Source organism: Streptomyces sp. NPDC085931 (assembly GCF_044540565.1).
Classification (GTDB): domain Bacteria; phylum Actinomycetota; class Actinomycetes; order Streptomycetales; family Streptomycetaceae; genus Streptomyces.
In genome coordinates this window covers 665,649-780,991 of record NZ_JBITSK010000001.1, presented here as the reverse complement: position 1 = coordinate 780,991, position 115,343 = coordinate 665,649, and the positions used below count along the sequence as shown (strand labels likewise).

The 115,343-nt window shown below is 72.3% G+C and carries 94 protein-coding genes and 1 riboswitch (1 of these 95 only partly in view); of the genes, 66 read left to right on the top strand and 28 right to left on the bottom strand.

Annotated elements, in window-relative coordinates; all coding sequences use genetic code 11:
• The 5 genes from ACIGAN_RS03245 to hflX all read left to right on the top strand — a co-directional run.
• Nucleotides 1-91 carry the end of a hypothetical protein gene (locus ACIGAN_RS03245; protein ID WP_399854632.1) on the top strand. Its footprint begins 422 nt before the window's first position, so only the last 91 of its 513 coding nucleotides appear in the window; its start codon lies beyond the left edge, outside the window; the stop codon is at nt 89-91.
• Between the two features lie 180 nt (nt 92-271).
• A complete protein-coding gene (gene dapF, locus ACIGAN_RS03240) occupies nt 272-1,144 on the top strand; it encodes a diaminopimelate epimerase (RefSeq protein WP_399854588.1) in 873 nt (290 codons plus the stop codon).
• Nucleotides 1,145-1,423: 279 nt separating this feature from the next.
• Nucleotides 1,424-3,631, top strand: coding sequence for a RelA/SpoT family protein (locus ACIGAN_RS03235; RefSeq protein WP_399854587.1), 2,208 nt, complete (start codon nt 1,424-1,426; stop codon nt 3,629-3,631).
• A gap of 90 nt (nt 3,632-3,721) precedes the next feature.
• Nucleotides 3,722-5,254, top strand: a complete 1,533-nt coding sequence (locus ACIGAN_RS03230) for a M1 family metallopeptidase (RefSeq protein ID WP_399854586.1) — start codon at nt 3,722-3,724, stop codon at nt 5,252-5,254.
• Between the two features lie 162 nt (nt 5,255-5,416).
• Entirely contained in the window at nt 5,417-6,910 is a 1,494-nt protein-coding gene (gene hflX / locus ACIGAN_RS03225; protein WP_365741095.1) for a GTPase HflX, read from the top strand.
• A gap of 172 nt (nt 6,911-7,082) precedes the next feature.
• On the opposite strand, the gene ACIGAN_RS03220 is transcribed toward hflX, so the two are convergent.
• Nucleotides 7,083-8,291: a trypsin-like serine peptidase gene (locus ACIGAN_RS03220; RefSeq protein WP_399854585.1), complete on the bottom strand. Its 1,209-nt coding sequence runs from the start codon at nt 8,289-8,291 to the stop codon at nt 7,083-7,085.
• A gap of 182 nt (nt 8,292-8,473) precedes the next feature.
• Nucleotides 8,474-9,697, bottom strand: coding sequence for a trypsin-like serine peptidase (locus ACIGAN_RS03215; RefSeq protein ID WP_399854584.1), 1,224 nt, complete (start codon nt 9,695-9,697; stop codon nt 8,474-8,476).
• A gap of 471 nt (nt 9,698-10,168) precedes the next feature.
• Between ACIGAN_RS03215 and ACIGAN_RS03210 the strand changes: the two genes are divergently transcribed.
• The 4 genes from ACIGAN_RS03210 (at nt 10,169) to ACIGAN_RS03195 (ending at nt 17,019) form a co-directional block, all read left to right on the top strand.
• Nucleotides 10,169-11,584: an aminotransferase class III-fold pyridoxal phosphate-dependent enzyme gene (locus tag ACIGAN_RS03210; protein ID WP_399854631.1), complete on the top strand. Its 1,416-nt coding sequence runs from the start codon at nt 10,169-10,171 to the stop codon at nt 11,582-11,584.
• A gap of 116 nt (nt 11,585-11,700) precedes the next feature.
• Nucleotides 11,701-13,683 carry an IucA/IucC family protein gene (locus ACIGAN_RS03205; protein WP_399854583.1) on the top strand — a complete coding sequence of 661 codons (1,983 nt, stop codon included), beginning with the start codon at nt 11,701-11,703 and terminating at the stop codon, nt 13,681-13,683.
• An 82-nt stretch (nt 13,684-13,765) separates the two neighbouring features.
• Nucleotides 13,766-14,695 (top strand): GNAT family N-acetyltransferase, encoded by a 930-nt coding sequence (locus ACIGAN_RS03200; protein WP_399854582.1) that lies wholly within the window; start codon nt 13,766-13,768, stop codon nt 14,693-14,695.
• A gap of 326 nt (nt 14,696-15,021) precedes the next feature.
• Nucleotides 15,022-17,019, top strand: a complete 1,998-nt coding sequence (locus ACIGAN_RS03195; protein WP_365741102.1) for an ATP-dependent DNA helicase — start codon at nt 15,022-15,024, stop codon at nt 17,017-17,019.
• 299 nt (nt 17,020-17,318) lie between these two features.
• Here the strand turns inward: ACIGAN_RS03195 and lexA are convergent, their stop codons facing one another.
• Complete coding sequence (gene lexA / locus ACIGAN_RS03190) at nt 17,319-18,098, bottom strand: transcriptional repressor LexA (protein WP_171145262.1); 780 nt, start codon at nt 18,096-18,098, stop codon at nt 17,319-17,321.
• A gap of 631 nt (nt 18,099-18,729) precedes the next feature.
• On the opposite strand from lexA, the gene nrdR reads away from it, so the two are divergent.
• The gene (nrdR, locus tag ACIGAN_RS03185) at nt 18,730-19,290 is read left to right on the top strand and encodes a transcriptional regulator NrdR (protein WP_365093690.1); all 561 of its coding nucleotides are present in this window, start codon (nt 18,730-18,732) and stop codon (nt 19,288-19,290) included.
• Between the two features lie 164 nt (nt 19,291-19,454).
• The gene (locus ACIGAN_RS03180; RefSeq protein ID WP_365741106.1) at nt 19,455-22,346 is read left to right on the top strand and encodes a vitamin B12-dependent ribonucleotide reductase; all 2,892 of its coding nucleotides are present in this window, start codon (nt 19,455-19,457) and stop codon (nt 22,344-22,346) included.
• A gap of 143 nt (nt 22,347-22,489) precedes the next feature.
• On the opposite strand, the gene ACIGAN_RS03175 is transcribed toward ACIGAN_RS03180, so the two are convergent.
• Nucleotides 22,490-23,023: a TerD family protein gene (locus ACIGAN_RS03175; RefSeq protein ID WP_399854581.1), complete on the bottom strand. Its 534-nt coding sequence runs from the start codon at nt 23,021-23,023 to the stop codon at nt 22,490-22,492.
• Between the two features lie 155 nt (nt 23,024-23,178).
• On the opposite strand from ACIGAN_RS03175, the gene ACIGAN_RS03170 reads away from it, so the two are divergent.
• From ACIGAN_RS03170 to ACIGAN_RS03160, 3 genes are all read left to right on the top strand, one after another.
• A complete protein-coding gene (locus ACIGAN_RS03170; protein WP_365741110.1) occupies nt 23,179-23,784 on the top strand; it encodes a YdbC family protein in 606 nt (201 codons plus the stop codon).
• Between the two features lie 276 nt (nt 23,785-24,060).
• Nucleotides 24,061-24,720: a histidine phosphatase family protein gene (locus ACIGAN_RS03165; protein WP_351360411.1), complete on the top strand. Its 660-nt coding sequence runs from the start codon at nt 24,061-24,063 to the stop codon at nt 24,718-24,720.
• 12 nt (nt 24,721-24,732) lie between these two features.
• Nucleotides 24,733-25,638, top strand: coding sequence for an ADP-ribosylglycohydrolase family protein (locus tag ACIGAN_RS03160; protein ID WP_399854580.1), 906 nt, complete (start codon nt 24,733-24,735; stop codon nt 25,636-25,638).
• Between the two features lie 542 nt (nt 25,639-26,180).
• Here the strand turns inward: ACIGAN_RS03160 and ACIGAN_RS03155 are convergent.
• Entirely contained in the window at nt 26,181-27,731 is a 1,551-nt protein-coding gene (locus ACIGAN_RS03155) for an MFS transporter (protein ID WP_399854579.1), read from the bottom strand.
• Between the two features lie 188 nt (nt 27,732-27,919).
• On the opposite strand from ACIGAN_RS03155, the gene ACIGAN_RS03150 reads away from it, so the two are divergent.
• From ACIGAN_RS03150 to ACIGAN_RS03140, 3 genes are all read left to right on the top strand, one after another.
• On the top strand, nt 27,920-28,537 hold the full coding sequence (locus tag ACIGAN_RS03150; RefSeq protein WP_365741116.1) for a TetR/AcrR family transcriptional regulator: 618 nt from the start codon (nt 27,920-27,922) through the stop codon (nt 28,535-28,537).
• Nucleotides 28,538-28,618: 81 nt separating this feature from the next.
• Complete coding sequence (locus ACIGAN_RS03145) at nt 28,619-29,320, top strand: ribonuclease HII (RefSeq protein WP_365741118.1); 702 nt, start codon at nt 28,619-28,621, stop codon at nt 29,318-29,320.
• Between the two features lie 68 nt (nt 29,321-29,388).
• Nucleotides 29,389-30,018, top strand: coding sequence for a hypothetical protein (locus ACIGAN_RS03140; RefSeq protein ID WP_399854578.1), 630 nt, complete (start codon nt 29,389-29,391; stop codon nt 30,016-30,018).
• Between the two features lie 332 nt (nt 30,019-30,350).
• On the opposite strand, the gene ACIGAN_RS03135 is transcribed toward ACIGAN_RS03140, so the two are convergent.
• Together ACIGAN_RS03135 and ACIGAN_RS03130 are read right to left on the bottom strand one after the other, a co-directional pair.
• Complete coding sequence (locus ACIGAN_RS03135) at nt 30,351-30,965, bottom strand: hypothetical protein (RefSeq protein WP_311688392.1); 615 nt, start codon at nt 30,963-30,965, stop codon at nt 30,351-30,353.
• A gap of 334 nt (nt 30,966-31,299) precedes the next feature.
• Entirely contained in the window at nt 31,300-33,465 is a 2,166-nt protein-coding gene (locus ACIGAN_RS03130) for a RecQ family ATP-dependent DNA helicase (RefSeq protein WP_399854577.1), read from the bottom strand.
• A 142-nt stretch (nt 33,466-33,607) separates the two neighbouring features.
• On the opposite strand from ACIGAN_RS03130, the gene ACIGAN_RS03125 reads away from it, so the two are divergent.
• The 7 genes from ACIGAN_RS03125 (at nt 33,608) to ACIGAN_RS03095 (ending at nt 45,554) form a co-directional block, all read left to right on the top strand.
• Nucleotides 33,608-35,494 (top strand): DUF4192 domain-containing protein, encoded by a 1,887-nt coding sequence (locus ACIGAN_RS03125; RefSeq protein ID WP_399854576.1) that lies wholly within the window; start codon nt 33,608-33,610, stop codon nt 35,492-35,494.
• Between the two features lie 845 nt (nt 35,495-36,339).
• On the top strand, nt 36,340-38,259 hold the full coding sequence (locus tag ACIGAN_RS03120) for a glycogen debranching N-terminal domain-containing protein (RefSeq protein WP_399854575.1): 1,920 nt from the start codon (nt 36,340-36,342) through the stop codon (nt 38,257-38,259).
• 130 nt (nt 38,260-38,389) lie between these two features.
• On the top strand, nt 38,390-39,148 hold the full coding sequence (locus ACIGAN_RS03115; RefSeq protein ID WP_184589838.1) for an NUDIX hydrolase: 759 nt from the start codon (nt 38,390-38,392) through the stop codon (nt 39,146-39,148).
• Nucleotides 39,149-39,306: 158 nt separating this feature from the next.
• Entirely contained in the window at nt 39,307-41,523 is a 2,217-nt protein-coding gene (locus ACIGAN_RS03110; protein WP_399854574.1) for an ATP-binding cassette domain-containing protein, read from the top strand.
• A 161-nt stretch (nt 41,524-41,684) separates the two neighbouring features.
• Nucleotides 41,685-42,572 carry a FadR/GntR family transcriptional regulator gene (locus tag ACIGAN_RS03105; RefSeq protein WP_365093724.1) on the top strand — a complete coding sequence of 296 codons (888 nt, stop codon included), beginning with the start codon at nt 41,685-41,687 and terminating at the stop codon, nt 42,570-42,572.
• A gap of 427 nt (nt 42,573-42,999) precedes the next feature.
• Nucleotides 43,000-44,544 (top strand): RNA polymerase sigma factor, encoded by a 1,545-nt coding sequence (locus tag ACIGAN_RS03100; RefSeq protein ID WP_399854573.1) that lies wholly within the window; start codon nt 43,000-43,002, stop codon nt 44,542-44,544.
• 182 nt (nt 44,545-44,726) lie between these two features.
• Entirely contained in the window at nt 44,727-45,554 is an 828-nt protein-coding gene (locus tag ACIGAN_RS03095) for a S1 family serine peptidase (RefSeq protein ID WP_399854572.1), read from the top strand.
• A gap of 344 nt (nt 45,555-45,898) precedes the next feature.
• Here ACIGAN_RS03095 and ACIGAN_RS03090 read toward each other — a convergent pair whose 3' ends face one another.
• Entirely contained in the window at nt 45,899-46,129 is a 231-nt protein-coding gene (locus tag ACIGAN_RS03090; protein WP_094053871.1) for a DUF7455 domain-containing protein, read from the bottom strand.
• Between the two features lie 442 nt (nt 46,130-46,571).
• Here ACIGAN_RS03090 and ACIGAN_RS03085 point away from each other — a divergent pair, with 442 nt between their 5' ends.
• From ACIGAN_RS03085 to ACIGAN_RS03075, 3 genes are all read left to right on the top strand, one after another.
• Complete coding sequence (locus ACIGAN_RS03085; RefSeq protein ID WP_365741135.1) at nt 46,572-48,695, top strand: DNA gyrase/topoisomerase IV subunit B; 2,124 nt, start codon at nt 46,572-46,574, stop codon at nt 48,693-48,695.
• A gap of 169 nt (nt 48,696-48,864) precedes the next feature.
• Entirely contained in the window at nt 48,865-49,419 is a 555-nt protein-coding gene (locus ACIGAN_RS03080) for a DUF485 domain-containing protein (protein WP_399854571.1), read from the top strand.
• The gene (locus tag ACIGAN_RS03075; protein WP_399854570.1) at nt 49,416-51,008 is read left to right on the top strand and encodes a cation acetate symporter; all 1,593 of its coding nucleotides are present in this window, start codon (nt 49,416-49,418) and stop codon (nt 51,006-51,008) included. The genes ACIGAN_RS03080 and ACIGAN_RS03075 overlap by 4 nt, the downstream gene beginning before the upstream one ends.
• A gap of 137 nt (nt 51,009-51,145) precedes the next feature.
• Here the strand turns inward: ACIGAN_RS03075 and ACIGAN_RS03070 are convergent, their stop codons facing one another.
• From ACIGAN_RS03070 to ACIGAN_RS03055, 4 genes are all read right to left on the bottom strand, one after another.
• Nucleotides 51,146-51,826 carry a response regulator gene (locus ACIGAN_RS03070; RefSeq protein ID WP_399854569.1) on the bottom strand — a complete coding sequence of 227 codons (681 nt, stop codon included), beginning with the start codon at nt 51,824-51,826 and terminating at the stop codon, nt 51,146-51,148.
• Nucleotides 51,826-53,496, bottom strand: coding sequence for a sensor histidine kinase (locus ACIGAN_RS03065; RefSeq protein WP_399854568.1), 1,671 nt, complete (start codon nt 53,494-53,496; stop codon nt 51,826-51,828). Before ACIGAN_RS03065 ends, ACIGAN_RS03070 begins: the two co-directional genes overlap by 1 nt.
• Nucleotides 53,497-53,673: 177 nt before the next feature.
• The gene (locus ACIGAN_RS03060; protein WP_399854567.1) at nt 53,674-54,618 is read right to left on the bottom strand and encodes a sucrase ferredoxin; all 945 of its coding nucleotides are present in this window, start codon (nt 54,616-54,618) and stop codon (nt 53,674-53,676) included.
• Nucleotides 54,619-54,670: 52 nt separating this feature from the next.
• A complete protein-coding gene (locus tag ACIGAN_RS03055; RefSeq protein ID WP_399854566.1) occupies nt 54,671-55,984 on the bottom strand; it encodes a citrate synthase in 1,314 nt (437 codons plus the stop codon).
• Between the two features lie 117 nt (nt 55,985-56,101).
• On the opposite strand from ACIGAN_RS03055, the gene ACIGAN_RS03050 reads away from it, so the two are divergent.
• Both ACIGAN_RS03050 and ACIGAN_RS03045 read left to right on the top strand, forming a co-directional pair.
• Nucleotides 56,102-57,262, top strand: a complete 1,161-nt coding sequence (locus tag ACIGAN_RS03050) for a citrate synthase/methylcitrate synthase (RefSeq protein WP_399854565.1) — start codon at nt 56,102-56,104, stop codon at nt 57,260-57,262.
• 428 nt (nt 57,263-57,690) lie between these two features.
• The gene (locus ACIGAN_RS03045) at nt 57,691-58,824 is read left to right on the top strand and encodes a CobW family GTP-binding protein (protein ID WP_399854564.1); all 1,134 of its coding nucleotides are present in this window, start codon (nt 57,691-57,693) and stop codon (nt 58,822-58,824) included.
• A 56-nt stretch (nt 58,825-58,880) separates the two neighbouring features.
• On the opposite strand, the gene ACIGAN_RS03040 is transcribed toward ACIGAN_RS03045, so the two are convergent.
• Complete coding sequence (locus tag ACIGAN_RS03040; RefSeq protein ID WP_399854563.1) at nt 58,881-61,337, bottom strand: DNA topoisomerase (ATP-hydrolyzing) subunit A; 2,457 nt, start codon at nt 61,335-61,337, stop codon at nt 58,881-58,883.
• Nucleotides 61,338-61,676: 339 nt separating this feature from the next.
• On the opposite strand from ACIGAN_RS03040, the gene ACIGAN_RS03035 reads away from it, so the two are divergent.
• The 4 genes from ACIGAN_RS03035 to ACIGAN_RS03020 all read left to right on the top strand — a co-directional run bounded on the left by ACIGAN_RS03035 (nt 61,677) and on the right by ACIGAN_RS03020 (nt 66,501).
• Entirely contained in the window at nt 61,677-63,068 is a 1,392-nt protein-coding gene (locus ACIGAN_RS03035) for a M16 family metallopeptidase (RefSeq protein WP_365093757.1), read from the top strand.
• Nucleotides 63,065-64,453, top strand: a complete 1,389-nt coding sequence (locus ACIGAN_RS03030; protein ID WP_399854562.1) for a M16 family metallopeptidase — start codon at nt 63,065-63,067, stop codon at nt 64,451-64,453. The genes ACIGAN_RS03035 and ACIGAN_RS03030 overlap by 4 nt, the downstream gene beginning before the upstream one ends.
• Nucleotides 64,454-64,645: 192 nt before the next feature.
• Nucleotides 64,646-64,809: riboswitch (cyclic di-AMP (ydaO/yuaA leader) on the top strand.
• Nucleotides 64,810-64,821: 12 nt separating this feature from the next.
• A complete protein-coding gene (locus ACIGAN_RS03025; RefSeq protein ID WP_365093763.1) occupies nt 64,822-65,610 on the top strand; it encodes a M23 family metallopeptidase in 789 nt (262 codons plus the stop codon).
• A 195-nt stretch (nt 65,611-65,805) separates the two neighbouring features.
• A complete protein-coding gene (locus tag ACIGAN_RS03020) occupies nt 65,806-66,501 on the top strand; it encodes a GntR family transcriptional regulator (protein WP_365093766.1) in 696 nt (231 codons plus the stop codon).
• Between the two features lie 173 nt (nt 66,502-66,674).
• Here the strand turns inward: ACIGAN_RS03020 and ACIGAN_RS03015 are convergent, their stop codons facing one another.
• The gene (locus tag ACIGAN_RS03015) at nt 66,675-66,956 is read right to left on the bottom strand and encodes an HPr family phosphocarrier protein (protein WP_003993478.1); all 282 of its coding nucleotides are present in this window, start codon (nt 66,954-66,956) and stop codon (nt 66,675-66,677) included.
• 173 nt (nt 66,957-67,129) lie between these two features.
• Between ACIGAN_RS03015 and ACIGAN_RS03010 the strand changes: the two genes are divergently transcribed.
• From ACIGAN_RS03010 to ACIGAN_RS02995, 4 genes are all read left to right on the top strand, one after another.
• Nucleotides 67,130-69,949 carry a bifunctional acetate--CoA ligase family protein/GNAT family N-acetyltransferase gene (locus ACIGAN_RS03010; protein WP_399854561.1) on the top strand — a complete coding sequence of 940 codons (2,820 nt, stop codon included), beginning with the start codon at nt 67,130-67,132 and terminating at the stop codon, nt 69,947-69,949.
• Between the two features lie 130 nt (nt 69,950-70,079).
• Nucleotides 70,080-70,667 carry a DUF5998 family protein gene (locus tag ACIGAN_RS03005; RefSeq protein WP_365093773.1) on the top strand — a complete coding sequence of 196 codons (588 nt, stop codon included), beginning with the start codon at nt 70,080-70,082 and terminating at the stop codon, nt 70,665-70,667.
• Entirely contained in the window at nt 70,667-71,863 is a 1,197-nt protein-coding gene (locus tag ACIGAN_RS03000) for an alkaline phosphatase family protein (protein ID WP_365093776.1), read from the top strand. Before ACIGAN_RS03005 ends, ACIGAN_RS03000 begins: the two co-directional genes overlap by 1 nt.
• A gap of 42 nt (nt 71,864-71,905) precedes the next feature.
• On the top strand, nt 71,906-72,556 hold the full coding sequence (locus ACIGAN_RS02995) for a thymidine kinase (RefSeq protein WP_365093778.1): 651 nt from the start codon (nt 71,906-71,908) through the stop codon (nt 72,554-72,556).
• Nucleotides 72,557-72,587: 31 nt separating this feature from the next.
• On the opposite strand, the gene ACIGAN_RS02990 is transcribed toward ACIGAN_RS02995, so the two are convergent.
• Nucleotides 72,588-73,391: a VOC family protein gene (locus ACIGAN_RS02990; RefSeq protein WP_399854560.1), complete on the bottom strand. Its 804-nt coding sequence runs from the start codon at nt 73,389-73,391 to the stop codon at nt 72,588-72,590.
• 252 nt (nt 73,392-73,643) lie between these two features.
• Here ACIGAN_RS02990 and ACIGAN_RS02985 point away from each other — a divergent pair, with 252 nt between their 5' ends.
• Complete coding sequence (locus ACIGAN_RS02985; RefSeq protein ID WP_399854559.1) at nt 73,644-74,492, top strand: sulfurtransferase; 849 nt, start codon at nt 73,644-73,646, stop codon at nt 74,490-74,492.
• A 66-nt stretch (nt 74,493-74,558) separates the two neighbouring features.
• Here the strand turns inward: ACIGAN_RS02985 and sepH are convergent, their stop codons facing one another.
• The 3 genes from sepH to ACIGAN_RS02970 form a co-directional block, all read right to left on the bottom strand.
• Nucleotides 74,559-75,608 carry a septation protein SepH gene (sepH, locus tag ACIGAN_RS02980; protein ID WP_365092125.1) on the bottom strand — a complete coding sequence of 350 codons (1,050 nt, stop codon included), beginning with the start codon at nt 75,606-75,608 and terminating at the stop codon, nt 74,559-74,561.
• 749 nt (nt 75,609-76,357) lie between these two features.
• Complete coding sequence (locus ACIGAN_RS02975; RefSeq protein WP_399854558.1) at nt 76,358-77,677, bottom strand: D-arabinono-1,4-lactone oxidase; 1,320 nt, start codon at nt 77,675-77,677, stop codon at nt 76,358-76,360.
• Nucleotides 77,637-78,875: an MFS transporter gene (locus ACIGAN_RS02970; RefSeq protein WP_365092120.1), complete on the bottom strand. Its 1,239-nt coding sequence runs from the start codon at nt 78,873-78,875 to the stop codon at nt 77,637-77,639. Before ACIGAN_RS02970 ends, ACIGAN_RS02975 begins: the two co-directional genes overlap by 41 nt.
• Nucleotides 78,876-79,053: 178 nt before the next feature.
• Here ACIGAN_RS02970 and ACIGAN_RS02965 point away from each other — a divergent pair, with 178 nt between their 5' ends.
• A complete protein-coding gene (locus ACIGAN_RS02965; RefSeq protein WP_365092117.1) occupies nt 79,054-80,181 on the top strand; it encodes a ferrochelatase in 1,128 nt (375 codons plus the stop codon).
• Nucleotides 80,182-80,189: 8 nt separating this feature from the next.
• Nucleotides 80,190-81,005, top strand: a complete 816-nt coding sequence (locus tag ACIGAN_RS02960; RefSeq protein ID WP_399854557.1) for an inositol monophosphatase family protein — start codon at nt 80,190-80,192, stop codon at nt 81,003-81,005.
• A 153-nt stretch (nt 81,006-81,158) separates the two neighbouring features.
• Here the strand turns inward: ACIGAN_RS02960 and ACIGAN_RS02955 are convergent, their stop codons facing one another.
• Complete coding sequence (locus tag ACIGAN_RS02955; protein ID WP_167407432.1) at nt 81,159-81,332, bottom strand: hypothetical protein; 174 nt, start codon at nt 81,330-81,332, stop codon at nt 81,159-81,161.
• A 411-nt stretch (nt 81,333-81,743) separates the two neighbouring features.
• Here ACIGAN_RS02955 and ACIGAN_RS02950 point away from each other — a divergent pair, with 411 nt between their 5' ends.
• From ACIGAN_RS02950 to ACIGAN_RS02935, 4 genes are all read left to right on the top strand, one after another.
• Nucleotides 81,744-82,397 (top strand): response regulator transcription factor, encoded by a 654-nt coding sequence (locus ACIGAN_RS02950; RefSeq protein WP_003993508.1) that lies wholly within the window; start codon nt 81,744-81,746, stop codon nt 82,395-82,397.
• Nucleotides 82,398-82,403: 6 nt separating this feature from the next.
• A complete protein-coding gene (locus ACIGAN_RS02945) occupies nt 82,404-83,636 on the top strand; it encodes a sensor histidine kinase (protein ID WP_365092111.1) in 1,233 nt (410 codons plus the stop codon).
• Nucleotides 83,637-84,041: 405 nt separating this feature from the next.
• The gene (locus tag ACIGAN_RS02940; protein ID WP_003993510.1) at nt 84,042-84,338 is read left to right on the top strand and encodes a DUF4193 domain-containing protein; all 297 of its coding nucleotides are present in this window, start codon (nt 84,042-84,044) and stop codon (nt 84,336-84,338) included.
• A 13-nt stretch (nt 84,339-84,351) separates the two neighbouring features.
• Nucleotides 84,352-85,326 carry a hypothetical protein gene (locus ACIGAN_RS02935; protein ID WP_399854556.1) on the top strand — a complete coding sequence of 325 codons (975 nt, stop codon included), beginning with the start codon at nt 84,352-84,354 and terminating at the stop codon, nt 85,324-85,326.
• Nucleotides 85,327-85,413: 87 nt separating this feature from the next.
• Here ACIGAN_RS02935 and ACIGAN_RS02930 read toward each other — a convergent pair whose 3' ends face one another.
• A complete protein-coding gene (locus ACIGAN_RS02930) occupies nt 85,414-85,872 on the bottom strand; it encodes a DUF3093 domain-containing protein (RefSeq protein ID WP_365743423.1) in 459 nt (152 codons plus the stop codon).
• Nucleotides 85,873-85,930: 58 nt separating this feature from the next.
• On the opposite strand from ACIGAN_RS02930, the gene ACIGAN_RS02925 reads away from it, so the two are divergent.
• The 8 genes from ACIGAN_RS02925 (at nt 85,931) to ACIGAN_RS02890 (ending at nt 93,793) form a co-directional block, all read left to right on the top strand.
• The gene (locus tag ACIGAN_RS02925) at nt 85,931-86,515 is read left to right on the top strand and encodes a PaaI family thioesterase (protein WP_365743421.1); all 585 of its coding nucleotides are present in this window, start codon (nt 85,931-85,933) and stop codon (nt 86,513-86,515) included.
• Nucleotides 86,512-87,060, top strand: a complete 549-nt coding sequence (dut, locus tag ACIGAN_RS02920; protein ID WP_365743419.1) for a dUTP diphosphatase — start codon at nt 86,512-86,514, stop codon at nt 87,058-87,060. The genes ACIGAN_RS02925 and dut overlap by 4 nt, the downstream gene beginning before the upstream one ends.
• A 1-nt stretch (nt 87,061) precedes the next feature.
• Complete coding sequence (locus tag ACIGAN_RS02915; protein ID WP_309094472.1) at nt 87,062-87,814, top strand: DUF3710 domain-containing protein; 753 nt, start codon at nt 87,062-87,064, stop codon at nt 87,812-87,814.
• Nucleotides 87,815-87,973: 159 nt separating this feature from the next.
• A complete protein-coding gene (locus ACIGAN_RS02910; RefSeq protein WP_399854555.1) occupies nt 87,974-89,158 on the top strand; it encodes an alginate lyase family protein in 1,185 nt (394 codons plus the stop codon).
• A 155-nt stretch (nt 89,159-89,313) separates the two neighbouring features.
• Entirely contained in the window at nt 89,314-91,926 is a 2,613-nt protein-coding gene (locus tag ACIGAN_RS02905) for a sensor histidine kinase (RefSeq protein ID WP_399854554.1), read from the top strand.
• The gene (locus tag ACIGAN_RS02900) at nt 91,923-92,606 is read left to right on the top strand and encodes a response regulator (RefSeq protein WP_365092092.1); all 684 of its coding nucleotides are present in this window, start codon (nt 91,923-91,925) and stop codon (nt 92,604-92,606) included. The genes ACIGAN_RS02905 and ACIGAN_RS02900 overlap by 4 nt, the downstream gene beginning before the upstream one ends.
• A gap of 53 nt (nt 92,607-92,659) precedes the next feature.
• Nucleotides 92,660-93,058 (top strand): OB-fold nucleic acid binding domain-containing protein, encoded by a 399-nt coding sequence (locus tag ACIGAN_RS02895; RefSeq protein ID WP_351360546.1) that lies wholly within the window; start codon nt 92,660-92,662, stop codon nt 93,056-93,058.
• Between the two features lie 3 nt (nt 93,059-93,061).
• Nucleotides 93,062-93,793, top strand: coding sequence for a DUF3159 domain-containing protein (locus ACIGAN_RS02890; RefSeq protein ID WP_365092089.1), 732 nt, complete (start codon nt 93,062-93,064; stop codon nt 93,791-93,793).
• A gap of 98 nt (nt 93,794-93,891) precedes the next feature.
• Here the strand turns inward: ACIGAN_RS02890 and ACIGAN_RS02885 are convergent, their stop codons facing one another.
• Together ACIGAN_RS02885 and ACIGAN_RS02880 are read right to left on the bottom strand one after the other, a co-directional pair.
• Nucleotides 93,892-94,569: a potassium channel family protein gene (locus ACIGAN_RS02885; RefSeq protein ID WP_365743412.1), complete on the bottom strand. Its 678-nt coding sequence runs from the start codon at nt 94,567-94,569 to the stop codon at nt 93,892-93,894.
• Nucleotides 94,569-95,240 carry a potassium channel family protein gene (locus ACIGAN_RS02880; protein ID WP_365092084.1) on the bottom strand — a complete coding sequence of 224 codons (672 nt, stop codon included), beginning with the start codon at nt 95,238-95,240 and terminating at the stop codon, nt 94,569-94,571. Before ACIGAN_RS02880 ends, ACIGAN_RS02885 begins: the two co-directional genes overlap by 1 nt.
• 260 nt (nt 95,241-95,500) lie before the next feature.
• Between ACIGAN_RS02880 and ACIGAN_RS02875 the strand changes: the two genes are divergently transcribed.
• The 4 genes from ACIGAN_RS02875 (at nt 95,501) to ACIGAN_RS02860 (ending at nt 101,060) form a co-directional block, all read left to right on the top strand.
• Nucleotides 95,501-96,415, top strand: a complete 915-nt coding sequence (locus tag ACIGAN_RS02875) for an adenosine kinase (RefSeq protein ID WP_399854553.1) — start codon at nt 95,501-95,503, stop codon at nt 96,413-96,415.
• A gap of 265 nt (nt 96,416-96,680) precedes the next feature.
• Nucleotides 96,681-98,732: an APC family permease gene (locus tag ACIGAN_RS02870; protein WP_399854552.1), complete on the top strand. Its 2,052-nt coding sequence runs from the start codon at nt 96,681-96,683 to the stop codon at nt 98,730-98,732.
• A gap of 110 nt (nt 98,733-98,842) precedes the next feature.
• Entirely contained in the window at nt 98,843-100,171 is a 1,329-nt protein-coding gene (locus tag ACIGAN_RS02865) for a class I SAM-dependent RNA methyltransferase (protein WP_365743406.1), read from the top strand.
• A 190-nt stretch (nt 100,172-100,361) separates the two neighbouring features.
• On the top strand, nt 100,362-101,060 hold the full coding sequence (locus ACIGAN_RS02860; protein ID WP_399854551.1) for a GNAT family N-acetyltransferase: 699 nt from the start codon (nt 100,362-100,364) through the stop codon (nt 101,058-101,060).
• Between the two features lie 21 nt (nt 101,061-101,081).
• Here ACIGAN_RS02860 and ACIGAN_RS02855 read toward each other — a convergent pair whose 3' ends face one another.
• Together ACIGAN_RS02855 and ACIGAN_RS02850 are read right to left on the bottom strand one after the other, a co-directional pair.
• Nucleotides 101,082-101,273: a DsbA family protein gene (locus tag ACIGAN_RS02855; protein ID WP_399854630.1), complete on the bottom strand. Its 192-nt coding sequence runs from the start codon at nt 101,271-101,273 to the stop codon at nt 101,082-101,084.
• Between the two features lie 112 nt (nt 101,274-101,385).
• Nucleotides 101,386-101,691, bottom strand: a complete 306-nt coding sequence (locus ACIGAN_RS02850; RefSeq protein ID WP_399854550.1) for a hypothetical protein — start codon at nt 101,689-101,691, stop codon at nt 101,386-101,388.
• Nucleotides 101,692-102,265: 574 nt separating this feature from the next.
• Here ACIGAN_RS02850 and ACIGAN_RS02845 point away from each other — a divergent pair.
• From ACIGAN_RS02845 to ACIGAN_RS02835, 3 genes are all read left to right on the top strand, one after another.
• The gene (locus tag ACIGAN_RS02845; RefSeq protein WP_399854549.1) at nt 102,266-103,324 is read left to right on the top strand and encodes an N-acetylmuramoyl-L-alanine amidase; all 1,059 of its coding nucleotides are present in this window, start codon (nt 102,266-102,268) and stop codon (nt 103,322-103,324) included.
• An 87-nt stretch (nt 103,325-103,411) separates the two neighbouring features.
• Nucleotides 103,412-103,642 (top strand): DUF2945 domain-containing protein, encoded by a 231-nt coding sequence (locus tag ACIGAN_RS02840; protein WP_399854548.1) that lies wholly within the window; start codon nt 103,412-103,414, stop codon nt 103,640-103,642.
• 6 nt (nt 103,643-103,648) lie between these two features.
• Nucleotides 103,649-103,984 carry a DUF3140 domain-containing protein gene (locus ACIGAN_RS02835; RefSeq protein WP_399854547.1) on the top strand — a complete coding sequence of 112 codons (336 nt, stop codon included), beginning with the start codon at nt 103,649-103,651 and terminating at the stop codon, nt 103,982-103,984.
• On the opposite strand, the gene ACIGAN_RS02830 is transcribed toward ACIGAN_RS02835, so the two are convergent.
• The 3 genes from ACIGAN_RS02830 to ACIGAN_RS02820 are packed head-to-tail and all read right to left on the bottom strand — an operon-like array spanning nt 103,974 to nt 106,565.
• Nucleotides 103,974-104,153 carry a hypothetical protein gene (locus tag ACIGAN_RS02830; RefSeq protein WP_399854546.1) on the bottom strand — a complete coding sequence of 60 codons (180 nt, stop codon included), beginning with the start codon at nt 104,151-104,153 and terminating at the stop codon, nt 103,974-103,976. The genes ACIGAN_RS02835 and ACIGAN_RS02830 overlap by 11 nt on opposite strands.
• A 31-nt stretch (nt 104,154-104,184) precedes the next feature.
• On the bottom strand, nt 104,185-105,207 hold the full coding sequence (locus tag ACIGAN_RS02825) for a hemolysin family protein (protein WP_399854545.1): 1,023 nt from the start codon (nt 105,205-105,207) through the stop codon (nt 104,185-104,187).
• Entirely contained in the window at nt 105,204-106,565 is a 1,362-nt protein-coding gene (locus tag ACIGAN_RS02820; RefSeq protein ID WP_399854544.1) for a hemolysin family protein, read from the bottom strand. Before ACIGAN_RS02820 ends, ACIGAN_RS02825 begins: the two co-directional genes overlap by 4 nt.
• Nucleotides 106,566-106,939: 374 nt before the next feature.
• On the opposite strand from ACIGAN_RS02820, the gene ACIGAN_RS02815 reads away from it, so the two are divergent.
• From ACIGAN_RS02815 to ACIGAN_RS02800, 4 genes are all read left to right on the top strand, one after another.
• The gene (locus ACIGAN_RS02815; protein ID WP_399854543.1) at nt 106,940-107,335 is read left to right on the top strand and encodes a cell division protein SepF; all 396 of its coding nucleotides are present in this window, start codon (nt 106,940-106,942) and stop codon (nt 107,333-107,335) included.
• Nucleotides 107,336-107,445: 110 nt separating this feature from the next.
• Nucleotides 107,446-108,630 (top strand): AAA family ATPase, encoded by a 1,185-nt coding sequence (locus ACIGAN_RS02810; RefSeq protein WP_399854542.1) that lies wholly within the window; start codon nt 107,446-107,448, stop codon nt 108,628-108,630.
• Nucleotides 108,623-108,949 (top strand): nucleotide pyrophosphohydrolase, encoded by a 327-nt coding sequence (locus ACIGAN_RS02805; protein WP_399854541.1) that lies wholly within the window; start codon nt 108,623-108,625, stop codon nt 108,947-108,949. The genes ACIGAN_RS02810 and ACIGAN_RS02805 overlap by 8 nt, the downstream gene beginning before the upstream one ends.
• A 200-nt stretch (nt 108,950-109,149) precedes the next feature.
• Entirely contained in the window at nt 109,150-109,620 is a 471-nt protein-coding gene (locus ACIGAN_RS02800; protein WP_365092024.1) for a DUF6099 family protein, read from the top strand.
• Nucleotides 109,621-109,716: 96 nt separating this feature from the next.
• Here ACIGAN_RS02800 and ACIGAN_RS02795 read toward each other — a convergent pair whose 3' ends face one another.
• Nucleotides 109,717-109,893 (bottom strand): hypothetical protein, encoded by a 177-nt coding sequence (locus ACIGAN_RS02795; RefSeq protein WP_365092021.1) that lies wholly within the window; start codon nt 109,891-109,893, stop codon nt 109,717-109,719.
• Between the two features lie 239 nt (nt 109,894-110,132).
• Here ACIGAN_RS02795 and ACIGAN_RS02790 point away from each other — a divergent pair, with 239 nt between their 5' ends.
• The 3 genes from ACIGAN_RS02790 (at nt 110,133) to ACIGAN_RS02780 (ending at nt 115,218) form a co-directional block, all read left to right on the top strand.
• Entirely contained in the window at nt 110,133-111,056 is a 924-nt protein-coding gene (locus tag ACIGAN_RS02790; RefSeq protein WP_365092018.1) for an LLM class F420-dependent oxidoreductase, read from the top strand.
• A gap of 158 nt (nt 111,057-111,214) precedes the next feature.
• Complete coding sequence (locus ACIGAN_RS02785) at nt 111,215-112,678, top strand: 3' terminal RNA ribose 2'-O-methyltransferase Hen1 (protein WP_399854540.1); 1,464 nt, start codon at nt 111,215-111,217, stop codon at nt 112,676-112,678.
• Nucleotides 112,675-115,218 (top strand): polynucleotide kinase-phosphatase, encoded by a 2,544-nt coding sequence (locus ACIGAN_RS02780; protein ID WP_399854539.1) that lies wholly within the window; start codon nt 112,675-112,677, stop codon nt 115,216-115,218. The genes ACIGAN_RS02785 and ACIGAN_RS02780 overlap by 4 nt, the downstream gene beginning before the upstream one ends.
• The last annotated feature ends 125 nt before the right edge of the window (nt 115,219-115,343 follow it).

The following is a 115,343-nucleotide window of genomic DNA, read 5'->3' as shown; positions in this document are numbered from 1 at the left end:
CAGAGCGGACTGGCGGGTCGTCCTCGCGTACGCGGTGATGGTGGCCGCGGTGGTCGTCCTGGCCGTGTGGCGGGTGGCCCGGCTCCGCTGACGCCGCGCGCGGGGGAGCCCCGGAGAGGCCCGGGGAACGGCGCCACGCGCCCGACGAACCGGCGCCCGCGCGGCACCCGCAGCAGGCTGGTGCGTCAGCCGTCCCCTCGCCCCCTCGGTCCGCCGGCCCACGATGCCATCCGCCCCGCCCTCCCCGGGAAGCGCGCCGTACGATCGGGGCATGAGCACGCGGATCGCCTTCCTCAAGGGTCACGGCACCGAGAACGACTTCGTGATCGTCCCGGACCCGGAGAACGCCATCGACCTGCCCCCGGCCGCCGTCGCCGCCCTGTGCGACCGCCGCGCGGGCATCGGCGGTGACGGCCTGCTGCACGTGGTGCGGTCCGCCGCGCACCCCGAGGCCAGGAGCATGGCGGCCGAGGCGGAGTGGTTCATGGACTACCGCAACGGCGACGGCTCGGTCGCGGAGATGTGCGGCAACGGCGTGCGGGTCTTCGCGCGCTACCTCCAGCGCGCCGGGCATGTGACCGAGGGGGACCTCGCGGTCGCCACCCGCGGAGGTGTGAAGACCGTGCACCTCGCCAAGGACGGCGACATCACCGTCGGCATGGGCAAGGCGCTGCTCCCCGGTGACGGGGTCACCGTGAGCGTCGGCGAGCGCAGCTGGCCCGCGCGCAACGTGAACATGGGCAATCCGCACGCCGTGGCCTTCGTCGACGACCTGGCGCACGCCGGCGACCTGTACAACCCGCCGCCCGTCAGCCCGGCCTCCGTCTACCCGGACGGGGTGAACGTCGAGTTCGTCGTCGACCGCGGCCCCCGGCACGTCGCGCTGCGCGTGCACGAGCGCGGCTCCGGCGAGACCCGCTCCTGCGGCACGGGCGCGTGCGCGGTCGCCGTGGCCACCGCCCGCCGCGACGGCGCCGACCCGGCGGTCACCGGCACGCCGGTGACGTACACCGTGGACGTCCCCGGCGGCACCCTCGTGATCACCGAGCGGCCCGACGGCGAGATCGAGATGACCGGCCCGGCGGTGATCGTGGCCGAGGGCGAGATCGACGCGGACTGGCTGGAGGCCGTCCCGCGGGGGTGAGACGGCGCCACCGTCCCGGAGGCGGCCCGACCGAAAACACCGTACGGAACCGGCCACTTGGCGGGAACACGACCACTGGGGTCACCCCGCACGAGGGTACAAACCTCACATTCGTCCCTCGAATGGGTGATCAGTTTCACGCTCGGCGAGAGGCGGTCAGCCACGCGTGGTGGGCTCGATAGCATCAAGCACCGGCCCGGACGGGGGACCGAAGCCGCCCCCTGAGCCGTGTCCGCCCTGGGGCACCCCGTCCGCCGGTTGACGCAGCCGGAGGTGCCCATGAGTGCGGAGGCCACGAATCCCGTGACCCCAGGCCCGATGCCGGGCGCGGTGTCGGGGCCGGTGACGCCGACAGCGCCGCGCAGAAAGGCCCGCCCCCGGATCGATCTGCGCCGCCTGGGCAGAGCCGCGCTGCTCGGCCCCGCCGCCCGGGACCGGCTGCCCGACGCCATCAGCCACGTCGTCGAGGCCCACCGCGCCCATCACCCCGACGCGGACCTCGAACCGCTGCGCCGCGCGTACATCCTGGCCGAGTCCTCGCACCGCGGGCAGATGCGCAAGAGCGGCGAGCCGTACATCACGCACCCGCTCGCCGTGACCCTGATCCTCGCCGAACTCGGTGCGGAGACCACGACGTTGACCGCGTCCCTGCTGCACGACACCGTCGAGGACACGGACGTGACGCTCGACCAGGTGGGCGAGCAGTTCGGCGAGGAGGTCCGCTACCTCGTCGACGGCGTCACCAAGCTGGAGAAGGTCGACTACGGCGCCGCCGCCGAACCCGAGACGTTCCGCAAGATGCTCGTCGCCACCGGCAACGACGTCCGCGTGATGTCCATCAAACTCGCCGACCGGCTGCACAACATGCGCACCCTCGGCGTCATGCGCCCCGAGAAACAGGAGCGCATCGCGAAGGTGACACGTGACGTGCTCATCCCGCTCGCCGAACGGCTCGGCGTCCAGGCCCTCAAGACCGAACTCGAAGACCTGGTGTTCGCCATCCTGCACCCCGAGGAGTACGCGCACACCAGGGAGCTGATCGTCCGCAACGCCGACCGCGCCGACGACCCGCTCGCCGAGGTCGCCGACGAGGTGCGCGCCGTACTGCGCGAGGCGGGCATCACGGCCGAAGTCCTCATCCGCCCGCGCCACTTCGTCTCCGTGCACCGCGTCTCCCGCAAACGCGGCCGGCTCCGCGGCTCCGACTTCGGCCGCCTGCTGGTCCTGGTCGGCGAGGACGCCGACTGCTACGGCGTCCTGGGCGAGCTGCACACCTGTATGACGCCGGTGGTCTCGGAGTTCAAGGACTTCATCGCCGTACCGAAGTTCAACCTGTACCAGTCGCTGCACACGGCCGTCGCCCGGGCGGACGGCCAGGTCGTCGAAGTCCTCATCCGCACCCACCAGATGCACAAGGTCGCCGAGGCCGGAGTCGTCGCCCTCGGCAACCCCTACGCCCCCGCCCCCGACGACCCGGCCGACGGCGAGCGCGTCGACCCCACCCGCCCCGGCTGGCTCTCCCGGCTCCTCGACTGGCAGGAGGCCGCGCCCGACCCCGACCACTTCTGGTCGACCCTGCGCGAGGACCTGGCCCAGGACCGCGAGATCACCGTCTTCCGGCCCGACGGCGGCACACTCGGCCTGCCCGAGGGCGCGACCTGCGTGGACGCCGCCTACGCGCAGTACGGGGACGACGCGCACGCCTGCATCGGGGCCCGCGTCAACGGCCGGCTGGCGACGCTGTCCACCGTGCTGCGGGACGGCGACACCGTCCAGCTCCTCATGGGCCAGGACCCGGCCTCCGAGCCCTCCCGGGAGTGGTTGGAGCACGCCCACACGCCCGCGGCCCGGATCGCCATCCAGCGCTGGCTGGCCGCCCACCCGGCCCAGGCAGCCGCCCAGGAGCACGCGGCACGGGATGCCGACACCGACCGGCCCTCCGCCGACCGTACGGCCACGCCCCGTCCCGTCGGCCGGCCCGGCCCGGAGACAGCGGCGGCCCCCGCCCCCGAGCAGCCCGGCGCCCGCCCCGCCGGCGGCGACGTCCTCGCGGACGTGCCGGGCGCGACCGTACGGCTCGCCCGGTGCTGTACGCCCGTCCCGCCCGACGGGATCACCGGCTTCGCCGTCCGCGGCGGAGTGGTCACGGTGCACCGCGTGGAGTGCCCGGTGGTGGCGCGCATGAAGGACGGAGGCCGTGCGGAGATCGGCGTGCGCTGGGGCGATGCCACCGAGTGCCGGGTCACCCTGGTCGCCGAATCGTTCGTCCGTCCCCATCTGCTCGCCGACCTCACCGAGGCCATGGCCGTCGAAGGCGCCGAGATCGTCTCCGCGACCGTCGAACCCCCGACCCAGCAGCAGGTCCGGCACACCTACACCGTGCAGCTCCCGGACGCGGCCCACCTGCCCGCCCTGATGCGCGCGATGCGGAACGTGGCCGGGGTGTACGACGTCAGCCGGGCGCAGCCGCAGACGCAGGGCGCCTGAGACGGCAGGCGGCGCAGGCCCCTCCCCGGTTCGGGTGGGCCGGACGCGCGTCGCCCGCGCCGCGCTCAGGGGCGCTGATAGCCGTGAGGCATGCCCCTCACGCCCTCCTCCCCCGCACGCAGGCGGACGTCCGCCGCCCTGCTCGCCTCGGCCGTCTCCGTCTGCCTCGTCGCCGCGAGCGCCCCCGCCGTCCCGCTCGGCGTCGGCGACCGCCTCTTCCCGCACCTGGGCAACCCCGGCTACGACGTCGCCGCCTACGACCTGTCCTTCACCTACCCCGGCACCAACAGCGAGCCGCTGCGGGCCGTCACCACCATCGACGCGTGGACCACCGCCGACCTGGACCGGATCAACCTGGACTTCGCGCACGGCACGGTCGAATCGGTCGAGGTCGACGGGGACCCCGCCCGGTTCCGCACGGCCGGCGAGGACCTGGTGATCACGCCCGAGGACTCCGTGTCGGACGACAACTGGATGCGCATCACCGTGCGCCACACCAGCGACCCCGTGCCCGCCGAGGGCCGTGAGGGCGGCTGGGTGCGCACCGGGGACGGCCTCGCCATGGCCAACCAGGCCGACGCCGCACACCTGGTCTTCCCCTGCAACGACCACCCGTCCGACAAGGCCATGTTCACCATCCGGGTCACCGCGCCCGACGGCCACACCGCCGTGGCCAACGGTCTGCCGGACGGTGTGGACCGGTCCGGCGGGCAGACCACCTGGACGTACCGCACCCGGCACCCCATGGCCACCGAGCTCACCCAGGTCTCCATCGGCCGCTCCACGGTGCTGCACCGCACCGGCCCGCACGGCCTGCCCGTGCGGGACGTCGTCCCCACCCGGTACCGCGAGGCACTGGAACCCTGGCTGGAGAAGACCCCCGCGCAGATCACCTGGATGGAGAACAAGGTCGGCCGCTACCCCTTCGAGACCTACGGCGTCCTCGCGGCCGACGCCTCCACCGGCTTCGAACTGGAGACCCAGACGCTCTCCCTCTTCGAACGGGAGCTGTTCACCGAGCCCGTCTACCCCGCCTGGTACGTCGAGTCGATCATGGTGCACGAGCTGGCCCACCAGTGGTTCGGCGACAGCGTCACCCCGCGCACCTGGTCCGACCTGTGGCTCAACGAGGGACACGCCACCTGGTACGAGGCGCTCTACGCCGAGGAACAGGCCGGAAAGCCGATGCGGGACCGGATGAGACTCGCCTACGGCGCCTCCGACCGCTGGCGCGAGTCCGGCGGACCGCCCGCCGCCCCCAAGGCACCCGAGCCCGGCCAGAAGACCGACATCTTCCGGCCCAACGTCTACGACGGCGCCGCGCTCGTCCTGTACGCCCTGCGCCAGGAGATCGGCCGCCCGGCGTTCGAACGACTCCAGCGCGCGTGGGTGAGCCGCCACCAGGACGGCACGGCCGGCACGCGGGACTTCGTCCGGCTCGCCGCCGAGATCTCCGGACGCGACCTGGACGCCTTCTTCCAGGGCTGGCTGTACGCCGAGAAGACCCCGCCGATGCCGGGGCACCCGGACTGGAAGCCGGAGGAGCCCGGGAAGCCCGGGAAGCCTGGGGAGCCCGCGAAGCCCGCGGCATCCACCGTCTCCGCCGGGGGAGGCGCGCGATAACACGGTGACGAGACGCCCCGTGCCGTGCGAACATCTTGAGGTCGGCGCGGCGCGGGGCGGGACGCCGGGAATCTCCCGGAGTGCCCATGCGTTGTGCACAGTGACGGACCGGCCCTCGGCTCTCCGTCGCCGACATCGGTTTCCCAGCTACGTAAGGATCCAATGACCTCCTCTTCTTCCCCTTCCCAGGACACCAAGCGCTTCGCGCACAGCCACCCCGAAGGTCTTCGGGCCGATGCCCTGATGGAAGAGGACGTCGCCTGGAGCCACGAGATCGACGGAGAGCGGGACGGCGACCAGTTCGACCGCTCCGAGCGCGCGGCCCTGCGCCGTGTGGCGGGCCTCTCCACCGAGCTCGAGGACGTCACCGAGGTCGAGTACCGCCAGCTCCGCCTGGAGCGGGTCGTGCTCGTCGGGGTGTGGACCTCGGGAACCGCGCAGGACGCGGAGAACTCCCTCGCGGAACTCGCCGCCCTCGCCGAGACAGCGGGCGCGCTGGTGCTCGACGGCGTGATCCAGCGCCGCGACAAGCCCGACGCGGCCACATACATCGGCTCCGGCAAGGCCGAGGAGCTGCGGGACATCGTCCTCGAGTCCGGCGCGGACACCGTCATCTGCGACGGTGAGCTCAGCCCGGGCCAGCTCATCCACCTCGAAGACGTCGTCAAGGTCAAGGTCATCGACCGTACGGCCCTGATCCTGGACATCTTCGCCCAGCACGCCAAGTCCCGAGAGGGCAAGGCCCAGGTCGCGCTCGCGCAGATGCAGTACATGCTGCCGAGGCTCCGCGGCTGGGGTCAGTCGCTGTCCCGGCAGATGGGCGGCGGCAAGGGCGGCGGCCTCGCCACCCGCGGGCCCGGTGAGACCAAGATCGAGACGGACCGGCGGCGGATCCGCGAGAAGATGGCGAAGATGCGCCGGGAGATCGCGGAGATGAAGACCGGCCGCGAGATCAAGCGCCAGGAGCGCAAGCGCCACAAGGTGCCGTCCGTGGCCATCGCGGGCTACACCAACGCCGGAAAGTCCTCGCTGCTCAACCGCCTCACGGGCGCGGGCGTGCTGGTCGAGAACGCCCTGTTCGCGACCCTCGACCCGACCGTGCGCCGGGCCGAGACCCCGAGCGGCCGGCTGTACACGCTGGCCGACACCGTCGGCTTCGTGCGCCATCTGCCGCACCACCTGGTCGAGGCGTTCCGCTCCACGATGGAGGAGGTCGGCGAGTCCGACCTGATCCTGCACGTGGTGGACGGTTCGCACCCGAACCCGGAGGAGCAGCTGGCCGCCGTGCGCGAGGTGATCAGGGACGTCGGCGCCACCGGCGTGCCCGAGATCGTCGTGATCAACAAGGCGGACGCGGCCGACCCGCTGACGCTGCAGCGGCTGCTGCGGGTCGAGAAGCGGTCCATGGCCGTCTCGGCCCGCACCGGCCAGGGCATCGAGGAACTCCTCGCGCTCATCGACAACGAGCTGCCGCGCCCCTCGGTCGAGATCGAGGCGCTCGTGCCGTACACGCACGGCAAGCTCGTCGCCCGCGCCCACGACGAGGGCGACGTGATCTCCGAGGAGCACACGCCGGAGGGCACGCTGCTCAAGGTGCGGGTGCACGAGGAACTCGCGGCGGAACTCACGCCGTACGTCCCGGCGCCGCTCGCCTGACCGGCCTGACGCCGCCGGCCCGACCGGCCTGGCGCGGTGGTCTGACCGGCCTGGCGCGGTTGGCCTTACTGGCCGGGCGGTTGGCCATACCGGCCGAGCGGTTGGTTTGACCGGCCGAACGACGAGGCCCGCCCACGATTCGATCGGGGGCGGGCCTCGTCGTGTGCGCGGGTCAGCGGCCGCCGTAGGTCTTGCTCATGTTCTGGTAGAGCGCCTCGGCGTCGCGGCCCAGCTGCGGGCCCGCCAGCCAGGTGTTGTCGGCCGGACCGATCGAGGTGTTGGACACCAGCACGGACTTGCCGTTCAGCACCCGGAACCAGCCGCCGCCGGACGAACCGCCGGTCATGGTGCAGCCGATGCGGTACATCGTCGGCAGGCTCGGGCTGAGCGAGAACCGGCCCGGGGCGTCGACGCACTTGAACATCTTCAGGCCGTTGTAGGGCGGCGCGGCCGGGTAGCCCCAGGCGCCCATCTTGGCGGCCTCCGCCGCGGACGGGGCGGAGAAGTCCACGTCCAGCGCGGCACCGACCGTCTCCTCCAGCGACTTCGCCCCCTGCTCGGGCTTCACGTGCAGCACGGCGTAGTCGTACGCGGCACCGTCACCGCCCGTCTCCGAACCGCCCTGGATCCACTGGTTCGACGTCGAGGCCCAGTCCGCCCACCAGTTGCCGTACGGGGCGATCTCCGTCGGGTCGGCGTTGCTCAGTTCCGCGTCGGACTCGCCGAGGTCGTTGTAGGCCGGGACGAACACGATGTTCCGGTACCAGCCGCCGTTGCCACCCGCGTGCACGCAGTGGCCCGCCGTCCACACCAGGTTGGACTTGCCCGGGTGATTGACGTCCTTGATCACGGTGCCGGAGCAGACCGCCGGGCCGTCGGGGGAGTCGAAGAAGACCTTGCCGACCGGCGCCGCGTTGCGGTGGTACGGCGTCTTCTCGGCCTGCGCGGCCACGGGCGACGGTTCCGGATCGCTGATGCCCTGCCCGGCCGACGCGTCCTTCGTCGTGACCGTCTTGTCGGCCTCCTCGGCGGACTGCATCCGCTCCGGCTTCCACAGGCCCTCGATCACCGGGTTGACGAAGTCCCTGGCCTCACTGAGCCACTGGTCCCGGTGCCAGTTCTTCCAGCCGCCGTCCTTCCACTTGTCGACGTCGATGCCGTGTTCCTTGAGCTTGCCGGCGAGATCGGCCGGGATCTCGACCTTGCCGCCGGCGTCCGGCGCCTGCGAGGCGGTGGCTTCGGGCTTGTCACTCGCCGAGTCCGCCGAGTCCGCCGAGCCGCCACAGGCGGTGGCGGTGAGCGCCAGGGCGGCGACGAGCCCGCCGGCGGCGAGAACGGTGCGCCGCCCACGCCTCGGTGCGGGCGTACGTGTGGAACGCATGGTGCGATGACCCCCGTTGGTGCGTAAGTGTTTGGTGCTGGTGCTGGTGCTGGTGCTGGTGCTGAGTGATTGGTGCTTGGCGATCGGTGCTTGGTGATGGGTGGGTGTCGGCTGTGTGTCCGCTGTTCTGCGGCGGGTTTCGGCGGGCGCCAAGCCCGTGACGTGGTGAGCCGGCCCCGGACCTACCGGCCCGCGAACTTCTCGCTGACCGAGCCGAACACGCCCTTCGCCGCCTCGCCCAGGCGCGGCCCCGCCAGCCAGCCCGACGTCACCGGGCCGATCGAGGTGTTGGACACCAGCGCGGGCTTGCCGTCCGAGCCGGTGGCGACCCAGCCGCCTCCCGACGAACCACCGGTCATGGTGCAGCCGATCCGGTACATCGTCGGGTCCGACGCCGCGAGCGACAGCCGTCCCGGCCGGTCCTGGCACCGGTACAGCTTCTGCCCGTCGTACGGAGGCGCCGCCGGGTAGCCGATCGCCGTGACGCTCTCGACCTGCGGTACGGCGGGAGCGTTGAAGTCGACCGGCAGCGCCGAACCGACCGTCTCCTCCAGCGACTTGCCGCCGCTGCCCTTCTCCGGCGTCACATGGATGACGGCGAAGTCGTACGGCGCGCCGTCACCGCCCGTCGAACCGCCCTGCTCGATCCACTGGTCCGAGGTCTGCGCCCAGTCGCCCCACCAGACACCGTAGGGAGCGACGTCCTCGCGAGTGGCGTTCTCCAGCTCCTGGACCGACTGGCCGTCGTCGTTGTACGACGGCACGAACGCGATGTTGCGGTACCAGCCGCCCTTCTTGCCCGCGTGCACGCAGTGGCCCGCCGTCCACACCAGGTTGGACTTGCCCGGGTGCGCCGGGTCCTTCACCACCGTCGCCGAGCAGACGGCCGAGCCCTTGGGGGAGTCGAAGAACACCTTCCCGGCCGTGGGCAGCGCGGCGTGGTACGACGGCGGCACGGCCTGCGCCCGGACCGGCTTCGGCGTGGGATCGGTCACGCCCTGGTCACCGGAGAGATCGCTCTCGGCGACGCCCTGGTCGGGCTCCTCCGCCTCCCGCATCCGGTCCGGGTTCCACAGCCCCTCGATGATCGGGTTGACGTACTCGTGGGCCTCGCGCAGCCAGTCGTCCCGGTCCCAGTTCTTCCAGGCGCCGTTCTTCCACTTGTCGATGTCGATCCCGTGCTCGCGGAGCCGGTCCCTGATGTCGTCCGGGATCCGGAGCTTGCCGTCGTCCGAGGCGGTGGCGGACGCGGAGGCCTCCCCGCCCGCCGCGGTGTCACCCGAGTCGCAGGCGGTGGCGGTGAGCGCGAGCGCCGAGGAGAGGGCTATGACGGCCAGCACGGGGGAGTTCCTGCGGCGCGCCCTCCCCCCTCCGCGTGTGGTGGACGACGGCCGGATGGATCGCATGATGTGACTCCCCCTGATGGTGACGAACATGGACGAAACCGGTGGATCTGCCGTGGTTCTCCGCTGATGCGCGGGGACTTCGGGCCGACACACCGTGTCCGGGAACGGCACCACACACTATGCGGTGGCTGTGGGGGAGGCCCGACGGAACAGCAACAGTTCCGTCACGGAAAGGATCTTGAGGCAACCCGTAACCGGGTGAGCGGTCCGGGGTTGGTAGCGGTGGGGTCTGCTGTCTGTGCGCGGTCCCTGGTGGCCCGTGCCCAGTGGGAGGTCAGGGAAGTCGTGGCGGAATCCGCCCTTGGGGGTTGTGCGTCAGAGGAGGCCGCTGTGGGGCAAGCGCCGGTGAGGACCGTCTCCGGCGGTGTCGTCGACGACACGGCTGCCGGAGGGGGACCCAGCCCGGAGGTGGGTGGCGCCAGCCGGGCGATGTCCGGCAGTGGCGGGGCGGTGGCTGGCTCCGGCCGGGCGATGGACGGCGCCCGCTCGGAGGTGGGTGGCCCTGGCCCGGAGGTGCGTGGCCCTGGCTCGGAGGTGGGTGGTTCCTCCCCGAGAGGCGGGATCCCGGCCTTGGACGGCGGCGTTCCGGGAGGGCGCACCGCGAGGGAAGGATTCCCGCGCCGCCAGTCCGTCCGCGAAGCCGCCGCCCGGACGTACGCCCGGGCGCTGCCCATCGTGCCGGTTCGCGCGCGAGGCATGACCATCGAGGGCGCGGACGGTCGCCGCTACCTCGACTGCCTCTCCGGTGCGGGCGCCCTCGCCCTCGGGCACAACCACCCGGTCGTCCTCGAAGCCATCCGCAAGGTCCTCGACTCCGGCGCACCCCTCAACTCCCTCGATCTCGCGACACCCGTCAAGGACGCCTTCGTCACCGAGCTCTTCCATACCCTGCCTCCACGACTCGCCGACCGGGCCCGCGTACGCTTCTGCGGCCCCACCGGCAGCGACGCGCTGAGGACGGCCGTCGAACTGGTCCGCGCGGCGACCGGGCGTCACGACCTCGACGGTCGTGACACCGGCGTTGTCCATCTGGCCTACCCACAGGACCGCCCCGACCTCTTCCGCGCTGACGCTGCCGCACTGCCGGCCGGTGTGATCGTCGAACCCGTCCAGGGGGAGGGGGGTGTGTTCCCCACGCCGGACGGCTGGTTGCGACGAGTACGGCAGGCCACGTCCGACCGGTCCGTGCCGCTGATCGCCGATGAGATCCAGACGGGCGTCGGGCGCACCGGCACCTTCTGGGCGGTGGAGCACAGTGGCGTGACCCCGGATGTGATGGTCCTCTCCGAAGCCATCGGCGGCAGCCTTCCCCTGGCCGTTGTGGTCTACCGTGACGACCTCGGCTCCGGGGAACCCGCTCCGCACACCGGCACCTTCCGAGGCAACCAACTCGCCATGGCCGCGGGCACGGCGACCCTCGCCCACGTCCGGGAGAACCTCCTAGCCGAGCGCGCGTCCGTCCTCGGCGCGCGGATGCTGGACCAACTGCGCTCACTCTCAGATGAGTTCGCGTGCGTGGGTGACGTGCGGGGGAGAGGGCTGATGATCGGGGTGGAACTGGTGGACCCGGCGGGAGAGTCGGAGCCGGGACCGCCGGGGACAGAGGAACATCCCATGGCCGAGGAACCGCCTCCTGCCGAACAGCCGGCTGCCAGGGAGCTGTCGGCCATGGTTCAACAGGAGTGCCTGCGGCGAGGCCTCATCGTCGGACTCGGCGGCCGGCACGCGAACGTCGTGCGGCTGCTGCCGCCCCTGACGATCACCGACGAACAGGCGGCGGCCGTACTGGACCGTCTGACAGACGCGATCCGGGCGGCCGCGCGCTGCCACCAGGGCATGAAGACACCACAGCGGGGCCGTACTTCGGCTTCGCGTCACATGCCCTGACCGCTGCAGGCCGCCCTGGCGCCCGCTCGTTCGTCCGTACTCCGTTCGCCCGAGGGAACGCCCTCGCCACCCCCACCCCGGTCCACACGGCCCGCACCCCTCTGAGGTACCTCCCTTTGAACGCCACCCCCGCTCCCGATGACCACACCGCGACGCGAACAGGAGCCTCCGCCGACCCCCCGCTCCCCGGGACGTCGGTGGCTTCTGCCCTGCCTCGTCAGCGACTCGGGGCAGCAGGGACCGCTCCGGAGGGTCGCGGTGACGGGGCTGCCACCGACCTTCTGTGTCATCCCGACCCCCGCCTCGTCGCCCACTTGGCATCCGTGGAGACCCTGCTGCGCTGCTGGGTTCGCGAGACCGACCAACCTTCTCCCTCCGACGGTGTCCTTCGCATCGCCCTTCCCGCCAGCGGCACGGCCCTCCTCGTCCCGGTTCGCTACTGGTCCCCGACGGGCTGGCACCGCTTCGGCCTTCCTCGCCTGGCCGACGCGCCCGCCGATGCCCCAGTGGTCGACGCCGTGACGGTCGCCGCCCTGCTCGCCCGGGAGAGCCCCACCGGCTGCATGGCGCCAAGTTCCGCCCCGGCCGCCGAACTTGATGCTGTCGCTTCGGCCGGTGACGACAGCATCGGTCTCGTCGCCGGTGTCGCCGATTCCCTCCGCAGGGTCACCACCTTCGTCAGCGACCGCCGGGAACAGCCGGCCGACACCCCCGATCTCTTCCTGGCAGGGGAGCAGGCACTCGTCCTCGGACATCCCCTGCACCCGACACCCAAGAGCCGCGAAGGTCTCTCCGAGGCCGAGGCTCGCCGATACTCACCTGAACTGCGCGGTTCCTTCTGTCTGCACTGGATGGCAGTCGCCCCCTCCGTTCTCGCCACCGACTCCTGCTGGACCGAACGCGGCCGTCCCGTCCCGGCCTTCTCCCTCACCGCCCGCCTGGCCGGGTCCGGACTGCCGCTGCCGGACGGCCACGCCCTGCTGCCCCTGCACCCCTGGCAGGCACGCGACGTCCGACACCGCCCGGAGATTGCCGCCCTGTTGGACAACGGACAGCTCCGTGACCTCGGTCCGCACGGCTCGCCCTGGCACCCCACCTCCTCCGTGCGCACCGTCTACCGGTCCGGTGCTCCCGCGATGTTGAAACTGTCTCTGGGCCTACGCATCACCAACTCCCGTCGAGAGAACCTTCGTAAAGAACTGCACCGCGGTGTCGAGGTCCATCGCCTGCTCCGCAGCGGCCTCGGGCAGCAATGGCGGGCCGAGCATCCAGGCTTCGACATCGTGCGCGACCCCGCCTGGCTCGCCGTGGACGGGCCGAATGGCACTCCGCTGCCCGGACTGGACGTGGTCATCCGCCACAACCCGTTCAGTCCCTCGGACGATGTCTCCTGCGTCGCCGGACTCGTCTCACCGCGCCCGTGCCCACCGACCCGACCGGGCAGCCTCGCAACCCGCTCCGAGGCCCGACGCCCGGTCATGGACTCCCGACTGTCCGAACTCGTCACCGGCATCGCCCGCCGCACCGGCCGGCCCCGCGGAGCCGTCGCCGCCGAGTGGTTTCTGCGGTACCTGGAGCACGTGGTGCGTCCCGTCCTGTGGCTGGACGGCGAGGCCGGCATCGCCCTGGAGGCGCACCAGCAGAACACCCTGCTCCTGGTGGACGCCGACGGCTGGCCCACGGGCGGTCGGTACCGTGACAACCAGGGCTACTACTTCCGCGAGTCCCGGCGCGCGGAACTCGACGCCCGGCTGCCCGGCATCGGCGAGCGGAGCGACACCTTCGTCCGGGACGAGGTGGCCGACGAACGCCTCGCCTACTACCTGGGCGTCAACAACGTGCTGGGTCTCGTCGGCGCGTTCGGCTCCCAGGGACTGGCCGACGAGCGACTGCTCCTCGCCGCCTTCCGTCGCTTCCTCGGGACCGTCGCCTCCGGCCCGGCTCGACTCCGCACTTCGCTGCCGGCCCGGTTGCTCGACTCACCTGTGTTGCGCTGCAAGGCGAACCTGCTCACGCGGCTGCACGGCCTCGACGAACTCGTAGGGCCGGTGGACACCCAGTCCGTCTACGTCACCATCGCCAACCCCCTGCACTGCTGATCACCCGATCCCCTCTGATCCATGACCGACCTCCTTCATCGCTGAGGACATGCCCCATCCGCCTTTCTGAGAGGAGCGTTTGGTGCCTTCCGCCGACCCGTCCGCCCCGATGACGAGTCCTGTTTCCGCCGGAACGGCCTGCCCCGTCGAAGCCGAAGCCGAAGCCGATGCCGCCACCGTCCGTGGGCCCGGATGCACGGACCCGGGTGCGGGCACTGCCGGCGGCGGGCCCGGCGAGGACACCGACGGCGGCGACAGTCCTGAGGACCGCGAGGACCGCGAGGACCGCGAGGACCCCGAAGACCTCGACGACACCATGGATCTCCGGCTTCCGGACGAACTCCTTGCCCTGATCGCCGAGGAGGAGACGCCCGCGCCGCCCAGTCCGGCAGGGCGGAGTGACTACACGACCTCCCTTCTTGACTCCCGCATGCCGTACGACGACCTGCTCGACGGCGTGGCCGACTGGGCCCCGGTCGGCACACCCGTGGGCCTGTTCCACCTCGTCCCTGTCCGCGTCGAACGCGATCTGCCGCTCATCAGCCGGTGGATGAACGACCCCGCCGCCGCGGAGTTCTGGGAGCTGTCAGGACCGCCGAGCGTGACCGAGGACCACGTGCGGGCACAGCTCGCCGGTGACGGACGCAGCGTGCCGTGCATCGGAGTGCTGGACGGCAAGCCGATGAGCTACTGGGAGATCTACCGGGCGGACCTGGACCCCCTGGCGCGCCACTACGCTGCCCGGCCCCACGACACGGGACTCCATCTTCTGGTCGGTGCCGTCGCCGACCGCGGGCGCGGTCTGGGGGGCATGCTGCTCAGGGCCGTGGCCGATCTCGTTCTCGCGCGGCGACCCTTCTGCGCACGCGTCATCGCGGAACCCGACATTCGCAACACCCCCTCCGTCGCCGCTTTTCTCACCGCCGGCTTCCGGTTCTCCGCCGAGATCGACCTGCCCAGCAAGCGGGCCGCCCTCATGGTCCGAGACCGCTCTGTCCGACATCTGCTGTAGCACTGTGTCACCGTGCCATCACTCATTGAACGTGGCGCGCCTCGCCGCGGTTCCCACCGATCGCAACCAATCTCCGAGTCGCCCGCCGAGCCGTATTGCTCGCGCCTGCCGCCTCGCCGCTGCCCGCCGCACCACTGCGGCCCGCGGGACTGTTCAGATCCCCCCCACGCTGACGTCACCCATCGCCGACCGTGCAACCCCCGCTCCCATATCCAGCCCACCGCCCCCCGCATATCCCGCCCCGAGGAGTCCACGGTCTTGATCCCGCCCCCCGCCCTCGCCTTGATCACCCGTTTGTCAGTGCTGGGTCGTAGGGTGGTCGCGCTATGACGAAGCCCTCACTCCCCGAACTCCTGCATGCTGCCGTCACTGCCGTCGGCGGTACGGAGCGTCCCGGCCAGGTGGCCATGGCCGAAGCCGTCGCGGAAGCGATCGATGACGGTTCCCACCTGCTGGTCCAGGCCGGCACCGGCACCGGCAAGTCGCTGGGCTACCTGGTGCCCGCGCTCGCGCACGGGGAGCGAGTGGTCGTCGCGACCGCCACCCTGGCTCTGCAGCGCCAACTCGTGGAGCGCGACCTGCCGAGAACGGTCGAGTCGCTGCACCCGCTGCTGCGTCGCCGCCCGGAGTTCGCCATGCTCAAGGGCCGGTCGAACTACCTCTGTCTGCACCGCTTGCACGAGGGTGTCCCGCAGGACGAGGAGGACGGCCTCTTCGACCAGTTCGAGGCGGCCGCGCCCACCAGCAAGCTGGGGCAGGACCTGCTGCGGGTCCGCGACTGGGCCGACGAGACCGAGACCGGCGACCGGGACAACCTCACCCCCGGCATCTCCGACCGCGCGTGGGCGCAGGTGTCGGTGTCGTCGAGGGAATGCCTGGGCGCCTCGAAGTGCGCCTACGGCGCGGAGTGCTTCGCGGAGATGGCCCGGGAGCGGGCCAAACTCTCCGATGTCGTCGTCACCAACCACGCCCTGCTCGCCATCGACGCCATCGAGGGCGCCCCGGTCCTCCCGCAGCACGAGGTACTGATCGTCGACGAGGCGCACGAACTGGTGTCGAGGGTCACCGGCGTCGCCACCGGCGAACTCACCCCCGGCCAGGTCAACCGCGCGGTGCGCCGCGCCGCGAAGCTCGCCAACGAGAAGGCCGCGGACCAGCTCCAGACCGCCGCCGAGGGTTTCGAGCGGCTCATGGAGCTGGCGCTGCCGGGCCGCCTGGAGGAAATCCCCGAGGACCTCGGGTACGCGCTGATGGCGCTGCGCGACGCGTGCCGCACGGTCATCTCCGCGATCGGGACGACCCGGGACAAGTCGGTCCAGGACGAGGACGCGGTGCGCAAGCAGGCCCTGGCCGCCGTGGAGAACGTGCACGACGTGGCGGAGCGGATCACCAACGGTTCCGAATGGGACGTGGTCTGGTACGAGCGCCACGACCGGTTCGGTGCCTCCCTGCGCGTCGCGCCCATGTCCGTCTCGGGGCTGCTGCGGGAGAAGCTCTTCACGGACCGCTCGGTGGTCCTGACGTCGGCGACGCTGAAGCTCGGTGGCGACTTCAACGGCGTGGGGGCCTCCCTGGGCCTCGCCCCGGAGGGCACCGAGGGCGACGATCTGCCGAAGTGGAAGGGCATCGACGTGGGCTCGCCCTTCGACTACCGCAAGCAGGGCATCCTGTACGTCGCCAAGCATCTGGCGCGTCCCGCGCGGGACGGCGACCGCGCGGACATGCTCGACGAACTCACGGAGCTGATCCAGGCGGCCGGTGGCCGCACCCTGGGCCTCTTCTCCTCCATGAGGGGCGCCCAGCTTGCCGCCGAGGAACTGCGTTCGCGGATCCCCGAGTACCCGATCCTGCTCCAGGGCGAGGAGACGCTCGGCGAGCTCATCAAGAACTTCGCGGCCGACCCCAGGACCTGTCTCTTCGGCACGCTGTCCCTGTGGCAGGGCGTGGACGTGCCCGGGCCCAGCTGCCAGTTGGTCGTCATGGACAAGATCCCCTTCCCGCGCCCGGACGACCCCCTGATGAGCGCCCGCCAGAAGGCCGTGGAGGAAGCCGGCGGCAACGGCTTCATGGCGGTCGCCGCCACGCACGCCGCCCTTCTCATGGCGCAGGGCGCCGGCCGTCTCGTGCGGGCGTCGGGGGATCGCGGTGTGGTCGCGGTGCTCGACCAGCGACTGGCCACGGCTCGCTACGGCGGGTACCTGAAGGCGTCGATGCCCGACTTCTGGTACACCACCGACCGCAACCAGGTGCGGAAGTCGCTGGCGGCGATCGACGCGGCGGCGAAGCAGACGGAAGAGGCCGGGCAGACGGAAGCGGCGGGATGACGCCGGGCCGGCCCGCGACCCGGATGGCGCCGGGCCGGCCCGCGACCCGGATGGCGCCGGACCGGCCCACGATCCGGACGGCGCCTGGCCGGTTCACGGCCCGGATGCCGTGGGCCGGACCTCCGGTCGCGTCGAGCTGATCCCGATCGTCGTGCGGCAACGCCGACCGGTCCCGGGCAGTACTGCCGTGCGGCAACGCCGACCGGTCCCGGACAGCGCAGGACCCCGGAACCGGCGCAGGGGTCCCGGGGCCCGGTCTGAGGGGGGCCTGCTCGGCCCGCCCGACGCGGTGCGCGCGGTCAGACGCGGCGCAGTACGGCCACCACCTTGCCGAGGATGGTCGCGTCGTCGCCGGGGATCGGCTCGTAGGCCGCGTTGTGCGGCAGGAGCCAGACGTGGCCGTCCTCGCGCTTGAAGCGCTTGACCGTGGCCTCCCCGTCCAGCATGGCGGCCACGATGTCGCCGTTCTCGGCGACCGGCTGGCGGCGGACCGTGACCCAGTCGCCGTCGCAGATCGCGGCCTCGATCATCGAGTCTCCGACGACCTTCAGGACGAACAGCTCACCGTCGCCGACGAGCTGGCGGGGCAGGGGGAAGACGTCCTCGACCGACTCCTCGGCGAGGATCGGGCCACCGGCGGCGATACGGCCGACCAGCGGAACGTAGGACGCGGCCGGCTTGCCCGCCGTGTCCGTGGGCTGCACCGAGGCGGCCTGGTCCGAACCGCGCACCTCGTAGGCGCGCGGGCGGTGCGGGTCGCGGCGCAGGAAGCCCTTGCGCTCCAGCGCCATCAGCTGGTGCGCGACGGAGGAGGTGCTGGAGAGGCCGACGGCCTGACCGATCTCCCGCATCGACGGCGGATAGCCGCGACGCTGCACCGAGTCCCTGATGACCTCGATCACGCGGCGTTGCCGGTCGGTCAGGCCCGAGCTGTCCGCCCGGATGCCGGGAGGTCGGCCCGGCAGGGAGCGCTTGTGCCCCTCAGGGTTCGTGGCTTCGTTCATCGCATGCACCGGCTCCAGTCGGCCCTGGGAGCGGTCCTGGGCAGTGATGGTGGCACTGTCTGCGGTGGTGGTCACGTCGGCCCCTCTCGATGGTCTCCCTGCTAGCCAACGGTAGTTGCTTTCGAAAGGTTGCGCCAAACACACGTTCGAGTGAAAAAACGCGAATTACCGGACGCGATCATGTGTCCGGGTGTATTGGCGGCCGGGCCACCTGGCGGACAAAAGGGCCCATTGCTGTACTCTTCACCGCCGGGGTGATCGTCTCGTGGACTGGTGCCCCAGTCTGCCATCCGGCATTCCCCCGCTTCGGGGTCGGCCCTCATCTGTGCGGGAGTCCCACGTCCCCTCCTCGCGGCGCCCACCGTATCTCCGCATGCGCCGGGGCGATACGGCCGTGCGTGAACGGATGCCGCGGTGTCGCGGCGGGCGGGCATGCCGGGGGGTCGGCGAGGTGCCGCGGCGGCACGCGGGGCCGGTGTGCAGCCGCCCGTCGGGCGCCACCTGCGGCTACGCGCGCGACACGCGCACACGGCCTGCATGTATGAGCCAATCCCCACATCTAGTGGTTGGATTGCAACAGCAGCCCACAAGTTGTGGTCCCCCCGGTCTTCACGCCCATGGTCATCGCCTATGCTTGGGGCTGCTTCGTGGGGCGCGTGACGTCTGGCGAGGCTAATGAGTCTGCTGTGAGGAGGGTTCGGAGATCATGCACTGTCCCTTCTGCAGGCACCCCGACAGCCGGGTCGTCGACAGTCGTACGACCGACGACGGCACGTCGATCCGCAGGCGCCGCCAGTGTCCTGACTGCTCCCGTCGTTTCACGACCGTGGAGACGTGCTCGCTCATGGTGGTCAAGCGGTCCGGCGTCACCGAACCCTTCAGTCGCACGAAGATCATCAATGGTGTGCGCAAGGCGTGCCAGGGACGGCCCGTCACCGAGGACGCGCTCGCCCAGCTCGGGCAGCGGGTCGAGGAGGCGGTGCGGGCCACCGGAAGCGCCGAGCTGACCACCCACGACGTGGGGCTGGCCATACTCGGCCCGTTGCAGGAACTCGATCTCGTGGCCTACCTGCGCTTCGCCTCCGTCTACCGGGCCTTCGACTCGCTCGAGGACTTCGAGGCGGCCATCGCGGAGCTCAGGGAAGGCGCGGGACGCCCCGACGCGGACGACGGCGACCGCGAGGACACGGGTGCGGGGAGCCAGGAAGACGACCGCGGGCCCGGAGGGACGGCACACGTCCCCGAGCCCGCAGGCGCCGCCGACTGACCGGCGGGCCGGACCCGGAAGGCAGCTCCGGGACCGGCCGGACGGCGGCGATGTGAAGACCTGTTGCGGGCGACGTGAGTGGGTGCCCGCAGCACCAGACAGAACACCGTGCACCGGGAACAACGGGGCACTTCAGGGCGTTTTCGCCCGTAGAGGGAGGCGGCATGACAGAGACGGCGAGCGGTCCGGCACGGAGTTCCCGCGCCAAGAGCCCCAAGGCGACCAAGGGCCTGCGTATCGAACGCATCCACACCACCCCTGGGGTTCACCCCTACGACGAGGTGGCCTGGGAGAGCCGTGACGTCGTCATGACCAACTGGCGCGACGGCTCGGTCAACTTCGAGCAGCGCGGCGTCGAATTCCCCGACTTCTGGTCGGTGAACGCGGTCAACATCGTCACCAGCAAGTACTTCCGCGGTGCCGTCGGCACCCCGCAGCGCGAGACCAGCCTCAAGCAGCTGATCGACCGCATCGTGAAGACGTACCGGAAGGCCGGAGAGGACCACAAGTACTTCTCCTCGCCCGCCGACGCCGAGATCTTCGAGCACGAGCTGGCGTACGCCCTCCTGCACCAGATCTTCAGCTTCAACAGCCCCGTGTGGTTCAACGTCGGCACGAAGCAGCCCCAGCAGGTCTCCGCCTGCTTCATCCTGTCCGTCGACGACTCCATGGAGTCGATCCTCGACTGGTACAAGGAAGAGGGCATGATCTTCAAGGGCGGCTCCGGCGCCGGCCTGAACCTCTCCCGCATCCGCTCCTCCAAGGAACTGCTGTCCTCCGGCGGCAACGCCTCCGGCCCGGTCTCCTTCATGCGCGGCGCCGACGCCTCCGCAGGAACGATCAAGTCCGGTGGCGCCACCCGTCGCGCCGCCAAGATGGTCGTCCTCGACGTCGACCACCCGGACATCGAGGACTTCATCGAGACCAAGGTCAAGGAAGAGGAGAAGATCCGCGTCCTGCGCGACGCCGGCTTCGACATGGACCTGGGCGGCGACGACATCACGTCCGTCCAGTACCAGAACGCCAACAACTCGGTCCGAGTGAACGACGAGTTCATGAAGGCGGTCGAGGAGGGCGGCCGGTTCGGCCTGCGTGCCCGCATGACCGGCGAGGTCATCGAGGAGGTCGACGCCAAGCAGCTGTTCCGCAAGATCGCGGAGGCCGCCTGGGCGTGCGCCGACCCCGGCATCCAGTACGACGACACCATCAACAACTGGCACACCTGCCCCGAGTCCGGCCGGATCACCGCGTCGAACCCGTGCAGCGAGTACATGCACCTGGACAACACGTCCTGCAACCTGGCCTCGCTGAACCTGATGAAGTTCCTCAAGGACGACGGCAAGGGCAACCAGTCCTTCGAGGCCGAGCGCTTCCAGAAGGTCGTCGAGCTCGTCATCACCGCGATGGACATCTCCATCTGCTTCGCGGACTTCCCGACGCAGAAGATCGGCGAGAACACGCGCGCGTTCCGCCAGCTCGGCATCGGCTACGCCAACCTCGGCGCCCTGCTGATGGCCACCGGCCACGCCTACGACTCCGACGGCGGCCGCGCCCTCGCCGGTGCCATCACCTCCCTGATGACCGGCACGGCCTACCGCCGCTCCGCCGAGCTCGCCTCGGTGGTCGGCCCGTACGACGGCTACGCCCGCAACGCCGACGCCCACAAGCGCGTCATGAAGCAGCACTCCGACGCCAACGACAAGGCCGTCCGTATGGACGACCTGGACACCCCGGTGTGGGCCGCGGCCAGCGAGGCCTGGGGCGACGTCCTGCGCCTCGGGGAGAAGAACGGCTTCCGCAACTCCCAGGCGTCCGTGCTGGCCCCGACCGGCACCATCGGCCTGGCGATGTCCTGCGACACCACCGGTGTCGAGCCCGACCTCGCCCTGGTCAAGTTCAAGAAGCTCGTCGGCGGCGGCTCGATGCAGATCGTCAACGGCACCGTGCCGCAGGCCCTGCGCCGCCTCGGCTACCTCGAGGAGCAGATCGAGGCGATCGTCGCCCACATCGCCGAGAACGGCAACGTGATCGACGCCCCCGGCCTCAAGCAGGAGCACTACGAGGTCTTCGACTGCGCCATGGGCGAGCGGGCCATCTCCCCGATGGGCCACGTCCGCATGATGGCCGCGATCCAGCCGTGGATCTCCGGTGCCATCTCCAAGACGGTCAACATGCCGGAGACGGCGACCGTCGAGGAGGTCGAGGAGATCTACTTCGAGGCCTGGAAGCTCGGCGTCAAGGCCCTCGCGATCTACCGCGACAACTGCAAGGTCGGCCAGCCCCTCTCCGCCAAGACCAAGGAGAAGGAGAAGGTCGAGATCACCGAGAAGGCCGAGGAGACGATCCGCACCGCGGTCGAGAAGGTCGTCGAGTACCGCCCGGTCCGCAAGCGCCTCCCGAAGGGACGTCCCGGCATCACCACGTCCTTCACCGTCGGCGGCGCCGAGGGCTACATGACCGCCAACTCCTACCCGGACGACGGTCTCGGCGAGGTCTTCCTGAAGATGTCCAAGCAGGGCTCGACCCTCGCGGGCATGATGGACGCCTTCTCCATCGCCGTCTCGGTGGGCCTCCAGTACGGCGTGCCGCTGGAGACGTACGTCTCGAAGTTCACCAACATGCGCTTCGAGCCGGCCGGCATGACGGACGACCCGGACGTGCGGATGGCGCAGTCGATCGTCGACTACATCTTCCGCCGTCTGGCGCTGGACTTCCTGCCCTTCGAGACGCGCTCCGCGCTCGGCATCCACTCCGCCGAGGAGCGTCAGCGTCACCTGGAGACCGGCTCCTACGAGCCGACCGAGGACGAGGTCGACGTCGAGGGCCTGGCTCAGTCGGCGCCGCGGGCCCAGGAGCTGAAGGCCGTTTCCGCTCCGAAGGTGGAAGAGGCGGCCAAGCCCGCCCCGCAGCAGGCCCACACCAGCGCCGAACTGGTCGAGATGCAGCTGGGCATCCAGGCCGACGCCCCGCTGTGCTTCTCCTGCGGGACGAAGATGCAGCGCGCCGGCTCCTGCTACATCTGCGAGGGCTGCGGCTCGACCAGCGGCTGCAGCTGACGCCGCGCGCCTGGGCCGATGACGCCGGGCGCCTGAGCCGATGACAGAGGGGCACCGCCTTCGGGCGGTGCCCCTCTCGTCGTTCCTCGTCTCGCCGGGCCCCGGGGAGCGTCCGATGATGACGCACCCTCGGGCCGTCCGGCTCAGGCCCGTCCGGCCGCGCCCATCGTCCTGGTGAACGTCACAGGGTCGCCCTCGAAACCGCGCAGCCCGGGACGGAAGCGCCAAGGTCCGGTGCCTTCCCGGACGAACTCCGCGACCGTGGCGGCCGTGGCGCCCAGGACCCCGCCGAAGTCGTCCTCGGCCAGGACGTCGTACCCCTCGCGGATGCGCAGGCCGGGGTTGACGACGCTGACGAAGGTCCGCTCCGCGGGGCGCTGCTGGATGACGACACCCACCAGCACGCGCGCGTACCGCGGGTCGAGCCGCTCCAGCTCCAGCGTCATGACCTCGTCGAAGCCGAAGCCCTGACCGTCCTTGCTGTCCCGGTTGAGGTAGATGGTGCCGTCGGGGGAGCGGCTGTCGAAGTGCACCACGTAGGCGGGGTCGCCGTGCGGGTCGTCCGCCGCGTACGTCGCCGCGACGAGGTCCAGGTCGGTGGAGGGCTGCCCCGCCGGACTCGGGTCCCACCGCACCGCGATCTCGACCTTGCGCAGCCCCTTGTTGAGCCCGTCCACCGGCGTCCCCTTCCCCGTACCGACCCGCCCGTCCACCTCAACTGACAGGCATCCACGACTGTTTGTCCATCCTGCCACGCGCGCGGGTGCGCGCGTGGCGGAGCTGTCCAGCCGAGAGTGACCGGCGCCACGCTCCCTGGCCTTACCATGGCGCGGTGCTGGTCAAGTGGATTCGCTGCACCGTGGTGGACCGCCGCGGGTTCGAGCGGGGGCAGCGGAAGTGGGCGGGGCTTCTGGGGGAGCCGGGGTTTCGCGGGCAGGGGGGTGGCTGGAGCCGAGGGCGGCCGGACGTGGCGCACATCTTCGCGTTCTGGGAGAGCCGCGCCTTCTACGACTCGTTCATGGCCCGGTCCCACGACCGGCTCGCGTCGGCCCAGTCGGGCACCTTCAAGGACGCCCAGGTCAGGCTGTTCGACTACCGCTTCGACGTGAAGACCGGCTTCGAGCCGCGCTTCACGGACGCCGACCTGCTGCGCGTCGCGCTCTGCCGTGTCCACGAGGAACGGGCAGAGCACTTCGTGCTGATGCAGGAGAAGGTCTGGAATCCGGCGATGGCCGGCTCGCCCGGCATGGTGCGCGGGCTGTTCGGCGAGGCGCCGGGCCACGAGTACCTGGTGCTGTCGATGTGGCGGTCGGCCGCCGAGCACGGCAAGTACCGAACCGAACGTATCGAACGGCTCGCCCTGCGCGCCCAGACGGAGGCGGACGTGGCGGCGCTGACCGGAGCCGTCGTGGACATGGAGCCGAGCTGGACCGTCTGACCCCGGTCGGCGGGCGACCCACCGGACCGTCTGACCCCGGTCGGCGGGCGACGCACCGGACCGTCTGACCCCGGTCGGCGGGCGACGCACCGGACCGTCTGACCCCGGTCGGCGGGCGACCCATCGCATCGTCTGGCTCCCGTCGGCGTGCGACCCGCCGGACCGGGCGGCCGACGGCCTCGCGCGGGCGTGATGCGGGGGCGAATTCGTGTGACCTACGCTGTATGGGTACCGTCCGGGTGCTCGGCGGGCGCTCACCCGATCTAGGGTTTTGGCATGGCACGACCACGGCGCATCGTCCTTGTCCGGCACGGCGAGTCAACGGGCAATGTTGATGACTCCGTGTACGAGCGTGAACCCGACCACGCCCTGGCGCTGACCGACCGCGGTCGACGGCAGGCGGAGGCCACGGGCGAGCACCTGCGCGAGCTGTTCGGCGGCGAACGCGTCAGCGTCTACGTCTCCCCCTACCGGCGGACCCACGAGACGCTGCGCGCCTTCCGCCTCGACCCCGCACTGATACGGGTACGCGAGGAGCCCCGGCTGCGCGAGCAGGACTGGGGGAACTGGCAGGACCGCGACGAGGTCCGCCTCCAGAAGGCCTACCGGGACGCGTACGGCCACTTCTTCTACCGCTTCGCCCAGGGGGAGTCCGGTGCCGACGTGTACGACCGGGTCGGTGGCTTCCTGGAGAGCCTGTTCCGCAGTTTCGAGGATCCCGACCATCCGCCGAACGTCCTCATCGTCACCCACGGGCTGGCCATGCGGCTGTTCTGCATGCGGTGGTTCCACTGGACGGTCGCGGAGTTCGAGTCGCTCTCCAATCCGGGGAACGGCGAGGTGCGGATGCTCGTTCTGGGAGACGACGGCAAGTACACGCTGGACCGGCCGTTCGATCGCTGGCGGGACCCCGAGCCGTACGGGATCTCCGGATAGAGTGGCAGGGCGATGACCTCTGATTTCTCCCCCGACGCGCGCCTGGACCGCGCCCTGGCCGCTCTGCGCGGCCTGTCCGTCGGGGACGCCTTGGGCTCCCAGTACTTCGTGCCGGTGAACTACCCGCTGCTGAAGCGCCGCGAACTACCGCCCGGGCCCTGGCAGTGGACCGACGACACGGAGATGGCGGCCTCCGTCGTCACCGTGCTGGCCGCGCACCACCGCATCGACCAGGACGCCCTCGCTTTGTCTTTCGCCGAGCACCACGACTTCGACCGGGGCTACGGCCCGGCGGTCAGCCGTCTCCTGCGGCTGGTCCGGGAGGGCGGCGACTGGCGCGAGCTCGCCGCTGCCCTCTTCAACGGGCAGGGGTCCTGGGGCAACGGCGCGGCGATGCGGATCGCTCCCCTGGGCGCCTGGTACGCGGACGATCCCGAGCAGGCAACCCACCAGGCGGAGATCTCCGCCTACACCACCCACCAGCACCGCGAGGCCGTGGTCGGCGCCATGGCCGTCGCCGCGGCCGCCGCGTTCGCCGCGGCGCCGGGCGGACCGCCCGGCGCCGAATCGCTCCTCGACGGGGTGATCGACCTGGTCCCCAAGAGCGCTGTGGGGGCGGGCCTGCGCCGGGCCCGGGACATGCTCGACTACGGTGACGCCGCCACGGTTGCGGCGGTGCTGGGCTGCGGGCGGCGGACGACGGCCCACGACACCGTGCCCTTCGCACTCTGGTCGGCGGCGAGGAGTCTCGGCGACTACGAGGAGGCGTTCTGGACGACCGCCCAGGCCGGCGGTGATGTCGACACGACCTGCGCGATCGTGGGGGGCGTGATCGCCTCGGGCAAGGCCGGGACGCCACCTGCCCCGTGGGTGGAGCGGACCGAGGCCCTTCCGGACTGGGTGCCCGCCTCGGTCTGAGGCTCGGCGCGTGGGGTGACGCCCGAGCCGCGGCCTCCGCCCGGGCGCGCGGTGCGACCGCCCGTGTCCGCCTGGACTCGCCGTACGGACATGACGCTCATGTCGTCCCGGCGCTCGACGCGCAGGCGCGACGCCGCGTCGGTCTCAGGCGCGATGCCGCGTCGGTCTCAGGCTCGGCGCCCATGGGCGAAGGGCCTGCCGGCCAGGTTGCCGGACGGTCGGGGGCCGTGCGCTGCCCGATGGCGAACCGATCTCTGCGAACTCTCCGTACACTCCGGGAACTCTCCGTGACCGCCCGCTCGTTGTCCTGCCAACCACTGCGCGTGGTGCCGCAGCGCATGTGCACGTAAGCCGTGTCGGAGTGCGAAAGGGGGGCGATGGTGAAGGTGTTGCTCGCGAGTCTGCTTCACCTCTGGGGCGCGGGCGCTGTCCTACGCCGCCTCCGGACGGGGCGGCGGGTCGCGAACCGGCCCGACAGCTCCCGACAGGCCTGCTCGGGTCCTGCCGGCGAGCCGCCGAGGCCGGTTCGTGACAGCCTCCGGTCAGCCGACCCCTGGCCCGGCCGAGCCGGCCAGCGCCTCCAGGTCGCTCTTGCGGACCTGAATCACCAGCCAGGCCGTGACGACGGCCAGGACGGCCATCGCGGCGGCCGGGATGAACGCCGCGGAGATGCCCTGGGCCAGAACCTCGTGCCCCCAGGGCGCCGGCAGCTGATGCGTGCTGGCGAACTCGGCCTTCTGCTGGGCGGAACCCTCGGCCATGAACTGCGGAAACTGCTTCTCCGCCTCGTCCCTGGTCGCCGAGCCGAAGACCGTCGTCAGGATGGACAGGCCCAGTGCTCCGCCCACCTGCTGCGTGGCGTTGAGGAGGCCGGAGGCAGCACCCGCCTCGTGCTGGGCGACGCCGGAGACGGCGGTGAGCGTCAGCGTGACGAAGTTCAGCCCCATGCCGAAGCCGAAGACCAGCATCGGGCCGAGGACACCTCCGACGTAGGAGCTGTCCGAGCTGATGAGTGCCTGCCAGGCCAGCCCGATCATCGCGAGCATCGAGCCCACGACCATGAAGGGCTTGGGGCCGAGCACGGGCAGGAACCGCTGGGACAGACCGGCGCCCAGCGCGATCACGACCGTCACCGGCAGGAAGGCCAGTCCTGCCTCGATCGGCGTGTAGCCGAGCACGTTCTGCACGAACAGCACGATGTAGAAGAACATCCCGAACATCGCCGCGGCCAGGCTGAGCATGATCACGTAGGTGCCCGAGCGGTTGCGGTCGGCGAACATCCGCAGCGGGGTGATCGGCTCCTTGGCCCGCGACTCGATGATCGCGAACGCCACGAGCAGGACCACCGCGGCACCGAACGAGCCGATGGTGAGGCTGTCCCGCCAACCCTCGTCCGCCGCGCGTATGAAGCCGTAGACGAGGGACGCCATGCCCGCGGTCGAGGTCACCGCGCCCGCGATGTCGAAGCGGCCGGAGTGCCGCTCGGACTCGCCGATGTACAGCGGGGTGAGGACAGCGATCAAAATGCCGATCGGCACGTTCACGAAGAGCACCCAGCGCCAGTCGAGCCACTCGGTGAGCATGCCGCCCGCGAGCAGGCCGATGGCGCCGCCACCGGCGGAGACGGCGGCGAAGACGCCGAAGGCCCGGTTGCGCTCCGGCCCTTCGGGGAACGTGGTGGTGATGAGCGCCAGCGACGTGGGCGACGCGATCGCGCCTCCCACCCCCTGCAGGACGCGTGCGGCCAGCAGCTGCCAGGGTTCCTGCGCGAAACCGCCGAGCAGGGACGCCAGGGTGAACAGCAGGATGCCGGTCATGAAGACCCGGCGGCGGCCGAGGATGTCACCGGCGCGGCCGCCCAGGAGCAGCAGACCGCCGAAGGTGAGCGTGTAGGAGCTGACGACCCAGGTGAGGTCGGTGGTGCTGAACTGGAGCGCGTCTTGAATGTGCGGGAGCGCGATGTTCACAATCGTCGCGTCGAGTACCACCATGAGTTGGCAGGCCGCGATGACCGTGAGCGCGATGCCGGGATGTCCCTCCCGGCGGGCCGCGCCTGGCTTCTTCTGGTCTTGGAGCAATGGAGAGGTTGTCACTATGGGTCCCCCACGAGTGCCTTAGTGAACGCTCGCGTTCACTGTCGCGTCAACGGTAGTGAGTTCCTGACAGTGAACGCAAGCGTTCACTTAGGGCGGCGTCGTTCGGCACATCCCCCTGCGGTGCCGTCCGGCGCGCTCCCCCATCCCCGGAATCCCCGCTTCCACTGCTCGTTGGAGAGAGTCCGATGGTTACCCCGAGCTGGGCGGATGCCCCCGCTCAGACGGCCCGCCGACGCGGCGCCGTGCTCGAACGCGCGATCCTCGACGCCGCGCTGGACCAACTCAGTACCGTCGGCTGGAACGGCCTGACGATGGAAGGTGTCGCCGCCGGCGCCCAGACCGGCAAGGCCGCCGTCTACCGGCGCTGGCCCTCCAAGGAGGACCTCGTCGCCGACGCCCTGCGCGCGGGCCTGCCGACGTTCGACGAGGTGCCCGACGAGGGGAGCGTGCGCGAGGACCTCCTGGCGCTGTGCCTGCGCGCCCGCGACGCGATGTTCTCCCGTCCCGGTTTCGCCCTTCGCTCGGTGATTCACGAATGCGACACGACCCAGGCCGAGCGTTTCCATGCCGTCATCTTCGAGGGCGTCGTGGAACCCACCATCAGGATGCTTCGGGAAGTGATCGAGCGAGGCATAGCCAGAGGTGAAGTGCGTCCTGACGCTGCCAACGGCTATGTCTTCGACGCCATCCCGGCCATGATGATGTACCGCTCCAAGATGTGCGGCTGTGAATGGCGGAACGAACAAGTCGAGGAGATGATCGACCAGTTGATGGTTCCGCTGCTCCGGCCGGACGGCTCCTGACACGAGTCGGTGAGGGCCCCGGTGCCGTAAGGCGGGCCAGGGTGTCGCGGGCGGTTCGGGGCGGCGTAATCTAGGGGCGCCATGCCGTACGAACCGCCTACTCACACCGTCGAGCGCTCCCTTCGAGCCACGACCGGAGCGAAGATCGTTGCAGGTGTCGACGAGGTGGGGCGCGGCGCGTGGGCCGGCCCCGTCACCGTCTGCGCGGCGATCACCGGACTGCGCCGCCCGCCCGAGGGCCTCACGGACTCCAAGCTGCTCACCATCAAGCGACGCACCGAACTCGCCGAGACGCTGCGGACCTGGGTGTCGTCGTACGCCTTGGGGCACGCCTCCCCGGAGGAGATAGACGATCTCGGCATGACCGCCGCCCTGCGGCTCGCGGCCGAGCGTGCACTGAACGCCCTGCCGGTCCGTCCCGACGCCGTCATCCTCGACGGCAAGCACGACTATCTCGGGGCACCCTGGCGGGTGCGTACGGTGATCAAGGGCGACCAGTCGTGCGTGGCGGTCGCGGCGGCCTCGGTGATCGCCAAGGTTCAGCGCGACAAAATGATGGCCGAACTGGGTATCGACCATGCAGACTTCGGTTTTGCGGACAACGCCGGGTATCCGTCACCCGTGCACAAGGCCGCACTGGCGGAGCGGGGCCCCACCCCCTACCACCGGTTGTCGTGGGCGTATCTTGATGCGCTGCCCCAGTGGCGGCATCTCAAGAAGGCCCGCAGCTGGGCGGACGGAAGTGTTCCGGAAATCGAGGGTCAGTTGGGCTTCGATTTCTGACGGTTTCGCTCGCACACATGCGCCACCCGCCGACGCGGGTCGTACCAACGTTTGATAAATATCAACCCATGCCTCTCATCCCCGAGGAGCCTCAGATTCACGAGAGTGCCCAGGGTCCCCGCGCCACTCCGGCCAGCGGCCGCACCGCGCCGACCCCCCGTCCCGTACCCGGCCCCCGTCCCGCGGCTCCGTCGCGTCCCGGTCGTCCTGGGCCACTCAGGCCCGCGCCGCCGGTGCAGCGAACCCCGCGTGACGTGGCCGCCAAGCCCGCTCCGGCGGGCCCTGACGCCGGTGCCGCCGCCCCGGCCACGCCGCAGATCCAGCTGATCCCGGCCTCCGTGGAAGGCGCGCTCGACGCCGCCGAGGAGGCTGTGGACCTACTGCTGGACTCCGGTCGCGCCCCCGGCGACATTCTGGTGATCACGACCGGCGAGCAGCATCCGTGGGCCACGCACGAGCTGTCGTTCGGAGCAGCCTCCTACTGGGCCCAGCACGACGCCCGCGACGACGTCTTCTACACGGACGCCACCGTCGCGGCCCGCGCCGCGTCGCGCCCGGTGGTCGTCGTCGCCGTCAACGGTGGTTCCGAAGCCGCGGCCGCGAGCGCGCTGGCCCTGGCCCACTCCCGGGCCGACGCCCTGCTGATCGTCTGCGGGGACCCGCAGCGGATCAACGCGGTGCTCGGCGCCGGCGTCTGAGCCTCGGCCGCAGCGTCCACCAGGGCGGCGGCGACTGACGTCGCACACCGCTTCGGCGACTCTCGCACGGCGGGCGCTTCAGCCTGCCTTGCGAACGAAACGCGTCGGGGTCGAGGCTGAGCGCTGACCCGCGGCTCGGGTCGGCCGGCCCGAGGCCGGTCGCCGTCTTGTTGTCGTGCCCGGGTGTCGTCGTGCCCGGGTGTCGTCGTGTGCAGGTGCCGTCGTGGCGAGCGTGTCGCCGGGTCGTCCGGGGTGCCCGTGTGAGAGCGGGGCAGGCGCGGGGCCGTGTTGTGCCGCGCCGTGGGACGCGGCCCGGGCGCTCGGTCGGGGCCTCAGCGAGCCGCTGCCGCGCGGCGCAGTATCTCCGAGGCTGCGCCACCGGTACGCGGCTGCGGTGGTGGCGCCTCCGACGTGGCGAACGGCTCCGGCGCCGAGGCCGAGTGCGGCCGGCGTCCGCCACGGTCCTCACCGAGGACCTGCCAGCCGTCACGGGTCAGCGTGATGTACGCCCCGCACCGCAGCCCGTGCAGGGTGCAGGCGTCGCGCAGACCCCACATCCAGGCACCGTCTTCCTCCGTCCAACGCGCGTCGCCCTCACGGCAGTAGAGCAACACAGCGGTGCGCACCGGTGTGCGGCGCCGCAGGTCGTGCGGAATGATGCGGCGCAACTGCGCCAGCAGCACGTTGCGGAACATCCAGCCGTCGGCCGGGGCCGGACGACGGACGAACGAGGCGCTCGCCCGCAGCCGCTCGTCCGGGTCGAGCACGGCGATGACAGCGGTCGCCGGCTGCGGATGGTGCCGGGCGTGCAGTCCGCTGACCACCTCGCGGGGGCTACGCAGCAGGGGGATACCCGCAGCGGCCCATTCCGCGGGTTCGAGCAGGCGGTTGGCGGAAGCGGCGGATGTCGACGCCGCTGCCGAGGCCGGAGCGAATCCGAAGGTCACGGTCCTCCCTTCGGCTACGCGCCCACACTGCGGGCGGGGTCGGATTCCTGGGAGCGCGCACCGCAGGGAAGCCCTACCGAGCGGCGGACGTGCCGTGCGGGGAGCGGACCTCAATTCTTCCTGTCGAACTTGAATGCGGCAACGAGCAATTGAGGCAGCCGACCGTTATCAGGTGATGTGCGGCTAATATCCCCACCCGGTGTGCCGCCGAGCCACCCATGGGGCGTTCGACCACGACACGTTCGTACGCCACGCGGGCGTGGGTCGTCCAGTAGCGTGCGGCAGGAGGCACGGGACCGGCGCCCCGCGCCCACGGCGAGGACGGGCGGCTTCGTCAGCCCTGCACGGCCAGCACCAACGGCAACACCCCTGGGGCGCCGGAGCGTCGGAGCAGGCGGGCAGCGACCGCGAGGGTCCAGCCGGTCTCCGTGTAGTCGTCCACGAGGAGCACCGGGCCCTGTGCCTCGGCGAGGGCGGAGGCCAGAGCGTCCGGCACGGTCAGGGTCCCGTCGAGCGCCTTCAGCCGTTGGGCACTGTTGCTGCGGGGACCCGGGTGCGTGTCGCCCGTGTACTCGACCGCGCCCAGGAGGGGCAGCCGGCCGACCTCCGCGATACGCGTGCCGAGGGAGTGGATCAACCGGGGTCGGGTGCGGGACGCCACGGTGACCACGCCGACCGGGCGCGGTGGGGCGTCCGAAGACCCCGAGGCCCAGCCGCCGGGGCCCCTGGCCCAGTCGGCCAGCACGTCCACCACGGCCTTCGCCACGTCGTCCGGTACCGGCTCGTCGGGTGCCTGGGGCGCTAGCAGGGGTCGGAGCCGGTTGCCCCAGCCGATGTCCGACAGGCGCCCCAACGCCCGTCCCGGGGCGGCCTGTTCGCCGGCCGGGATGCGGCCCTTGAGTTCCACGCCGATCGCGGGCAGGCCGGTCGGCCACATCCGCCGGGGTTCCACCTCCACGCCCGCGCGTCCCAGGTCCACGCGCGCGGCGTCGAGCGCCTCCACTGACGTGTCGGCGGTGAAGCGCGGTCCCGCGCAGTTGTCGCAGCGGCCGCACGGCTTCGCTGCCTCGTCATCCAGTTGGCGCTGCAGGAACTCCATGCGGCAGTCCGTCGTCGACGCGTACGCGCGCATGGCCTGCTGTTCGGCCTCGCGTTGACGCGCCACCCACGCGTACCGCTCCGCGTCGTACGTCCACGGCTGCCCGGTCGCGATCCAGCCGCCCTTGACCCGCTTGACCGCGCCGTCCACGTCCAGGACCTTGAGCATCGTCTCCAGACGGGAGCGGCGCAGCTCGACCAGAGGCTCCAGCGCGGGCAGTGACAGCGGCTTCTCCGCGCGGGCGAGGACGTCGAGCGTGCGGCGCACCAGGTCCTCCGATGGGAAGGCGAGCGACGCGAAGTACTTCCAGATCGCCTCGTCCTCCTTGCCCGGCAGCAGGAGCACCTCGGCGTGCGCGACACCACGGCCCGCGCGCCCCACCTGCTGGTAGTAGGCGATGGGGGAGGAGGGCGAGCCGAGATGCACCACGAAACCCAGGTCGGGCTTGTCGAAGCCCATGCCGAGCGCCGAGGTGGCGACCAGTGCCTTCACCTTGTTGGCGAGCAGGTCCTCCTCGGCCTGCTGGCGATCGGCGTTCTCCGTCTTGCCGGTGTACGACGCGACCGTGTGTCCGCGCTGCCGGAGGAAGGCGGTGACCTCCTCGGCGGCGGCCACGGTGAGCGTGTAGATGATGCCCGAGCCCGGCAGGTCGTCGAGGTGCTCGGCGAGCCACGCCATCCGGTGCGCGGCGTCCGGCAGCCGCAGCACGCTCAGACTCAGACTGTCCCGGTCCAGCGGCCCTCGCAGCACCAGGGCGTCCGAGCCGCCACCCGTGCCGAGCTGTTCGGCGACGTCGGCCGTCACGCGCGCGTTGGCCGTGGCGGTGGTCGCGAGCACCGGCACACCGGGCGGCAGGTCGGCGAGCATGGTGCGCAGCCGGCGGTAGTCCGGCCGGAAGTCGTGGCCCCAGTCGGAGATGCAGTGCGCCTCGTCCACGACCAGCAGCCCGGTGGCGGCGGCGAGCCTGGGCAGCACCTGGTCCCGGAAGTCCGGGTTGTTGAGCCGCTCGGGGCTGACCAGCAGGACGTCGACCGCGCCCGCGGCGATCTCGTCCTGCACGGCTTCCCACTCCTCGGTGTTGGAGGAGTTGATGGTGCGGGCGTGGATGCCGGCCCGGGCCGCCGCCTCGACCTGGTTCCGCATGAGCGCGAGCAGCGGTGACACGATCACGGTCGGACCGCTGCCCTGCGCCCGCAACAGCGAGGTCGCCACGAAGTACACCGCGGACTTGCCCCATCCCGTGCGCTGGACGACCAGGGCCCGGCGTCTGTCGGCGACCAGCGCCTCGATCGCCCGCCACTGATCCTCACGCAGCCGGGCCGCTCCCGATTCGTCCCCGACGAGACGGGTGAGGACGGCGTCGGCCGCCGCCCGGAGATCCGCGTTGCTCGTGTGCTCCATGCGTCCCATACAACAGGACGGCGGTGACAGCGGGCGCGGTGCCTGTGGACAGCGGCGCTCGCGTCGTGCCCTATGACGTGTCCCTGATCGAGGTTATCCACAGGGCAAAGCGGAATCTTGTATTTCGCGAGATCGTCCTCGCATGACGAACCACGGCGAAACGACTGGACCCTCCGAAAACGGCGACATCGGGGTGTCCGGTGCACATCGTGCTCCCGCAGCGGACGGACGGGGCAGCGGACGGGAAGGCGGACAGGGCGGCGGAGGGGTAAGCGGGCCTGGGAGCGGACAGGCAAGCGAGCCTGGGAGGGGACAGGCAAGCGGGCAGGGGAGTGGACGGGAAAGCGCACAGGGGACTGGACAGGAGATGCCAGCCGACCACCCGGGTGGAACGCCTGTCCCCGGCCAGGCATACGGCAGTCACGGCGGCGAGCACCAGGTCACCCTGCGCACCCCGGCCGAACTGGCCGACGCCCTGCCCTACCTGCTCGGGTACCGGCCGGAGGACAGCATCGTCCTCGTCGCCCTGCACGACAAGGACGGCCGAGGCCGGTTCGGGGGCCGGGCCCGGCTCGGCATCCCCGCCCACGAGGACGACTGGCCCTCCGCCGCCCGGCAACTGGCGCACGGCCTGGTGAAAGGCAGCGAACGCAGAGGAGCCCGGCCCCAGTCGATGGTGGCCTTCCTGTGCCAGGAGCCGGAGAAGGGCCGGACCGGGCGCGAGGTCATGGAGAGGCTGAGGCCCCTGGCCCAGCGGCTGCGTGTCGAGTGCGGTTCACTCGACGTGGTGGTCGTGGAAGCCCTGTGCATCTCGGAGGGACGCTACTGGTCGTACTGCTGTGACAACCCGGTCTGCTGCTCCCCCGAGGGAGCGCCCATGGGGCTGCCCGGCACCTCCGTGCTCGCCGCCGCGGCCGCCTATGCCGGCATCCAGGTCCGCGGCACGCTCAAGGAGCTGCGAACCCGCCTCCAGCCCTGGGAGATCGCCGCGGCCCTCGATCAGGAGACCGCTCTGGACACCGCGAGCATGGCGCTCGTCCCTCGCATCCTGGACGAGGCAGGACGCGCCGAGGTCGCCGACGAGACGCTCGAGCTGGCACGGATGATGCTGGACCGCCTGGCAGGGGCGGAGCCCGTCTCCGGCACGCTCCTGGCGGACCTCCGTGACGACGAACTGATCGGGCACGAGGAGGCCGCGCGGCTGATCCTCGGTCTCCAGGACCGGTCGACCCGTGACCGGGTGGCCGAGTGGATGGAGGGCGACGAGGCCGCACTCGCCCTGCGCCTCTGGCGGACCCTGGCCCGCCGCTGCGTGGGTCCCTACGGGGAACATGCCGCCGCGCCACTCACCCTCGCCGGCTGGGTCGCATGGTCGACCGGTGACGAGCTGGAAGCGCGAGAAGCCCTGGCCATGGCCTTGGGCGCGGATCCCGACTACCTCTTCGCCCGTCTCCTGCACCAAGCCTGCAACGAAGGGCTCGAACCGGAGTCGATCCGCCGTTGCCTGCGGGCGGAGCGGGCGGAGCGGTCGGAGCGGGCAGAGCGGGCAGAGCGGGCGGGACGCGGGCGGGCACGGGCTGAGGCTCCGGAAGTCGCTGATCGGGCCGAGGGCCTGCCGGCGGGGGAGGCGGGCTCGGTGCTTGAAGCGGCCGGTGGGGCAAGGGCAACGGGATCGGCCGCTACGGAAGCCCAGGTGGTCGATGCGGAGGCAGGAGCGGATGCTTCGGAGACGGAAGAAGTGCCGTCCCGGGCCCATTCAGTCCCTTCACCCAGTACGGCGCACCTTCGCCGCCGTCGCCGCCCACGTTCCGCAGGAGCGTCCCACCGGCGTACGCCGACGGGCCTTCCGCGCCCTGCGGGCGCTGCCGACGCTGTCACGCGCCCCGGCCGGGCGGCGTCGCGGAACGGCGGGCGACCCGGGACCGCGCGTGTGGACGGCACGCGTGGGTCGCACGAAGCGGTCCTGCCCAGCAGGGACATGGGACAGGAGGCCACCCGTCCCGACCGGAGCACGGAGGGAGAGGAGTGAGCACCCGGGCCACCTGGGCGACTCGGGCTACCCGGGCCACCTGGGCCACCCGGGCCCTCCGCGCCGGCCGGGTCACCCGGGCCACCTGGGCCCTCCGCGCAAGCCGGGTCACCCGGGCCACCTGGGCCCTCCGCGCCAGCCGGGTCACCTGGGCGACCCGGGCCACCCGGGCCGTCCAGACCTTCCGCGCCACCCGGGCCGCGCGGCCCCTCCGCGCCTCCCGGGCGACCCGGGCGTGGAAGGGGCCGGGGCGCGGGCGTGACTCCGATGACGTCCCCACCGTTCACCTGAGTGGCGGAACGCCCGGACCGGCCGCGACGCCGCACTGCCCCTGCCCCGTCGGAGCCCTCCGGCGCCGAACCCGATCGAGGCGCACCGAGCGCAGAGGAAGCCTTCCCATGCATCAGCCGACTCCGCCCTCCGCCGCCGACGACCGCCACAGCGCCCCGGGCATCCCGATGCCCCCCGCCGAATCCGAGCCGGCGTCCGAGGTGCAGGCCGGGCCAGGCACCCCGTCGCCAGGTGTGGCCGGCGCACCCCCACGCGCAGCGGCCCAGGCGGACGGCTTCGGGCCCCGATTCCCCGGCGGCGCTGCCCACGGCTCACCTCCTACGGGTCCGGACCGGGTCCCGCCCGCTGTGGCGGGACCGGGACGGCCGTCCTCCCGCTGGAGGGAGCCGGACCCTCGATCCGCTTCCGCTCAGGCATACGGCTCGCGCTCGCCTCTCTCGCCGCCATCGCCCCAGGGCCGGGCCCCGACACCCACGGGCCAAGCGCCACCTCCCCGGGGAGCCACCATCCCCGGACTGCGCTGGTCCGCCGACCTGCCGCCCGCCCACACGGCGATGATCTGTGTCGCCCTTCCCGGCCTGGCCATCTCGACGGAGGCGGGGCAGCTGACCGGGCGGGGGCTGGAGGGCTTCTACCGTGCCGGCCGACGCGTGCTCTCCCGATGCGAGATCCGTGTGGCCGGACGGGAGCCCCTGGCGGTGCAGGCCCGGATGATTGCCGCCGACCGCGCTCGTTTCGTGGGCACGCTCCGCACGTCCCCGCAGGCGGGACCGGACCCGGACGTGGTGGTGGAACGCAACCGCTACGCGGACGGCACCGAGCGCATCACCCTGCACAGCGCGGCTTCCCGTCCGCTGCGCCTGCCCGTCGAAGTGGCCCTGGGCTCGGACCTCGCCGACCTCGGAGCGATCGCCTCCGGCAACGCGGGTCCGGAACTCGCCCCCAGCGTCCATGACTCGGGCCTGCGCTGGTCCTGCGCCACCGGCAACGCGTCCGTCACGGCCGAGCCGCCTCCCTCGGACGCCCTCGCCTCGGCCGGGCTGTTGCGCTGGGAGCTGGACCTGCCGCCGGGCGGCAGCAGAAGCGTGGAACTGCGGGTGCGGCCGGACGGCGCGGGTCCGCTCCGAGCAGTCGGCCGCGCGGCGACCAGCCCTCTGGCCCCGGCACACGCGGAGGGCGACGATCCCACAGCCGCCGCCCTGCTGCGGACGAGCATCCAGGACCTCCAGGCCCTGCTGCTGCGGGACCCTGCCCACCCCACCGACACCCATCTCGCGGCAGGAGCACCCTGGCGCTGCGGGATGGCCCCGGCCGATGCGCTCGTCGCCGCCCGCATGGTCCTGCCCCTGGGCACGGGCTTGGCCGCGGGGACACTGCGCATCCTCGCCCGCACCCAACTCACCGGCCCAGGAACGCAGTCCGGGATGATCCCCGGCCCGAGACGGGACGCCGGCCCCCTCCTGCCGCCGCACTGCACCGGCACCGAGGCCACGCTGCTCTTCCCGGTCCTGCTCGCCGAAGCCCGCCGCTGGGGTCTCCCCGAGCAGGAGACGGAGGCCCTGCTGCCCGCCGCCGAACGGTGCCTGAACTGGCTGCGGGCCGCGGTGGGGGACGACCCGTACCTGCGCGACCCGCACTCCCGCGGTCTCACCCGCTGCGAGACACAGGCACACGCTCACCGGGCCGCGCTGCTCGGCGCCGACCTGCTCGAGGCCTGCGGACGCACGGGCGGGGACGGGCTCAGACAGTGGGCACAGGCCCTGAGGACCGCGTTCAGGAAGGACTTCTGGGTGGACGACCTGGGAGGCGGAAGACCTGCGGTGGCCCGCACGCCGGACGGCAGGCTCGTGCCGCACCTCAGCTCGGCCGCGGCCCACCTTCTCGACACCGGTCTGCTGGGCGGGGGAGTCATGGCGCCGGGGCTGCTCGACAAAGTGCAGACCGACCACCTCGCCCGGTTGCTCGGCAGTCCGGCCATGGACTCGGGGTGGGGCCTGCGGGGACTCGGTGCGAAGGAACGGGGTTTCAACCCGTTCGGGCACCGCGCCGGGGCCGTACGGGTTCAGGAGACGGCCCTCGCCGTCGCGGGACTGGCCGCCGCCGACTACGAGAAGGAGGCGGCGTCGCTGCTGCGCGGCGCCCTCGCGGCCGCCGCGACCTTCGACCACCGCCTGCCCGAGATGTACGCGGGGGAGCAGCGCGCCGAGGGCGGCGCACCGCTCCCGCACCCGGCGGCCTGCCGTCCGGCGGCCACCGCGGCAGCCGCCGGAGTGCTGCTGCTGACCACGCTCGCCGGCATCCGCCCCGACGCCCCGGCCGGGACGGTCACCCTGCGGCCCGTGCGCGGCGCACCCCTCGGCGAGATCGGCTTCACCGGTCTGCGGGTGGCCGGTGCCCCGTTCTCCGTGCGGGTCAGCCGCCTGGGCCTCGCCATGGTCGAAGAGGCGGCCGACGGACTGCAACTGGGGGTGTGACCTGCCAGGATCTGTCATCTTCGGAACGCTCGGCGAGACGCTCGAGCCCATTCCGTACCCAAGTGGATCAGTAAGCGAAGCGACCGGCGAAGGGAGTGTTTATCGTCAGGCAGACGACTATGATCGCGGCATGCCCTACGACCCGTCAGCGTTTCCGCCCTTCGCCGTCACCGTGGACCTGGTCGTGCTGACCGTGCGCCGCCATGCCCTGTGTGCGCTGGCGGTACGCAGGGGCGAACCGCCGTTCCAGGGGCGGTGGGCGCTCCCCGGCGGTTTCGTGCGGGCCGACGAGGACCTGGCGCAGGCGGCGGCACGCGAGCTCGCGGAGGAGACCGGGCTGCGTGTCCACGACCCCGCCGTCCCCGCCCAGGACAACGGTGCTCATCTGGAGCAGCTCGCAACCTACGGTGACCCCAAGCGGGACCCCCGCATGCGGGTCGTCAGCGTCGCGCACCTCGCCCTCGCACCGGACCTGCCCGCGCCGAGGGCGGGCGGTGACGCCAGCAACGCCCGCTGGGCTCCGGTCGAGGAACTGCTGCAGCAGGGCGGGTACGGACGGGACGCCGAGCCGGTCGCGCCGCTGGCCTTCGACCACGCGCAGATCCTGGCGGACGGGGTCGAGCGCGCCCGTTCGAAGATCGAGTACTCGTCGCTGGCCACGGCTTTCTGCCCGCCCGAGTTCACGGTCGGGGAGCTGCGGCGCGTCTACGAAGCGGTGTGGGGCGTGGCGCTCGACCCGCGCAACTTCCACCGCAAGGTGACCGGCACGCCGGGCTTCCTCGTCCCCACGGGCGGGACGACCACCCGGCAGGGCGGCCGCCCGGCGCAGCTGTTCCGCGCGGGAGGGGCGACCCTGCTCAACCCCCCGATGCTGCGCCCCGAGGTGTGATCGCCGGAGCGGACCGTCACGACCGGCATCGGGGTCACGCGCGTGCGGCCGCGGTGCGTTCACGGCCCGGACGAGGTCGCCCTGTCGGGTCGGGGCAGGCCGTGCGAGGGGTCGCCGGATGCCCGGAAAAACGGACATAGCGCGCTATCTTGCTGCGGGTGATCGAGGCCTTCGGACTGACCAGCAACCCCCGTAAAGAGCTGCCGCCCGCGGCCGACGACGTCTCCTTCCAGGCGCGAGCAGGCCGCGTCACCACGCTGCTCGGTGCACCGGGCGCCGGAAAGACGACGGTCCTCAGGCTCATGCTGGAGCTTCAACAGGGCCGTGGAATCACCTACTTCAGGGGTCGGCCCCTGCATCGCATCGCTCACCCGTCACGTGAGGTCGGCGCTCTGCTCGGGGACGTACCGGGTCACCCGGCCCGGACGGTCCGCGGTCATCTGCGCATGCTGTGCGCCGCGGCGGGAGTACCGGTCCGGCGTGCCGACGAAGTCCTCGAGGCCGTCGGGCTCGTGAGCCTGCGCGAGGAGCGTCTGGGGACCCTCTCGCGCGGCATGGACCGCCGACTCGGACTGGCCTGCGTCCTGCTGGCCGACCCGCACACCCTCGTCCTCGACGACCCCGCCGACGGGCTCTCCACGCGGGAGAGCGACTGGCTGCACGGCATGTTGCGGGCCCACGCCGCGCAGGGCGGCACGGTCCTGTTCACCACGGCCGACCCCAAGGAGGCCGCCCGCACAGCCGACCGGGTCGTCACCCTGGAGCAGGGCAGGGTCGTGGCCGACCAGGAGGCCGCGGAGTTCTCGCGGACCCGGCTGCGTCCCCGGGTCGCCGTACGCAGCCCTCACGCGGCCCGTCTCGCCGCCCTCCTGACCAAGCAGGCCCGTACCGCGCAGCGCTCGGTCGAGGTCGTACGCGAGGACGGCAACCGCCTTTCCGTGTACGGCAGTACCTGCGCGGAGGTCGGGGAGACCGCGTTCCGTCACGGCATCGTCGTCCATCAACTCGCCGACGAGATCGGCGACATGGGGCCCGGTGCGGGAGCCGCCACGGCGACACCGAGTCCGCTCGCCACCCGGCCCGGCACCGTCGCCGGCACGGTGATCACCGCGCGGCGTCCCACGCTGGATCCATCCGCCGTCAGCGAGCCCCCGGAGCCAGGGGCCGAGAAGCCGACGGCTTGCCTGCCACCGGATCAGCGCGCAGGCGCGCCTGTCATGCTCTGCGACGATGCCGACTCGCCCGACCATTCGGGAGAAGGCGCCGTGGCCGCGCCGACAGGGCTCTCGTCGCCGGATGTGCTCGCCGGCACGGATGCGCCGGCCGACGGCCCCGGCGTCGGGGCACCCGCGCCCGACGGCATGGACACCCGGCACGGCGACCCCGGCCTCCGGGAGCCGAACGCCACAGAAGCCCGCGCCGCCCGCGGCAGCCGTTCCCTCGACGCCGGCACGACCCGTTCCCTCAACGAAGGCGCCAGCCGTGCCCTCGAAGCCCGTACCGCCCGTTCCCTCGGCCCCGGTGCCACGCACGTCCTCGACGCCAAGGGCGCACGCACCCTCGACGCCCTGCCCCCTCTGCCGCCGCCGATCTCCGTCCGTCCCGCGCCCAGCCCGCTGCGCCCTCTGCGGTACGAGATCCGGCGGGCCGCCGGGATCGGTACCGGGTTCCTCACCGGGGCCGTCGTGCTCGTCGTGTCCGCCGTGACCGCCGTCGTGCTCGCCCGCATCGGGCACACCCCGCAGCCGCGCCTGCTGGCCTCGTGGCCCCAGGAGCTGCCCCTGCCGCCCGCGGCGCTCGGCGCGGGCCTGCTCGGCGCGCTGGCCTTCGGCGACGAGTTCCGCCACCCCGCCCTGGCGGCCGACCGCGGCACCGTGCCCCGCCGGCTGGGGCTGCTGGTCGCCAAACTGCTTGTCGCCTCGGTCACGGCGCTGGCGCTGGCCGTCCTCACCGTCGGCTGCAACGCCGAAGTGCTCTATCTCGTCTACGGACGGGAGCTCGCCCAGGTTCCCACCGACTGGCTTCCGCTCAGTGCGAGTTGGATCGGGCTGGTGGTCGGCTGCGCCTGGGCCGGGGTGCTGGCCGCGGGAGTCTTCCGGTCCACCACGGCCGGTCTCGCCGCCGTGGCCGCCGTGCCCCTGCTCGTCGTCCCCGTCGTACACCAGGTCCTGAACGGGCCGTCCGTGCGGACCGCTGCCGGGCTTCCGGTGCGGCTGCGCGAGACCCTGCTGCCGAGGTGGCCCTTCGGGGGAGAGCGGTATCTGGAGGCCGCACTGCGGATGATCTCCCAACCCGTGGGCGGTGCACTGACGTTGTCGCTGGCCGCGCTGCTCTGCGCCTACCTGCTCACCGGGCTGCGGAGCCGGTTCCGGTGACGACTGTCCGTAACCCTTAGTTCGGCCCTGCGCACAACTCCCCGCAGAACGCCCATTTCTTTCCGATAAGGCGTCAATTGCGACGGGGTGAGCGATCACCCTTTCGTGTGCTTTTCACCAAAGACCTCAAGGGAGTTGGCGAGGACGCCGACAAAGGATGCGTGAGTACCCTTGCGCACACCATGATGACCGCCGCCCGCTCTGCTGACACCGGCCTCGCGAGCCCGGGCGAACTCGACCGCTACCCCTACGCCGAGGCGCCCGCCGTCGACCGTGTCGGCGCCCCTGCCTGGGACGGCGGGGACCCGGAGCTGGGCCGTGTCGGCCGGCGCGCCGCGGGCAGCCGCGGGCGCGGGCTGCACGGCCAACTTGTTCAGCAGCTGGGTCAGATGATCGTCTCCGGCGACCTGGGCGCCGACCGCCCGCTGGTGCCCGAGGAGATCGGCCAGCGCTTCGAGGTCTCCCGCACCGTCGTGCGCGAGTCGCTCCGCGTGCTGGAGGCCAAGGGTCTGGTGAGCGCCCGACCGAACGTCGGCACGCGCGTGCGCCCCGTCAGTGACTGGAACCTCCTCGACCCGGACATCATCGAGTGGCGCGCCTTCGGGCCGCAGCGGGACAACCAGCGCCGTGAGCTCAGTGAGCTGCGCTGGACGATCGAGCCGCTCGCCGCCCGCCTCGCCGCGGGGCACGGCCGTGAGGACGTCCAGCAGCGCCTCGTGGACATGGTCGAGATCATGGGGCACGCGATGGCCCAGGGTGATGCGCTCACCTTCTCCCGCGCCGACTCCGAGTTCCATTCGCTGCTCATCCAGGTCGCGGGCAACCGCATGCTGGAGCACCTCTCCGGGATCGTCTCCGCGGCCCTCCAGGTCTCCGGCGGTCCGGTCACCGGCTGTGACCGGCCGAACGAGGCGTCGCTGGCTCACCACGGCCGCATCTGCGACGCCCTGGCCACGGGCGACGGAGCCGGTGCCGAGGCGGCGATGCGGCAACTCCTCACGGTCCTTCCCGAGGTGGAACGCGTGGTGCCCGCCCCGCGCGAGCACTGATCGCGTTCCACGGGCGGCGCGACCGGGTGTGCCACCCCCCTCCTGTGGCAACGCCCGCTCGGTGACCCGCCTCCCGTCGGACCCCGTGGGATCCTTGGTGATCCCGCGGGGTCCGACGGCGCGAAGGGGCCGTGAAACCACCGGGGCGGCCGGGTCGATGTCAGGAGTGACCACCTTTGTGTGTGCCTGACCTTTTTTGTTCGCTTACGGGGTGTGACTCGGGCCACGCAGATTGGGCGTAACGCTCGTGGGAAGAACGCGATGACCTAAGAGGTGACAGCCGCGGAGGGAATACGGACGCCGTTCACGGCGCTGTGCATCTTCCCGGCCCCCGCCCGCGCCGTCGGCCCATCCCCAAGCCGGCGGTCGGCTCCTGTCCCTGTGGACGGGGCCGGAAGCCGTTTTCCAACGTTCCGAGAGGTTGTTCGTGTCGGCCAGCACATCCCGTACGCTCCCGCCGGAGATCGCCGAGTCCGTCTCTGTCATGGCGCTCATTGAGCGGGGAAAGGCTGAGGGGCAGATCGCCGGCGATGACGTGCGTCGGGCCTTCGAAGCTGACCAGATTCCGGCCACTCAGTGGAAGAACGTACTGCGCAGCCTCAACCAGATCCTCGAGGAAGAGGGTGTGACGCTGATGGTCAGTGCCGCAGAGCCCAAGCGCACCCGAAAGAGCGTCGCAGCGAAGAGTCCCGCCAAGCGCACCGCCACCAAGACGGTCGCGGCCAAGGCGGTGACCACGAGGAAGGCCACCGCCGGCGCCACGCCGGCGGCGCCCGCCGCCGAGCCCGCCGCCGAGGAGGAGGCGCCCGCCAAGAAGGCGGCCGCCAAGAAGACCACCACCGCCAAGAAGGCGACGGCGAAGAAGACCACCCCCGCCAAGAAGACGGCGGCCAAGAAGACCAGCGCCAAGAAGGACGACGTCGAGCTCCTCGAGGAGGAGGTGCTCGAGGAAGCAGCCCCCGGCAAGGCCGGCGAGGAGCCCGAGGGCACCGAGGCCGCGGGCTTCGTGCTGTCCGACGAGGACGAGGACGACGCGCCCGCGCAGCAGGTCGCGGCCGCCGGCGCCACCGCCGACCCGGTCAAGGACTACCTCAAGCAGATCGGCAAGGTCCCCCTGCTCAACGCCGAGCAGGAGGTCGAGCTCGCCAAGCGCATCGAGGCCGGTCTGTTCGCCGAGGACAAGCTGGCCAACGCCGACAAGCTTGCGCCCAAGCTGAAGCGCGAGCTGGAGATCATCGCCGAGGACGGCCGCCGCGCCAAGAACCACCTGCTGGAGGCCAACCTCCGCCTCGTGGTCTCCCTGGCCAAGCGTTACACCGGCCGCGGCATGCTCTTCCTGGACCTCATCCAGGAGGGCAACCTCGGTCTGATCCGCGCGGTCGAGAAGTTCGACTACACCAAGGGCTACAAGTTCTCCACGTACGCCACCTGGTGGATCCGTCAGGCGATCACCCGCGCGATGGCCGACCAGGCCCGCACCATCCGTATCCCGGTGCACATGGTCGAGGTCATCAACAAGCTCGCGCGCGTGCAGCGCCAGATGCTCCAGGACCTGGGCCGCGAGCCCACGCCGGAGGAGCTGGCCAAGGAGCTCGACATGACCCCGGAGAAGGTCATCGAGGTCCAGAAGTACGGCCGCGAGCCCATCTCGCTGCACACGCCGCTCGGCGAGGACGGCGACAGCGAGTTCGGTGACCTCATCGAGGACTCCGAGGCGGTCGTCCCGGCCGACGCCGTCAGCTTCACGCTCCTCCAGGAGCAGCTGCACTCCGTGCTCGACACCTTGTCCGAGCGCGAGGCGGGCGTCGTCTCGATGCGCTTCGGTCTCACCGACGGTCAGCCGAAGACCCTCGACGAGATCGGCAAGGTCTACGGCGTCACGCGTGAGCGGATCCGTCAGATCGAGTCCAAGACGATGTCGAAGCTGCGCCACCCGTCCCGTTCGCAGGTGCTGCGCGACTACCTCGACTGATCGGGGTCGTACGACACACGAGGCCCGGTTCCCCCTCGGGGGGCCGGGCCTTCGCCGTGCTGCCTCCCCTCACGCGAGGGGCCGGCTCCGCGCGGGTGCGGGGGCGGCCGCGCGCGGGTGCGGGGCGCCGCCGGGTGGATCACCCTGGGTGTCTCACCGACATCACGGAGTGAGGAGCGCGTATGCGTCGTCTGGTCCGAGCCCTGATCCGACCTCTGGCCCTGGCAGCCGCGGCCACCGCCCTGTCAGCGGGTTCCACCGCCTCTGTGGCCGCCGACCGGGGGGTCATAGGCGGGTTCCCGGTCGATGCGTCGCAGAGCCCGTGGACGGTGGCCCTGTCCAGTCGTGACCGGTTCGGGGGTACGCGCGCGGGGCAGTTCTGCGGCGGCGTGGCGGTCGGGCGCACCACCGTGCTCACGGCGGCGCACTGCATGGACCGGGCCGTCCTGGGCGGCCCTCCGGAGCGGGTGAAGGACCTCAAGGTCATAACGGGCCGCACGGACCTGCTCGCGGACCGCGGTGGCCAGGAGATCGCCGTGCGTTCCACCTGGGTGAACCCGGCCTACGACGGCGTGAGCAACATCGGCGACTTCGCCGTGCTCACCCTGGACCGGCCGCTGCCCGCCGACTCGGTCATCGGCATGGCGGCACACGGCGACCCCGCGTACGCGGCGGGGGAGGTCGCGACGGTGTACGGGTGGGGTGACGTCTCGGGAGCCGGGGAGTATCCCAGCGATCTGCGCGCGGCACGCGTGCGCGTGCTCCCCGACGCGCTCTGTGAGGAGGCGTATCCGGGTGGCGCCGACGGCGCCTACGACGCCAGGAGCATGCTGTGTGCCGGAGAGCAGGAAGGGGGCCGGGACGCCTGCCAGGGCGACAGCGGGGGGCCGCTGGTCGCTCGGGGGCGGCTGATCGGCCTGGTGTCCTGGGGGATCGGCTGCGGGAGGGCCGGCAGTCCCGGCGTGTACATGCGGGTGTCCGACATCATGCGGACGCTCGGCTGGGAGTGATCCTCCGGGGCCGTGCCGGATGAACGCCGGACCAGGGCTGGACGAAACCCGGCCAGAGCCCGGCCGGCGCCGAAGCGGACCCCCGGAAAAGGGCCCGGCCCGGCAGTAGAACGGCACCCGTCAGTAGACCGGCACCCGTCAGTTGATCGGTGCCGATCAGCACACCGGTGCCGATCAGCACACCGGCGCCGGTCGGTCGACCGGACCCCGGCAGGGAAGTGTGTGAGGCGTCCGACGATACTCGCGCGGCTGCACGGGGGACGAGGACGGGCGGCTGCCTCTGGGAGGGGCAGCCGCCCGTTCTCCGGCCTGTGCCGGGCTGGCTCGTCGTCGGACGCGAGGTGTCAGCGCTCTTCTTCGGAGGCGGTCGCGGGAGCGGCCGTCAGTCGCTCCGTCTCGTCCTGTATCTCAGCGGCGATCTTCTTGAGTTCCGGCTCGAACTTGCGCCCGTGGTGGGCGCAGAAGAGCAGCTCTCCGCCGCTGAGCAGGACGACGCGCAGGTACGCCTGGGCGCCGCAGCGGTCGCAGCGATCAGCGGCCGTCAACTGGCTCGCAGGGGTCAGAACAGTAGTCACGTCGCCTCTTCTCTAGCTCGACGAGCTGTCGTACCAGGGTCAACATCCAACCAGCCCCAAAACGTTCCCGCTCGTGGCTTTTCCTCGAAAAAATCTTCCGAGGCGGCTGTCTGCTGCCGGTTGGCGGCGAATGTGCCGTATTGCGTGTCTATGTGTCTTACGGGGCTTCGCGTCGTATCGGTGGTCGGTCCTCCCGGCTGGGTTGCCGGTTGTTCATGAGGACGTGCCCGGAGCCTAAATGGTTCATGCCTGGAAGGGAACGTGATGTGGACTTCACTCCATCGAGGGATCGAACAGGCATGCGAGTGTGGACTAGTCTGAGTTTCCCGACGAGGGTGGCGTTACAGGGGCTCTACCAGGCCTGGGTACCCTCTCACCGGTGACTGAAGCCGCGCCCTTACCCAACAGGGCCCCATCTGAAATTCAGCGAGGAGCGAACCGCGTGACCGCCGAGACGTCCGTGCCGTCCACAGCTCTGCTGGCAGGAGCAGACCGGGACGGTTCCAACTACACCGCGCGGCACCTGCTCGTCCTCGAGGGGCTCGAGGCCGTGCGCAAGCGCCCGGGTATGTACATCGGCTCGACCGACAGCCGCGGTCTGATGCACTGCCTCTGGGAGATCATCGACAACTCCGTCGACGAAGCCCTCGGTGGTTACTGCGACCACATCGAGGTCATCCTTCACGACGACGGCTCCGTGGAGGTCCGGGACAACGGCCGGGGCATCCCGGTCGACGTCGAGCCCAAGACCGGCCTCTCCGGCGTCGAGGTCGTCATGACCAAGCTGCACGCCGGCGGAAAGTTCGGCGGCGGCTCGTACGCCGCCTCCGGCGGTCTGCACGGCGTCGGCGCCTCCGTGGTGAACGCCCTGTCCGCCCGGCTGGACGTCGAGGTGGACCGCGGCGGGCACACCCACGCGATCAGCTTCCGGCGCGGTGTCCCCGGCGCCTTCGCCGGCAACGGCCAGGACGCGAAGTTCGAGGCGAAGAGCGGCCTGCGCAAGGCCAGGAAGATCCCGAAGTCCCGCACCGGCACGCGCGTGCGCTACTGGGCCGACCGCCAGATCTTCCTCAAGGACGCCAAGCTCAACCTGGAGACGCTGCACCAGCGCGCCCGCCAGACCGCGTTCCTGGTGCCCGGCCTGACCATCGTCGTCCGCGACGAGTTCGGGCTCGGCGAGGGCGGCAGCAAGGGCGAGGAGTCCTTCCGCTTCGACGGCGGCATCAGCGAGTTCTGCGAGTACCTGGCCAGCGACAAGCCGGTCTGCGACGTCCTCCGCTTCTCCGGTCAGGGCACCTTCCGGGAGACCGTCCCGGTGCTCGACGAGCACGGTCAGATGACCCCGACCCAGGTCACCCGGGAGCTCGACGTCGACGTCGCCATGCGCTGGGGCACCGGGTACGACACGACCCTGAAGTCGTTCGTGAACATCATCGCCACGCCCAAGGGCGGCACCCACGTCGCCGGCTTCGAGCAGGCCGTGGCGGCCACGATGAACGAGGTGCTGCGCGCCAAGAAGCTGCTGCGCGTCGCCGAGGACGACATCGTCAAGGACGACGCCCTGGAGGGCCTGACCGCGGTCGTCACGGTGCGTCTGGCCGAGCCCCAGTTCGAGGGCCAGACCAAGGAGGTCCTGGGGACCTCGGCGGCCCGCCGCATCGTGAACAACGTGATCAGCAAGGAACTCAAGGCGTTCCTGACGTCCACGAAGCGCGACGCCGCCCAGCAGGCCCGTGTCGTCATGGAGAAGGCCGTCGCCGCGGCCCGTACGCGGATCGCGGCCCGGCAGCACAAGGACGCGCAGCGCCGCAAGACGGCCCTGGAGTCCTCCTCCCTGCCGGCGAAGCTCGCCGACTGCCGCAGCGACGACGTCGACCGCAGCGAGCTGTTCATCGTCGAGGGCGACTCCGCGCTCGGCACGGCGAAGCTCGCCCGTAACTCCGAGTTCCAGGCGCTGCTGCCGATCCGGGGCAAGATCCTCAACGTCCAGAAGTCGTCCGTCACGGACATGCTGAAGAACGCCGAGTGCGGCGCGATCATCCAGGTCATAGGAGCCGGCTCCGGGCGGACCTTCGACATCGACGCGGCCCGCTACGGCAAGATCATCATGATGACGGACGCCGACGTCGACGGCTCCCACATCCGCACGCTGCTGCTCACCCTCTTCCACCGCTACATGCGGCCCATGGTCGAGGCGGGCCGGGTGTTCGCCGCGGTGCCGCCGCTGCACCGGATCGAGATCACCCAGCCCAAGAAGGGCCAGGACAAGTACGTGTACACGTACTCGGACCGGGAACTGCGCGACAAGCTCATGGAGTTCCAGAGCAAGGGCATCCGCTACAAGGACTCCATCCAGCGCTACAAGGGCCTCGGCGAGATGGACGCCGACCAGTTGGCCGAGACGACCATGGACCCCCGTCACCGCACGCTGCGCCGGATCAACCTCTCCGACCTGGAGGCGGCCGAGCAGGTCTTCGACCTGCTCATGGGCAACGACGTGGCGCCGCGCAAGGAGTTCATCTCCAACTCGGCGGCGACGCTGGACCGCTCGCGGATCGACGCCTAGCGGCCGCGCGGAGTTCCGCGCCCGCCGGGAGCGCCGAGAGGCTCCCGGCGGGCGTTCGGCGTTCCCGGCGGGCGCCCCCGCGCGGCCCTGCGCGGATCGCGTCACCTGATGGGGTGAAGAGCGCGGGGAAGAAGAGTCGGGGATCTTCCCGTTCTGTCCATCCTTGGGCATGCAGTCAAGCAAGGGCCGTCCCCACACAGTCGGGGCTGGTCAGGAGAGTCCGGTCGAGCGGTTCGACGGTCATGACGCGGGTGCGGCCGAGGAGGCCGTTCGGCTGAGGTACGACGACCCCTGGTACGACGCTCTCGCCTCCGGCTGGGGCGAGTCGGAGGAGGCCGGAGCGCCGGCGGCGGTGCCCCCGGCGCGTGCGTCGGGCGCCGGCGGTGTCGCGGCGGCCGACGTGTATCTGGAGGTGCAGCGCAGCGCTGCCTTCCAGGAGGTGCGGCGGCGGTACCGGCGGTTCGTGGTGCCGGCCTTCGCGGCCTTCTTCGCCTGGTACGTGGGGTACGTCGTCGCGGCCACGACCGTGCCGGAGCTCATGGCCCGGCCCGTGGCGGGCGCGGTGAACGTGGCGCTCGTGGCGGGGCTCGGCCAGTTCCTGACCACGTTCCTGCTCACCTGGGCCTACGCGCGGCACGCGCGGCTGCGGCGGGACCGGGCGGCACTGGAGCTGCGCTGGGACACCCAGGAACTGACCCGCGGCGTGAACGGCGGTGCCTCGTGACGAACGAGCACCAGACCCTGGCGCTGCTGCTGTTCAGCGCGTTCGTCGCGGTCACCCTGGGCATCACGACGTGGGTGGGCCGCAACCGCCGCGGTTCGGCGGAGGAGTTCTATGCGGGCGGGCGGCTCTTCACCCCGATGGAGAATGGTTTTGCCATCGCGGGCGACTACATGTCGGCCGCGTCCTTCCTGGGCGTCACCGGCCTGATCGCGCTGTTCGGGTACGACGGGCTGCTGTACGTCGTCGGATTCCTGGTGGCCTGGCTGGTGGTGCTGTTCTTCGTCGCCGAACTGGTGCGCAACTGCGGTCGCTTCACGCTCGCCGACGTCGTGGCGGCGCGCATGCGGGAGAGGCCGGTGCGGATCGCGGCGGGAACTTCCTCGGTCACCGTGTCCGTTCTGTATCTGGTGGCGCAGATGGTCGGCGCGGGCAGCCTGGTCGCGCTGCTGCTCGGGGGCACGAGCGGGGCGGCGCGGGCCTGGACGGTCATCGGCGTCGGGGCACTCATGGTGATCTACGTGTCGATGGGAGGGATGCGGGCGACCACCTGGATCCAGATCGTCAAGGCCGTTCTGCTGCTCGGCGGCACCATCGCGCTGACGGCGCTCGTCCTCGTGCGCTTCCACGGCGACCTCAACCGGCTGCTGCTCACCGCGGCCGAGCGGAGCGGGTACGGCGAGGCGTTCCTGGCGCCCGGGCTGAGGTACGGCGGCGACTGGACCGCGCGGTTCGACTTCATCAGCCTGGGCTTGGCCCTGGTGCTGGGCACGGCGGGCCTGCCGCACATCCTGTCGCGCTTCTACACCGTGCCCACCGCGCGCGCCGCGCGCCGGTCGGTCGTCTGGGCGGTCGGGCTCATCGGCGGCTTCTACCTGATGACGATCGTCCTCGGATTCGGCGCGGCCGCGATCGTCGGACCGGACGCCGTGCGCGGGTCCAACGCGGCCGGGAACACGGCGGTTCCGCTGCTGGCGCTCGACCTGGGCGGCGGCGCCGGAAGCACCGGCGGGACGGTTCTCTTCGCCATCGTCGCCGCGGTCGCCTTCGCCACGATCCTCGCCGTGGTCGCCGGGATCACGCTCGCGTCCTCGGCGTCCGTCGCCCACGACCTGTACGCGTCGTTGCGGCGCAAGGGCGGCAGGCCGCGCAGCGAGGTGGCCGTGGCCCGGGTCGCGGCCGTGGGTGTCGGCATGGTGGCGATCGCCCTCGGCCTGCTGGCGCGGGACCTCAACGTCGCGTTCCTGGTGGGCCTCGCCTTCGCCGTCGCCGCGTCGGCGAACCTGCCCGTACTGGTCTACTCCCTGTTCTGGCGCGGCTTCACCACCCGAGGCGCCGTCTGGTCCGTCTACGGCGGTCTGATCCCGGCCGTGGTGCTGGTGGTGCTGTCCCCCGTCGTCTCGGGGAGCCCCGACTCGCTCTTCCCGGGCGTCGACCTGCAGTACTTCCCGTTGCAGAACCCGGGGTTGGTGTCCATCCCGCTGGGCTTCCTCGCGGGCTGGCTGGGCACGGTCACGTCGGCGGAGGTCCCGGACGAGGCCCGGCACGCGGAGACCGAGGTGCGGTCGCTGACCGGGGCGGGAGCGGCGTGACGGTCGCTGACAGGGGGCGGGAGCGGCGTACCGGTCCCTGACCGGGGGCCGGAACGGCGCAACGGTCGCTGACCGAGGGAGCGAGCGGCTGGCGGCCGGCTCGGGGACACCGTGGCCGCAGCCCGGCCGTCGGACCGCTACGAGCGGGTCGCCCACACGTAACGGTGCTCCGGGCGGCCCGCGTCGCCGTACTTGAGGGTGAGGCGGGCCCGGCCCGTGCGCTCCAGGAGCTTGAGGTAGCGCTGGGCGGTCTGACGGCTCACCCCGGTCCGTTCGGCGATCTCCTGGGCCGACAGGGGCCCGCCCGCGTTCATCAGGGCCTGCCGGACCAGCTCCGCCGTCGTGGGTGAGTGCCCCTTGGGCAGGGCGGGCTCCGCCCCGGCGGACAGGGCGCCGAAGATGCGGTCCACCTCCGCCTGCTCCGCCTCCCCGCCCCCGTCCAGCGTGCGGCGCAGCTCCGCGTACGCCTCCAGCTTCGCGCGCAGACCCGCGAAGGCGAACGGCTTGACCAGGTACTGCAGGGCGCCGTGCCGCATCGCCGCCTGCACGGTGGACACGTCCCGGGCCGCCGTCACCATGATCACGTCGGTCTGGTGGCCGCGCCGCCGCATCTCCTGGACGACCGCCAGCCCCGTGTCGTCGGGCAGATAGTGGTCCAGCAGCACCAGGTCCAGCCGGGGCAACGCCTCCACCTGGCGCAGCGCCTCCGCGGCACTGTGGGCCTCGCCGGCGACGTGGAAACCCGGCACCTTCTCGACGTAGGCGGCGTTGACCCGCGCGACCCTGACGTCGTCGTCCACGACCAGAACCTCGATCATCACGACCCCTCTTCGGCGTTCTGCGCGGCGGACGGCACGGTCAGGGCCGGTTCGGGGCCCGGCTCGGTCAGCGCCTCGGGCAGGACGACGGTGAACTCCGCGCCCCCGCCGTGCGCCCGGCCGACGGTCGCGCTGCCGCCCTGCCGTTCGGCGAGCCTGCGTACCAGGGACAGCCCGAGGCCCCGCTCCCGGTGGGCCGGCGGCTTCTTCGTCGACCAGCCCTCCGTGAAGATCAACTCCCGGTGCTCGGGCGGGATTCCCGGGCCCGTGTCCCGCACCCGAAGGGTGACCGTCCGCCCCTCGGCGCGCAGTTCGACCTCCACGCGCGCGTGCGGCGTGCCCGCGACCGCGTCGAGGGCGTTGTCCACCAGGTTGCCGACGACCGTGACCAGCCCCCGCGGGTCGACCAGCCGGTCGGGCAGCCCGGTCCGGTCCGACACCCCGAGGGCGACACCTCGCTCGGCCGCGACGGTCGCCTTGCCGACCAGCAGGGCGGCGAGCAACGGGTCCTCGATCCGCTCGGTGATCTGCTCGGAGGTGGCACGGTGGGCGCCGACCACCTCCCCGACGAAGTCGACGGCGTCGTCGTACATCTCCAGCTCCAGCAGCCCCAGGAGGGTGTGCATCCGGTTGGCGTGCTCGTGGTCCTGGGCGCGCAGGGCGTCGATCAGGCCGCGGGTGGAGTCGAGTTCCCGGCCCAGTTGTTCCAGCTCGGTCCGGTCGCGCAGGGTGGCCACCGCGCCGCCGTCGTCGGTGGGCATCCGGTTGGCGACCAGCACGCGCTGGCCGCGCACGGTGAGCAGGTCCGTGCCGGTCACGCGGCCGGCCAGGACATCGGCGGTTCGGCCCGCGCCCAGCGCCTCGTCGGGGGTGCGGCCCACCACCGTATCCCCGAGGCCCAGTAGCCGCTGCGCCTCGTCGTTGACCAGGCGGATGCGGCCGGTGCGGTGAAGGGCGACCACGCCCTCCCGGATGCCGTGCAGCATGGCCTCCCGTTCCGACAGCAGCGCGGCGATGTCCGAGAACGCCAGGTCCCTGGTCTGCCGGTGCACCCGGCGGGAGATCAGCCAGGCTGCGAGCGCGCCCACGGCCAGGGCACCCCCGGCGTACGCGAGCAGCCCCGGGATCGCGTGGATGAGCCGGGCCCGGACGCTGTCGTAGGCGATACCGACCGACACCGCTCCGACGACCCTGCCGTCGCTGTCCCGCAGTGGCACCTTGCCCCGGGCGGAACGGCCGAGGGTGCCGTCGTCGATCTCCATGACCTCGCGGCCGGCCAGGGCCTTCCCCGGGTCGGTCGAGACGATCCCGCCGATCTGCTTGGGGTCGGTGTGCGACCAGCGCACGCCCCGCCAGTCCATCACCACGACGTACTCGGCCCGGGTGGCCCTCCGGACGCGCTCCGCCTCCCGCTGCACCGGGCCGTCCGGCGAGGGCGGCGTGTCCCGCAGGTCCTTCGCGAGCCCGGGCTGCTGCGCGGTCGTCTGCGCGATGGCCAGCGCGCGGCGCATGGCCTGGTCGTCCAGTTGGTCGCCGAGGGGCGCGAGGAACAACCCGGTCGCGAGGACCGCGACGCCCGCGGCGATGGCCACCTGCATCAGCAGCACCTGCGAGAACACCCGCCGCGGCAGGCCGAGGCGCAGGCGGCGTGCGGGGGGAGTGGGGCTCATACCGAAGACGGTACGTGCGGCCGCCCGGCTCCCGTGACGGGTGTGGCATGGATCTCTTGATCAACGATGTAGCGGGATCGGCAGATCAATGCTGCGGGCGTTCGGTCAATGGTGCAGGGCGTCGGCGATCAATGCTGAGGGGGCGAACGGGCGGCCGGACGTGCGGCGGAACCGGCGTCAGCCGGCCAGGGCCGTCGTCATCCTCAGCTCGCGCACCGCCATCACGTCCATCCGCGCGGGCGAGCCCAGGACCGACGCCCCGCAGCTCTCCGGACGCGGTGGCAGAGCCGCGCTCTGGGCGACCTCGACCAGCCAGCGACGTCCGTCCGCGTGGGCGACGGTCACCTCCCAGCGCGGGGCCGCGCCGGCCGTCCGCACGACGCTCAGCGCCTCGGCCCCGTACTCGCCGATGCCGGTGCGCACGGCGAGTTCGGCGGCCTGGCCCGGCCGCTCCCATGCGGACCTGCCCCGGCAGCCCTCCACGACGACACGTCCGTCCCGCGCGCCCTGCAGGACCTCCTTGAGCAGATGCGCCTCGGCCCGCCCGTAGGCGTAGCCGTACGGCAGCACCAGCACGGTCGGCGAGAAACGGTGACCACCCAGATGAGTGACCTCCCAGACGCCCTCGACCCCGGAGGTGGCGAGTTCGGCCGCGAGGGGGCGGCCGAGGAGCGCGCAGCAGCGGTCGCGCTTGCCGTTGGTGCAGACGAGCGCCAGCGGGTCGCCCTCGTGCGCGACTCCGCCGAGCACCGCGTCGAAGCTGCCGTGGTCGCCCCGGCCGAGTGCGGCGAAGTCGAGGTCGAGGAGCCGCGCGGGATCCGACGTCGTGGCGGTGCGCAGCCAGACGTCGCCCGGGACGGTGTGCGCCACGTACACCCGGCGGCTGGCGGGCATACGGCGGTCCGCGTGGCGCCCGGGGCGGCGGATCAGCACGATCCGCACGCCCGTGTCCTTCGCGGCCGCCTCCAGGGCACGCCCCAGGGCGGGGTCCAGGTGGCTCGAGGTGAGCGCCTTGGCACCCCATGGACCGGGCTGCTCCAGCAGCAGCCAGGTCCTCGCGGTGGCCGCGGTTCCCGAAACGGGCTCGTCGGAGTCCCGGGAGACGCTTGAGCACGTACTCACAGAGGTGAGCCTAACCTGACTTGGCTCGGCCGGCCTCCCGGGGCCGCCCGGTCTACTCCGGTAGGGGCTGCGGGGGCCTGGGACCGGTGTAGAGGCCGCTCGGGCGCATCCGCAGCGGTCGTTCGCCGTACTCCTCCAGCGCGTGGGCGATCCAGCCCGCGGTACGGGCCACGGCGAAGATCGTCTCCCCGGCGGTCGGGGGCATGCCGCAGGAGGCGGTGAGCACGGCGAGCGCGAGGTCGACGTTGGCGTGCAGCGGGGCGTGGCGGGCGGCGGTGTCGACGACGTCGCGGGCCGCCAGCAGGGCCGGCTCGGCGCGAGGCATGCCTTCCAGCAGGGCGAACAAGGCACGCGCGCGGGGGTCCTCGCCCGGGTACAGCCGGTGTCCGAGGCCCGGGATGCGGCGCCCGGCGCGCAGCTCGTCCGCGATCACCGGTCCTGCGTCGCCCTGGTCGAGCACGTCCTGGAGCATCCGGTGGGCGAGCCCGCTGGCCGCGCCGTGCAGCGGGCCCTCGATCACGCCCAGACCGGCGGTGACGGCCGCGTAGGCGTGCGCACGGGCCGAGGCGGCGACCCGCACGGCGAGGGTGGAGGCGGCCAGGTCGTGGTCGACGAGGAGGGCGAGGGCCGTCTCCAGGGCTCGCAGGGACGCCTCGTCGGCGTCCCGCGGGGACAGTCGCGTCCACAGGCGGTGGGCCAGGGGGGCCTGGTCGCGACGGTCGTCGCGGCGAATCTCGCGGCGGTCGTCTCGGCGGTCGTCGCGGCGGTCACCCGCGGCCGGCGGAAGGGCGGCGACGAGCGTCGGGATGAGACTGCGCGCCGTCCCCAGCACGGCTTCCTCGGACAGGTCGAAGCGCAGCGGGTCCGCCGTCGCGGCGGCGATGGTCGCGACGCGGAGCAGGTCGGCGGGCGCGGCGTGCTCGGGCAGGGCGTCGACGGCACGGCGGGCGACAGCCACCGAGCCGGCGGGCGCGGTGAACGTGCTGCCCGGGCGCATCCGGCCCGTCCACAGCCACTCGGCGACCTCCTCGTAGCTGTGCCGTGTGGCCAGGTCGACCGCGTCGACGCCGCGGAAGTAGTAGCGGTCGCTCTCGATGAGAGTGAGGCGGGTGCGCACGGCCAACTCGCCGCCGGCGCCCGACGTGCCCGAAGTGGCCGCGCCCTCGCGCCGGTTGCGGCGGGCGAGCGCCTCGACCTCCCGGGCGTCGAAGGTGCTGCCCCGGCCGCCGCTGCCCCGCCGGCTGCTGAGCTGGCCGCGGCTGACGTAGGCGTAGACCGTCTCTGGTTTCACGCCGAGCAGCTCGGCGGCCTCCTTGGTGCTCAGCCGCCGCTCCGGGCCGCCGGGAGCGGGTTCTTGATCGCGCATGCGGGTCACCGTATCCGTCCTGCGGCTCGTTGATCGGTACGCCTTACATTGATTCAATCAATGTTGACACGGATTAAGTCAAGCATGGACAGTCGAATCAAGTCCAGGGAGGAAGACATGTCCGTCAACAGGTCCGCAGCCACTCTCGTCGAGGTACCGCGGGGGCTCGCCGGTGTCGTCGTGACCGACACCCGGGTCGGCGACGTCCGCGGCCGCGAGGGCTTCTACCACTACCGCCAGTACTCGGCCGTCGATCTCGCACGGACCCGCGGCTTCGAGGACGTCTGGCACCTGCTCGTGCACGGCGAACTGCCCGACGCCGGGCGAAGCGCTGCCTTCGCGCGGGAGACCGCCGCGCTGCGGCGACTGCCCGACGCGGTGCGTGCCGCGCTGCCCGCCATCGCCGCGGCCGGCGGGCGCTCCGGTCCGCTCGCCGGGATGCGCACGGCACTGTCGCTGCTGGGCGCGGCGAAAGGCTTCCGCCCCGTGTACGACATCGACGCCGAGCAGCGCCGACGCGACACCCTCGAAGCGACGGCGGCCGTGCCCACCCTGCTCACGGCCCTGTACCGGCTGGGGCAGGGACTCGATCCGGTGGAGCCGAGGCAGGACCTGTCCTACGCGGCGAACTACCTCTACATGCTGACCGGCTCGGTACCGGACGACGGGCCTGCCCGGGCCATCGAGCAGTACCTCATCTCAACCATTGATCACGGATTCAATGCATCAACCTTCACGGCACGGGTGATCGCCTCGACGGGCGCGGACGTGGCCGCATGCCTCGCCGGTGCCGTGGCGGCGCTGTCAGGGCCGTTGCACGGGGGTGCGCCCAGTCGCGCGCTGGACACGCTGGACGCGATCGGCACCCCGGACCGCATCGACTCCTGGGTCCGGGAACGGGTGCTCGCGGGCGAGCGCATCATGGGCTTCGGGCACGCCGTCTACCGCACGGAGGATCCGCGCTCGCGGATGCTGCGCGAGGTCGCCCGGAAGTTCGGCGGACCGCGGGTGGACTTCGCCGTGGAGGTCGAACGGCACGTCGAGGCGATCCTGGCCGAGCTGAAGCCGGGCCGGGAACTCCACACCAACGTCGAGTACTACGCGGGCGTCGTCATGGAACTCTGCGGCCTGCCCCGCGAGATGTTCACCCCGACCTTCGCCGCCGCGCGGGTGGTGGGCTGGAGCGCCAACATCCTGGAACAGGCGGAGGACACGAAGATCATCCGCCCGGTGGCCCGCTACGTGGGCCCGGAGGCGCCGGCACCAGTGCCCGCCTGAGCCCTTCGGGCGACCGTGAGCTGCCGCTGCCGCTGCCGCTGCCGCTGCCATTGCCGGTGCTCCGGCCCGGGCCTGTCCGCCCGGCCCGGGGGGGCGTCCACCGAGCCCGGACTGTTTACCCGGCCCGGGCCCGTCCGCCGAGCTCGGGCCCGTTCACCCGGCCCTGCCCTTCCGCGGCGACCCGGCCGGGGCCGGCCACCCAGCCTGGGCCGGCCACCCAGCCCCGGGCGCCTCCGCGGCGACCCGGCCCGGGCCGGCCAACCCGGGCCGGGCCCCCCGGCCCGGCCCGAACCTCGCCCACCGGCCATGCCACCCGCGGTCGTCACCCCGGCATGATCCCCGGCTCGTATCCTGGGCCCCGTCCCCAGCTCGTGGGCGTGCCGGTGACGTGACACCGGTGCGCGTGTCGGTGTGAGAGAGGTCGTACGGTGCGTCAGCCGAGTCCGAAAGCGCAGCAGATCCCGGTCGTCGTCCTGGCCGGATTCCTCGGCTCGGGAAAGACCACGCTGCTCAACCACCTCCTCCACCACAGTGGCGGAAGCCGCATCGGCGCCATCGTCAACGACTTCGGGGCCATCGAGATCGACGCGATGGCCGTGGCCGGCGCGCTCGGCGACTCGACGGTCTCGCTCGGCAACGGATGCCTGTGCTGCGCGGTCGACGCGAGCGAGCTCGACCAGTACCTGGAGCGACTGGCGGAACCCTCCCTCGGCCTCGACGTGATCGTCATCGAGGCCAGCGGCCTCGCCGAACCGCAGGAACTCGTGCGGATGCTGCTCGCCAGCGAGCACCCGGGCGTCGTGTACGGCGGGCTCGTCGAGGTCGTCGACGCGGCCGAGTTCGACGCCACCCGGTCCCGGCATCCAGAGATCGACCGGCACCTCGCACTCGCCGACCTGGTCGTCGTCAACAAGGTGGACCGGGCGGCGGACGGCGATCGCGTCCTGGGGCTGGTCCGGTCCCTCGTCGACCGCGCCGCCGTGGTCCCGGCCTCCTACGGCCGGATCGACCCCGAGTTCCTCTTCGACTGCCGGCCGAGCGAGGAGCGCATCGGGCAGCTGTCCTTCGACGACCTGCACGACCATGCCGAGCACGGCGGCGGGCAGGACGGCCACGCCGGACATCTGCACGACGCCTACGACAGCCTGTCGTTCGTCTCGCCGCAGCCCCTCGACCCGCGCCGGCTGATGGAATTCCTCGACAGCCGCCCCGAGGGGCTGTACCGGATCAAGGGGTACGTCGACTTCGGCCCGTACGACGTGCGCAACCGCTACGCCGTCCACGCCGTCGGGCGGTTCCTGCGCTTTTATCCGGAGCCCTGGTCGGCCGGCGAGGAGCGCCTCACGCAGCTGGTCCTCATCGGCGCGGGCATCGACGCCCCCGCCCTCCGCAAGCAGCTCGACGGCTGCCGGAGCGACGCCCCGCACGCCGATGAGCACGGCATGTGGGGCGTCCTGCGGTACGTGCGCGACCCCGACGAAGACCACGGCCCGGACCCTGACGGGCTCATGGACGGCGGCACCACGCACGGCGGCCCCGCCGACCCGTCCGGGCCGGTTTAGGCCCGACCAGGCCCGACCAGGCCAGACCAGACCAGGCCCGGCCGGCCCGGCCCGGCCTAGACCGGCCCCGCCACCACCGCGACCGTCTTCGCCAGGGACACGCCCGAGCCGTCCCGCCGGGGGTCGATCTCCGGCAGTTCGGCCGGGCTGCCGTTCTTCTGGGCGGCCAGCGCCGGGCTCGGACCCGCCCAGGCGAGGGACAGGCAGTCCTCGCCCTTCAGGAACCGCTGGCAGCGGACCCCGCCGGTGGCCCGGCCCTTGCGCGGGTACTGGTCGAACGGTGTCAGCTTGGCCGTCGTCTGGACCGAGTCGTCCAGCGTGCCGCGCGAGCCCGCGACCGTGAAGACCACCGCCTCCGCCGCCGGGTCCACCGCCGTGAAGGAAATGACCTTCGCGCCCTCGGCGAGCTTGATCCCGGCCACACCACCGGCCGGACGGCCCTGCGGGCGGACCTGAGCCGCCTGGAAGCGCAGCAACTGGGCGTCGTCGGTGATGAAGACCAGGTCCTCCTCGCCCGTGCGCAGCTCGACCGCGCCGACGATCCGGTCACCCTCCTTGAGGGTGATCACCTCCAGCTCTTCCTTGTTGGCCGGATAGTCCGGCACCACGCGCTTCACGACGCCCTGCGCCGTGCCGAGCGCCAGGCCCGGCGACGACTCGTCGAGCGTCGTCAGGCAGACGACCGTCTCGTCGTCCTCCAGGGAGACGAACTCCGCCAGCGGGGCGCCCCCCGCGAGGTTCGGCGTCGGCATCGACTCGGGGAGCTGCGGCAGGTCGACCACGTTCAGCCGCAGCAGCCGGCCCGCCGAGGTGACCACGCCGACCTCGCCGCGCGCGGTGGCCGGCACCGCCGAGACGATCACGTCGTGCTTCACGCGCTTGGCCCCGGCGGCCTCCGGGAACGGCTCGTTGTTCGCCGTACGGGCCAGCAGCCCTGTCGACGACAGCAGCACCCGGCACGGGTCGTCGGCCACCTGCAGCGGCACGGACGCGACCGGGGCACCGCCCGTCTCCAGCAGGACCGTACGCCGGTCGGTGCCGAACTTCTTGGCGACCGTGGCCAGTTCGGAGGAGACGAGCTTGCGCAGCTCCGCGTCCGAGTCGAGGATCCGGGTCAGCTCCTCGATCTCCCCGGTGAGCCGCTCCTTCTCCGTCTCCAGTTCGATGCGGTCGTACTTGGTGAGGCGGCGCAGCGGCGTGTCGAGGATGTACTGCGTCTGCACCTCGCTCAGCGAGAACTGCTCCATCAGGCGCTGCTTGGCCTGCGCGGAGTTCTCACTGGAGCGGATCAGCCGGATGACCTCGTCGATGTCCAGCAGGGCCGTCAGCAGGCCCTCGACCAGGTGGAGACGGTCGCGCTTCTTGCCGCGGCGGAACTCCGAACGCCGCCGCACGACGTTGAACCGGTGGTCGAGGTAGACCTCCAGCAGCTCCTTCAGGCCGAGCGTGAGCGGCTGGCCGTCCACCAGGGCCACGTTGTTGATGCCGAAGGACTCCTCCATCGGCGTCAGCTTGTACAGCTGTTCCAGCACCGCCTCCGGCACGAAGCCGTTCTTGATCTCGATGACCAGGCGCAGGCCGTGCTCGCGGTCGGTGAGGTCCTTGACGTCGGCGATGCCCTGGAGCTTCTTCGCGCCGACCAGGTCCTTGATCTTGGCGATGACCTTCTCCGGGCCGACCGCGAAGGGCAGCTCGGTGACGATGAGGCCCTTGCGGCGGGCCGTCACCTGTTCCACGGAGACGGTCGCCCGCATCTTGAACGTGCCGCGGCCGGTCTCGTAGGCGTCCCGGATGCCGGACAGGCCGACGATGCGGCCGCCGGTGGGCAGGTCGGGCCCGGGGACGTGCTTCATCAGGGCGTCGAGGTCGGCGTTCGGATGCCTGATCAGGTGCCGGGCGGCGGCGATGACCTCGCGCAGGTTGTGCGGCGGCATGTTCGTGGCCATGCCGACCGCGATGCCCGAGGCGCCGTTGACCAGGAGGTTGGGGAAGGCGGCGGGCAGGGCGGCCGGTTCCTGCTCCTGGCCGTCGTAGTTGGGGTTGAAGTCGACGGTGTCCTCGTCGATGGACTCCGTCATGAGGCTCGTGGCCTCGGCCATCCGGCACTCGGTGTACCGCATGGCGGCCGGCGGGTCGTCGTTGCCCAGGGAGCCGAAGTTGCCGTGGCCGTCCACCAGGGGGACGCGCATGGAGAACGGCTGGGCCATCCGCACGAGGGCGTCGTAGATCGACGCGTCGCCGTGCGGATGCAGCTTGCCCATCACCTCGCCGACGACGCGGGCGCACTTGACGTACCCGCGCTCGGGGCGCAGGCCCATCTCGTTCATCTGGTAGACGATGCGCCGGTGCACCGGCTTCAGGCCGTCGCGGGCGTCCGGCAGGGCCCGGGAGTAGATGACCGAGTACGCGTACTCGAGGAAGGAGCCCTGCATCTCGTCGACGACGTCGATGTCGAGGATCCGCTCCTCGTACGAGTCGTCGGGCGGCGGGGTCTTCGTGCTGCGGCGGGCCATCGCTGCCGGCTCCTCCTGTTACTGGTCGCTCGCCTACGGGGCTTGACGCCGGTGACGACACGGCGGCCGTGCTCAGCCCCTCGGGCCTGCGTGCGCTCGCCCACGTGTCACCGGCCGCCCCTGCGGCTCGCTCGTGCTGCTGCGATCCGGATCTGACGCCGACCATTGTGGACCGCCGCACTGACAAGCGGGACCAGGGCCCGGTCCCGAAGGCCTTTCCGGCTCCCGCGAGCAGGTCGGCGCCGGGAACTTCACCAGGGCTCCGCACGCTTGCATACAGTGGCAGGACCGGCAGGAATCCGCGGTTGGGAAGACCGCTCCGCGATCGAAGGGACGTACATGCCCATGGGTCACACGGCCACAGCCCAGGCAGGCTCCGGGGGCCTGACAGCGACCGAGCACCGCCTGGCCAACGGTCTGCGCGTGGTGCTCTCCGAGGACCACCTGACCCCCGTCGCGGCGGTGTGCCTCTGGTACGACGTCGGCTCGCGCCACGAAGTCAAGGGGCGTACCGGCCTGGCTCACCTTTTCGAGCACCTGATGTTCCAGGGCTCCGCCCAGGTCAAGGGCAACGGCCACTTCGAGCTCGTCCAGGGCGCGGGCGGCTCGCTGAACGGCACCACCAGCTTCGAGCGGACCAACTACTTCGAGACCATGCCCGCCCACCAGCTGGAGCTCGCCCTCTGGCTGGAGGCCGACCGCATGGGCTCCCTCCTGGCCGCCCTCGACGAGGAGTCGATGGAGAACCAGCGGGACGTCGTGAAGAACGAGCGCCGCCAGCGCTACGACAACGTCCCCTACGGCACCGCCTTCGAGAAGCTCACCGCCCTCGCCTACCCCGAGGGCCACCCCTACCACCACACCCCCATCGGTTCCATGGCCGACCTGGACGCGGCCACCCTGGAGGACGCCCGCGCGTTCTTCCGCACGTACTACGCGCCGAACAACGCCGTGCTCTCCGTGGTCGGCGACATCGACCCGGAGCAGACCCTGGCCTGGATCGAGAAGTACTTCGGCTCCATCCCCGGGCACGACGGCAAGCCCGCGCCGCGGGACGGCTCGCTGCCCGAGATCATCGGCGAGCAGCTGCGCGAGGTCGTCGAGGAGGACGTCCCGGCGCGCGCCCTGATGGCCGCCTACCGCCTGCCCGAGGACGGCACGCGCGCGTGCGACGCTGCCGACCTGGCCCTGACCGTCCTCGGCGGCGGCGAGTCCTCGCGCCTGTACAACCGCCTGGTGCGGCGCGACCGTACGGCCGTCGCGGCGGGCTTCGGCCTGCTGCGGCTCGCCGGGGCGCCCTCACTGGGCTGGCTGGACGTGAAGACGTCCGGCGACGTGGAGGTGCCGGTCATCGAGGCCGCCATCGACGAGGAGCTCGCCCGGTTCGCCGAGGAGGGCCCCACGGCCGAGGAGATGGAGCGCGCCCAGGCCCAGCTGGAGCGCGAGTGGCTGGACCGGCTCGGTACGGTCGCCGGCCGCGCCGACGAACTGTGCCGGTACGCCGTGCTGTTCGGCGACCCGCAGCTGGCGCTGACCGCCGTGCAGCGTGTCCTGGAGGTCACGGCGGAGGAGGTCCAGGAGGTCGCCAAGGCCCGCCTGCGCCCCGACAACCGCGCGGTGCTCGTCTACGAGCCCGTCGCCGACGAGACCGCTGACGAGACCGACGACGCCGACACCGCCGGGGACGCCGCGGCAGCGGCCGGCGACGAGAACGAGGAGGCGGCCAAGTGACCGAGCTCGCCACGATGGACTTCCACCCCCGGCCGCAGGCGGGCGAGGCGCGCCCCTGGGCCTTCCCCGCCCCCGAGCGCGGCACGCTCGACAACGGCCTGACGGTGCTGCGCTGCCACCGCCCCGGTCAGCAGGTCGTCGCCGTGGAGGTGCTGCTGGACGCCCCCCTGGAGGCCGAGCCGGCCGGCCTCGACGGCGTGGCCACGATCATGGCGCGGGCCTTCTCGGAAGGCACCGACAAGCACTCCGCCGAGGAGTTCGCCGCCGAGCTGGAGCGGGCCGGCGCCACCCTCGACGCGCACGCCGACCACCCCGGCGTCCGGATCAGCCTGGAGGTCCCGGCCTCCCGGCTCGCCAAGGGACTCGGTCTGATCGCCGACGCCCTCCGGGCGCCCGCGTTCGCGGACAGCGAGGTCGAACGGCTGGTCCGCAACCGCCTCGACGAGATCCCGCACGAGCTGGCCAACCCCTCCCGCCGGGCCGCCAAGGAGCTGTCCAAGGAGTTGTTCCCGGCGGGCTCGCGCATGTCGCGGCCCCGGCAGGGCACCGAGGAGACGGTAGCCGCGATCGACTCCGCGGCCGTGCGCGCCTTCTACGAGAAGCACGTCCGCCCCGCCACGGCCACGGCCGTGGTGGTCGGCGACCTCACGGGCATCGACCTGGACGCCCTGCTCGGCGACACCCTGGGCTCCTGGACCGGCTCCTCGGCCGAGCCGCGCCCCGTGCCGCCGGTGACCGCCGACGACACCGGCCGGGTGGTCATCGTGGACCGCCCGGGCGCCGTCCAGACGCAGCTGCTGATCGGCCGGATCGGCCCGGACCGGCACGACCGCGTCTGGCCCGCGCAGGTGCTCGGCACGTACTGCCTCGGCGGCACCCTCACCTCCCGCCTGGACCGCGTCCTGCGCGAGGAGAAGGGCTACACCTACGGCGTGCGGTCCTTCGCCCAGGTGCTGCGCTCCGCGCCCGACGGCACCGGTGCCTCGATGCTCGCCATCAGCGGGTCCGTGGACACGCCCAACACCGGCCCGGCCCTGCAGGACTTGCGGACGGTGCTGCGCACCCTCGCCGCCGAGGGGCTGACCGACGCCGAGCGGGACGTCGCCGTGCAGAACCTGGTCGGAGTGGCGCCGCTGAAGTACGAGACCGCCGCGGCCGTCGCGAGCACGCTGGCCGACCAGGTCGAGCAGCACCTGCCCGACGACTACCAGGCCACGCTGTACCGCCGGCTCGCCGCGACGGGCACGGTGGAGGCCACGGCGGCGGTCGTCAGCGCCTTCCCCGTGGACCGTCTGGTGACCGTCCTGGTGGGCGACGCGGCGCAGATCAAGGCCCCGGTGGAGGCCCTGGGCATCGGCGCGGTCACGGTCGTGGCCGCCGAGTAGCGGCACACGCGCCACGGAGCCCTGGTTGCCTTCCAAGGCACCAGGGCTCCTTTATGCCCGAATTGGGGCGGGAGTTGCCTGTCTGCCCTGTGGGATGCGCTACAAAAGCCCGGATCCGTTTGGGAATTGAAAGTGGCCCCGTTTAGCTTCGTCCGGGCTGTTCGTCAGGCAGTGCGCCGCACCCGCGGCACCGGACAGTCATCGCCGAGTCCCCGTACGGCGCGAGCCAGGGGAGCCGGGGACCCACGCAGTCCCTGGGGTGAATCGGACGCCCGCGCGAGCCGCGAGGGGGTCCGTAGGAGACCTTCCTGCTCCGAACCCGTCAGCTAACCCGGTAGGCGAGAGGGAAGGAAAGGACCAGCCACTTCATGGCGTTCACGCGCGCCACCGGCAAGCATCGCCGTCCCAGCAGGATCCAGCGCGGCACGGCCCGCGCGGCGGGCGTCGCGGCGCTCGCCACCACCGGTGTGATCGGCACCGTCGCCGCCCCGGCCTTCGCCGCCGATGAGCCCGCCGTCGAGCAGACCGGCCTCACCCCCGTCATCACCATGGGCGACACGGTGGCCCAGCAGATCGACGCGCAGGCCGTCGCGCAGAAGCTGGCGGCCGAGGAGGCCGCCGCCGTGAAGAAGGCCGAGGAGGCCGCGCGCGAGCGCGCCGCCGAGGCGGCGAAGAAGGCCAAGGAGGCCGCCGAGAAGGCCCGCGAGGCCAAGGAGCGCGCCGCCCGCGAGGCCGAGCGCAAGCGCCTCAACAGCTTCGTGTCCCCGATCCCGGGCTCCTACGTCTCCACCGGCTACAAGGCCGGCGGCGCCGTCTGGTCCTCCGGCAGCCACACCGGCATCGACTTCCACGCCGCCACCGGCACCTCCGTCCACGCCGTCGGCGCGGGCACGGTCGTCGAGGCCGGCTGGGGCGGCGCCTACGGCAACCAGGTCGTGATCAAGATGAACGACGGCACGTACACCCAGTACGGCCACCTGTCGTCCGTCGGCGTCTCGGTGGGCCAGCAGGTCACCCCCGGCCAGCAGATCGGCCTGTCCGGCGCGACCGGCAACGTGACCGGCCCGCACCTGCACTTCGAGGCGCGCACGAGCCCCGAGTACGGCTCGGACATCGACCCCCTCGCCTACCTCCGCTCGCACGGCGTGAACCTCTGACGCCACCCGCTCAGCGCCCGAAAGGCCCCGGCTCACCGAGCCGGGGCCTTTCGGTATTCCCGCCCCCCAGACGCCCCTGTCCAAAAAATATCCATGGATTCCGGGCTCCCGTCGGAAATTCCGGCTGATTGCAATAGAGTCACGGAACACACGTCACTCGTCGACGTTTCACGGGGATTAAGCGGAGGTCGGGTCATGCGTATTCCCGCGCACTCGGTGTGCACGGCCATCCGGGACGACATCGTCGCGGGTGTCCACGAGCGCGGCAGCCGGCTCACCGAGGAACTCCTCGCGCGCCGCTACGGCGTCTCGCGCGTCCCCGTCCGGGAGGCCCTGCGCACGCTGGAGGCCGAGGGCTTCGTGGTGACCCGGCGGCACGCGGGCGCGTGCGTGGCCGAGCCCACCGAGCAGGAGGCGGCCGACCTGCTGGAGATGCGCGCGCTGCTGGAGCCGCTCGGCGCCGCCCGGGCCGCCCAGCGCCGCACCGAGGCCCATCTGAAGGTCCTGCGCGGCCTGGTCCGGCTGGGCCAGGAGCGCGCCCGCCGGGGCACCAGCGACGACCTGCGCTCCCTGGGCGGCTGGTTCCACGAGACGCTGGCCCAGGCCTCCGGCAGCCCCGCCCTGATCGCGATGCTCGCCCAGCTGCGCCACAAGATCGCCTGGATGTACGCGGTGGAGGTGCCGGCCGATCCGGTGGAGTCCTGGACCGAGCACGGCGCGATCGTGGACGCGGTGGCGCGCGGCGACAGCGAGCGCGCGCGGGCGGTCACGGCGCTGCACGCCGAGCGCGCGACGTCCGCGCACCGGCTGCGCCCGCTCGCCCCGCGGGAGCGCGTCGAGCGTGTGAGGAACCCGCAACATCCCGTAAACACGGCGAGCCCGCGGCATTAACACGGAAGCCGTATACAAAGAGTGGAGTTCCGCGGGGGATTTATTCTGCTGCCCTTTTCCGGTGATCCGGTGAGCCGTTTTGAATTCGAGGCGCCCGGGTCCCCGGAAATGAGCGAAGCCGCGCCGGCCTCAAAGGCCGGCGCGGCTTCACCCGTGAAAACCGCCGGAACGACTCAGACGGTCTCGGGAAGCTCCTCGAGGCCCTCGGAGACCAGCTTCGCCAGCCGGTCCAGGGCGGCGTCCGCGCCCTCGGCGTCGGAGGCGAGGACGATCTCCTCGCCTCCCTGGGCGCCGAGGCCCAGGACGGCGAGCATGGAGGCCGCGTTGACGGGGTTGCCGTCTGCCTTGGCGATCGTCACCGGGACGCCTGCGGCCGTGGCGGCTCGGACGAAGATGGAGGCGGGGCGGGCGTGGAGGCCCTCGGCCCAGCCGACGTTGACGCGGCGCTCAGCCATGTGATGCTGCCCTTCGCTGTTCAGGGTTGTCTAGACCAGTTTCCCATACGTGAAGCCCGGGGCGGACCTGTCGTCCCGCCCCGCGGTGCCGTCGGATCGCGGCCTCGACCCGACGAACGCCCTCCACAGCCTGCCTCGCGCCGTTGTCAGGCGCTAGCCGTACTCTGGGGCCCATGCAGACCTCGCCGGACCGGCACGAGTATCCCGCCCACTGGGAAGCCGACGTGGTGCTGCGCGACGGGGGCACCGCGCGCGTCCGGCCCATCACCGTCGATGACGCCGAGCGTCTGGTCAGCTTCTACGAGCAGGTCTCCGACGAGTCGAAGTACTACCGCTTCTTCGCGCCGTACCCTCGCCTGTCCGCCAAGGACGTCCACCGCTTCACGCACCACGACTTTGTGGACCGGGTGGGACTCGCGGCCACGGTCGGCGGCGAGTTCATCGCCACCGTACGCTACGACCGGATCGGCCCCGACGGAACGCCCGCGTCCGCCCCCGCCGACGAGGCCGAGGTCGCCTTCCTGGTGCAGGACGCCCACCAGGGCCGCGGCGTCGCCTCCGCCCTGCTCGAACACATCGCCGCCGTCGCCCGGGAACGCGGCATCCGCCGCTTCGCCGCCGAGGTGCTGCCCGCCAACACCAAGATGATCAAGGTGTTCACGGACGCCGGGTACACCCAGAAGCGCAGCTTCGAGGACGGCGTGGTCCGCCTGGAGTTCGACCTGGAGCCCACCGACCGCTCCCTCGCCGTGCAGTACGCGCGCGAGCACCGCGCCGAGGCCCGGTCCGTGCAGCGGCTGCTCGCCCCCGGCTCGGTCGCCGTCATCGGCGCCGGACGCACCCCGGGCGGGGTGGGCCGCAGCGTCCTGGGCAACATCCGGGACGCCGGCTTCACGGGCCGGCTGTACGCCGTGAACCGGGCCCTGCCCGAGGAGCGGAAGGAGCTCGACGGGGTGCCCGCCCACCGCTCCGTGCGGGACATCGACGGACCCGTGGACCTCGCGGTCGTCGCCGTGCCGGCCGAGCAGGTCCCCGAGGTGGTCGCCGAGTGCGGCGAACACGGCGTGCAAGGACTCGTCGTCGTCTCCGCCGGATACGCCGAGAGCGGCCCCGAGGGGCGCGAACGCCAGCGCGCCCTCGTCCGGCAGGCGCGCACGTACGGCATGCGCATCATCGGCCCGAACGCCTTCGGCATCATCAACACCTCCCCCCGGGTGCGGCTCAACGCCTCCCTCGCCCCCGAGGTGCCGCGCCCGGGCCGCATCGGCCTGTTCGCCCAGTCCGGGGCCATCGGCGTCGCGCTGCTGTCCCGGCTGCACCGGCGCGGCGGCGGCGTCACGGGCGTCACCGGCGTCTCCACCTTCGTCTCCTCGGGCAACCGCGCCGACGTCTCCGGCAACGACGTCCTGCAGTACTGGTACGAGGACCCGGACACCGACGTCGTCCTCATGTACCTGGAGTCCATCGGCAACCCCCGCAAGTTCACCCGCCTCGCCCGCCGCACCGCCGCGGCGAAGCCGCTGGTCGTGGTCCAGGGCGCCCGGCACGGAGCGGCTCCCCAGGGGCACGCCGTACGGGCGACGCGGCTGCCGCACGCGACCGTCTCGGCCCTGCTGCGGCAGGCCGGGGTGATCCGGGTCGACACGATCACCGAGCTGGTGGACGCCGGCCTGCTCCTCGCCCGCCAGCCCCTGCCCGCCGGACCCCGGGTGGCGATCCTCGGCAACTCGGAGTCGCTCGGCCTGCTCACCTACGACGCCTGCCTCGCCGAAGGACTGCGGCCGCACCCGCCGCAGGACCTGACCACGGCCGCCTCCGCCGAGGACTTCCACGCCGCCCTGTCCCGCGCCCTGGCCGACGACCGCTGCGACGCGGTGGTCGTCACGGCCATCCCGGCGGTGGGGGAGGGCTCGGTCGCGGACGCGGCCCTCGCCCAGGCCCTGCGCTCGGCGGCGGCCGCCGCACCGGCCAAGCCGGTCCTGGTCGTCCACGTGGAGCTCGGCGGCCTCGCCGAGGCCCTGTCGGCCGCGGCGAGCACGGCACCCCAGTCCGAGGCGGACAGGCCCGCGCCGCCGGCCTTCGACCCGGCGTCCGCCACGGCACGGCCCCCCGCCGAGGCCCCCGAGGGCGCCCACCTGATCCCCGCCTACCCCGCCGCGGAACGCGCGGTCCGCGCCCTCGGCCAAGCCTTCGCGTACGCCCGGTGGCGGCGCGACGCCGCCGACCCCGGCAAGGTGCCCGAGTACGACGACATCGACGTCAAGGGTGCCGCCGCCCTGATCGACGGGCTGCTCGCGCGCGGCCAGGGACTCACGCTCGGCACGGACGCCACCTGCGACCTGCTCGGCCACTACGGCGTCCACGTCCACCGCGCCCTGCCGGCCCCGACCGCGGACGCCGCCGCACAGGCCGCCCGCGCCCTCGGCTACCCGGTGGCCCTGAAGGCCACCGCCCCGCACCTGAGGCACCGCGCCGACCTGGGCGGCGTCCGCCTCGACCTCGCGGACGAGGAGCAACTGCGCCGGTCCTACGCCGAATTGACGGAGCTGTTCGGCGCGCCGGACGAGCTGCGCCCCGTGGTGCAGCGGATGGCGCCGCGCGGCGTGGACGTCGTGGTGCGGGCGGTCATCGACCCGGCGGCCGGCGCGGTGCTCTCCTTCGGGCTGGCCGGGGCCGCCTCGCAGCTGCTCGGGGACACGGCACACCGGCTGATCCCCGTCACCGACCGCGAGGCGAGCAGCCTGGTCCGCTCCATCCGCACGGCACCCCTGCTGTTCGGCTGGCGCGGCTCGGCACCGGCCGACACCGGTGCCCTGGAGGAGCTGCTGCTGCGTGTCTCCCGGCTGGTCGACGACCATCCCGAGGTCGTGGCGGTCACCCTGGAGCCGGTGGTCGTCGCCGCGCACGGCCTGAGCGTCCTGGGCGCCTCCGTCCGCCTCGCGCCGCCCCCCGCCCGCGACGACCTCGGCCCGCGGACCCTCCCCGCCTACTGAGCGGACCGCCCCGGCGCACGAGCGGGCCCCGCCCACCGAGCCGCCCCGCCCGTCGCCCACCGAGCCCCCCGCGCACTGACAGGGGGCGAGCGGTGCCTCGCAGTCAGTGGTCCCCCGTAGGATGGGCGTCATGGCCAAGACCAGTACGACGACCCAGGGGCTGCGGGCGGCGATCGAGCGCAGCGGCTACTACCCGGCCCTCGTGGCCGAGGCGGTGGAGGCCGCCGTGGGCGGCGAGCCCATCCGGTCGTACCTGGTCCACCAGGAGACGACGTTCGACCAGAACGAGGTGCGCCGGCACGTGACGGTGCTGGTCCTCACGGACAACCGCTTCATCGTCAGCCACACCGACGAACAGGCCGCCGACGACACCTCCCCGACGCCGTACGCCACGACGTCCACGGAGTCCGTCAAGATCGGCCGCATCTCGTCGATCGTGGTCAGCCGCGTGGTCGCCAACCCGGAGTCGTACAAGCCGGGCACCCTGCCCCGCGAGGTGGTGCTCACCATCGGCTGGGGCGCCGTCTCCCGCATCGACCTGGAGCCGGCCGCCTGCGGCGACCCCAACTGCGAAGCGGACCACGGCTACACCGGCAACTCCACGGCGGACGACCTCAGCCTGCGCGTCAGCGAGGCCGGGGACGGACCGGAGACCGTGCGCCAGGCCCTGGCCTTCGCGCAGGCCCTCTCCGAGGCGACCGCGGACAGCGCCCGCTGATGGCACAGCCGAACACGGCCTGGGACCACCACCCCGAACCGCTCACCGTGGCCTCCGCGCCGGTCCCCGAGTACGGCAGCGGTTCCCTCGCCGACCTGCTGCCCACGCTGGCCGCCGGGATGGGCGTGCCGGGCATGACCGCCGCGATCCCCGAACTGACCCCCGCCGACCGGAACTGCGTGTTCCTGATCGACGGTCTCGGCTGGGAGCAGCTCAAGGCCCACCCCGAGGACGCCCCGTTCATGACGTCCCTGCTCGCCACCTCGCGCGGCGGCACCGGGCGTCCGCTCACCGCCGGCTACCCGGCGACCACGGCGACCTCCCTGGCCTCGGTCGGCACCGGCCTGCCGCCCGGCGCGCACGGCCTGCCCGGCTACACCGTGCGCAACCCCGACACCGGCGAGCTGATGAACCAGCTGCGCTGGCAGCCCTGGACGCCGCCGGGCCCCTGGCAGCCGTACCCCACGGTCTTCCGGCTGGCCCACGAGGCGGGCGTGCACGCGGCGCAGGTGTCCTCCCCGACCTTCGAGAACACCCCGCTCACCCGGGTCGCGCTCAGTGGCGGAACGTTCCTCGGGCGCCTGACCGGCGAGGACCGGATGGACCTGGCGGCCGAGCAACTGGCCGCGGGCGACCGCTCCCTGGTCTACACGTACTTCGCCGAGGTCGACGGCGCCGGCCACCGCTTCGGCGTCGACTCCGACGCCTGGCGCGGCCAGCTCATGTACGCCGACCGCCTGGTCCAGCGCCTCGCCGAGCAACTGCCCCCGCGCAGCGCCCTCTACGTCACCGCCGACCACGGCATGATCGACGTGCCCTTCGACGAGCAGCACCGCATCGACTTCGACGAGGACTGGGAGCTCAGCGCCGGAGTGGCCCTGCTCGGCGGCGAGGGCCGTGCCCGGCACGTCTACGCGGTGCCGGGCGCCGCGAACGACGTGCTGACCTGCTGGCGCGAGGTGCTCGGCGAGCAGTTCTGGGTCGCCTCCCGCGACCAGGCCATCGAGGCGGGCTGGTTCGGCCCGCACGTCGACGCGCGGGTCCGCGACCGGATCGGCGACGTGGTCGCCGCCGCGCGCGACGACGTCCTGCTCATCGCCTCCGAGCGGGAGCCCAAGGAGTCGGCGATGGTCGGCAACCACGGCTCGATGACCCCCGCCGAGCAGCTCGTCCCCCTGCTCGAAGTACGCTCCTGAGACCGTACGCCGCCCCCTCCACCGAAAGGCGCTCAACCCTCCATGCCCGAGCTGGTGTTCTTCTCCGGAACGATGGACTGCGGGAAGTCGACGCTGGCGCTCCAGATCGAGCACAACCGCTCGGCGCGGGGCCTGCAGGGCATGATCTTCTCCCGCGACGACCGGGCCGGCCACGGCAAGCTGTCCTCACGCCTCGGCCTGGTCACGGACGCCGTGGAGGTCGAGGACGGGCAGGACCTCTACACCTACCTCGTCGACCACCTCTCGCGGGGCGGCCGCGCCGACTACGTGATCGCCGACGAGGCGCAGTTCCTCGCACCGGAGCAGATCGATCAACTCGCGCGGGTCGTGGACGACCTGGGGCTCGACGTCTACGCCTTCGGCATCACCACCGACTTCCGCTCCAAGCTGTTCCCCGGCTCCCAGCGACTGGTGGAACTGGCCGACCGGGTCGAGGTGCTGCAGGTCGAGGCCCTGTGCTGGTGCGGTGCGCGCGCCACGCACAACGCCCGCACGATAGGCGGCGTCATGGTCGTGGAGGGCGCCCAGGTGGTCGTCGGTGACGTCACCGGCTCCGGCGACGAGGTCGGCTACGAGGTGCTGTGCCGCCGCCATCACCGCCGCCGCATGACGGCCGCGACGGCCCGCGCGGCGGCCCTGTCCCCGGACGTCCTGCCGGTGACGTCGGCCTGACCGCCCGTGCCGGGCAGCGACCCGCCGCCCGTCAGCTCGGCCGCTGGAGCAGCGCGAACCGCGCCCCCTCGGGGTCCGCCACCGCCGCCACCCGCCCCTGCGGGGTGTCCCGCACCGGCTTCAGGACGGTCCCGCCCAGGTGGACGAGGTGGTCCAGGGCGTCGCCGACGTCGTCGACCTGGAAGTACGTCACCCAGTGCGGGCCCCGGTCGCGGGGCAGGGACTGCCCCAGGCCGTGGACGCCGGCGACGGGCCGGCCGCCGAGGTGCAGGGTGACGTAGTCGAAGTCGGCGGAGATGACCGGCTCCTCCTCGTAGCCGAACACCGTCCGGTAGAACTTGGCGACGGTCGCCGACTCGAAGGTGAGCAGCTCGTTCCAGGCGGGTGTGCCGGGGAGGTCCGAGACGGCCGTGCCGAGGTGCGCGGCGGCCTGCCAGATGCCGAAGACCGCGCCCGACGGGTCGGAGCCGATCGCGAGCCGTCCGGCGTCGGCGGCGTCCAGCGGGCCCACGCCGATCGTGCCGCCGCAGCTGCGCACCGTCTCGGCCGTCAGATCGGCGTCACGTGAGGCGAAGTAGGGGGTCCACGCGATGGGCAGATGCCGGTCCGGCGGCAGTTGCCCGATGCCGGCCACCTCCCGCCCGCCGAGCAGCGCGCGTACGTACGGGCCGAGTTGGCGGGGGCCGGGCCGGAACTCCCAGCCGAACAGCGCCCCGTAGAACTCCTCGGTGGTGGCCAGGCCGTGCACCATCAGGCTCACCCAGCAGGGCGTGCCGGGCGCGTAGCGAGCGGGTGCTGCGCCGTTCGGGCCGGTGGACGCCGGTGCGTCGCTCATCGTCACTCTCTTCTCGGCCTAGTGGTGGCCGGTGCTCTCCGCAGCCCTCGTGGGGCTCGTCCGCGGGACGACCCATGTCCGGGAGAATGCCCGATCCGCGGGGCGCTGTCCCTTGCGGCGCGCTTGTCGGCAGGTGTCGTTCAGCTGTACAGCACGTGCTTGTTCCCGTACGCCGCGTGATCGACCCGGTTCGGCGGAGCAGAGTAGCCGGACGGCGACGGCTCGGCCACCCGGTGCGCGAGGATGGGGGCCATGAACGCCATCATTTCCGCATCCGACCTCGCGAGTGGTCTGGCGGGCCCCAACCCGCCGGTCCTGCTCGACGTCCGCTGGCAGCTCACCGCCGCGAAGGCGTCCGGTGAGCCTCCGTTCGACGGCCGGGTCGCGTACGAGGCGGGGCATCTGCCCGGAGCCGTCTACGTCGACCTGGACCGGGAGTTGGCCTCGGCTCCGGGTGCGGGCGGCCGGCATCCGCTGCCCGACCTGGAGCGCTTCGGCGCGGCGATGCGCCGGGCGGGCGTGTCGCCGCGCCGGCCGGTGGTCGTCTACGACGGCGGCCAGGGCTGGGCGGCGGCCCGGGCCTGGTGGCTGCTGCGCTGGGCGGGTCACCCGGACGTGCGGGTCCTCGACGGCGGGTTGCCCGCCTGGGAGGGGCCGTTGGAGCAGACCGTGCCGGTTCCGGCGGAGGGGGACTTCACTCCCGAGCCGGGGGCGGGGCTGCTCGACGCGGATGCGGCGGCGGAGCTGGCGCGGTCCGGGGTGCTGCTGGACGCGCGGGCGGGGGAGCGGTACCGGGGCGAGGTGGAGCCGATCGATCCGGTCGCGGGGCACATTCCGGGCGCGGTGTCGGCGCCCACGACGGAGAACGTCGGCCCGGACGGCCGTTTCCTGCCCGCCGAGGAACTGCGGGAACGCTTCAAGGGCCTCGGCGTGTCGGAGGGTTCGCGGGTCGGCGTGTACTGCGGGTCGGGCGTGTCGGCGGCGCACCAGGTGCTGGCGCTCGCGATCGCGGGCCTTCCGGCGGAGCTGTACGTGGGCTCGTGGTCGGAGTGGTCCTCGGACCCGGACCGCCCGGTCGCGGTGGGCCCCGACCCGCAGTGAGCACCCGCGCGTGAGGGGCCGCGCCCACAACGGCGCGGCCCCTCACGCGTACGACGGCCGGCCCGGCTATTCCTGCTTCTTGCGCCGGGTGCCGAACACGATCTCGTCCCAGCTCGGCACGGCCGCTCTGCGGCCCGGGCGGACACCGTCGGCCTCCGCCTGGCGGTCGGTGGCGCCGATGAGCCGGTCACGGTGGCTGCCCACGGAGCGCGGCATGAGGACGTCCGCGTACGCGGAACCGGCCGAGGCGGCGGGAGCCGGCGGCTCCTCCTCCTCGGGTTCGACGACGGGCTCCTCGTCGGGCTCCGGCGCGGGGCGCTCCGGGACCACCAGGTCGCCGCGGAAGCTCGGCACCGCCTCCAGCAGGCTGGTCAGCGAGTCCCGTTCGCTGGAGGCCGTGATGGCCAGGGTCTCCTCGTCGGGCTCGGAGGCCTGCGCGGGCAGGCTCGGCCGCTCGCGGTCGCCGGGGCGGTCCAGCGGCCGGTCGCGGGGCAGGCGTGCGATCCGCGGCACGAACGGGAAGCTGGGCTCGGGCGCGGCCAGGTCGTCGGACTCGCCGATCAGCGAGCGGGCCTCGTCGTCGACGGCCTGGACGAGCCGCCGGGGCGGGTCGTACGTCCAGCTCGCCGAGTGCGGCTCACCCGCGACGCGGTAGACCAGCAGGACTTCCCATGTGCCGTCGTCGCGGCGCCACGAGTCCCACTGGACGCTGTCCTTGTCGGCCCCGCGCAGCAGCAGCCGCTCCTGCACGGCCTCGCCCAGCGGCGGACCGGAGTTCTCGCCGGGGCGGCGGACCGGGGTCTTGCGCGCCCGCTCGGCCATGAACGCCCGCTCGGCGAGCACCGGGCCCTCGAAACGGCGGACCCGGTCGACGGGGATGCCGGCCATCTGCGCGACCTCTTCCGCGGTCGCGCCGGCACGTATACGCGCCTGGATGTCACGGGGGCGGAGGTGGCTCTCCACCTCGATCTCGATCTGGCCGAGGCGGGGACGGTCGCCGCGCACGGCGGCGCGGAGCCGTTCGTCGATCGGAAGCGTGTACTCCGTGCTGTCCGCAGCCTTCAGCACCAGCCGTGTGCCGTCATTCGAGACGGCCACGACACGCAGTTCGGGCATGGGGACCTCCCGGGTGGTGCCTGCCGACGTCACGTGCGTCGCTGCTTCCGCTAGTCGAGTGTGGCCTGCCCGGGTGCAGCCTGCCACAACCTTGCCGAGTTGCCCGGCGTGTCGGGCGCTGGCCCTGGATCGCCGTTATGGCACGGTTACCTATTCGCAACGCTAAGTGACGAACTTCATCACCCTGTGCAACTAGCCCCCTCCCGGCGGTCCTTGACGGCCCCGGGCACCCTGACGGGAGACCGGACCCAGGGCTCGCCACAGTACTCCATTTGGGCCACGTGCGTGGATTGGCACGCCGCCCAACTTCTGACAAGAGGGAGGACCTGGCCGCCTCATGCCCCCGTTCCGTGATCTTGAACGTGGGGAAGTTCACGTAGTCGCCAGCACCGGAACTACGGGTTTTCGACCGCTCGTCCCCTCCTTGTGCGGTCCAGCACTTCTTCCGGCGCACCGGCGAACAGTCCGCGGAACGATCGCCTGAGCCCGGCGAGTTCACCCCGGGCGCCGTCAGCGCGCCCGGGCCAGGGGCCGGACGCGGCCGGTGCTCGCCGCGGCCGTCGTCTTCGGCGTCGAGATGGCCGGAATCACCACCTGCGAGGTGGTGTCCACCGGGGAACTTCCGAAGGTTGCGACGCAGGTTCGGAAGGTGACGACGGCGCCGCGGGCGTTCCGCCCACCGGCTCCGCACCGGACGGGAACGTCTCGCCGTCGTCCGGTGACTCCGGCGCCACCCCCCAGCGCGTCGCCTACGCCCCCAGAATCCTCCGCAAGTAGTCGTTCCGGAACAGCCGGTCAGGATCCAGACGGTCCCGCAGCGCCGTGAACTCGCCGAAGCGCGGATACACCCGGGAGAAGTACTCCGCGTCCCGCGTGTGGATCTTGCCCCAGTGCGGACGGCCCTCGTGGGCGGTGAAGATGCGCTCGGCCGCGGTGAAGTACCGGTGGTAGGGCGTGCCCCGGAACATGTGCACGGCGATGTAGGCGCTGTCCCGGCCGGAGGCGGTGGAGAGCGTGATGTCGTCGGCCGGGGCCGTGCGCACCTCCACGGGGAAGCTGACCCGGAGCCCGGAACGGTCCACCATGGCCTTCAGTTCGCGCAGCGTCTCCACGACGGCCGCGCGCGGAACGGCGTACTCCATCTCCACGAAGCGCACCCGGCGCGGGGACGTGAAGACCTTGTACGGGATGTCGGTGTACGTCCGCGCGGACAGGGCCCTGCTGGAGATCCGGGCGATCCCGGGGATCGTCGCGGGCACCGCCCGGCCCACCCAGTTGGCCACCTGGAAAACCCCGTTGGAGAGGAACTCGTCCTCGATCCAGCCCTTGACCTGCGGCATCGGCTGCTCCGGGCCCGCGCTGCGGTTGTTGCGCTTGGTGTTGGTGCTGCCGGTGTGCGGGAACCAGTAGAACTCGAAGTGCTCGTTCTCGGCCCAGAGTTCCTCGAAGTCCGCCAGGACCCGGTCGAACGGCATCGGTTCCTCGCGGGCCGTGAGCAGGAAGAGCGGCTCGACGGCGAACGTGATCGCGGTGACGACGCCCAGGGCGCCCAGGCCGATGCGGGCGGCCGCGAAGACCTCCGGGTTCTCCTTCTCGGAGCAGGTGAGGACCGAGCCGTCCGCCGTGACCAGCTCCAGACCCCTGATCTGGGCGGCGATCGAACCGGAGTCGCGGCCCGTGCCGTGGGTGCCCGTGCCGGTGGCGCCGGCGACGGTCTGCTCCATGATGTCGCCCATGTTGGTCAGCGACAGACCCTCGCGCGCCAGGGCCACATTGAGTCGCTTGAGCGGGGTGCCGGCCTCGACCGTGACCGTCATGTTCTCCCGGTCGATCCTGCGTATGCCGGTCAACAGTTGCGGGCGGATCAATACACCGTCCGTCGCGGCTATGGAGGTGAAGGAGTGCCCCGAGCCGACGGCCTTCACCGTCAGACCGTCCTCGGCGGCCTGCCGCACGGCGTCGGCCAGCTCGTCGACGGACGCCGGGGTGACCTCCCGCGCGGGGCGCACGGAGACGTTGCCGCCCCAGTTACGCCACGTGCCGTTCTTTCCGTTCGCTGTGCTGCCCAACGGAGCCTCCCCGACCCGGAGCCGGCCGCTTGAGCCGACGGTAACCGAGGAAACCCACCGCGACCGCGACGGCCCCGGACACGGCCGGAACCCCGTACCCGGCGCGCGCCCCGGCGGCGTCGATGACCCAGCCGGCCGCGGAGGAGCCCAGCGCGACTCCCACCGCGAGCCCGGTGCTCACCCAGGTCATGCCCTCGGTGAGCTGCGCGCGTGGTACGTGCTCTTCGATGAGGGACATCGTCGTGATCATCGTCGGCGCGATGGACAGACCCGCAACGAACAGCGCCACGGCCAGGAACGGCAAGTTTCCGACCAGTAGGAGTGGGATCATACTCACGGCCATGGCGCACACGCCCAGCAACCACCGACGTTCCGGCGCCCCGGCGAAGTGCAGCAACCCGTAGACCATGCCCGCCACGCACGAACCCGCCGCGTACACCGCGAGGACGACGCTCGCGGCCGCCTTGTGCCCCTCCTCGTCGGCGAAGGCCACGGTCACCACGTCGACGGCGCCGAAGATCGCCCCGGTGGCGACGAAGGTGGCCACCAGGACCTGCAGCCCCGGCGCGCGCAGCGCGCTGCCCCCGCCCTTGCGCTCGCGCGGATGCGGCTCGGGCTCGGTGGCGCGCTGCGCGGTCAGCCAGAAGACGCCCACCGCCAGGAAGCAGGCGGCGAGCAGCGGACCGGCCTCCGGGAACCAGGCCGTGGACAGGCCGATGGAGATGATGGGCCCGAAGATGAAGCACACCTCGTCCACCACGGACTCGAAGGAGTACGCGGTGTGCAGCTGCGGTGTGCCCCGGTACAGGGTCGCCCAGCGGGCCCGGATCATCGCGCCGACGCTCGGCACGCAGCCGATGCCGACACAGGCCACGAAGAGGACCCAGTCCGGCCACGCGTAGTGCGCGGCGAGCAGCAGGAGGGCCGCCGCCACGAGCGAGACCAGCGTCGCCGGACGCAGCACCCGCCGCTGCCCGTACTGGTCCACCAGCCGCGAGACCTGCGGTCCGGCCACCGCGGCGGCCAGCGCGATCGTCGCCGACAGGGCGCCGGCCAGGCCGTAGCGCCCGGTGAGCTGGGAGACCATCGTGACCACGCCGATGCCCATCATCGACAGCGGCATCCGGCCGAGGAAGCCCGCGGCGGAGAAGCGCTTGGTGCCGGGGGCGGCGAACAGAGCGCGGTAAGGGCTGGGCAACGGGGTCTCCGAGGGCTCAGTAAGCTGCGAACGCAGTCGACACAGCTTACGGCTCCGCGCGTCCCTTGTGCACCTGTTCGACCGTTGCCAGCCGGGCACCCGGACACGCCGGGCACGGCGCCGCGCGGGGGCCACCGCCGTTTCCCGGCTGTCAGTGCAGGGTGGCAGGATCGGAGTCATGCCAGACGCGCGCGATGTCACCCCCTACGACGCCCTGCTCCTGCTCTCCTTCGGCGGCCCGGAAGGCCCGGACGACGTGGTCCCGTTCCTGGAGAACGTGACGCGCGGGCGCGGCATCCCCAAGGAGCGCCTCAAGGAGGTCGGGCAGCACTACTTCCTGTTCGGCGGGGTCAGCCCGATCAACGACCAGAACCGCGCCCTGCTGGACGCCCTGCGCAAGGACTTCGCCGAGCACGGCCTGGACCTGCCCGTCTACTGGGGCAACCGCAACTGGGCGCCGTACCTGACCGACACCCTGCGCGAGATGGTCCGCGACGGCCGCCGCCGCATCCTGGTCCTCGCCACCAGCGCCTACGCCTCGTACTCGGGCTGCCGCCAGTACCGCGAGAACCTCGCCGACGCGCTCGCCGCCCTGGAGAGCGAGGGCCTGGAGCTGCCGGAGATCGACAAGCTGCGGCACTACTTCAACCACCCGGGCTTCCTGGAGCCCATGATCGACGGCGTGCTCCGCTCCCTCCAGGAGCTGCCCGAGGACGTCCGCGACGGGGCGCACCTGGCGTTCTCGACGCACTCGATCCCGACGGCCGCGGCCGACACCTCCGGGCCCGTGGAGGGACACGGCGACGGCGGCGCGTACGTGCGGCAGCACCTGGACGTGGCGCGGTTCATCGCCGAGGCGGTCCGGGAGCGCACGGGCGTCGACCACCCCTGGCAGCTCGTCTACCAGTCCCGCTCCGGCGCCCCGCACATCCCGTGGCTGGAGCCCGACATCTGCGACCACCTCGAGGAGCGGCACGCGGCCGGTGTCCCCGCCGTGGTGATCGCCCCCATCGGCTTCGTCTCCGACCACATGGAGGTCCTCTACGACCTCGACACGGAGGCCAGGGCCAAGGCCGAGGAGCTGGGCCTGCCGATGCGGCGCTCGGCCACCGTCGGGGACGACCCGAGGTTCGCCGCCGCGGTCCGCGAGCTCGTCCTGGAGCGCGCCGCCGCCGAGCGCGGGCAGGAGGTCACGCCGTGCGCCCTGGGCGCGCTCGGCGCGAGCCACGACCTCTGCCCGGTCGGCTGCTGCCCGGCCCGTGCCCCCCGGCCCGCCGCCGCGGGCGCCGACAGCCCCTACGCGTGAGGAGTCCTGTGACCGACCCCCTGCACTCGGACCTGCTCGAACTCGCCCAGGAGGCCGCCCGCCGCGCCGGCGCGCTGCTGCGGGACGGCCGACCGGCCGACCTGGCGGTCGCCGCGACCAAGTCCAGCCCCATCGACGTCGTCACGGAGATGGACATCGCGGCGGAGAAGCTGATCACCGGCCTGATCGCCGAACGCCGCCCGGACGACGGCATCCTCGGCGAGGAGGGTGCCTCCACCGAGGGCACGAGCGGGGTCCGCTGGGTGATCGACCCGCTCGACGGCACGGTCAACTACCTGTACGGGCTGCCCACCTGGTCCGTCTCCGTCGCCGCCGAGCAGGATGGCGAGACCGTGGTCGGAGTCGTCGCGGCCCCGATGCGCGGCGAGACGTTCCACGCGGTGCGCGGCCACGGCGCCTGGGCCACCGGCGCCTGGGACGGCGAACGCCGGCTGGCCTGCCGCCCCGCGCCGCCCCTGGACCAAGCCCTGGTCTCCACGGGTTTCAACTACGTCGCCGAGGTCCGCGCCCACCAGGCCGACGTCGCCCGCCGGCTGATCCCGCTGCTGCGGGACATCCGGCGCGGCGGTTCGGCCGCCGTCGACCTGTGCGACCTGGCCGCCGGACGCCTCGACGGCTACTACGAGCGCGGCCTGCAGGCCTGGGACCTCGCGGCGGGCGACCTCATCGCCCGGGAAGCGGGCGCGCTGACCGGTGGACGCCCCGGAGAGCGCCCCTCGGGCGAGCTGACGGTCGCCGGCACCCCGGGCGTCTTCGAGCCCCTCCAGCGCCTCCTGGAGGACTTCGGCGCCTGGCACGACTGAGGACGTCTCCCGCCGGGCGGCACCCCGCGCCGCCCGGCGGACGACGGCCGCCGCAGCAGCGAACACCGCGTGAACTCCCTCTGAACACCCGCGGCGGGACAACGCAGCGGGCCCCGGCGCTGGATTCGCCGGGGCCCGCCGCACCGTCCTTGATCAGACGCTCGTCGCGCTGACCTCCACACCGTGCTCTGCGGCGAGACGGCGCAGGTCGTCGAGCTCACCCTGCTCCACCTCGACGAGGAAGTCGTCGCCCTCGTCGCGAGCCCGGGACAGATCGGACTCGGTCGCCCTTATGCGCTGCAGAAGTCCTGCGGTGAATGCGTCCATGCTGCGCCCCCTCGTCCTGGGTCGTGGAATAGATGGCACGGGGGTGTGCCGGTCGGAAGGGACGATCACGTCTCCTGCGGATGCCCAGCGCCCCCCGGCCGGGCGGCGACGGTGCCGGACACCCACGCCCGCCTGCGGAAAGCGGTGGTGCGCACCGCATGGTGGTGCGGTACCTGCAGAGGGTGATCGTGGGATGTAAAGCCGTCCTCCCCAAGCTCCCTTCCGGGGAAACCTAACCGCGGGAGAAAATCTCTTATTCCCCTGCGGCTCCCGCGCCCCCGCACCCGCCTTACCTCCGACTTATGGCCGAAAAGGGCAGGATGGAGGGCAACACCACGACACCGTCGAAGACCCCTGCCCCCGTGCGCCCGAACAGCGCTACGCGGGTGGACATCAGGAAGGACAAGGGACGTGCGCGTACTCGTCGTCGAGGACGAGCAACTGCTCGCCGATGCGGTGGCCACCGGACTGCGCCGGGAGGCCATGGCCGTCGACGTCGTCTACGACGGTGCGGCCGCCCTGGAGCGCATCGGCGTCAACGACTACGACGTGGTCGTCCTCGACCGCGATCTCCCGCTCGTGCACGGCGACGACGTCTGCCGCAAGATCGTCGAACTCGGCATGCCCACCCGCGTGCTGATGCTCACGGCCTCCGGCGACGTCAGCGACCGCGTGGAGGGCCTGGAGATCGGCGCGGACGACTATCTGCCCAAGCCGTTCGCCTTCAGCGAGCTCATCGCCCGGGTGCGCGCCCTGGGCCGGCGCACCAGCGTGCCCCTGCCGCCCGTGCTGGAGCGCGCCGGCATCAAGCTCGACCCCAACCGCCGCGAGGTCTTCCGCGACGGCAAGGAGGTCCAGCTCGCACCGAAGGAGTTCGCCGTCCTGGAGGTGCTCATGCGCAGCGAGGGCGCCGTCGTCTCGGCGGAGCAGCTGCTGGAGAAGGCCTGGGACGAGAACACCGACCCGTTCACGAACGTCGTGCGCGTGACGGTCATGACCCTGCGCCGCAAGCTCGGCGAACCGCCCGTCATCGTCACCGTCCCCGGCTCCGGCTACCGGATCTGATCCCCGGTGGCAGCGACCCCCGCGCCCGTGCAGGCGCCCCCGAAGCCCACCTGGGACCCCAGAAGGCCCGTACCGCCCTTCCCGTGGCTGCGCCCGACCATCCGCATACGGCTCACGCTGCTGTACGGCGGCATGTTCCTGATCGCCGGCATCCTGCTGCTGTCGATCATCTACCTGCTCGCGGCGCAGGCGCTGAACGTGGGCAGCGACCTGCCCTTCAAGATCGTCGAGGGCAAGGTCACCAGCGACATCTGCAACCTGCCCGACCAGGCCTCGCCCAGTGAGTTCAACAACGCCATGAACCACTGCGTCAACGAGCAGCGCCAGAACGCGCTGGACAACCTGCTCAGCCGCTCGCTGCTGGCGCTGCTGGGCCTCGCGGTCATCGCCTTCGCCTTCGGCTACGCCATGGCCGGACGCGTCCTGTCGCCGCTGGGCCGGATCACCCGCACCGCCCGCGCGGTGGCGGGCTCGGACCTGTCCCGCCGGATCGAGCTGGACGGCCCGGACGACGAGCTGAAGGAACTGGCCGACACCTTCGACGACATGCTGGAGCGGCTCCAGCGCGCCTTTACCGCCCAGCAGCGCTTCGTCGGCAACGCCTCGCACGAACTGAGAACACCCCTGGCGATCAACCGCACGCTGCTGGAGGTGCACCTGTCCGACCCGGGCGCCCCGGTGGAGCTCCAGCAGCTCGGCAAGACGCTGCTGGCCACCAACGAGCGCAGCGAGCAGCTCGTGGAGGGCCTGCTGCTGCTCGCCCGCAGCGACAACCAGATCGTCGAGCGCGGTCCGGTGGACCTGGCCGAGGTCGCCGGGCAGGCCATCGACCAGGTGCACGGCGAGGCCGAGAGCAAGGGCGTCACCATCCGCGGCGAGCAGAAGCCCGCGGTCGTCCAGGGCAACGGCGTGCTGCTGGAGCGGATCGCGCTCAACCTCCTGCAGAACGCCGTGCGCTACAACGTGCCCGAGGGCGGCTGGGTCGAGGTCACCACCGACGTCCAGCACGGCCAGGCGGTCCTGGTCGTGTCCAACACGGGCCCGGTGGTGCCGGCGTACGAGATCGACAACCTCTTCGAGCCGTTCCGGCGGCTGCGTACCGAGCGCACGGGGAGCGACAAGGGCGTGGGGCTCGGTCTGTCCATCGTCCGCTCCGTGGCGCGGGCGCACGGCGGGCACATCTACGCCCAGCCTCGCGAGGGAGGGGGGCTCGTGATGCGAGTCACGCTGCCCATCTGAGATCATGGCGCCGATCAACTCGGCGACACACGGGGATGTTCGCTTTGCGCGGAATTTCACGCGGCTCGCCGCACCGCCCCCGTGTGTGATCGATCACAGGGACGCCTTTCCGGCCATCTACTCTCCGTGATCATGTGCCCTGTCGGAAAGCCGGGAAAATCCCGGTTTTCGAGGGTCTTGATCACGGGAAGTACACGGTGAGACGCCTTTGAAGTGCGGCATTCGGACCGTGTACGGTCCCCATCGCCATCCAAGCCGATCACTCGTGAGGAGTCCGGTTGGGTGTCGATTGAGTAACAGACCTTGATGTGAGGCAAAATCTCCGCCTCAGGTCGGGCACAAGTCCGGCCTCTCACGCGTTACGTGCGCTGGAGACACCGCAGACACCCAGAGGGGGAGAGCGACATGGCAACCGATTACGACACTCCACGCAAGACCGACGACGACGTCGACTCGGACAGTCTCGAGGAACTGAAGGCCCGGAGGAACGACAAGTCGGCCTCCGCCGTGGACGTCGACGAATTCGAGGCCGCCGAAGGTCTCGAACTGCCCGGGGCGGACCTCTCGAACGAGGAGCTGGCCGTCCGGGTGCTCCCGAAGCAGCAGGACGAGTTCACGTGCATGAGCTGCTTCCTGGTGCACCACCGCAGCCAGCTGGCCCGGGAGAAGAACGGTCAGCCGATCTGCCGCGACTGCGACTGAGGGCGGGTCGGCCGTGACTGGCTCGACCCCTCCCTGGAAGCGCCGCTTCTCCAAGCGGAAGGCGGACGAAGGGCCGATCGACGACGGCCCGCAGCACGGCGCGCGTGACGACGAGCGAGGCTCCACCGCTACGGGGGCGGCCTCGCTCGAACCGGCAGCGGACGACCGGGGTGACCTCCCGGCGTCCGTGGACGTCCCCGCACCCGTCGCCCGACGGCGGGCGGGGGCGATCCGGGAGCGGGCCAGACAGAGCGCCCGCAAGGGCGGCGAGCGGGCCCGGGCGGGGCTCGCGTTCCTCGCCGACCGGATCATCGAACTGGCCCCGCGGGTCCCCGTGCGGGACCTGGCGACCCTGCGCAGACAGTTCCCGGGCCTCGGGCCCGAGGAACTCGCGGACAAGCTCGTCGCAGGCGCGGCGAAGGCGACGGCGACGGTCGGGGCCGGCGTCGGCGCGGCGGCCATGCTGCCCGTGCCGCCCGCGATGCCGACGGAACTGGCCGCCGAGGTCACCGGCGTCGCCGCGATCGAGCTGAAGCTGATCGCTGAACTCCACGAGGTCTACGGCGTACGGCCGCCCGGCAACCTCAAGCAGCGCAGCACCGCCTACCTCGACTCGTGGTCGGGGGAGCGCGGCATCGACACCACCAAGCCGTCGACCTACAGCACGGCGCTGAACAGCCGGATGAAGCGCGAGCTGCGCCAGCGGATCATGAAGCGGATGGTCCGCAACATGCCGAACCTCATGCCGTTCCTGGTGGGCGCGGCCGTGGGCGCGGCCATGAACCGCAGCGAGACCAGAAAGCTCGCCGCGCGGATCCGCGCGGACCTGCGCAGGATCCAGGTGCCCTGGGACGCCCTGGAGGCGCTGCCCGCCCTGGAACAGCCGGCGGACGCCCTCCGGATGGGCGAGATCACCCACGACCCGCTGGCCCGCCACGACGACGAGCACGAGGGCGGAGCGCACGGCGGGCGCGACGGCGGGCGCTGATTCCCCCGCCGTCAGCCGCGCGGGGAGAGCCCTCCACCGGGACGGAGAGCCCGCAGCCGCCGGCGGGTGAGTCCCCGAGTGGTTGTGCTACTGCGGCTTCGCGGCGCGCAGCGCCTGCGCCAGCCGCTCCGGCTCGCGCGTGGACAGGTACAGGTAGGGCGTCGGGTCCTGCGGGTCGGTGACCTCCACGCGCAGGGCCGTGGGGATGTAGGCGCGCAGCAGCAGGAAGGCGCGCGGGTCGGCCTTGTGGGTGCGCCAGGCGCGGGCCTCCTCCGCGTCCAGCACCTCCGCCTCGCCCAGGGCCGCCAGCGGGATCCGCGCCTCCCCGGCGATCAGCGCATCGCCCACGACCCGGATGCGGACCGAACCGTACGAACTCGCGGCGACGGCCGCGACCGCGGTGCCCCCGGCCAGCCCGCCGAGCATCGGCAGCGTGCCGAACGGGAGCAGGACCAGGGCCATGGAGACGCCCACGAGGAACGAGATCAGCCACCAGGTCCGCGGGGCGGTGAGGCGTTCTTCGTAGGGGGCGGCGGAGAGCTGCATGGAGCCAAGCTTGGCACGGTGTCCGGAACGGGCCGACGCGCGGGTAAGGTCTGCGCCTGTGAGTGGTACTTCCGCAGCTCTTCAGCCCCCGGCCGACGCCGTGCCGCCCGTACGTCATCCGGACGCCCCGGCTCCCGGCGAGCTCCTCGGCGCGCACTACGGCCAGTGTTTCGGCTGTGGCGGGGACCAGCCGCACGGGCTGCACCTGGAGGCCCGGGCCGGCGAGGGCGTCTCCCTCACCGCCGAGTTCACCGTGCAGCCCGCCCACCAGGGGGCGCCGGGCCTGGCGCACGGCGGGGTGCTGGCCAGCGCCCTGGACGAGACCCTCGGCTCGCTGAACTGGCTGCTGCGCACGATCGCCGTGACCGGCCGGCTGGAGACGGACTTCGTGCGGCCCGTGCCCGTGGGCACCACGCTGCACCTGGAGGCGGAGGTGACGGCCGTGGCCGGGCGGAAGATCTACTCGACCGCGACCGGCCGGGTCGGCGGTCCCGACGGTCCCGTCGCGGTGCGCGCCGACGCGCTCTTCATCGAGGTGAAGGTCGACCACTTCGTCGACCACGGACGCCAGGAGGAGATCCAGGCGGCCATGAACGACCCGGACCAGGTCCGGCGCGCCCGCGCCTTCGAGGTGAACCCGTGAGCCGCCGCCCCCTGGACGTGCTGATCCGGCGCGTCGATCCGGACGTACCGCTCCCGTCGTACGCGCACCCCGGTGACGCGGGAGCGGATCTGCGCACCACCGAGGCGTGCGAACTGGCGCCCGGGGAGCGGGCCGTGCTGCCCACGGGGGTTTCTGTGGCGCTGCCCGAGGGGTACGCGGCCTTCGTGCACCCGCGATCCGGCCTGGCCGCGCGCTGCGGCGTCGCCCTGGTGAATGCCCCGGGGACGGTTGATGCCGGGTACCGTGGGGAGATCAAGGTGATCGTGGTGAATCTCGACCCGCGCGAGGCCGTGCGGTTCGAGCGCTTCGACCGGATCGCCCAACTGGTCGTCCAGCAGGTCGAGAGGGTCCGCTTCCAGGAGGTCGCGGAGCTTCCCGGCTCCGCGCGGGCCGAGGGGGGCTTCGGGTCCACCGGAGGCCATGCGGCGGTGGACGGCAGCGGCACAAGCGGTCAGGCCGCCCTGGGCGGTCGGGCGGGTGGGAATCGATACGCTTCGGTCGTATCCGACCGGGAAGGACAGTGACGTGTTCGGACGTCGCAAGAAGAGGGATGCCGCCGAGGACGCGGCCGGCGAGGCCGAGCAGGTCGTCGACGGTGTCGACACCGAGGCGGACGAAGAGGGCGGGCGCCTGAGGCTCGAACCGGCGCCGCGCCCCGACGGACCCTGGGACAGCTCCGAGGTGCGCGACCCGGCCGAGGGCCGGGTGGACCTGGGCGGCCTGTTCGTGCCGGGCGTCGACGGCATGGAGCTCAGGGTCGAGGTCGCGGGCGACGCGATCGTCGCGGCGACGGTCGTGCTGCGCGACAGCGCCATCCAGCTGCAGGCCTTCGCCGCCCCCAAGCGCGAGGGCATCTGGGGCGAGGTGCGCGAGGAGATCGGCACCGGCATCACCCAGCAGGGCGGCATCGTCGACGAGGTCGAGGGTCCGCTGGGCTGGGAGCTGCGCGCCCAGGTCCCCGTCCAGCTGCCGGACGGCACCGGCGGCTTCCAGGTCGTGCGGTTCGTCGGCGTGGACGGTCCCCGCTGGTTCCTGCGCGGGGTCATCTCCGGCCAGGGCGCGGTGCAGCCGCAGGCCGCCGGGCTGCTGGAGCAGATCTTCCGGGACACGGTCGTGGTCCGCGGCGAGGGCCCGATGGCGCCCCGCGACCCGATCGTCCTGAAGCTGCCGAACGACGCCCAGATGGTCCCCGAGGGCGTGCAGCAGGAGGAGGGCTCCCGTTTCGCCGGCGGAATGGGCCAGCTCCAGCGCGGACCGGAGATCACCGAGGTCCGCTGAACCGCTGAAGGACACCGGGGCCGCATCCCAGCAGGGATGCGGCCCTTTCTCGTGCGCGGAGCCTTGACGGCGCATTGGTCTGTACCTACCGTCTCCGACCACGCGCCCGTTCATAAAGGCGCTTCATGTTCACATACGAGAACGGAAGGCCCCCCACGCATGCGCAGAACCGCTCTCCTCACGGCCGCGGCCGCCCTCGTCGCCGGAGTCCTCGCCTGGCCCGCCGGCGCCGCTCCCGGCGCCCCCGCCGCCCCCGCCGCCTTCGTCCACCCCGGAGTCACCGTCTCCAAGGGCCAGCTGGACTTCGCCCGCTCCCAGGTCACCGCGGGCGCCCAGCCCTGGAAGAGCGCCTTCGACCAGATGATGGCGAGCAGGTACGCCGACCTGAACCGCACGCCCAAGCCCCGGGCGGTCGTCGAGTGCGGCTCGTACTCCAACCCCAACTACGGCTGCACCGACGAACGCGAGGACGCGATCGCCGCGTACACCCACGCCCTGGCCTGGTACATCACGCGCGACGAACGGCACGCGCGCAAGGCCATCGAGCTGATGGACGCCTGGTCCGCCGTGATCCGCGACCACACCAACAGCAACGCGCCCCTGCAGACCGGCTGGGCCGGCTCGACCTGGCCCCGGGCCGCCGAGATCATCAAGTACACCTACACCGGCACCTGGGCCAACTCCGGGCGCTTCGCCACCATGCTCCGCACCGTCTACCTGCCCGAGATCATCAACGGCTCCAACTCCAATGGGAACTGGGAGCTGTCGATGATGGAGGCCGCCGTCGGCATCTCCGTCTTCCTGGAGGACAAGGCCTCGTACGACAAGGCCATGGCGAAGTTCCGCACCCGGACGGCCGCCTACGTCTACCTGGAGTCCGACGGCGCACTGCCGAAGACCGTCCCGAGCCAGAACCTCGACACCCGCGACAAGATCGTCAAGTACTGGCAGGGACAGTCGACCTTCGTCAACGGCCTCAGCCAGGAGACCTGCCGCGACTTCACGCACACCGGCTACGGCCTCTCGGCCATCTCGCACGTCGCCGAGACCAGCCGGATCCAGGGCCAGGACCTCTACGGCACGGACGTGGGGGAGCGGCTGCGGCACGGGCTCGGCTTCCACGCCAAGTACGAACTCGGCGGTGCCGTCCCGAGCTGGCTGTGCGGCGGCTCGCTCAAGCCGGGACTCGGCCCGATACCCGAGGTCGGCCACAACGCCCTCGCCAACCGCCTCGGGCACGCCATGACCAACACCGAGACGCTGACCCTGCGCGGCCGCCCCGCCGGAAGCAACAACCTCTTCGTCGCCTGGGAGACCCTCACCCACGGCGACAACCCCGCCTGAGGCCGCCGCCCCGCCGGGCGCGTCAGGGTTCCGTCAAGACGGTTCCGCGGACCCGCCCGGCACCGGCACGGCGCCCCGCCCGGCCGTAAGGTCGACGCTGCGCAGGCAGCGGACCTCGAGGCTGCGCGGACGGCGGACCGGAAGACAATGGGGCCATGGCACGCGGCAAGCTACGGATCTACCTCGGTGCGGCACCGGGCGTCGGCAAGACGTACGCGATGCTGTCCGAGGCGCACCGCCGCGTCGAGCGGGGCACCGACTGCGTGGTCGCCTTCGTCGAGCACCACGGCCGGCCCCGCACCGAGGTGATGCTGCACGGCCTGGAGCAGGTGCCGCGCCGGGAGCTCGAACACCGCGGCGGCGTCTTCCCCGAGATGGACCTGGACGCCGTGCTCGCCCGCGCCCCCGAGGTCGCGCTGGTGGACGAACTCGCCCACACCAACGTCCCCGGCTCCCGCAACGCCAAGCGCTGGCAGGACGTGGAGGAACTGCTGGCGGCCGGCGTCGACGTCGTCTCGACCGTCAACATCCAGCACCTGGAGTCCCTCGGCGACGTCGTCGAGTCGATCACCGGCGTACGGCAGCAGGAGACCGTGCCGGACGAGGTGGTACGGCGGGCCGACCAGGTCGAGCTGGTCGACATGTCGCCCGAGGCGCTGCGGCGCAGGATGGCGCACGGCAACATCTACCAGCCCGACAAGGTCGACGCGGCCCTGTCGAACTACTTCCGCCCCGGCAACCTCACCGCCCTGCGTGAGCTGGCCCTGCTGTGGGTGGCCGACCGGGTCGACGCCCACCTCACCCGGTACCGCAGCGAACACCGCGTCTCGCGGATATGGGGCTCGCGCGAGCGGATCGTGGTCGGCCTGACCGGCGGCCCCGAGGGCCGTACGCTGATCCGCCGCGCCGCCCGGCTGGCCGAGAAGGGCGCCGGCGGCGAGGTGCTCGCCGTGTACATCGCGCGCAGCGACGGGCTGACCTCCGCCTCGCCCAAGGAGCTGGCCCTGCAGCGGACCCTGGCCGAGGACCTCGGCGGCACCTTCCACCACGTGGTCGGCGACGACATACCGGCCGCGCTGCTCTCCTTCGCCCGCGGCGTGAACGCCACCCAGATCGTGCTGGGCTCCTCCCGCCGCAAGGCCTGGCAGTACGTCTTCGGACCCGGCGTCGGCGCCACCGTCGCGCGGGAGTCCGGGCCCGACCTCGACGTGCACATCGTCACCCACGAGGAGGCCGCCAAGGGCCGGGGCCTGCCGGTGGCCCGCAGCGCGCGCCTGGGGCGGTCCCGGCGGGTGTGGGGGTGGATCACCGGTGTCGCCGGGCCGCCGGTGCTGACGGCGCTGCTGAGCACCGTCGACCTCGGCCTCGCCAACGACATGCTGCTGTTCCTGGCGCTGACGGTGGCGGCGGCCCTGCTGGGCGGACTGCTGCCCGCCCTGGCCTCGGCGGCCGTCGGGTCGCTGCTGCTGAACTACTTCTACACACCGCCGCTGCACCGGTGGACCATCGCCGACCCGAAGAACATCGTCGCCATCGTGATCTTCGTGGCGGTCGGCGCGGCGGTGGCCTCCGTGGTCGACCTCGCCGCCCGCCGCACCCACCAGGCGGCCCGGCTGCGGGCCGAGTCGGAGATCCTGTCGTTCCTCGCGGGCAACGTGCTGCGCGGCGAGACCGGCCTGGAGGAGCTGCTGGAACGGGTCCGGGAGACCTTCGGCATGGAGTCCGCCGCCCTGCTGGAACGGGCCGGCGACGTCGAGCCGTGGACCTGCGCCGGCCGCGTCGGCCAGGGGCGCCCCGTCGAGCGGCCCGATCAGGCGGACGTGGACATGCCGGTCGGGGACCACATGGCCCTCGCGCTGACCGGCCGGGTCCTGCCCGCCGAGGACCGCCGGGTGCTGGCCGCCTTCGCCGCCCAGGCCGCCGTCGTGCTGGACCGGCGCCGGCTGCGCGAGGAGGCCGACCGGGCCCGGGGGCTCGCCGAGGGCAACCGCATCCGCACGGCGCTGCTGGCCGCCGTCAGCCACGACCTGCGCACCCCGCTGGCCGGGATCAAGGCGGCGGTGTCCTCGCTGCGGTCCGAGGACGTCGAGTGGTCCGAGGAGGACCGGGCCGAGCTGCTGGAGGGCATCGAGGAGGGCGCCGACCGGCTCGACCACCTCGTCGGGAACCTGCTCGACATGTCCCGTCTGCAGACCGGCACCGTCACCCCGCTGATCCGGGAGATCGACCTCGACGAGGTGGCGCCGATGGCGCTCGGCGGCGTGCCCGAGGGCAGTGTCGACCTGGACGTGCCGGAGAGCCTGCCCATGGTCGAGGTCGACCCGGGCCTGCTGGAGCGGGCCATGGCCAACCTCGTCGAGAACGCCGTCAAGTACGGTCCGCCGGGCGTGCCGGTGCTGGTCGCCGCCAGCGCGCTCGCCGACCGGGTCGAGGTGCGGGTGGTCGACCGCGGGCCGGGCGTCCCGGACACGGCGAAGGAACGTATCTTCGAACCCTTCCAGCGCTACGGCGACGCCCCGCGCGGCGCCGGCGTGGGGCTGGGGCTGGCGGTGGCCCGCGGCTTCGCCGAGGCCATGGGCGGCACGCTGAACGCCGAGGACACCCCCGGCGGCGGACTCACCATGGTCCTCACCCTCCGCGCGGCAAAGACGCGCCCGGAGCCCTCGTCCCCGGCGGACCCCGCCACCCCTCCGGCGGAACCTCCGGTCGAACCTCCGGCGGGTCCTCCGGCGGAACCTCTGGCAGAACCGGAAAGGCAGGTCTCATGACCCGCGTCCTGGTGGTCGACGACGAGCCGCAGATCGTGCGCGCCCTCGTGATCAACCTCAAGGCACGCACGTACGAGGTCGACGCGGCCCACGACGGTGCCACGGCCCTCCAGCTCGCCGCGGCCCGTCACCCCGACGTGGTCGTCCTCGACCTCGGCCTGCCCGACATGGACGGCGTGGAGGTGATCAGGGGCCTGCGCGGCTGGACGCGGGTGCCGATCCTCGTGCTGTCCGCCCGGCACTCCTCCGACGAGAAGGTCGAGGCGCTGGACGCGGGCGCCGACGACTACGTCACCAAGCCGTTCGGCATGGACGAGCTGCTGGCGCGGCTGCGGGCGGCCGTGCGCCGGGCCGAGCCGGCCGGCGGCGGGGAGGGCGACGTGATCGTGGAGACCGGCGAGTTCACCGTCGACCTGGCCGCGAAGAAGGTCCACCGGGCCGGCAAGGACGTCCGGCTGACGCCCACCGAGTGGCACCTGCTGGAGGTCCTGGTGCGCAACGGCGGCCGCCTGGTCGGGCAGAAGCAGCTGCTGCAGGAGGTGTGGGGGCCCTCGTACGGGACGGAGACCAACTACCTGCGCGTGTACATGGCACAGCTGCGCAGGAAACTGGAGGCCGACCCGTCCCACCCCAAGCACTTCATCACCGAGCCCGGGATGGGGTACCGGTTCGAGAAGTAGGGGCCTGGCCGCAGGGCTACGGGGATGTCGGCACGCCCCGGTACGCTTCAGATATGAGTGCTGTTCCTCGTTCCGAAAAGCCGGCGGGCCGGTTCCGGCGCATGCTCGACCGGCTCTCCTCGTCGCAGGAGGACCTGGAGTCCGAGGAACTGCGCGAGGACACCGAGACGGCCGGCTGTACCCGGATCGGAGACTGCCAGGACCGCCAGATAGTGACGGTTACTGGTACCTTGCGCACGGTCACCCTGCGGCCCCGCGCCGGCGTGCCGGCCCTGGAGGCCGAGCTGTTCGACGGCTCGGCCGCGCTGGACGTGGTGTGGCTCGGCCGGCGCTCCATCGTGGGCATAGAGCCGGGCCGCAAGCTGATCGCATCGGGCCGGATCTCGATGAGCCGGGGCCGCCGGGTGCTGTTCAATCCCAAGTACGAACTGAGACCCCTCGGACGGGAGTAGCCGGTGACGTCGCTCGACAAGCCGACCGAAGAGAATTCTGCGGACGACGCCCGGGCGGTGACCGAGGCCGCCCTGTTCGAGGCGTTCGGCGGCGTGCGGGGCATGGTCGAGACGGTGGTGCCCGGCCTGCTCTTCGTCACCATCTACACGATCAACAAGGACCTGCACCTGTCGGCGATCGCGGCGCTGGCCGTGTCGCTGGTGCTGGTCGCGGTCCGGCTGGTGATGAAGGACACCGTCAAGCACGCCTTCAGCGGTGTCTTCGGCGTGGCCTTCGGTGTCGTCTTCGCGATGATGACCGGCAACGCCAAGGACTTCTACCTGCCCGGCATGCTCTACACGCTGGGCCTCGGACTCGCGTACGTGATCACGGCCGTGTGCGGGGTGCCGCTGATCGGGCTGATCCTCGGGCCGGTCTTCAAGGAGAACCTCTCCTGGCGCACCCGGAACCCGGGACGCAAGAAGGCCTACACGAAGGCCAGTTACGCCTGGGGCGCGATCCTGCTCGCCAAGTGCGCGATCCTCTTCCCGCTGTACTGGTGGGCCGACACGACGCAGCTGGGCTGGGTGCTGGTCGCCCTGAAGATCCCGCCCTTCCTGCTCGCCGTGTGGCTGACCTGGGTCTTCCTGGCCAAGGCGCCCGCGCCGATCGACGTGTTCGCGGAGATGGAGGCCGAGGAGAAGGCCGCCGAGGAGAGGGAACGGCAGGCCGCGGCCCGCTCCGCCGAGCAGTGATCCCGCGGAACTGAGTGACGGGCAGTGATCCCGCGGAACTGAGCGAAGGGGCGTCCCGCCCGGTGCGGGACGCCCCTTCCGTGTGCCTGCCCGGCCCGTCAGCCCGCCGCGCTGTCCCGGCGCACCGACAGCAGGTCCTCCAGCTGCTCCTCGCGGGCCTGCGCGGCCACGAAGAGGAGTTCGTCGCCGGCCTCCAGGGAGTCCTCCCGGGAGGGGGTCAGCACGCGCGTGCCGCGGATGATCGTGACCAGGGACGTGTCCTCGGGCCATTCGACGTCGCCCACCTGGGTGCCGGCCAGGGCCGACTCCTCCGGCAGGGTCAGCTCCACGAGGTTGGCGTCGCCGTGGCTGAAGCGGAGCAGGCGGACCAGGTCGCCCACGCTCACCGCCTCCTCGACCAGGGCCGACATCAGCCGCGGCGTGGAGACGGCGACGTCCACGCCCCAGGACTCGTTGAACAGCCACTCGTTCTTGGGGTTGTTCACCCGGGCGACGACGCGCGGGACGCCGTACTCCGTCTTGGCCAGCAGCGAGACGACCAGGTTGACCTTGTCGTCGCCGGTCGCGGCGATCACGACGTTGCAGCGCTGGAGCGCCGCCTCGTCCAGGGAGGTGATCTCGCAGGCGTCGGCCAGCAGCCACTCGGCCTGCGGGACGCGCTCGACCGAGATGGCGGTCGGCGCCTTGTCGATCAGCAGGACCTCGTGGCCGTTCTCCAGCAGTTCGCCCGCGATCGAGCGGCCGACCGCGCCGGCTCCGGCAATGGCGACCCTCATCAGTGACCGCCCTCCTCTTCGGGACCCTTGGCGAACACAGCCTCGACCTTGTCGACCTCGTCGGTGCGCATCATCACGTGCACCAGGTCGCCCTCCTGCAGCACGGTCTGCGAGGTGGGCAGGACCGCCTCGCCGAGCCGGGTCAGGAACGCCACGCGCACGCCGGTCTCCTCCTGGATCCGGCTGATCTTGTGGCCGACCCAGGCGGTGGAGGTGTGCACCTCGGCGAGCTGGACACCGCCGGTCGGGTCGCGCCACAGCGGCTCGGCGCCGGAGGGCAGCAGCCGACGCAGCATCTGGTCGGCCGTCCAGCGGACGGTCGCCACGGTGGGGATGCCCAGCCGCTGGTAGACCTCGGCGCGGCGGGGGTCGTAGATGCGGGCGGCGACGTTCTCGATGCCGAACATCTCACGGGCCACCCGGGCGGCGATGATGTTGGAGTTGTCACCGCTGGAGACGGCGGCGAAGGCGCCGGCCTCCTCGATGCCCGCCTCGCGCAGGGTGTCCTGGTCGAAGCCGACGCCCGTGACGCGGCGGCCGCCGAACCCCGAGCCCAGCCGGCGGAAGGCGGTGGGGTCCTGGTCGATCACGGCGACCGTGTGCCCCTGTTGCTCGAGGTTCTGGGCCAGTGCGGAACCCACCCTTCCGCAGCCCATGATGACAATATGCATCGCGTCACACCGCGCTTCCTGCAGGCCCTCTGGCCTTCATGAATGTCGTGCTCATGTCTCTCTTTCGGCTCGCCAGGCAACACGTCGCGGCCTGAGTGCGGGCCGCCAGGCAACATCATGCCGGTGGAATCACGCCATGATGCCCTCCGGGGGCGGTGCCGCGTCCGGCTGCCCGACTCCAACGTATCGGCAAAGCCCGGGGCGTTGCCGAGGGCCCTGCCGGGGCCCCGGCGCGATCCCGGGCGGGGGAGGAATCCGTCATGACCACCGAGATCGACGTCCTGGTGCTGGGCGGCGCGGGCGTGGACACGATCGTGCACGTGCCCGAACTGCCCGTGCCTTACGCGGACAGCCACATGATCCGGCCGGGGATCGTGACGCGCGCGGGCCAGAGCGGCGACTTCGTCGCCCTGGCGGTGAGCGCGCTGGGACTGCGCACCCACCACCTCGACCTGCTCGGCGACGACCCCGAGGGCGAACTCGTCCGGGCGCTCCACCGCGACCGGGGCGTCCCGCTCACCGCCGTCCCGCAGCCGCTCGGCACCAAACGCGCGGTCAACCTCGTCGGCCCCGACGGCCGGCGGCTGTCCCTGTACGACGCCACGCGCTCGGCGGACACGGACCGGCTGCCCGAGGACACGGTGCGGGAACTGGCGGCCGTGAGCCGGCACGCCCACGTCGTCATCACCCAGCCGTGCGTCCACGCGCTGCCGGTGCTGCGCGCGGCGGGCGTCACGATCTCCACCGACCTGCACGACTGGGACGGGGTGAACCCGTACCACGAGCCGTTCGCCCACCAGGCCGACCTGGTCTTCCTCTCCAGCGCGGCCCTCGCCGACCCGGAGGCGACCATGCGGCACATCGCCGGACGGGGCCGCGCCCGGGCCGTCGTGGCCACCGCCGGGGCCGACGGCGCGTACCTGCTGGCCGACGGCGAGCTGACCCGCGTCCCCGCCGCCACGCCCCCGGCGCCGGTCGTCGACTCCAACGGCGCGGGCGACGCCTTCGCGGCCGCGTTCCTGCACGCCTGGCTCGCCGGCGAGCCGCCCCACCGCTGCGCCCTGCACGGCGCGGTGGCCGGCGCCTACGCCTGCACGGTTCCCTCGACCCGCACGGACAGCATCGGACGCGAGGAACTGGCGGCCGGGGTCGCCCGGCTGCTCACCGGCGGCTGATGCTGCGCACGCTCGCCAGGGTGAGGATTCCGAGGGCGACGAGTGTGACTGCGGCGCCGATCAGTTCCGCGGACGCGTGCATGGGGCCTCCTGGGGCGGTGACGGGCCAGGTCGGGGGCGGGCTAAGTCATATAGGCATGGAAGTGGTGTGACCTGCGGAATCCGCAGCCGCACGAGCCGGTGAATTCACTCGGAGAGCAGAGGGAGAGCCGATGGGGGGTGGCGGGTGGGCGGCCCCGCGTTCGAACGCTTACGATCCTCTGTTGTGTCCAAACTGACCGACGTGCCCAAACGGATCCTGATCGGGCGCGCACTGCGCAGTGACCGGCTCGGGGAAACGCTCCTGCCGAAGCGCATCGCACTCCCCGTCTTCGCCTCCGACCCGCTGTCCTCCGTGGCGTACGCGCCCGGCGAGGTGCTGCTCGTCCTGTCGATCGCGGGTGTGACGGCGTACCACTTCAGTCCGTGGATCGCCGTCGCGGTCGTCGTCCTGATGTTCACCGTCGTGGCCTCCTACCGGCAGAACGTGCACGCCTACCCCAGCGGCGGCGGCGACTACGAGGTGGCCAACACCAACCTCGGCCCCAAGGCGGGGCTGACCGTCGCCAGCGCGCTGCTCGTCGACTACGTCCTCACCGTCGCCGTCTCGATCTCCTCCGGCATCGAGAACCTCGGCTCCGCGATCCCCTTCGTCGTCGAGCACAAGGTCGCCTGCGCCCTCGGCGTGATCGTGCTGCTGACGCTGATGAACCTGCGCGGCGTGCGCGAGTCGGGCACCCTCTTCGCGATCCCCACGTACGTCTTCGTCGCCGGCGTCTTCACCATGCTCGCGTGGGGCGCCTTCCGCGGGCTCGTCCTGGACGACAGCATGCGGGCGCCGACCGCGGACTACGTCATCAAGCCCGAGCACCAGGGCCTGGCCGGCTTCGCCCTGGTCTTCCTGCTGCTGCGCGCCTTCTCCTCCGGCTGCGCCGCCCTCACCGGCGTCGAGGCGATCTCCAACGGCGTCCCCGCCTTCCGCAAGCCCAAGTCGAAGAACGCCGCCACCACCCTCGCCATGATGGGCCTGCTGGCCGTCACCATGTTCTGCGGCATCATCGCGCTGGCCGCCGCGACCGACGTGCGCATGGCCGAGAACCCGGCCAAGGACCTCATCCACAACGGCGTCCCGCTCGGCCCGGACTACGTCCAGAACCCCGTGATCTCCCAGGTCGCCGAGGCCGTCTTCGGCAAGGGCAGCCTCCTGTTCATCGTCCTGGCCGCGGCCACCGCCCTGGTGCTGTTCCTCGCCGCCAACACCGCCTACAACGGCTTCCCGCTGCTCGGCTCGATCCTCGCCCAGGACCGCTACCTGCCGCGCCAGCTGCACACCCGCGGCGACCGCCTGGCCTTCTCCAACGGCATCGTGCTGCTGGCCGGCGCCGCCGGACTGCTGGTCGGGATCTACGGCGCCGACTCCACGCGCCTGATCCAGCTGTACATCGTCGGCGTCTTCGTGTCCTTCACGCTCAGCCAGACCGGCATGGTCCGGCACTGGAACCGCCACCTGGCCACCGAGAAGGACCAGGCCAAGCGCCGCCACATGATCCGCTCGCGCGCCATCAACGCCTTCGGCGCGTTCTTCACCGGCCTGGTGCTGGTGGTCGTCCTCGTCACCAAGTTCACCCACGGCGCCTGGGTCGCCCTGCTCGGCATGGTGATCTTCTACGCGACGATGACCGCCATCCGTAAGCACTACGACCGGGTCGCCGCCGAGATCGCCGCCCCCGACGGCCCGAGCGACGACAGCGTCCGGCCCTCCCGCGTCCACTCCGTCGTGCTGATCTCCAAGATCCACCGCCCGACGCTGCGCGCCCTGGCCTACGCCAAGCTGATGCGCTCGGACACCCTGGAGGCCCTCAGCGTCAACGTCGACCCGGCCGAGACCAAGGCGCTGCAGGAGGAGTGGAACCGGCGCGGCATCGACGTACCGCTGAAGGTCCTCGACTCGCCCTACCGCGAGATCACCCGGCCGGTCATCGAGTACGTCAAGAGCCTGCGCAAGGAGTCCCCGCGCGACGCGGTCTCCGTGATCATCCCCGAGTACGTCGTCGGCCACTGGTACGAGCACCTGCTGCACAACCAGAGCGCCCTGCGGCTGAAGGGCCGGCTGCTCTTCACCCCGGGGATCATGGTGACCTCCGTGCCGTACCAGCTGCAGTCCTCCGAGGCGGCCAAGCGGCGGGCCCGCAGGCAGCAGGAGTGGAACGCGCCCGGGTCGGTCCGCCGGGGCCCCGCCCAGGTGCGGCCGAAGGAGACCACCGAGCACAAGCCGTGAGCCGACGGCTCGTGTGAATCGGCCGGGCCGCAGCCACGTAGACTGGTGGGCTGTTGTCCGGCCGTCCCCGTACGGCACTTGCCCCTCACGCGTTATGGAGTCACCCCGCCATGCAGGCAGAACCGAGGAAGTCGCTGGTGGGGGAGGAGTACGAGGTCGAGGTCGGCCCCGTCGCCCACGGCGGCCACTGCATCGCCCGCACGTCCGAGGGCCAGGTGCTGTTCGTCCGGCACGCCCTGCCCGGTGAGCGGGTCGTGGCCCGGGTCACCGAGGGCGAGGAGGGGGCGCGGTTCCTGCGCGCCGACGCGGTGCGTGTGCTCGACGCCTCCAAGGACCGGATCGACGAGCCCTGCCCGTACGCCGGCCCGGGCCGCTGCGGCGGCTGCGACTGGCAGCACGCCAAGCCCGGGGCGCAGCGGCGCCTCAAGGCCGACGTGATCGCCGAGCAGCTCCAGCGGCTGGCCGGGCTCACCCCGGAGGAGGCCGGCTGGGACGGCACGGTGGTGCCCGCCGAGGGCGACAAGGTGCCCGCGGGCCAGGTGCCGTCCTGGCGCACGCGCGTCCAGTACGCCGTCACGGCCGACGGCCGGGCCGGTCTGCGCCGGCACCGCTCGCACGAGGTCGAGCCGATCGACCACTGCATGATCGCCGCGGAGGGCGTCAGCGAGCTGGGCATCGAGAAGCGCGACTGGACCGGCATGGACTCCGTCGAGGCGATCGCGGCGACGGGCTCGCAGGACCGGCAGGTGATCCTCACGCCGAAGCCGGGCGCGCGCCTGCCGCTGGTCGAGCTGGACCGCCCGGTGTCCGTCCTGCGCGTCGACGAGCGCTCCGGCGGTGTGCACCGCGTCCACGGCCGCCCGTTCGTGCGCGAGCGCGCGGACGGGCGCACCCACCGGGTCGCCAACGGCGGCTTCTGGCAGGTCCACCCGATGGCGGCGGACACGCTGGTGACGGCGGTCATGCAGGGCCTGCTGCCGCGCAAGGGCGACATGGCGCTCGACCTCTACTGCGGCGTCGGCCTCTTCGCCGGCGCCCTCGCCGACCGGGTCGGCGACCAGGGCGCGGTGCTCGGCATCGAGTCGGGCAAGCGCGCGGTGGAGGACGCCCGCCACAACCTCGCCGACTTCGACCGCGTGCGGATCGAGCAGGGCAAGGTCGAGAGCGTGCTGCCGCGCACGGGCATCACGGAGGTCGACCTCATCGTCCTGGACCCGCCCCGCGCCGGGGCCGGGCGCAGGACGGTGGAGCACCTGTCCTCGCTGAGCGCACGGCGGATCGCCTACGTGGCCTGCGATCCGGCGGCGCTGGCCCGGGATCTCGGGTACTTCCGGGAGGGCGGATACCGGGTGCGGACGCTGCGGGCGTTCGATCTGTTCCCGATGACGCATCACGTGGAGTGCGTGGCGATCCTGGAGCCTGCGGCCAAGGGCTCCTGAATCCGCTGCAGCCCGGTCGGCCCGCGGGTCGGGGACTGACGATCCGCCTCCGGCTCGTGCCGCTGTGACCTTCGTTCGACGTGCTGATCGCGGCCGGGGCCACCTGGTTCCCGGTTCGCCGCCCCGGCCTGACACGATCCCGGTGGCGCATCGTTCGGGGTGCGTGGTGAACAAGTGGAGGTGCAGCAGCATGACGGACCGCGGTGTTCCGGCCCTCGACGATCCGGTGGGACAGTCCCTCGGCGGCCGGCACGCGCAGCTCGCCCGCCGGTTCGGCCGGGCCGTGAGTTACGTGCCGGACGTGGCGTCGTTCTGCGCCGTGCCGGCCGACCCGGACGCGGCGGACTGGGACGACCTGGCGAAGCTGATCGGGCCGGGCGAACTCGCCGACCTGTTCAGCGCACCGGCCACACCGCCGCCGGACTGGGAGCCCGTCTTCCACATGGAAGGCCGGCAGCTGGTGTGGTCCGGCGACACCCCGCCCGAGCCGGACGAGTCGGGGGCCGCCGTCGTCGAACTGGGCGCGCCCGACGTGCCCGAGATGCTCGACCTCGTCGCGCGCACCCGGCCGGGGCCGTTCCGGCAGCGCACCCACGAACTCGGCACCTACCTCGGCATCCGGGAGCACGGCAGGCTGGTGGCGATGACCGGGGAGCGGCTGCGGCCCCCGGGCTGGACGGAGATCAGTGCCGTCTGCACCGCCCCCGAGGCACGCGGACGCGGCCACGCCGCACGGCTGATCACCGCGGTCGCCGCGCGCGTCACGGCCCGCGGCGAGCGCCCCTTCCTGCACGTGGCCGAGGCGAACACCGGTGCGCTCGCGCTGTACGAGCGTCTCGGTTTCACCACGCGCAAGCGGGTGACCTTCCGGGGCTTCCGCGTCCCCTGACACGGCCCGGCCGGGTGGGCGTCAGCCGTCCAGCCGGTCCTCGATGAGTGCCTTGAACTCCCGGTAGGACCCCGGACCGCGGATCATCTCCCCGTCGACGAGGAACGTGGGAGTGCCCCGGACGCCCAGGCCCAGGCCGTCGCGCTGGTCGCCGAGACCGCGTTCGGCCACCTCGGGGTCGGCCAGGGCGGCGTCGAACGTGGCCATGTCCAGGCCCAGTTCCTCCGCGTAGCCGCGGAAGACGTCCTGCTTCCACTCCTGGGACTCGCCCCACTCGCGCGAAGAGCAGCACTCCCCGTACGGCGGCGGACAGCGGTCTGCTCCGTCACAGCAGCCGCTCGGTGAGGCCGAGTAGCCGGGCCGCGACGACGGCGGTGATCAGGTGCCCGGCGAGTAGCACACCCGCCGGGGGCGTGGCGTGCCCGGCGCCCAGGGCCGTGTTCGGCAGGGCGTACGCCGCGTGCGCGGCGGCCTGCGCGGTCGACAGGGCGCCGAGCACCTGCGCGTCCGTCAGCCGACGGCGCGTCAGGAACTGGCAGTCGGGCACCGCGACGGCGGCGATCGCCGCGACGACGGTCCACCGCGGCGCGTGGCACCGGTCCAGCACGTGACAGGCCGACGGCAGCAGCACGCACAGGGCCGCGAGGAACCCGGCGCGCAGCCCGCGCAGTGCCCCCGGTCGCCGGGGAGGCGCATCCGGTCGGCCACGGCGGTCGCACCGGTCGGGCTTTCGTGAGGGGGGCAGGCGGTGGGGCGCGGAGCGGGCCGGGCAGGGCGGGCACGGGCCGCGGGTGTCCCGTCCGGGGACGAGACCGGGGCCGGAACCGGTGGCAGCGCACCGGCCGCGGAGTTCCCGGCGGCGCCCCGGCCCCTCGGGGCGGCAGCGTCGTAATCGCGCCGAATTCGCGAGGGGGGCGCACGGCGGGTGAGCGACGGCGTGAGCGGCGGGAGAATGGTGAGGCCCGGTGAGTCCACGCGGCTCCGTGCGGCGGAGCGCTCCGCCCTGCCCGGCCACCCCCACCACCTCGCAAGCCCGCTCGCACGACGCGCCCCCTCGCACACCCCCCACCGAGACCAGCTCCGCCGTCCGATCCGCTCAAGACGGCAAGACGGCAGGACGGCAAGACGGCAAGACGGCAGGACGGCAGGACGGCAAGACGCACCGCCCCGGGACCAGCCCGCGCGCCGAAACGGAGGAACGACCCATGGCCACACCGCTCACCGCCGCCCGGCTCGTCGCCGCGTTGCGCGCCGAGGGCTGCGTCGTGCGCGAGGTGTCCGGCTGGCGCACCAACAACCGCAATCACGTCGGCCCTTGGGGACCCGTGCACGGCGTGATGGTCCATCACACCGTCACCGGACCGGGCACGGACGTCGTCGGTCTCATCTACCACGGGCACAGTGCCCTGCCCGGCCCGCTCGCCACCGGCTGCATCACCAAGGACGGGGTCGTCCACCTGACCGGCAACGGCCGGGCCAACCACGCCGGCGGCGGCGACGGTGACGTCCTGAACGCCGTCATCGGCGAGTCGTACGGCACGTATCCGCCCCCGACGCACGAGCACGACGGCTCGGGCGGCGCGGTCGACGGCAATGCCCGTTTCTACGGCTGGGAATGCGAGAACCGGGGCGACGGCAGGGACCCGTGGCCCCCGGCGCAGTACCTGGCCATGGTCAAGGCCACGGCCGCGGTCTGCCGCGCCCACGGCTGGGGCCACAAGAGCGCGATAGGCCACCTGGAATGGAGCGACTGGAAGGTCGACCCGCGCGGGTTCGACATGGCCGACTTCCGCCGTGACGTCGCCGACGCCCTGGCCCTCCCGGCGGGCGTGTGGGAAGGAGAGGACATGCCCCAGTACGTCAACCTCGGTATCGCCGGGCCGTACCAACTCGCGCCAGGCGCCTGGGACTCGGTCGAGTTCGCCGAGGAGTGGACCGACGAGACCGGCGACCACGCCACCGGCGGCAGCGTCTTCGCGCGCGGCCCGGCCCGGTTCAGCGGGACCTTCAGCGTGCACATCGACGGTCTGCCGGCGGGCGCGGTGGTGCAGGCGCGGATGTCGGAGTACCAGGGCGAGGAACTGCGCGCCGACCATCCCATCCACGAGGTCGCGGGGACCGGCGGCGGCACCTTCGTGGTGCTGCCCGTCACCAAGCGCCTGCCGTCGGGCCGCGGCATGCGGGTGCGGCTGCTGAACCAGGCCGCCGTCCCGGTCACCGTCGTGAGCGCCGTGCTGACCGTGCTGGTGTGGAAGGAGCCCTGAGCCCACCCGACGCCCGCCGGGCTGCGCCGGGGCCGGGAAGCCCGCACGCTGGAGGGACAGCACACTTCTGCGCGAGGGAGCACCGGCATGGCGAAGCGCCGCGGCGAGGGCGGGAAGCCGAAGAAGGGCGACAAGGTCACCTGGAGCAGCCACGGCAGCCGCACCGAGGGCACCGTGGAGCGGGAGATCACCGAGCGGACCGAGGCGTCCGGCCGCACGGTCGACGCCTCACCGGAGGAGCCGCAGTACGAGGTGCGCAGCGACAAGTCCGACCGGACCGCGGTGCACAAGCCGTCCGCGCTCAAGAAGAAGAAGTGAGGCGGCGTGGACCGCGAGGAGCGCGAGCAGACCTGGAACGACTTCCGTGAGCTGGTCAACATGACGCCGGCCGAACTGGAGAAGTGGCTGGAGTCGGACGATTCCCGCAGCGCCGGCCAGCACCAGGACGGCGGCGAGTCCACCGGACACGCCTCCGGCCGCCGGATCGTGACGATCCTGCGCGCCAGCAAGGACGACCTCACGGACGACGACTACCGGCACATGCGCAAGGTCGTCGGCTACGTCCGCCGCCACCTCGCCCAGCGGCCCTCCGGGGACGTCCGGGACACGCGGTGGCGGCACTCCCTGATGAACTGGGGGCACGACCCGCTCAGCGGGTGACCGCCGCGTCCAGCTCGATCCAGCGCCGGGCGTCGCCGGTGCCGCGCACGCGGCAGTGCCGGGGGTCGGCGGTGCCGCGCACGCGGGTGGTCGGGCCGGCGGCGGCGTCGAGCAGGTCGAGCAGGTGCGGGCCGAGCGGACCCGGGCGGTCCGCCGCCGCTCGGCGCACGGTGTGCAGATGTGCGGGAGGTTCGTGTCCGTCAGGCCGCCGCGGCCGGCTGCATCAGCCGGGCCAGCAGGTCGTCCAGCGTGATCAGGCCGGACAGCCGGCCGGCGTCGTCACGCACCACGGCCAGGGACGACCGGCGGCGCCGCAGCACCTCGATCGCGTCGGCGACCGTCGTGGCCTCCGTCAGCTCCGGCACGGGCCGGGCCAAATCCCGCGCGGTCGTCGCACGGCCGCGGGCCCGGGCGACCAGGGCGTCCCGGGCGTGCACGGACCCGAGGACGACGCCGTCCTCCCGGACGAGCAGCCGGGTGCGGTCGTGCGCCGCGGCCGCCCGCAGCAGGGCGTCGATGTCCGCGCCGCCCTCGACCCAGGTGATGTCGGCGGCCGGGATCCGCAGCGCGGCCACCGGCGTCTCCGGCTCGGTCAGCGAACGCGTCAGCAGCTCCGAGTCGGTCGCGCTGATCAGGCCCAGCCGCTCGGACTCCTCCACCAGATGCGCCAGCTGCTCCCGGTTGTGCACCGAGGCCAGCTCGTCGCGCGGCGCCACCCGGCACAGCCGGACCAGGCCGTTGCTCCAGCGGTTGAGCAGCCGGATCAGCGGGCCCACGGCCCGCACGACGGCCCGGAAGGGCGGGGAGAGCAGCATCGCCGACCGCTCGGGGTGGGCGATCGCCCAGGACTTGGGGGCCATCTCGCCGACCACCATGTGCAGGAACACCACCACGACCATCGCCACGGCGAAGGCGACGCCGTAGCTCACGGCGCTGGGCAGGCCCAGCGCGTGCAGCAGCGGGTCGAGTTCGTGGGAGATGGCCGGCTTGGACACCGAGCCCAGGCCGAGCGTGCACACCGTGATGCCCAGCTGGGCACCGGCCAGCATCAGCGACAGCTCGCGCATGCCGGCCAGGGCCGCCCCGGCCCCGCGCCGCCCCTCGGCCGCCGCCTTCTCCATGCGGTGCCGTCTGGCGGCGACCAGCGCGAACTCGGCCGCGACGAAGAAGCCGCTGCCGATCAGCAGCAGCACGGTCACGAAGACCGCCATGGGGAAACTCATGCCCTCTCCTCGGCTTCCTCGGTGGCCCCGGCGTCCCCGGCGTCCCCGAGCACGCTGACGCGGACGCGGTCGGCCACGTGCCGGTCCAGCGTGCGCACGTCGATCACGGCGCGGCCGCCCTCGGGCAGCTCGACCGTGACCCGGTCGCCGACCGTCGGGAAGCGGCCGAGCCGGTCCACGACCAGGCCGGCCACGGTGTCGTAGTCGTCGTCCTCCGGCAGCCGGACACCGGTCGCCTCGGCCACCTCGTCCAGCCGGCGGCCGGCGTCGACCAGCCAGCCGTCGCCCACCGCGACGGCGAGGAGCGTGACCCGGTCGGACTCGTCGGCGATGTCACCGACCAGCTCCTCGGCGATGTCCTCGTACGTGACCAGGCCGGCCACGCCGCCGTGCTCGTCCAGGACGACCGCGAACTCGTCGTCCTGCTCGCGCATCCGCGCCACCGCGTCGGGCAGCGCGAGGGTGTCCGGCAGCAGCAGCGGCCGCCGGGCCACCTCGCCCGCCCGCGCGCCGGCGAGCCGGGCCGCGGGCAGCGCCATCAGCTCGCGCACGCCCAGCACGCCCGCGATGTCGTCCGGGTGGTCGCCGAGCACCGGGTAGTTGGAGTGGCCGTGCCGGGCGATCAGGCCGACCGCCTCGTCGGCGCCGGCGTCCTTGCGGACGAACACGGCGTCGGCGCGCGGCACCATCACCTCGTCGAGGGTGCGCTCGGAGAACTCCAGCGCGTGGTCGAGCAGCGCGGCGGTGTCCTTGGGCAGCTCGCCCTGCTCGTGCGACTCGCCGATCAGATGGCCCAGCTCCTCCAGCGTGGCGCCGTGGTGCAGTTCCTCGACCGGTTCGATGCCCACCTTGCGCAGCAGTCTGTTCGCCGCGCCGTCGAAGACGCGGACGACGGGGCCGACGCACCTCAGATACGCCAGCGTCGACGGGGCCAGCGCCTTCGCCAGCCGCTCGGGCACCGCGATGGCGAGGTTCTTCGGGGCCAGCTCGCCCAGCACCATCTGCACCACCGTGGCCAGCACGAAGGCGAGCACCACGGAGACGCCGCTCACGGCGGCGCCGGGCAGGCCGAAGCCGGACAGGGCGGGCCTGAGCAGGGCGGACACCGACGGCTCGGCGATGAAGCCGACGACAAGGCCGGTGACGGTGATGCCGAGCTGCGCGCCCGACAGCATGAACGACAGCCGCTCCAGCACCTTCAGGGCACGGGCGGCCCGGCGGTCCCCGGCCTCGGCCTCACGCGCGAGGGTGAGCCGGTCGGCGGAGACGTAGGCGAACTCCTGGGCGACGAAATAGCCGGTGCCGGCGGTCAGCAGGAACACGGCGAACAGGCCCAGCAGGGCCTCGGCGACACTCATCGAACACCACCCCGCCGTGTGCCGCGCTCAGTGATGCCGTGGCGGGATGGTCCGGGACTGTGCCCCGGGGGGTCCGTCGGTCTGGCGGACAAGGACGCGCTCCTCATGTGTGGTCGGTATCCGGAACAACGCGCACCGGCGCGCCGGTGTTCCCGAATTCTACGACCGTGTAGATGTACGTGGCTCGGGCCGGTTCCGGCTGCCGTGCGGGTCCTGCCCGGGGCTGCCTCGCGGGCGTCGGGCGGGCCTCGGACGGCAGGGAATCACCGTTGTGTGGTGCATTGACGTCGCGGAGCGTGTCGCAGTTGGGCCGAACGGGTGACTCTGCGCAAGAATTGCCCGATGCAGACAGCCAGTGCGAGCCAGGACGGAGCATGCCGGTGAACAGCCACGATGTCACCGACGAACAGTGGGAGGGGCTCGCCCAGGTCGTGCCGCTGCGGGGCCGGGACGCCTGGCCCTCCTCCATCGGCCACCGCTCCATACCCGAGGCCGAGACCGAGGCGCGGCGCCGTTTCGTCGTCCTGCGCGTGAACGTCTTCGCCGACGCCCGTGACGTCGCGGAGACCCTGATGGCCGGCATCCCGGTGCTGCTCGACCTCACCGGCGCGGAGGCGGAGGTCGCCAAGCGGGTCCTCGACTTCAGCACGGGCGTCGTCTTCGGCCTGGCCAGCGGCATGCACCGGGTGGACCGGAACGTGTTCCTGCTGACACCGGCCGGGACCGAGGTGACGGGGCTGATGGAGGGCGTCGGGGTGCCCGGGGTATGACGCGGGAGGCGGCCGGGGGGGGGTGTGGGTTGACCGCACGGTCGCCCGATCGTAGGAACCCCGGGGGGACAAAACGGTTCGTCCCTCCTGCGGAGCCCTACCGTCCGGACATGACATCGCCCCCCGCTCCCGCCCCGCACACCACCGGGGTCCCCGGCCCTGCCGCACCCCCCGCCCAGCCCGACCGCCCCCGCGTCACCGAGCTGCGCCTGTCCGCCTTCGCCGGGCACCGCCGGGCCGTGCTCCCGCTGGGGCGGCTCACCCTCCTGGCCGGCCCCAGCGGCTCCGGCAAGTCCAGCGCGCTGCGGGCCTACGAGGCCCTGGCCCGGCTCGGGGGCGGCGCCACGCTCGGCGAGGCGTTCCCGGACCCCACCCGCTGCGTCCCCGAGCGGGCCCGGCCCGACGCCCAGCACCGCCGGGGCTTCCGCATCGGCTGCACGGCCGACGGCCCCGCGGGTCCGGTCCGGCTCGACGTCGCCGTGCAGGCGGAACCGGAACTGCGCATCGTGGGCGAACGGCTCACCGCCGACGGACTGGTACTGCTGGAGACCGCCCTGCGCGACCCGGGCAAGCACGCCGTCCAGGCCGCCTGGCACACGGCCGGACCGACCCCGGTGACCCGCGGCCCGCTCCCCGACGACCGGCTCGGCACCGCCCTGCTGCCCCTGCGCGTCGCGGGCCGCACCCCCGGGCAGCGCAGGGTGCTGGCCGCCGCCGAGCAGATGGTCGTCGCCCTGCGCTCCGTCTTCGCCTGCGACCCCGAACCCGCCCGGATGCGCGGCCCCGTACCGGCCGGCCCCGGCCGTCTCCTCGGCGACTGCGGGAACGTGGCGGAGGTGCTGTGGCGCACGCGCGCCGAGTGCGGGCGGCGGCACGCGCGGCTGGTGGCGGCGGCGCGCGCGGGGTGCGCCGGGCCGGTGACGGACGTGCTCGCCCACACGGACGCTTCCGGCGCCCTCCGCGCGGCGCTCGACCGCGGCGACGGTGTGCGTACGGACCTGGGGCGGCTCGGCGACGGCGAACTGCGGTACCTGGCCCTCGCCCTGGTCCTGCTCACCGGCCCCGGCGTCCTGGAGGTCGACCCGGCCGGCGAGGTGCCCGCCGCGCTCCAGACGCTCACCGTCCTGGCCGACGGGCTCGACCGCGCACTGGACCCGCGGCAGCGGCGCGAACTGCTGGAGCTGGCGGCCCGGATGTGCGAGCGGGGGCACATCCGTCTGGCGGCCGCGGTCAGCGACGCCTCCTGGGCCGCCGGGACCGACGGTGTCACGGTGGTACACCTGGACCGTGACTGATCCCCTGGACGTGGCGACGCTGCAACGCCGGCTGGCCGAATTCGCCGCCGCACGCGACTGGCAGCAGTACCACACCCCGAAGAACCTGGTCGCCGCGCTCAGCGTGGAGGCGTCGGAACTGGTGGAGATCTTCCAGTGGCTGACGCCCGAGGAGTCGGCGGGTGTGATGGCCGACCCGGACACCGCGCACCGCGTCACCGACGAAGTCGCCGACGTGCTCGCGTATCTGCTCCAGCTGTGCGAGGTGCTCGGCATCGACCCGCTGGCGGCGCTGGACGCGAAGATCGACCGGAACGAACGGCGCTTCCCGCTGCGGTGACCCGGGGGCGGGCCAGGCGGTGGAGCCACTCAGTCCGCTTGTACGCTCTGTAATCAAAGGGCGGCTCGAATCCGAATCGTTGTCCGTTAATTTCCGTCTTCCTCTGGCTTTTGGTCTCACGGCCCTTCACTCTGGGTAGTGAACAAGGGAGTTCGGGCAGGCGGACGCGCGGGGCGCGTCGGACAAGACGGGGGCAGCGCATGGACGCGGTGCGGCTCATCGTGACGAGCAGGCGGTCCCTGGCCGCGGGCGGCGAGGCGAAGGAGGTCATGGCCGAGGTGTGGCAGGCGCAGGCTCTCGCGCAGGCGATAGGGAGCCGCCTCGCGGTCGCCGGTCCACCCGAACTGCGCGGGGAGGCGCTGGGGTTGACGGAGCTGGCGGGCCGGGGCTGCGGCGTCCTGGACGCGCCGGAGCTGGCCCCGGGCGAGCTGCGGGCGGGCCAGCTCACGGAGTTGGGGGACGCCCGCCACACGCTGATGTACCTGGGCGGCCTCCTCGGCGAGGTCGGCATCGCCCTGGTCGCCCTGGCCTGCGCCGCGGCCGACGAGGGCACGTACTGGCAGTGCATGGAGGCCATCGACGCGGCGGACGAGTCCCGCGACCGCGTCCTGGAGATGCTCCGCAGACTCGCCGACCGCGAACAGGCGTTACCGGAGCGGGAGGCGGGCTGAGGGGACCCCCCTCGTCCCCGTCCTCGACCACCCCCTCCGCCCGGAATCCCCCCTTCGCCCGGCATCCCCCCGCCCCCGGCACCGCCGCGCCGGCGTCTAGCCGGTCCGGCCCTCCTCGATCGGCTCGCGGCCCGTGTCCCCCGACGCCTGAAGATCCGCGTCCAACGCCGACAGGTCCGCGTTCAGCGCCGCCATCAGCTCCTCCATCTGCTGCAGCAGCCCTTTCGGCTGCCCGGTCGTCCCGCCCTGCTGCGGCACGGTCTCTTCGGACATGACGGCCTCCTCGGCCCCTGGCCCCCCGGGGAGGCCGACGCGGGTGACGCCCCGGCGGTGACCGGCCGGTGCGGAAGCCGGGGGCTCCGGCTCCGCCCGAGCCAACGATCACCGCCGGGGGCGGTCACTGGCCCGGTCACACCGGTCCTGCGGTATTGACGTAATTTCACCCGACCGGGGACGGCGTGGGACGGGGGACCGATCGCGTGGTCGCGCGCCCCGGAGTGCAGGATGGATGTATGGACCTCCGCATCTTCACCGAGCCCCAGCAAGGGGCCACCTACGACACTCTGCTCGCCGTCGCCAAGGCCACCGAGGACCTCGGCTTCGACGCCTTCTTCCGCTCCGACCACTACCTGCGCATGGGCAACGTCGACGGTCTGCCCGGCCCCACCGACGCCTGGATCACCCTGGCCGGACTCGCCCGCGAGACCAAGCGCATCCGCCTCGGCACACTGATGACCGCCGGCACCTTCCGGCTGCCCGGCGTGCTCGCCATCCAGGTCGCGCAGGTCGACCAGATGTCCGGCGGCCGTGTCGAACTCGGCCTCGGCGCCGGCTGGTTCGAGGAGGAGCACAAGGCCTACGGCATCCCCTTCCCCAAGGAGAAGTTCGCCCGGCTGGAAGAGCAGCTGGAGATCGTCACGGGCCTGTGGGCCACGCCCGCCGGCAAGACCTACGACTTCCACGGCACCTACTACGACCTCACGGACTCTCCCGCGCTGCCCAAGCCGGCCCAGGCGAAGATTCCCGTCCTCGTCGGCGGCCACGGCCCGACCCGCACCCCGCGCCTGGCCGCCCGGTACGCCGACGAGTTCAACATGCCCTTCGCCTCCGTCGAGGACAGCGAGCGCCAGTTCGGCCGGGTGCGCGCCGCCGCCGAGGAGGCCGGCCGCACGGGCGACGACCTGGTCTACTCCAACGCCCTCGTCGTCTGCGTCGGCCGGGACGACCAGGAGGTCGCCCGCCGGGCCGCCGCGATCGGCCGGGAGGTCGACGAGCTCAAGCTCAACGGCCTGGCCGGCTCCCCGGCCGAGGTCGTCGACAAGATCGGGCGTTACGCCGAGATCGGCTCCCGCCGCATCTACCTCCAGGTCCTGGACCTGGACGACCTGGACCACCTGGAGCTGATCTCCTCGCAGGTGCGGTCGCAGCTGCCGTAGCGGCCCGGGTCCACCCGCCCCGATAACCGAAGGCGCTGGTGGGCACAGGTGTGCGAAGCTGTGGGCGTCGTCCTGCCGAGCCCCCAGGATCACCCCTCCTGGGGGCTTTCGCGCGCACGGCACCGCAGTCATCCGACCCGGCCGGAGAGGCCCTCAGCATGTTCCTGACGATCAGTACCACCGGCACCCCGGAACGCCCCGCGACCGACCTCGGGTACCTGCTGCACAAGCATCCCGACAAGGCGCAGGCGTTCTCCACCTCCTCCGGCACGGCGCACGTCCTCTACCCCGAGGCGGACGCCCTGCGCTGCACGGCGGCGCTGCTGCTGGAGGTGGACACGGTGGCCCTGGTCAGGAAGGGCAAGGGCAAGGGCCGCGGCGGCGCCCCGGACGCGGCGCTCGCCCAGTACGTCAACGACCGCCCCTACGCGGCCTCCTCCCTGCTCGCCGTGGCGCTGAGCAACGTCTTCTCCAGCGCCATGAAGGGCGTCTGCCATGCCCGCCCGGAGCTGCCCGGCCAGGCCAGGCCGCTGCGCATCGAGGTGCCCGCGCTGCCCGCCCGCGGCGGCCCGGACCTCGTCGCGAAGCTCTTCGAACCGCTCGGCTGGACGGTCACCGCGCAACCGGTGCCGCTGGACACCGAGTTCCCCGGCTGGGGCGACTCGCGCTACGTCGGCCTCGTCCTGGAATCCGGCACGCTCACCGTCGCCGAGGCCCTGCGCCACCTCTACGTCCTGCTCCCCGTCCTCGACGACGCCAAGCACTACTGGGTCGCCCCCGACGAGGTCGACAAGCTGCTGCGCGCCGGCGAGGGCTGGCTGCCCGGCCACCCGGAGCAGAAGCTGATCACCAGCCGCTACCTCGCGCGCCGCTGGTCGCTGACCCGCCGGGCGACCGAGCGGCTGGAGCTGGTCCGGCTCGCCGAGGCCGACGACAGCGAGGTCGAGGCGATCGACAACGCCGTCGAGGCGGAGACCGAGACCGAGGAGAAGCCCACCCCGCTGGCCGTGCGGCGCCGCGAGGCGATCGTCACCGCGCTGCGGAACTCCGGGGCCGCCCGGGTGCTCGACCTCGGCTGCGGCCAGGGCCAGTTGGTGCAGGCGCTGCTCAAGGACCTGGCGTTCACCGAGATCGTCGGCGTCGACGTCTCCATGCGGGCCCTCACCATCGCCTCCCGGCGGCTGAAGCTGGACCGCATGGGGGAGCGGCAGGCGTCCCGCGTCACCCTCCTCCAGGGGGCGCTCACCTACACCGACACCCGCCTCAAGGGCTACGACGCCGCCGTGCTCAGCGAGGTCATCGAGCACCTCGACCTGCCCCGGCTGCCGGCCCTGGAGTACGCGGTGTTCGGTGCGGCCCGGCCGCGCACGGTCCTCGTGACCACTCCGAACGCCGAGTACAACGTGCGCTGGGAGACCCTCCCGGCCGGACACCTCCGGCACGGCGACCACCGCTTCGAGTGGACCCGCGCCGAGTTCCGGGCCTGGGCGCAGGCGGTGGCCGAACGCCACGGCTACACGGTCGCGTACGAGCCCGTGGGACCCGACGACCCCGAGGTGGGACCGCCCACGCAGCTGGCCCTGTTCACCCTGACGAGCCCGAAGGAGGCGACGGCGGCATGACCGACGAGACGCGAGGGCGCGTGCTGCCCGTCACCGACCTGTCCCTGGTGGTGCTGATCGGCGCCTCCGGCTCCGGCAAGTCCACCTTCGCCCGCAGGCACTTCAAGCCCACCGAGGTCATCTCCTCCGACTTCTGCCGCGGCCTGGTCTCGGACGACGAGAACGACCAGAGCGCCACCAAGGACGCCTTCGACGTCCTGCACTACATCGCCGGCAAGCGCCTGGCCGCGGGCCGGCGCACGGTCGTGGACGCGACCAGCGTGCAGTCCGAGGCGCGGCGCCAGCTGATCGACCTGGCCCGGCAGTACGACGTGCTCCCCATCGCCGTCGTGCTCGACGTGCCCGAGGAGGTGTGCGCCGAGCGCAACGCGGCCCGCGCCGACCGCGCCGACATGCCCCGCCGGGTCGTCCAGCGCCACACCCGCGAACTGCGCCGCTCCCTGCGGCACCTGGAGCGCGAGGGCTTCCGCAAGGTGCACGTCCTGCGCGGGGTGGAGGAGATCGAGCACGCCACCATCGTCACCGAGAAGCGCTTCAACGACCTCACCCACCTCACCGGCCCGTTCGACATCATCGGCGACATCCACGGCTGCTCGGCCGAACTGGAGGCCCTGCTCGGCAAGCTGGGCTACACCGACGGCGTCCACCCGGAGGGCCGCACGGCCGTCTTCGTCGGCGACCTCGTCGACCGCGGCCCCGACAGCCCCGGCGTGCTGCGCCGCGTGATGTCCATGGTGAAGTCCGGCAACGCCCTGTGCGTCCCCGGCAACCACGAGAACAAGTACGGCCGCTACCTGCGCGGCCGCAACGTCCAGCACACCCACGGCCTCGCCGAGACCATCGAGCAGATGGCGGGCGAGAGCGAGGAGTTCGTCGCCGAGGTGCGGCAGTTCCTCGACGGCCTGGTCAGCCACTACGTCCTCGACGGCGGACGGCTCGTCGTCTGCCACGCGGGCCTGCCCGAGAAGTACCACGGCCGCACCTCCGGCCGGGTCCGCAGCCACGCCCTGTACGGCGACACCACCGGGGAGACCGACGAGTTCGGCCTGCCGGTGCGCTACCCGTGGGCGGAGGAGTACCGGGGCCGGGCGGCGGTCGTCTACGGCCACACCCCCGTCCCGGAGGCCACCTGGCTCAACAACACCATCTGCCTGGACACCGGCGCCGTCTTCGGCGGCAAGCTCACCGCGCTGCGCTGGCCGGAGCGCGAGCTGGTCGACGTACCGGCCGAGCGCGTCTGGTACGAGCCGCTGAAGCCGCTGCGCAGCGAGGCGCCCGGCGGGCACGACGGCCGCCCGCTCGACCTCGCCGACGTGCACGGCCGGCGGGTCGTGGAGACCCGGTACCAGGGGCGCGTCTCGGTCCGCGAGGAGAACGCGGCCGCGGCCCTGGAGGTCATGAGCCGCTTCGCGGTGGATCCGCGGCTGCTGCCGTACCTGCCGCCGACCATGGCCCCGACGGCCACGAGCCACGTCGACGGCTACCTGGAGCACCCGGCGGAGGCCTTCGCCCAGTACGCGCGGGACGGTGTCGCGCGGGTCGTGTGCGAGGAGAAGCACATGGGCTCGCGGGCGGTGGCCCTGGTGTGCCGCGACGCGGAGGCGGCCCGCAGGCGCTTCGGCGTCGGGGACGGGATCACCGGATCCCTCTACACGCGCACCGGCCGCCCGTTCCTGGACGACGACGCCCTCACCGAGGGCATCCTCGGCCGGCTGCGCACGGCCGTCGGCGAGGCGGGCCTCTGGGACGACCTGGAGACCGACTGGCTGCTGCTCGACGCCGAGCTGATGCCCTGGTCCCTGAAGGCGTCCGGGCTGCTGCGCTCCCAGTACGCCGCCGTGGGCGCCGCCTCCGGCGCGGTGTTCCCCGGCGCGCTGGCCGCGCTGCGGGGTGCCGCCGAGCGGGGTGTGGACGTGTCCGGGCTGCTGGCCCGCACCGGTGAACGCGCCGCCGACGCCGCCGCGTTCACCGCGGCCTACCGCCGCTACTGCTGGACCACCGACGGCCTGGACGGCGTCCGCCTGGCACCGTTCCAGCTCCTCGCCGTCCAGGGCCGCAGCCTGGCCGCCCTGCCGCACGACGAGCAGCTCGCCCTCATCGACCGGCTCGTCGAATACGACGGCAGCGGCCTGCTGCAGACCACCCGCCGGCTCTACGTCGACACCGCCGACCCCGAGTCGGTGCGGGCCGGCGTCGACTGGTGGCTGGAGATGACCGGCCGCGGCGGCGAGGGCATGGTCGTCAAGCCGGTCGGCGCGGTCGTCCGCGACGGCCAGGGCCGCCTGGTCCAGCCCGGCATCAAGTGCCGCGGCCGGGAGTACCTGCGGATCATCTACGGGCCCGAGTACACCCGCCCGGAGAATCTCGCCCGCCTGCGCTCCCGCTTCCTCGACCACAAGCGCTCCCTGGCGATCCGCGAGTACGCGCTCGGCCTGGAGGCCCTGGACCGCCTGGCCGAGGGTGAACCGCTGTGGCGGGTGCACGAGGCGGTGTTCGGGGTGCTGGCCCTGGAGTCGGAGCCGGTCGACCCGCGCCTGTGACCCCGTACGGCGGCCTGCGGCCGGATCGCGTCACCCCGGCGCGATCCGGCCGCAGGCCGTGACGCCGGTCCCGGCCGTCCCCGCCCGGCCGTCCGCCGCCCGACCCGTTGTCGTCACCCCGACGC

Coding starts and splice junctions, on each gene's coding strand:
- dapF (WP_399854588.1), top strand. CDS start 272: ATGAGCACGCGGATCGCCTTCCTCAAGGGTCACGGCACCGAGAACGAC.
- ACIGAN_RS03235 (WP_399854587.1), top strand. CDS start 1,424: ATGAGTGCGGAGGCCACGAATCCCGTGACCCCAGGCCCGATGCCGGGC.
- ACIGAN_RS03230 (WP_399854586.1), top strand. CDS start 3,722: ATGCCCCTCACGCCCTCCTCCCCCGCACGCAGGCGGACGTCCGCCGCC.
- hflX (WP_365741095.1), top strand. CDS start 5,417: ATGACCTCCTCTTCTTCCCCTTCCCAGGACACCAAGCGCTTCGCGCAC.
- ACIGAN_RS03220 (WP_399854585.1), bottom strand. CDS start 8,291: ATGCGTTCCACACGTACGCCCGCACCGAGGCGTGGGCGGCGCACCGTT.
- ACIGAN_RS03215 (WP_399854584.1), bottom strand. CDS start 9,697: ATGCGATCCATCCGGCCGTCGTCCACCACACGCGGAGGGGGGAGGGCG.
- ACIGAN_RS03210 (WP_399854631.1), top strand. CDS start 10,169: ATGGACGGCGCCCGCTCGGAGGTGGGTGGCCCTGGCCCGGAGGTGCGT.
- ACIGAN_RS03195 (WP_365741102.1), top strand. CDS start 15,022: ATGACGAAGCCCTCACTCCCCGAACTCCTGCATGCTGCCGTCACTGCC.
- nrdR (WP_365093690.1), top strand. CDS start 18,730: ATGCACTGTCCCTTCTGCAGGCACCCCGACAGCCGGGTCGTCGACAGT.
- ACIGAN_RS03180 (WP_365741106.1), top strand. CDS start 19,455: ATGACAGAGACGGCGAGCGGTCCGGCACGGAGTTCCCGCGCCAAGAGC.
- ACIGAN_RS03165 (WP_351360411.1), top strand. CDS start 24,061: ATGGCACGACCACGGCGCATCGTCCTTGTCCGGCACGGCGAGTCAACG.
- ACIGAN_RS03160 (WP_399854580.1), top strand. CDS start 24,733: ATGACCTCTGATTTCTCCCCCGACGCGCGCCTGGACCGCGCCCTGGCC.
- ACIGAN_RS03150 (WP_365741116.1), top strand. CDS start 27,920: ATGGTTACCCCGAGCTGGGCGGATGCCCCCGCTCAGACGGCCCGCCGA.
- ACIGAN_RS03145 (WP_365741118.1), top strand. CDS start 28,619: ATGCCGTACGAACCGCCTACTCACACCGTCGAGCGCTCCCTTCGAGCC.
- ACIGAN_RS03140 (WP_399854578.1), top strand. CDS start 29,389: ATGCCTCTCATCCCCGAGGAGCCTCAGATTCACGAGAGTGCCCAGGGT.
- ACIGAN_RS03130 (WP_399854577.1), bottom strand. CDS start 33,465: ATGGAGCACACGAGCAACGCGGATCTCCGGGCGGCGGCCGACGCCGTC.
- ACIGAN_RS03125 (WP_399854576.1), top strand. CDS start 33,608: ATGACGAACCACGGCGAAACGACTGGACCCTCCGAAAACGGCGACATC.
- ACIGAN_RS03120 (WP_399854575.1), top strand. CDS start 36,340: ATGATCTGTGTCGCCCTTCCCGGCCTGGCCATCTCGACGGAGGCGGGG.
- ACIGAN_RS03115 (WP_184589838.1), top strand. CDS start 38,390: ATGCCCTACGACCCGTCAGCGTTTCCGCCCTTCGCCGTCACCGTGGAC.
- ACIGAN_RS03095 (WP_399854572.1), top strand. CDS start 44,727: ATGCGTCGTCTGGTCCGAGCCCTGATCCGACCTCTGGCCCTGGCAGCC.
- ACIGAN_RS03080 (WP_399854571.1), top strand. CDS start 48,865: ATGCAGTCAAGCAAGGGCCGTCCCCACACAGTCGGGGCTGGTCAGGAG.
- ACIGAN_RS03070 (WP_399854569.1), bottom strand. CDS start 51,826: ATGATCGAGGTTCTGGTCGTGGACGACGACGTCAGGGTCGCGCGGGTC.
- ACIGAN_RS03065 (WP_399854568.1), bottom strand. CDS start 53,496: ATGAGCCCCACTCCCCCCGCACGCCGCCTGCGCCTCGGCCTGCCGCGG.
- ACIGAN_RS03055 (WP_399854566.1), bottom strand. CDS start 55,984: ATGCGCGATCAAGAACCCGCTCCCGGCGGCCCGGAGCGGCGGCTGAGC.
- ACIGAN_RS03050 (WP_399854565.1), top strand. CDS start 56,102: ATGTCCGTCAACAGGTCCGCAGCCACTCTCGTCGAGGTACCGCGGGGG.
- ACIGAN_RS03040 (WP_399854563.1), bottom strand. CDS start 61,337: ATGGCCCGCCGCAGCACGAAGACCCCGCCGCCCGACGACTCGTACGAG.
- ACIGAN_RS03035 (WP_365093757.1), top strand. CDS start 61,677: ATGCCCATGGGTCACACGGCCACAGCCCAGGCAGGCTCCGGGGGCCTG.
- ACIGAN_RS03025 (WP_365093763.1), top strand. CDS start 64,822: ATGGCGTTCACGCGCGCCACCGGCAAGCATCGCCGTCCCAGCAGGATC.
- ACIGAN_RS03020 (WP_365093766.1), top strand. CDS start 65,806: ATGCGTATTCCCGCGCACTCGGTGTGCACGGCCATCCGGGACGACATC.
- ACIGAN_RS03015 (WP_003993478.1), bottom strand. CDS start 66,956: ATGGCTGAGCGCCGCGTCAACGTCGGCTGGGCCGAGGGCCTCCACGCC.
- ACIGAN_RS03010 (WP_399854561.1), top strand. CDS start 67,130: ATGCAGACCTCGCCGGACCGGCACGAGTATCCCGCCCACTGGGAAGCC.
- ACIGAN_RS03005 (WP_365093773.1), top strand. CDS start 70,080: ATGGCCAAGACCAGTACGACGACCCAGGGGCTGCGGGCGGCGATCGAG.
- ACIGAN_RS03000 (WP_365093776.1), top strand. CDS start 70,667: ATGGCACAGCCGAACACGGCCTGGGACCACCACCCCGAACCGCTCACC.
- ACIGAN_RS02995 (WP_365093778.1), top strand. CDS start 71,906: ATGCCCGAGCTGGTGTTCTTCTCCGGAACGATGGACTGCGGGAAGTCG.
- ACIGAN_RS02990 (WP_399854560.1), bottom strand. CDS start 73,391: ATGAGCGACGCACCGGCGTCCACCGGCCCGAACGGCGCAGCACCCGCT.
- ACIGAN_RS02985 (WP_399854559.1), top strand. CDS start 73,644: ATGAACGCCATCATTTCCGCATCCGACCTCGCGAGTGGTCTGGCGGGC.
- sepH (WP_365092125.1), bottom strand. CDS start 75,608: ATGCCCGAACTGCGTGTCGTGGCCGTCTCGAATGACGGCACACGGCTG.
- ACIGAN_RS02965 (WP_365092117.1), top strand. CDS start 79,054: ATGCCAGACGCGCGCGATGTCACCCCCTACGACGCCCTGCTCCTGCTC.
- ACIGAN_RS02955 (WP_167407432.1), bottom strand. CDS start 81,332: ATGGACGCATTCACCGCAGGACTTCTGCAGCGCATAAGGGCGACCGAG.
- ACIGAN_RS02940 (WP_003993510.1), top strand. CDS start 84,042: ATGGCAACCGATTACGACACTCCACGCAAGACCGACGACGACGTCGAC.
- ACIGAN_RS02930 (WP_365743423.1), bottom strand. CDS start 85,872: ATGCAGCTCTCCGCCGCCCCCTACGAAGAACGCCTCACCGCCCCGCGG.
- ACIGAN_RS02910 (WP_399854555.1), top strand. CDS start 87,974: ATGCGCAGAACCGCTCTCCTCACGGCCGCGGCCGCCCTCGTCGCCGGA.
- ACIGAN_RS02905 (WP_399854554.1), top strand. CDS start 89,314: ATGGCACGCGGCAAGCTACGGATCTACCTCGGTGCGGCACCGGGCGTC.
- ACIGAN_RS02900 (WP_365092092.1), top strand. CDS start 91,923: ATGACCCGCGTCCTGGTGGTCGACGACGAGCCGCAGATCGTGCGCGCC.
- ACIGAN_RS02895 (WP_351360546.1), top strand. CDS start 92,660: ATGAGTGCTGTTCCTCGTTCCGAAAAGCCGGCGGGCCGGTTCCGGCGC.
- ACIGAN_RS02885 (WP_365743412.1), bottom strand. CDS start 94,569: ATGAGGGTCGCCATTGCCGGAGCCGGCGCGGTCGGCCGCTCGATCGCG.
- ACIGAN_RS02880 (WP_365092084.1), bottom strand. CDS start 95,240: ATGCATATTGTCATCATGGGCTGCGGAAGGGTGGGTTCCGCACTGGCC.
- ACIGAN_RS02875 (WP_399854553.1), top strand. CDS start 95,501: ATGACCACCGAGATCGACGTCCTGGTGCTGGGCGGCGCGGGCGTGGAC.
- ACIGAN_RS02865 (WP_365743406.1), top strand. CDS start 98,843: ATGCAGGCAGAACCGAGGAAGTCGCTGGTGGGGGAGGAGTACGAGGTC.
- ACIGAN_RS02860 (WP_399854551.1), top strand. CDS start 100,362: ATGACGGACCGCGGTGTTCCGGCCCTCGACGATCCGGTGGGACAGTCC.
- ACIGAN_RS02845 (WP_399854549.1), top strand. CDS start 102,266: ATGGCCACACCGCTCACCGCCGCCCGGCTCGTCGCCGCGTTGCGCGCC.
- ACIGAN_RS02840 (WP_399854548.1), top strand. CDS start 103,412: ATGGCGAAGCGCCGCGGCGAGGGCGGGAAGCCGAAGAAGGGCGACAAG.
- ACIGAN_RS02825 (WP_399854545.1), bottom strand. CDS start 105,207: ATGAGTTTCCCCATGGCGGTCTTCGTGACCGTGCTGCTGCTGATCGGC.
- ACIGAN_RS02820 (WP_399854544.1), bottom strand. CDS start 106,565: ATGAGTGTCGCCGAGGCCCTGCTGGGCCTGTTCGCCGTGTTCCTGCTG.
- ACIGAN_RS02815 (WP_399854543.1), top strand. CDS start 106,940: ATGCCGGTGAACAGCCACGATGTCACCGACGAACAGTGGGAGGGGCTC.
- ACIGAN_RS02810 (WP_399854542.1), top strand. CDS start 107,446: ATGACATCGCCCCCCGCTCCCGCCCCGCACACCACCGGGGTCCCCGGC.
- ACIGAN_RS02800 (WP_365092024.1), top strand. CDS start 109,150: ATGGACGCGGTGCGGCTCATCGTGACGAGCAGGCGGTCCCTGGCCGCG.
- ACIGAN_RS02795 (WP_365092021.1), bottom strand. CDS start 109,893: ATGTCCGAAGAGACCGTGCCGCAGCAGGGCGGGACGACCGGGCAGCCG.
- ACIGAN_RS02790 (WP_365092018.1), top strand. CDS start 110,133: ATGGACCTCCGCATCTTCACCGAGCCCCAGCAAGGGGCCACCTACGAC.
- ACIGAN_RS02785 (WP_399854540.1), top strand. CDS start 111,215: ATGTTCCTGACGATCAGTACCACCGGCACCCCGGAACGCCCCGCGACC.
- ACIGAN_RS02780 (WP_399854539.1), top strand. CDS start 112,675: ATGACCGACGAGACGCGAGGGCGCGTGCTGCCCGTCACCGACCTGTCC.